General features: G+C 61.2%; 98 protein-coding genes and 1 pseudogene (1 of these 99 only partly in view). 60 read left to right on the top strand and 39 right to left on the bottom strand.

From position 1 onward, the window contains the following. Positions 1-132 precede the first annotated feature (132 nt). The gene (locus KHP07_RS18225; protein WP_005788524.1) at positions 133-1,383 is read left to right on the top strand and encodes a ribonucleotide-diphosphate reductase subunit beta; all 1,251 of its coding nucleotides are present in this window, start codon (positions 133-135) and stop codon (positions 1,381-1,383) included. Positions 1,384-1,533: 150 nt separating this feature from the next. After that, positions 1,534-2,022, top strand: coding sequence for a DUF1289 domain-containing protein (locus tag KHP07_RS18220; RefSeq protein ID WP_214497678.1), 489 nt, complete (start codon positions 1,534-1,536; stop codon positions 2,020-2,022). Between the two features lie 123 nt (positions 2,023-2,145). Here the strand turns inward: KHP07_RS18220 and mdeB are convergent, their stop codons facing one another. Beyond that, positions 2,146-4,812 carry an alpha-ketoglutarate dehydrogenase gene (gene mdeB, locus KHP07_RS18215; protein ID WP_214497677.1) on the bottom strand — a complete coding sequence of 889 codons (2,667 nt, stop codon included), beginning with the start codon at positions 4,810-4,812 and terminating at the stop codon, positions 2,146-2,148. 191 nt (positions 4,813-5,003) lie between these two features. On the opposite strand from mdeB, the gene KHP07_RS18210 reads away from it, so the two are divergent. The 3 genes from KHP07_RS18210 (at position 5,004) to KHP07_RS18200 (ending at position 7,747) form a co-directional block, all read left to right on the top strand. Continuing rightward, positions 5,004-5,918, top strand: coding sequence for a class I SAM-dependent methyltransferase (locus KHP07_RS18210; protein WP_214497676.1), 915 nt, complete (start codon positions 5,004-5,006; stop codon positions 5,916-5,918). Positions 5,919-6,067: 149 nt separating this feature from the next. Beyond that, a complete protein-coding gene (pcsA, locus tag KHP07_RS18205; protein WP_078048203.1) occupies positions 6,068-6,784 on the top strand; it encodes a phosphatidylcholine synthase in 717 nt (238 codons plus the stop codon). A gap of 183 nt (positions 6,785-6,967) precedes the next feature. Then, positions 6,968-7,747: a TSUP family transporter gene (locus KHP07_RS18200; RefSeq protein WP_099492739.1), complete on the top strand. Its 780-nt coding sequence runs from the start codon at positions 6,968-6,970 to the stop codon at positions 7,745-7,747. Here KHP07_RS18200 and nudC read toward each other — a convergent pair. Both nudC and KHP07_RS18190 read right to left on the bottom strand, forming a co-directional pair. Then, complete coding sequence (gene nudC / locus KHP07_RS18195) at positions 7,715-8,548, bottom strand: NAD(+) diphosphatase (protein ID WP_078048201.1); 834 nt, start codon at positions 8,546-8,548, stop codon at positions 7,715-7,717. The genes KHP07_RS18200 and nudC overlap by 33 nt on opposite strands. A gap of 5 nt (positions 8,549-8,553) precedes the next feature. Then, a complete protein-coding gene (locus KHP07_RS18190) occupies positions 8,554-9,366 on the bottom strand; it encodes a crotonase/enoyl-CoA hydratase family protein (protein ID WP_099492737.1) in 813 nt (270 codons plus the stop codon). A gap of 192 nt (positions 9,367-9,558) precedes the next feature. On the opposite strand from KHP07_RS18190, the gene KHP07_RS18185 reads away from it, so the two are divergent. From KHP07_RS18185 to KHP07_RS18170, 4 genes are all read left to right on the top strand, one after another. After that, positions 9,559-10,815 (top strand): chloride channel protein, encoded by a 1,257-nt coding sequence (locus tag KHP07_RS18185; RefSeq protein ID WP_099492736.1) that lies wholly within the window; start codon positions 9,559-9,561, stop codon positions 10,813-10,815. Positions 10,816-10,889: 74 nt separating this feature from the next. Beyond that, positions 10,890-11,444, top strand: coding sequence for a UPF0149 family protein (locus tag KHP07_RS18180; protein ID WP_099492734.1), 555 nt, complete (start codon positions 10,890-10,892; stop codon positions 11,442-11,444). Positions 11,445-11,738: 294 nt separating this feature from the next. Continuing rightward, on the top strand, positions 11,739-12,995 hold the full coding sequence (aroA, locus tag KHP07_RS18175) for a 3-phosphoshikimate 1-carboxyvinyltransferase (RefSeq protein ID WP_078048196.1): 1,257 nt from the start codon (positions 11,739-11,741) through the stop codon (positions 12,993-12,995). A 32-nt stretch (positions 12,996-13,027) separates the two neighbouring features. Further along, entirely contained in the window at positions 13,028-13,417 is a 390-nt protein-coding gene (locus tag KHP07_RS18170) for a hypothetical protein (RefSeq protein WP_010210708.1), read from the top strand. Position 13,418: 1 nt separating this feature from the next. Here the strand turns inward: KHP07_RS18170 and KHP07_RS18165 are convergent, their stop codons facing one another. Continuing rightward, positions 13,419-14,018, bottom strand: a complete 600-nt coding sequence (locus tag KHP07_RS18165; protein WP_214497675.1) for an NAD(P)H-dependent oxidoreductase — start codon at positions 14,016-14,018, stop codon at positions 13,419-13,421. Between the two features lie 69 nt (positions 14,019-14,087). Here KHP07_RS18165 and KHP07_RS18160 point away from each other — a divergent pair, with 69 nt between their 5' ends. After that, positions 14,088-14,684, top strand: a complete 597-nt coding sequence (locus tag KHP07_RS18160; protein WP_078048194.1) for a TetR/AcrR family transcriptional regulator — start codon at positions 14,088-14,090, stop codon at positions 14,682-14,684. A 108-nt stretch (positions 14,685-14,792) separates the two neighbouring features. On the opposite strand, the gene KHP07_RS18155 is transcribed toward KHP07_RS18160, so the two are convergent. Together KHP07_RS18155 and KHP07_RS18150 are read right to left on the bottom strand one after the other, a co-directional pair. Further along, entirely contained in the window at positions 14,793-15,458 is a 666-nt protein-coding gene (locus KHP07_RS18155) for a GNAT family N-acetyltransferase (protein WP_078048193.1), read from the bottom strand. Positions 15,459-15,479: 21 nt separating this feature from the next. Then, entirely contained in the window at positions 15,480-16,385 is a 906-nt protein-coding gene (locus tag KHP07_RS18150) for a LysR family transcriptional regulator (RefSeq protein ID WP_214497674.1), read from the bottom strand. A 112-nt stretch (positions 16,386-16,497) separates the two neighbouring features. Here KHP07_RS18150 and KHP07_RS18145 point away from each other — a divergent pair, with 112 nt between their 5' ends. The 3 genes from KHP07_RS18145 to KHP07_RS18135 all read left to right on the top strand — a co-directional run bounded on the left by KHP07_RS18145 (position 16,498) and on the right by KHP07_RS18135 (position 20,978). After that, positions 16,498-17,700 (top strand): MFS transporter, encoded by a 1,203-nt coding sequence (locus KHP07_RS18145; RefSeq protein ID WP_214497673.1) that lies wholly within the window; start codon positions 16,498-16,500, stop codon positions 17,698-17,700. 93 nt (positions 17,701-17,793) lie between these two features. Further along, on the top strand, positions 17,794-18,645 hold the full coding sequence (locus tag KHP07_RS18140) for a CAP domain-containing protein (protein WP_078048190.1): 852 nt from the start codon (positions 17,794-17,796) through the stop codon (positions 18,643-18,645). A gap of 152 nt (positions 18,646-18,797) precedes the next feature. After that, positions 18,798-20,978, top strand: coding sequence for a GAF domain-containing hybrid sensor histidine kinase/response regulator (locus KHP07_RS18135; protein WP_214497672.1), 2,181 nt, complete (start codon positions 18,798-18,800; stop codon positions 20,976-20,978). 1 nt (position 20,979) lies between these two features. Here KHP07_RS18135 and KHP07_RS18130 read toward each other — a convergent pair whose 3' ends face one another. The 4 genes from KHP07_RS18130 to KHP07_RS18115 all read right to left on the bottom strand — a co-directional run bounded on the left by KHP07_RS18130 (position 20,980) and on the right by KHP07_RS18115 (position 29,902). Then, positions 20,980-22,146 (bottom strand): GGDEF domain-containing protein, encoded by a 1,167-nt coding sequence (locus tag KHP07_RS18130; protein WP_214497671.1) that lies wholly within the window; start codon positions 22,144-22,146, stop codon positions 20,980-20,982. 51 nt (positions 22,147-22,197) lie between these two features. Beyond that, complete coding sequence (gene glgB, locus KHP07_RS18125) at positions 22,198-24,435, bottom strand: 1,4-alpha-glucan branching protein GlgB (protein WP_078048187.1); 2,238 nt, start codon at positions 24,433-24,435, stop codon at positions 22,198-22,200. Then, positions 24,432-27,779: a maltose alpha-D-glucosyltransferase gene (gene treS / locus KHP07_RS18120; RefSeq protein ID WP_214497670.1), complete on the bottom strand. Its 3,348-nt coding sequence runs from the start codon at positions 27,777-27,779 to the stop codon at positions 24,432-24,434. Before treS ends, glgB begins: the two co-directional genes overlap by 4 nt. A gap of 134 nt (positions 27,780-27,913) precedes the next feature. After that, positions 27,914-29,902, bottom strand: coding sequence for an alpha-1,4-glucan--maltose-1-phosphate maltosyltransferase (locus KHP07_RS18115; protein ID WP_214497669.1), 1,989 nt, complete (start codon positions 29,900-29,902; stop codon positions 27,914-27,916). 205 nt (positions 29,903-30,107) lie between these two features. Here KHP07_RS18115 and KHP07_RS18110 point away from each other — a divergent pair, with 205 nt between their 5' ends. Continuing rightward, the gene (locus KHP07_RS18110) at positions 30,108-30,275 is read left to right on the top strand and encodes a hypothetical protein (protein ID WP_177409457.1); all 168 of its coding nucleotides are present in this window, start codon (positions 30,108-30,110) and stop codon (positions 30,273-30,275) included. Between the two features lie 171 nt (positions 30,276-30,446). Then, complete coding sequence (locus KHP07_RS18105; protein ID WP_214497668.1) at positions 30,447-31,304, top strand: hypothetical protein; 858 nt, start codon at positions 30,447-30,449, stop codon at positions 31,302-31,304. 4 nt (positions 31,305-31,308) lie between these two features. Here KHP07_RS18105 and KHP07_RS18100 read toward each other — a convergent pair whose 3' ends face one another. Beyond that, entirely contained in the window at positions 31,309-31,809 is a 501-nt protein-coding gene (locus KHP07_RS18100) for an MgtC/SapB family protein (protein WP_078048183.1), read from the bottom strand. 121 nt (positions 31,810-31,930) lie between these two features. On the opposite strand from KHP07_RS18100, the gene KHP07_RS18095 reads away from it, so the two are divergent. The 3 genes from KHP07_RS18095 (at position 31,931) to mapR (ending at position 35,270) form a co-directional block, all read left to right on the top strand. Continuing rightward, positions 31,931-32,170 carry a DUF3203 family protein gene (locus tag KHP07_RS18095; protein ID WP_078048182.1) on the top strand — a complete coding sequence of 80 codons (240 nt, stop codon included), beginning with the start codon at positions 31,931-31,933 and terminating at the stop codon, positions 32,168-32,170. A 184-nt stretch (positions 32,171-32,354) separates the two neighbouring features. After that, positions 32,355-33,764, top strand: a complete 1,410-nt coding sequence (gene ccoG, locus KHP07_RS18090; protein ID WP_214497667.1) for a cytochrome c oxidase accessory protein CcoG — start codon at positions 32,355-32,357, stop codon at positions 33,762-33,764. Positions 33,765-33,860: 96 nt separating this feature from the next. Continuing rightward, positions 33,861-35,270: a GntR family transcriptional regulator MpaR gene (gene mapR / locus KHP07_RS18085; protein ID WP_078048180.1), complete on the top strand. Its 1,410-nt coding sequence runs from the start codon at positions 33,861-33,863 to the stop codon at positions 35,268-35,270. Positions 35,271-35,371: 101 nt separating this feature from the next. Here the strand turns inward: mapR and KHP07_RS18080 are convergent, their stop codons facing one another. The 7 genes from KHP07_RS18080 to tpx all read right to left on the bottom strand — a co-directional run bounded on the left by KHP07_RS18080 (position 35,372) and on the right by tpx (position 48,363). Further along, positions 35,372-36,118: an SDR family oxidoreductase gene (locus tag KHP07_RS18080; protein ID WP_214497666.1), complete on the bottom strand. Its 747-nt coding sequence runs from the start codon at positions 36,116-36,118 to the stop codon at positions 35,372-35,374. A gap of 54 nt (positions 36,119-36,172) precedes the next feature. After that, positions 36,173-38,269 (bottom strand): putative bifunctional diguanylate cyclase/phosphodiesterase, encoded by a 2,097-nt coding sequence (locus tag KHP07_RS18075; protein ID WP_100490899.1) that lies wholly within the window; start codon positions 38,267-38,269, stop codon positions 36,173-36,175. 278 nt (positions 38,270-38,547) lie between these two features. After that, on the bottom strand, positions 38,548-40,128 hold the full coding sequence (locus KHP07_RS18070) for an efflux transporter outer membrane subunit (protein ID WP_214497665.1): 1,581 nt from the start codon (positions 40,126-40,128) through the stop codon (positions 38,548-38,550). After that, positions 40,125-43,232, bottom strand: coding sequence for an efflux RND transporter permease subunit (locus KHP07_RS18065; RefSeq protein WP_214497664.1), 3,108 nt, complete (start codon positions 43,230-43,232; stop codon positions 40,125-40,127). The genes KHP07_RS18070 and KHP07_RS18065 overlap by 4 nt, the downstream gene beginning before the upstream one ends. Next, a complete protein-coding gene (locus KHP07_RS18060) occupies positions 43,229-46,330 on the bottom strand; it encodes an MdtB/MuxB family multidrug efflux RND transporter permease subunit (protein ID WP_078048176.1) in 3,102 nt (1,033 codons plus the stop codon). The genes KHP07_RS18065 and KHP07_RS18060 overlap by 4 nt, the downstream gene beginning before the upstream one ends. Continuing rightward, positions 46,327-47,631, bottom strand: a complete 1,305-nt coding sequence (locus KHP07_RS18055) for an MdtA/MuxA family multidrug efflux RND transporter periplasmic adaptor subunit (RefSeq protein WP_034104732.1) — start codon at positions 47,629-47,631, stop codon at positions 46,327-46,329. The genes KHP07_RS18060 and KHP07_RS18055 overlap by 4 nt, the downstream gene beginning before the upstream one ends. Positions 47,632-47,862: 231 nt before the next feature. Next, a complete protein-coding gene (gene tpx, locus KHP07_RS18050; protein ID WP_078048174.1) occupies positions 47,863-48,363 on the bottom strand; it encodes a thiol peroxidase in 501 nt (166 codons plus the stop codon). A gap of 158 nt (positions 48,364-48,521) precedes the next feature. Here tpx and KHP07_RS18045 point away from each other — a divergent pair, with 158 nt between their 5' ends. From KHP07_RS18045 to KHP07_RS17995, 11 genes are all read left to right on the top strand, one after another. Beyond that, positions 48,522-49,811, top strand: coding sequence for a glycosyltransferase (locus tag KHP07_RS18045; RefSeq protein ID WP_214497663.1), 1,290 nt, complete (start codon positions 48,522-48,524; stop codon positions 49,809-49,811). A 72-nt stretch (positions 49,812-49,883) separates the two neighbouring features. Then, entirely contained in the window at positions 49,884-50,789 is a 906-nt protein-coding gene (locus tag KHP07_RS18040) for an AraC family transcriptional regulator (protein ID WP_078048172.1), read from the top strand. Positions 50,790-51,144: 355 nt separating this feature from the next. After that, positions 51,145-52,428 carry an ABC transporter substrate-binding protein gene (locus KHP07_RS18035; protein WP_371857080.1) on the top strand — a complete coding sequence of 428 codons (1,284 nt, stop codon included), beginning with the start codon at positions 51,145-51,147 and terminating at the stop codon, positions 52,426-52,428. A 160-nt stretch (positions 52,429-52,588) separates the two neighbouring features. Continuing rightward, a complete protein-coding gene (locus KHP07_RS18030; protein WP_078048170.1) occupies positions 52,589-53,515 on the top strand; it encodes a carbohydrate ABC transporter permease in 927 nt (308 codons plus the stop codon). Positions 53,516-53,525: 10 nt separating this feature from the next. Then, positions 53,526-54,356 (top strand): carbohydrate ABC transporter permease, encoded by an 831-nt coding sequence (locus tag KHP07_RS18025; RefSeq protein ID WP_003173672.1) that lies wholly within the window; start codon positions 53,526-53,528, stop codon positions 54,354-54,356. 38 nt (positions 54,357-54,394) lie between these two features. After that, positions 54,395-55,498 (top strand): ABC transporter ATP-binding protein, encoded by a 1,104-nt coding sequence (locus KHP07_RS18020; RefSeq protein ID WP_078048169.1) that lies wholly within the window; start codon positions 54,395-54,397, stop codon positions 55,496-55,498. 16 nt (positions 55,499-55,514) lie between these two features. Further along, positions 55,515-56,996, top strand: a complete 1,482-nt coding sequence (locus KHP07_RS18015) for a mannitol dehydrogenase family protein (RefSeq protein WP_099492703.1) — start codon at positions 55,515-55,517, stop codon at positions 56,994-56,996. A gap of 141 nt (positions 56,997-57,137) precedes the next feature. After that, complete coding sequence (xylB, locus tag KHP07_RS18010; protein ID WP_214497662.1) at positions 57,138-58,619, top strand: xylulokinase; 1,482 nt, start codon at positions 57,138-57,140, stop codon at positions 58,617-58,619. 12 nt (positions 58,620-58,631) lie between these two features. Next, a complete protein-coding gene (locus KHP07_RS18005) occupies positions 58,632-59,570 on the top strand; it encodes a carbohydrate kinase family protein (RefSeq protein ID WP_214497661.1) in 939 nt (312 codons plus the stop codon). Between the two features lie 87 nt (positions 59,571-59,657). Beyond that, positions 59,658-59,927, top strand: a complete 270-nt coding sequence (locus tag KHP07_RS18000) for a DUF2790 domain-containing protein (protein ID WP_092249050.1) — start codon at positions 59,658-59,660, stop codon at positions 59,925-59,927. Positions 59,928-60,014: 87 nt separating this feature from the next. Next, on the top strand, positions 60,015-60,413 hold the full coding sequence (locus KHP07_RS17995; RefSeq protein ID WP_078048164.1) for a hypothetical protein: 399 nt from the start codon (positions 60,015-60,017) through the stop codon (positions 60,411-60,413). Here the strand turns inward: KHP07_RS17995 and KHP07_RS17990 are convergent. After that, positions 60,410-60,679, bottom strand: a complete 270-nt coding sequence (locus KHP07_RS17990; RefSeq protein WP_078048163.1) for a DUF1652 domain-containing protein — start codon at positions 60,677-60,679, stop codon at positions 60,410-60,412. The genes KHP07_RS17995 and KHP07_RS17990 overlap by 4 nt on opposite strands. Before the next feature lie 234 nt (positions 60,680-60,913). Continuing rightward, positions 60,914-61,936: a threonine ammonia-lyase, biosynthetic gene (gene ilvA, locus KHP07_RS17985; RefSeq protein WP_214497660.1), complete on the bottom strand. Its 1,023-nt coding sequence runs from the start codon at positions 61,934-61,936 to the stop codon at positions 60,914-60,916. A gap of 273 nt (positions 61,937-62,209) precedes the next feature. Between ilvA and KHP07_RS17980 the strand changes: the two genes are divergently transcribed. Together KHP07_RS17980 and map are read left to right on the top strand one after the other, a co-directional pair. Further along, positions 62,210-62,410, top strand: a complete 201-nt coding sequence (locus KHP07_RS17980) for a ParD-like family protein (protein ID WP_003190946.1) — start codon at positions 62,210-62,212, stop codon at positions 62,408-62,410. Continuing rightward, positions 62,410-63,165 carry a type I methionyl aminopeptidase gene (map, locus tag KHP07_RS17975; RefSeq protein ID WP_078048161.1) on the top strand — a complete coding sequence of 252 codons (756 nt, stop codon included), beginning with the start codon at positions 62,410-62,412 and terminating at the stop codon, positions 63,163-63,165. Before KHP07_RS17980 ends, map begins: the two co-directional genes overlap by 1 nt. A 52-nt stretch (positions 63,166-63,217) precedes the next feature. Here the strand turns inward: map and KHP07_RS17970 are convergent, their stop codons facing one another. Further along, entirely contained in the window at positions 63,218-64,156 is a 939-nt protein-coding gene (locus tag KHP07_RS17970; protein WP_078048160.1) for a magnesium transporter CorA family protein, read from the bottom strand. Positions 64,157-64,163: 7 nt separating this feature from the next. Next, positions 64,164-65,750, bottom strand: coding sequence for a RimK family ATP-grasp domain-containing protein (locus KHP07_RS17965; protein WP_100490908.1), 1,587 nt, complete (start codon positions 65,748-65,750; stop codon positions 64,164-64,166). Between the two features lie 94 nt (positions 65,751-65,844). Between KHP07_RS17965 and KHP07_RS17960 the strand changes: the two genes are divergently transcribed. Next, the gene (locus KHP07_RS17960; protein WP_099492693.1) at positions 65,845-66,945 is read left to right on the top strand and encodes a GNAT family N-acetyltransferase/peptidase C39 family protein; all 1,101 of its coding nucleotides are present in this window, start codon (positions 65,845-65,847) and stop codon (positions 66,943-66,945) included. Here the strand turns inward: KHP07_RS17960 and sfnG are convergent. Then, positions 66,929-68,014: a dimethylsulfone monooxygenase SfnG gene (sfnG, locus tag KHP07_RS17955; protein ID WP_078048157.1), complete on the bottom strand. Its 1,086-nt coding sequence runs from the start codon at positions 68,012-68,014 to the stop codon at positions 66,929-66,931. The two genes, KHP07_RS17960 and sfnG, sit on opposite strands and share 17 nt — an antisense overlap. Positions 68,015-68,268: 254 nt before the next feature. On the opposite strand from sfnG, the gene KHP07_RS17950 reads away from it, so the two are divergent. Then, positions 68,269-69,501: an acyl-CoA dehydrogenase family protein gene (locus KHP07_RS17950; RefSeq protein WP_214497659.1), complete on the top strand. Its 1,233-nt coding sequence runs from the start codon at positions 68,269-68,271 to the stop codon at positions 69,499-69,501. Positions 69,502-70,277: 776 nt separating this feature from the next. On the opposite strand, the gene KHP07_RS17945 is transcribed toward KHP07_RS17950, so the two are convergent. Together KHP07_RS17945 and KHP07_RS17940 are read right to left on the bottom strand one after the other, a co-directional pair. Further along, on the bottom strand, positions 70,278-71,063 hold the full coding sequence (locus tag KHP07_RS17945; RefSeq protein WP_100490910.1) for a sulfite exporter TauE/SafE family protein: 786 nt from the start codon (positions 71,061-71,063) through the stop codon (positions 70,278-70,280). A 91-nt stretch (positions 71,064-71,154) separates the two neighbouring features. Further along, complete coding sequence (locus tag KHP07_RS17940; RefSeq protein WP_214497658.1) at positions 71,155-71,925, bottom strand: class I SAM-dependent methyltransferase; 771 nt, start codon at positions 71,923-71,925, stop codon at positions 71,155-71,157. Positions 71,926-72,064: 139 nt separating this feature from the next. Here KHP07_RS17940 and KHP07_RS17935 point away from each other — a divergent pair, with 139 nt between their 5' ends. The 3 genes from KHP07_RS17935 to KHP07_RS17925 are packed head-to-tail and all read left to right on the top strand — an operon-like array spanning position 72,065 to position 73,818. Next, a complete protein-coding gene (locus tag KHP07_RS17935) occupies positions 72,065-72,586 on the top strand; it encodes a DUF3455 domain-containing protein (RefSeq protein WP_078048153.1) in 522 nt (173 codons plus the stop codon). 51 nt (positions 72,587-72,637) lie between these two features. Further along, entirely contained in the window at positions 72,638-73,153 is a 516-nt protein-coding gene (locus tag KHP07_RS17930; protein WP_099492686.1) for a sigma-70 family RNA polymerase sigma factor, read from the top strand. After that, positions 73,150-73,818: an anti-sigma factor gene (locus tag KHP07_RS17925; RefSeq protein WP_214497657.1), complete on the top strand. Its 669-nt coding sequence runs from the start codon at positions 73,150-73,152 to the stop codon at positions 73,816-73,818. The genes KHP07_RS17930 and KHP07_RS17925 overlap by 4 nt, the downstream gene beginning before the upstream one ends. Here KHP07_RS17925 and KHP07_RS17920 read toward each other — a convergent pair whose 3' ends face one another. Together KHP07_RS17920 and KHP07_RS17915 are read right to left on the bottom strand one after the other, a co-directional pair. Continuing rightward, on the bottom strand, positions 73,819-75,120 hold the full coding sequence (locus tag KHP07_RS17920; RefSeq protein ID WP_078048150.1) for an ATP-binding protein: 1,302 nt from the start codon (positions 75,118-75,120) through the stop codon (positions 73,819-73,821). Between the two features lie 3 nt (positions 75,121-75,123). After that, the gene (locus KHP07_RS17915; RefSeq protein WP_078048149.1) at positions 75,124-75,825 is read right to left on the bottom strand and encodes a response regulator; all 702 of its coding nucleotides are present in this window, start codon (positions 75,823-75,825) and stop codon (positions 75,124-75,126) included. A 316-nt stretch (positions 75,826-76,141) separates the two neighbouring features. Between KHP07_RS17915 and KHP07_RS17910 the strand changes: the two genes are divergently transcribed. The 5 genes from KHP07_RS17910 to KHP07_RS17890 all read left to right on the top strand — a co-directional run bounded on the left by KHP07_RS17910 (position 76,142) and on the right by KHP07_RS17890 (position 82,496). Continuing rightward, complete coding sequence (locus KHP07_RS17910) at positions 76,142-77,299, top strand: efflux RND transporter periplasmic adaptor subunit (RefSeq protein ID WP_078048148.1); 1,158 nt, start codon at positions 76,142-76,144, stop codon at positions 77,297-77,299. Between the two features lie 18 nt (positions 77,300-77,317). Beyond that, positions 77,318-80,410 (top strand): multidrug efflux RND transporter permease subunit, encoded by a 3,093-nt coding sequence (locus tag KHP07_RS17905; protein WP_078048147.1) that lies wholly within the window; start codon positions 77,318-77,320, stop codon positions 80,408-80,410. 130 nt (positions 80,411-80,540) lie between these two features. Then, a complete protein-coding gene (locus KHP07_RS17900) occupies positions 80,541-80,936 on the top strand; it encodes a hypothetical protein (RefSeq protein WP_214497656.1) in 396 nt (131 codons plus the stop codon). A 127-nt stretch (positions 80,937-81,063) separates the two neighbouring features. Continuing rightward, positions 81,064-81,705 carry a DUF1345 domain-containing protein gene (locus KHP07_RS17895; RefSeq protein ID WP_099492676.1) on the top strand — a complete coding sequence of 214 codons (642 nt, stop codon included), beginning with the start codon at positions 81,064-81,066 and terminating at the stop codon, positions 81,703-81,705. 329 nt (positions 81,706-82,034) lie between these two features. After that, complete coding sequence (locus tag KHP07_RS17890; RefSeq protein ID WP_099492675.1) at positions 82,035-82,496, top strand: hypothetical protein; 462 nt, start codon at positions 82,035-82,037, stop codon at positions 82,494-82,496. A 64-nt stretch (positions 82,497-82,560) separates the two neighbouring features. Here KHP07_RS17890 and KHP07_RS17885 read toward each other — a convergent pair whose 3' ends face one another. The 3 genes from KHP07_RS17885 to KHP07_RS17875 form a co-directional block, all read right to left on the bottom strand. Next, positions 82,561-84,822, bottom strand: coding sequence for an autotransporter outer membrane beta-barrel domain-containing protein (locus KHP07_RS17885; protein ID WP_214497655.1), 2,262 nt, complete (start codon positions 84,820-84,822; stop codon positions 82,561-82,563). 277 nt (positions 84,823-85,099) lie between these two features. Beyond that, positions 85,100-87,088, bottom strand: coding sequence for a hypothetical protein (locus tag KHP07_RS17880; protein ID WP_214497654.1), 1,989 nt, complete (start codon positions 87,086-87,088; stop codon positions 85,100-85,102). Positions 87,089-87,234: 146 nt separating this feature from the next. Then, positions 87,235-88,482, bottom strand: coding sequence for a hypothetical protein (locus KHP07_RS17875; protein WP_214497653.1), 1,248 nt, complete (start codon positions 88,480-88,482; stop codon positions 87,235-87,237). 269 nt (positions 88,483-88,751) lie between these two features. Between KHP07_RS17875 and KHP07_RS17870 the strand changes: the two are divergent. From KHP07_RS17870 to KHP07_RS17850, 5 genes and pseudogenes are all read left to right on the top strand, one after another. Then, positions 88,752-89,782, top strand: a pseudogene (locus tag KHP07_RS17870) (LacI family DNA-binding transcriptional regulator); the annotation flags it as partial. A 100-nt stretch (positions 89,783-89,882) separates the two neighbouring features. Then, positions 89,883-90,665 (top strand): sugar phosphate isomerase/epimerase family protein, encoded by a 783-nt coding sequence (locus KHP07_RS17865; RefSeq protein ID WP_214497652.1) that lies wholly within the window; start codon positions 89,883-89,885, stop codon positions 90,663-90,665. Continuing rightward, positions 90,658-91,599 carry a sugar kinase gene (locus KHP07_RS17860; RefSeq protein WP_099492665.1) on the top strand — a complete coding sequence of 314 codons (942 nt, stop codon included), beginning with the start codon at positions 90,658-90,660 and terminating at the stop codon, positions 91,597-91,599. Before KHP07_RS17865 ends, KHP07_RS17860 begins: the two co-directional genes overlap by 8 nt. A gap of 45 nt (positions 91,600-91,644) precedes the next feature. Further along, positions 91,645-92,937 (top strand): MFS transporter, encoded by a 1,293-nt coding sequence (locus KHP07_RS17855; protein WP_214497651.1) that lies wholly within the window; start codon positions 91,645-91,647, stop codon positions 92,935-92,937. Continuing rightward, positions 92,934-93,911: an NAD(P)-dependent oxidoreductase gene (locus KHP07_RS17850; protein WP_214497650.1), complete on the top strand. Its 978-nt coding sequence runs from the start codon at positions 92,934-92,936 to the stop codon at positions 93,909-93,911. The genes KHP07_RS17855 and KHP07_RS17850 overlap by 4 nt, the downstream gene beginning before the upstream one ends. A gap of 130 nt (positions 93,912-94,041) precedes the next feature. Here KHP07_RS17850 and KHP07_RS17845 read toward each other — a convergent pair whose 3' ends face one another. Continuing rightward, positions 94,042-95,667, bottom strand: a complete 1,626-nt coding sequence (locus KHP07_RS17845; RefSeq protein ID WP_078048137.1) for a methyl-accepting chemotaxis protein — start codon at positions 95,665-95,667, stop codon at positions 94,042-94,044. Between the two features lie 236 nt (positions 95,668-95,903). Between KHP07_RS17845 and KHP07_RS17840 the strand changes: the two genes are divergently transcribed. Together KHP07_RS17840 and KHP07_RS17835 are read left to right on the top strand one after the other, a co-directional pair. Then, positions 95,904-97,331: a nucleobase:cation symporter-2 family protein gene (locus KHP07_RS17840; RefSeq protein WP_214497649.1), complete on the top strand. Its 1,428-nt coding sequence runs from the start codon at positions 95,904-95,906 to the stop codon at positions 97,329-97,331. Positions 97,332-97,344: 13 nt separating this feature from the next. Further along, positions 97,345-97,806, top strand: coding sequence for an LEA/WHy family protein (locus tag KHP07_RS17835; RefSeq protein ID WP_033900377.1), 462 nt, complete (start codon positions 97,345-97,347; stop codon positions 97,804-97,806). A gap of 45 nt (positions 97,807-97,851) precedes the next feature. On the opposite strand, the gene KHP07_RS17830 is transcribed toward KHP07_RS17835, so the two are convergent. Next, the gene (locus tag KHP07_RS17830) at positions 97,852-98,778 is read right to left on the bottom strand and encodes a carbon-nitrogen hydrolase family protein (RefSeq protein ID WP_078048135.1); all 927 of its coding nucleotides are present in this window, start codon (positions 98,776-98,778) and stop codon (positions 97,852-97,854) included. Between the two features lie 82 nt (positions 98,779-98,860). Between KHP07_RS17830 and KHP07_RS17825 the strand changes: the two genes are divergently transcribed. Next, positions 98,861-99,754: a LysR family transcriptional regulator gene (locus tag KHP07_RS17825; RefSeq protein ID WP_078048134.1), complete on the top strand. Its 894-nt coding sequence runs from the start codon at positions 98,861-98,863 to the stop codon at positions 99,752-99,754. Here the strand turns inward: KHP07_RS17825 and KHP07_RS17820 are convergent. Further along, on the bottom strand, positions 99,747-100,001 hold the full coding sequence (locus KHP07_RS17820) for a hypothetical protein (RefSeq protein ID WP_003190904.1): 255 nt from the start codon (positions 99,999-100,001) through the stop codon (positions 99,747-99,749). The genes KHP07_RS17825 and KHP07_RS17820 overlap by 8 nt on opposite strands. 163 nt (positions 100,002-100,164) lie before the next feature. On the opposite strand from KHP07_RS17820, the gene KHP07_RS17815 reads away from it, so the two are divergent. Continuing rightward, positions 100,165-100,485, top strand: coding sequence for an ElaB/YgaM/YqjD family protein (locus KHP07_RS17815; protein ID WP_016979401.1), 321 nt, complete (start codon positions 100,165-100,167; stop codon positions 100,483-100,485). A 36-nt stretch (positions 100,486-100,521) separates the two neighbouring features. Here the strand turns inward: KHP07_RS17815 and KHP07_RS17810 are convergent, their stop codons facing one another. Continuing rightward, positions 100,522-101,559, bottom strand: coding sequence for an Ldh family oxidoreductase (locus KHP07_RS17810; RefSeq protein ID WP_214497648.1), 1,038 nt, complete (start codon positions 101,557-101,559; stop codon positions 100,522-100,524). A 458-nt stretch (positions 101,560-102,017) separates the two neighbouring features. Continuing rightward, positions 102,018-102,287 (bottom strand): PepSY domain-containing protein, encoded by a 270-nt coding sequence (locus KHP07_RS17805; RefSeq protein WP_099492653.1) that lies wholly within the window; start codon positions 102,285-102,287, stop codon positions 102,018-102,020. A 151-nt stretch (positions 102,288-102,438) separates the two neighbouring features. Between KHP07_RS17805 and KHP07_RS17800 the strand changes: the two genes are divergently transcribed. The 7 genes from KHP07_RS17800 to fapF all read left to right on the top strand — a co-directional run bounded on the left by KHP07_RS17800 (position 102,439) and on the right by fapF (position 108,455). Next, positions 102,439-103,437, top strand: a complete 999-nt coding sequence (locus tag KHP07_RS17800; RefSeq protein ID WP_214497647.1) for a FecR family protein — start codon at positions 102,439-102,441, stop codon at positions 103,435-103,437. 329 nt (positions 103,438-103,766) lie between these two features. Next, positions 103,767-104,216: a fibril amyloid chaperone protein FapA gene (gene fapA / locus KHP07_RS17795; protein WP_099492649.1), complete on the top strand. Its 450-nt coding sequence runs from the start codon at positions 103,767-103,769 to the stop codon at positions 104,214-104,216. Further along, on the top strand, positions 104,216-104,767 hold the full coding sequence (gene fapB, locus KHP07_RS17790) for a fibril amyloid subunit FapB (protein ID WP_099492648.1): 552 nt from the start codon (positions 104,216-104,218) through the stop codon (positions 104,765-104,767). The genes fapA and fapB overlap by 1 nt, the downstream gene beginning before the upstream one ends. 66 nt (positions 104,768-104,833) lie before the next feature. Continuing rightward, a complete protein-coding gene (gene fapC / locus KHP07_RS17785) occupies positions 104,834-105,577 on the top strand; it encodes an amyloid-like fimbrin subunit FapC (protein WP_214497646.1) in 744 nt (247 codons plus the stop codon). 61 nt (positions 105,578-105,638) lie between these two features. After that, positions 105,639-106,319, top strand: coding sequence for a fibril amyloid maturation endopeptidase FapD (gene fapD, locus KHP07_RS17780; protein ID WP_078048127.1), 681 nt, complete (start codon positions 105,639-105,641; stop codon positions 106,317-106,319). A 38-nt stretch (positions 106,320-106,357) separates the two neighbouring features. Further along, a complete protein-coding gene (gene fapE / locus KHP07_RS17775) occupies positions 106,358-107,101 on the top strand; it encodes a fibril amyloid subunit FapE (protein WP_078048126.1) in 744 nt (247 codons plus the stop codon). Between the two features lie 49 nt (positions 107,102-107,150). After that, a complete protein-coding gene (gene fapF, locus KHP07_RS17770) occupies positions 107,151-108,455 on the top strand; it encodes a fibril amyloid transporter FapF (RefSeq protein WP_099492644.1) in 1,305 nt (434 codons plus the stop codon). Positions 108,456-108,555: 100 nt separating this feature from the next. Here the strand turns inward: fapF and KHP07_RS17765 are convergent, their stop codons facing one another. Then, a complete protein-coding gene (locus KHP07_RS17765; protein ID WP_214497645.1) occupies positions 108,556-109,881 on the bottom strand; it encodes a sigma-54 dependent transcriptional regulator in 1,326 nt (441 codons plus the stop codon). Between the two features lie 342 nt (positions 109,882-110,223). Here KHP07_RS17765 and KHP07_RS17760 point away from each other — a divergent pair, with 342 nt between their 5' ends. Beyond that, positions 110,224-110,484: a DUF1652 domain-containing protein gene (locus KHP07_RS17760; RefSeq protein ID WP_078048123.1), complete on the top strand. Its 261-nt coding sequence runs from the start codon at positions 110,224-110,226 to the stop codon at positions 110,482-110,484. A gap of 66 nt (positions 110,485-110,550) precedes the next feature. Here KHP07_RS17760 and KHP07_RS17755 read toward each other — a convergent pair whose 3' ends face one another. From KHP07_RS17755 to gnd, 3 genes are read right to left on the bottom strand one after another with little or no spacing between them, the layout of a single operon-like run. Then, positions 110,551-111,375 (bottom strand): HAD family hydrolase, encoded by an 825-nt coding sequence (locus tag KHP07_RS17755; RefSeq protein WP_214497644.1) that lies wholly within the window; start codon positions 111,373-111,375, stop codon positions 110,551-110,553. Further along, positions 111,372-112,895 (bottom strand): glucose-6-phosphate dehydrogenase, encoded by a 1,524-nt coding sequence (zwf, locus tag KHP07_RS17750; protein ID WP_078048121.1) that lies wholly within the window; start codon positions 112,893-112,895, stop codon positions 111,372-111,374. Before zwf ends, KHP07_RS17755 begins: the two co-directional genes overlap by 4 nt. After that, positions 112,892-113,875 (bottom strand): phosphogluconate dehydrogenase (NAD(+)-dependent, decarboxylating), encoded by a 984-nt coding sequence (gene gnd / locus KHP07_RS17745; protein WP_034104618.1) that lies wholly within the window; start codon positions 113,873-113,875, stop codon positions 112,892-112,894. The genes zwf and gnd overlap by 4 nt, the downstream gene beginning before the upstream one ends. Before the next feature lie 270 nt (positions 113,876-114,145). Between gnd and KHP07_RS17740 the strand changes: the two genes are divergently transcribed. Both KHP07_RS17740 and KHP07_RS17735 read left to right on the top strand, forming a co-directional pair. After that, positions 114,146-114,325 (top strand): DUF6026 family protein, encoded by a 180-nt coding sequence (locus tag KHP07_RS17740; protein ID WP_143523178.1) that lies wholly within the window; start codon positions 114,146-114,148, stop codon positions 114,323-114,325. Between the two features lie 159 nt (positions 114,326-114,484). Then, a protein-coding gene (locus KHP07_RS17735; protein WP_099492638.1) for a phosphoethanolamine transferase CptA crosses the window boundary here: on the top strand, positions 114,485-115,343 show its start. 899 nt of this gene lie beyond the right edge of the window; the window shows 859 of its 1,758 coding nt (coding positions 1-859); the start codon lies at positions 114,485-114,487; the stop codon falls past the right edge of the window.

The following is a 115,343-nucleotide window of genomic DNA, read 5'->3' as shown; positions in this document are numbered from 1 at the left end:
CACTACATAGTGTGCAGAATCGATATTTACCGACCACACTACGCGCAGTATTTCAATGCCTAGTAGCCTGCAAATTGCATATTTTTGGACGGGTTCACACGCCGTCAGAACAGACCAGGAAGGAGTATTTCAATGCTGAGTTGGGATGAAGTCGACAACGAAGACACCGGTGCAGCGGTGATCAAGGGCGCCAACGCCGGCCACGCCAGTGAAGCCAACATGGACCGTCTCGACGGTGCCGGCGCCGCCGCTGCGCTGGAAGCCCGTAACGTGACCGCCAACGACTCCGCCGCGATCATCCGCGCCAAGGCCGCCCTCGACAAACTCGACGTCGCCGAAGGCCTCGCCGAGCTGGAAGGCTCCGCCGCCCGCGTCGCCGTTGACGAAAAGCGCATGATCAACTGCCGCGCCGACCTCAACCAACTCGTGCCCTTCAAGTACGACTGGGCCTGGCAGAAGTACCTCGACGGCTGCGCCAACCACTGGATGCCGCAGGAGGTCAACATGACCGCCGACATCGCGCTGTGGAAAAACCCTGAAGGCCTGACCGACGACGAACGTCGCATCGTCATGCGCAACCTCGGCTTCTTCTCCACCGCCGACTCCCTGGTGGCCAACAACCTCGTGCTGGCCGTGTACCGCCTGATCACCAACCCGGAGTGCCGCCAGTACATCCTGCGCCAGGCCTTCGAAGAAGCGATCCACACCCACGCCTACCAGTACTGCATCGAATCGTTGGCCATGGATGAAGGCGAGATCTTCAACATGTACCACGAGATTCCATCGGTCGCCAAAAAGGCCGCCTGGGGCCTGAAGTACACCCGTTCGATCTCCGATCCGAAGTTCGAAACCGGCACCGTCGAGACCGACAAAGAGCTGCTGCGCAACCTGGTCGCCTACTACTGCGTCCTGGAAGGCATCTTCTTCTATTGCGGCTTCACCCAGATCCTGTCCATGGGCCGTCGCAACAAAATGACCGGCGTCGCCGAGCAGTTCCAGTACATCCTGCGTGACGAGTCGATGCACTTGAACTTCGGTATCGACGTGATCAACCAGATCAAAATCGAAAACCCACACCTGTGGGATGCCGAGATGAAGGAAGAAGCGACCCAGATGATCCTGCAAGGGACTCAACTGGAGATCGAATACGCGCGCGACACCATGCCGCGCGGCGTGCTGGGGATGAACGCGGCGATGATGGAGGATTACCTCAAGTTCATCGCGAACCGTCGTCTGTCGCAGATTGGCTTGAAGGAAGAGTATCCGGGGACGACTAACCCGTTCCCGTGGATGAGCGAGATCATGGACTTGAAGAAAGAGAAAAACTTCTTCGAAACCCGTGTAATCGAATACCAGACTGGCGGCGCGCTGAGCTGGGATTAATCAACGACACAGACCTGACTGTGGGAGCGGGCTTGCTCGTGAAAGCGGTGTATCAGTTACCAGATTTATCAACTGACACTCTGCATTCGCGAGCAAGCCCGCTCCCACATTGGGTCTGCGGTGTTTTACAGACTTTGCAAATTGCCACTTATGCCCAATCAAACCATCAAAACCCCCTGCGTCGGCCTGTGCTCCACCGTTTACGGGGACCTGGTCTGCCGGGGTTGCAAGCGTTACCACCACGAAGTGATCCAGTGGAACGGCTACAACGCCGAGGAAAAACAGGCAGTGTGGCTGCGCCTGGAGCACTTGCTGGTGCAGGTGATGGCCAGCAAGCTGGAGGTGTTTGACGCGCACCTGCTGCGCCAGCAACTGGAAAATCGCAAGATCCGCTTTATGCCGCACCAGTCCCCGCATTGCTGGGCCTACCAGTTAATCGCACGGGGCGCGCGGGTGATCTCCAAGCTGGATGCGTATGGGCTGGCATTGCTGCCGGAGTTTCGTGAGCGCAGCCTGGCGGATTTGCGTGATGCGATTGACCGGGAGTTCTTCCTCTTGTCCGAAGCGCATTACGAACGGTACATCGCCCCCGGCTTCCTGAAGGAAGCGTTCGGGCCCGCCCTGATCGCCACTGTCTAAAAACACCACAAGCTCCATGTGGGAGCGGGCTTGCTCGCGAAATCAGTGAGCCCGTCAATACATCTGTTGCCTGAGCCACTGCATTCGCGAGCAAGCCCGCTCCCACACTTGGATGTGCGCCAGTCAGCGCGTCCAGGAGGCTTCGCGTTCTGCTTGCAGGCCATAGCGTTCGATCGCCTGTTGGCACACCTGCGGCGGCAGGCTGCCCTGCTCCACCAGCGCCGTCAGCGCTGCCAGCACCAGGTGATGGCGATCCACCTCGAAGAAATCCCGCAACGCCGCCCGCGTATCACTGCGGCCAAAACCATCGGTGCCCAGTACCGTGTAGCGCGAATCCAGGTACGAGCCGATCATCTGCGGCACTGCCCGCACATAGTCGGAAACCGCCACCACCGGCGCGCCGCTGGGCAGGCACTCATTCACATGACTAACCCGTGCGACCGCCTGCGGATGCAAGCGATTCCACCGCTCCACCTCCCGTGCGTCCCGTGCCAGTTCGCTGAAACTGGTGACACTGAACACCTCGCTCGCCACCTGCCAGTCCTCCGCCAGCAACTGCGCAGCTGCCTGGGCCTCACGCACCAGCGCGCCGGAACCCAGCAGGCGCACCTGGGCGTCGGCGGTGCCTTGCAGGCGGTACATGCCTTTGATGATCGCTGCTTCAACCCCGTCCGGCAGGCTGGGCTGCGGGTAGTTTTCGTTCATCAGGGTCACGTAGTAAAACTCGTCCACATCATGCTCCAACATCTGGCGCATGCCGTGGTCGAGGATCACCGCGAATTCCCCGGCGAACGCCGGGTCGTAGGCGCGGCAATTGGGCACGGTGGCGGCGGTGAGATGGCTGCTGCCGTCCTGATGCTGCAAGCCTTCGCCGCCCAGGGTGGTGCGCCCGGCGGTGGCGCCGAGCAGGAAGCCACGGGCGCGCTGGTCGGCGGCGGCCCAGATCAGGTCGCCTACGCGCTGGAAGCCAAACATCGAGTAATAGATGTAGAACGGCAACATGCGCAGGCCATGCACCGAGTAACTGGTGGCCGCCGCAACCCAGGAGCTGATGGCGCTGGCTTCGCTGATACCCTCCTCCAGGATCTGCCCGTCGGTGGCTTCGCGGTAGCTGAGGATCGAGCCGATGTCTTCCGGCTCGTAGCGCTGGCCGACACTGGAATAAATGCCGATCTGCTTGAACAGGTTGGCCATGCCAAAGGTGCGCGCTTCATCGGCGACGATGGGCACGATGCGCGGGCCCAGGGCTTTGTCCTTGAGCAGGTTGGTGAGCATGCGCACAAAGGCCATGGTGGTGGACATTTCCTTGCCGTCGGCGGCGATGGCAAAACCGGCGTAGCCCGACACCGCCGGCACACTCACAGGCGCGGCGACCGGGCTGCGGCTGGGCACATAGCCGCCCAACGCCTGGCGCCGCTGGTGCAGGTAGCGTAATTCCAGGCTGTCTGGCGCGGGTTTGAAGAAGCTCAGGGATCCGGTCTGTTCATCGCTCAGCGGCAACTGGAAGCGATTGCGGAAGGCGATCAACGCGTCGCGGTCGAGTTTCTTCTGCTGGTGGGTGGTCATCTTGCCCTGCCCGGCTTCGCCCATGCCGAAACCCTTTTTGGTCTGGGCCAGGATCACCGTGGGCTTGCCCTTGACCCGACGCGCCGCGTGATAGGCCGCGTGGATCTTGACCATGTCGTGGCCGCCACGCTTGAGGCGGTCGATCTGCTCATCGCTCATGCCCTCAACCAGCCGGGCCAGCGATTCACTCTGGCCGAAGAAGTGCTGGCGGTTGTAGGCGCCGTCCTTGGCGGCGAAGGTCTGGAATTGGCCGTCGACGGTGTTGGACAACGTCTCGGCCAGCACGCCGTCCGTGTCCTTGGCCAGCAAGGCGTCCCAGTCCGAGCCCCAGACCAGCTTGATCACGTTCCAGCCCGCGCCGGCAAACAAGGCTTCCAGTTCATCGATGATGCGCCCGTTGCCACGCACCGGGCCGTCAAGGCGTTGCAGGTTGCAGTTGACCACCCAAGTGAGGTTGTCCAGGCCTTCGCGGGCGGCCAGGGTCAGGGCTGACATGCTTTCCGGTTCGTCCATCTCGCCGTCGCCGAATACGCCCCAGACGTGGCGGTCGGTGGTGTCCTGCAAGCCGCGATGCTGCAGGTAGCGCATGAAGCGCGCCTGGAAAATCGAACTGATCGGACCAATGCCCATGGACCCGGTGGGGAACTGCCAGAAGTCCGGCATCAGCCATGGGTGCGGGTAGCTCGACAGGCCACGTGCGCCGACGGCCGGCCCACCGATCTCCTGGCGGTAGTGGGCTAGGTCGTTTTCGCTCAAGCGCCCCTCAAGGAACGCACGGGCATAAATGCCGGGGGCGGAATGCGGCTGGTAGAACACCAGGTCGCCGCCAAACCCATCGTGTCGGGCACGAAAAAAGTGGTTGAAGCCCACTTCGAACAAATCCGCCGCGCTGGCATAACTGGCGATATGCCCACCGAGTTCACCGTAGGCCTGGTTGGCGCGCACCACCATGGCCAGCGCATTCCAGCGTACCAGCGAGGCCAGGCGCTCTTCGGTGGCGAGGTCGCCGGGGAACGCCGGTTGCTGCTCCACGCTGATGCTATTGATGTACGGCGTGCCGTGGCGCGGTTTCCAGTCGATGGGCGCAGCGCTGGCGTCTTCGGCCAGCAGGTCGAGGATCTGTCGCGCCCGCGCCGGGCCGGCATTGGCGACCAGCGATGCCAGGGCGTCGCGCCATTCATCCAGTTCTTGCTGATCAGTCACTGCACGTGTGAAACCGTTCATGGGCACCTCCGGGCTTTTTTTCCAGTTTATGTCGGTGCCTGAGGATTTTTTGCCTGTTATCCGGCGCTAGAAGCTGAATTTTGAGCATGAATCACTGCCATTCGGCCTTTTCCCAGCACGTTGTGCTCAAGCACCCGTTCCTCTCGCAATTGTGTTTAAAATGCCGCCCGCTCAATGACTGACGTTTAACGATGACCCCAGACGCACTCGCCACCCTGCACGCCCACTTGTTCACCGCCCTGGCGACCCCGCCGACGGAAACCCGGCGCCTGTTCCACGGCCGTGGCCGTTGCTGGCCGGGCCTGGAGCAACTCACGGTGGACTGGTTGCAAGGCGTGTTGCTGGTGTCGTTGTTCAAGGAGCCGGACGCTGCAGCGCTGGAGGCCTTGAAACAGCTGCTGCAAACACACTTCGGCGGTTATACCGTCGCACTGCAGCACCGCTACCTGCCACAAAGCACCACCGAGTGGTTGGCGGGCAGTCCTGTCGACGAACTGACGATCACCGAAGGCGGCCTGCGCTACCTGATCGATTTGGGCAAAAAACAGAATAGCGGGCTGTTCCTCGACATGCGCTACGGCCGCAACTGGGTGCGCGAGCAGGCCAAGGGCCAGCGCGTGCTCAATTTGTTTGCCTACACCTGCGGTTTTTCCGTGGCCGCTATCGAAGGCGGCGCCGAGCATGTGGTGAACCTGGACATGGCCCGTGGTGCCCTGAGCCGTGGCCGCGACAACCATCGGCTCAACGGTCATGACCTGGGCAGGGTCAGCTTCCTGGGCCACGACCTGTTCAAGTCCTGGGCCAAGGTGACCAACAGCGGCCCCTATGACCTGGTGATCATCGACCCGCCCTCGTTCCAGAAAGGCAGCTTCCTGCTGACCAAGGACTACCAGCGTGTGCTGCGCCGCCTCCCGGACTTGCTCACGCCACAGGGCACCGTGCTGGCGTGCATGAACGACCCAGCCTTCGGCGAAGACTTCCTGATCGACGGCGTGACCCGCGAGGCACCCGGCCTGCGCTTCGTGGAGCGCCTGCAAAATCCGCCGGAATTCCCGGATATCGACCCACAAAGTGGCTTGAAGGCACTGGTGTTCCGCCAGGGCTGATGCCGAAACGTCCTACGCTTGCTACGCTAAGTGATACACCGGGGTGGTGAACCTTCTTACCCGCTTCCCGGTCGATACCTGCATTCCCCGGCCAGACTCGACGGCGTCACGTTGTCGGCTGCCCTGTTTCACCTTTTGGAGAACCGCCCGTGATATCGACCCTGCATGTAGCCAGACTCAAAGCCTGGGGCGCCCACGGCTTTACCGCCACCGGTGTGGTATTGGCCTTCCTGGCCACCCTGGCGCTGCTGGAAAACTCACCCAAGGCCTGCCTGCTGTGGCTGGGCCTGGCGCTGGTGGTGGACGGTGTCGACGGCTCACTGGCGCGACGGGTGAATGTCAGCACGGTATTGCCAAGCTTTGACGGCTCGGTGCTGGACCTGGTGATCGATTACCTCACCTACGTGTTCATTCCCGCACTGTTCATCTATCGCTACATCGACCTGCCGGACTTCACCCACCTGTTCACCGTGTCGGTGATCCTGGTGTCGTCGCTGTTCTGTTTCTGCAATGTGAACATGAAGAGCAAGGACAACTACTTTGTCGGCTTCCCCGCCGCGTGGAACGTGGTTGCGCTGTGCGTCTACATCATCCAGCCGGAAGCCTGGGTAACCCTGCTCACCGTGATTGGCCTGGCGCTGCTGACCGTGACGCCGATGAAGTTCCTGCACCCGTTCCGGGTGAAGCGCTTCATGCCGATCAATATCGCCGTGACCACTATCTGGTTGCTGTGCAGCTTCTTGATGGTGGTGGATTACCCGAACACCAACCCGTGGACCTTTGGGTTGTGGTCGTTGATGTCGGCGTACTTCCTGGGGATTTGTATCTGGCGCACGGCGCTGGAGTGGCTGGGAACACACAAATGACTCGGTGAACACTCTTCAAATGTGGGAGGGGGCTTGCCCCCGATAGCGGTGGGTCAGCTAAAGATGAGTCAGCTGGGGCACTGCCATCGGGGGCAAGCCCCCTCCCACATTTGGATTTGCAGACTCCCCGCGAGTAAGATGGCGGCCTTTCGCTTAGCGCCCTGCCAATAATAAGCCCAACCCATGCCCTTCGAACTCAGCGTAGACCTCACCACCCTCGCCATCCTGGCGGTTGTTGCCTTTATCGCCGGTTTTATCGACGCCATTGCCGGCGGCGGTGGCCTGCTCACCACACCTGCCCTGCTCACCGCCGGCATGCCACCGCACCTGGTGCTGGGCACCAACAAGCTCAGTTCCACGTTCGGCTCGGCGACCGCCAGCTTTACCTTCTATCGCCGCAAGCTGTTCCACCCACGCCAGTGGGTGCACGCCATCGTCGGCACGCTGATTGGCGCCCTCACGGGGGCGGTGGTCGCCCACTACCTGCCGGCTGAAACCCTGAACAAGATGCTGCCGGTGATCGTGTTCGGCTGCGGCCTTTACCTCTTGTTCGGCGGCACGCCCAAGGCGCCGCTGGACGCCGACGCGCCGATCAAGAAGAAGTGGCAGTCCACCCAGGGCTTCGGCCTGGGCTTCTACGATGGCGTGGCGGGCCCGGGCACCGGGGCGTTCTGGACGGTCAGCACGATGCTGTTGCACCCCATCGACCTGGTGAAGGCCAGCGGCGTGGCACGCAGCATGAACTTCGTCAGCAACGCGGCGGCGCTGTCGGTGTTTATCTTCAACGGTTCGGTGGACTGGATCGTCGGCCTGGCCATGGGCGTGTCGGTGATGTGTGGCGCGTTCTTTGGCGCACGCAGCGCGATCAGCGGCGGCGCCAAATTCATTCGCCCGGTGTTTATCACCGTGGTCCTCGGCCTGACGGTGCGCCTAGCCTGGCAGCACTGGTTCAGCGTGGCCTAGGCGACGGGCCAGGTAGAGGTCGATCAGGTAACGCGCAATCGAGCGTGACGCCGGCAGCGGCGGCAAGTCGTGGATGTTGAACCACTGCGCGTCCTCGATCTCATCGGCCTGGGGCACGATGTCGCCACCGGCGTACTCGGCATGGAAGCCGAGCATCATCGAATGGGGGAATGGCCAGCACTGGCTGCCCATGTACTGGATATTCTTGACCTCCACCTGCACTTCCTCGCGAACCTCGCGGATCAGGCAGTCCTCGGCCGACTCTCCCGGCTCGGCAAACCCCGCCAGCGTGCTGTACACCCCCGTCACAAAGCGTGGCGAACGCGCCAGCAGGATCTCGTCGCCGCGGGTCACCAGCACGATCATGCTCGGTGAAATCCGCGGGTAGCTGCGCAAGTCGCAGGCCTGGCAATGCATCGCGCGTTCGCGCGGCACCTGGACCATGGCCTGGCCGCAACTGCCACAGAACCTGTGCTCCCGCGCCCAGGTGCCGATCTGCGCGGCATAACCCAGCACTTTGTACAGGGTGTGGTCGCCTTGCAGCATGAAGCCCCGCAAGCCCTGCCAACTGCAGCCCGGCACGTCCCCGGCGCTATCGAGTTCCAGCAGGTACACCGGCTCGCCGTCGAGGTGGCCGATGCCGTGTTCGGCAAACACCGACAGGTCCTGGCGCTTGAGCCATTCCCGAGGGAACAAGGGGCCGTTGGTGTCATGCAAAAAGCCGTCGCGGCTGCGGGCAACGGCCCAGCCACCGGGGGTGTCGTTGTCCAGCAGCGTTGTGGTAATCCAGCCTGGGGTCATGTCAGTCAATCCACGAATTCGGGTTTCTGCTTACTCATGTGGGCCGCGATGGCCACGCGCAGGTCGTTGGATTGCAACATAGCCGAGTTCCAGGTGGCAACGTATTCCAAGCCGTCATTGATCGTATGGTCACGCATGTAGCTGATCATGGCCTTGGTGCCGGTGACCGCAATCGGCGACTTGGCGGCGATTTCATGGGCGATTTCCATGACGCCGGCCAACAGGCTGTCCTGATCGGGATAGACGCGATTGACCAGGCCGATGCTGCGCGCTTCCTCGGCGCCGAACTGGCGGCCGGTATAGGCCAGCTCGCGCAGCATGCCGTCGCCGATGATGCGCGGCAGGCGCTGCAGGGTGCCGACGTCGGCCGCCATGCCGATGTCGATTTCCTTGATCGAGAATTGCGCGCCCTCGGCGGCGTAGCGCATGTCACAGGCGCTGATCAGGTCGATGGCGCCGCCGATGCAATAGCCCTGGATTGCCGCCAGCACCGGTTTGCGGCAGTTGTCGACGGCATTGAACGAGGCTTGCAGCTCGAGGATTTTACGGCGCAACAGACGCGCATTGCGGCCCACATCCTTGCCGAACTCATTGGCGACCGAGGCCAGCATCATCAGGTCGATGCCGGAGGAAAAATGTTTGCCCGCACCGCTGAGCACCACGGCGCGTACGGCGTCGGTGTCTTCGATCCATTGGAAGATGTCGATGATCTCGGTCCAGAACGCCGCGTTCATTGCGTTGATCTTTTCCGGGCGATTGATCTGCACATGGGCAACGTTGCCGGTGAGTTCGACGACGAAAGCTTGGTATTCGGACATGGCAGTGATCCCTGACTGGCGAGTGATAAAGGCCAGACTATAACAAGGGTGCGCGACGGCACATCAGCCAAAAACGGGACGGGCAAACGTAATGAAATGTTGTAGGCGCGGGGTTCAGGGTAGGCCGATACATTTCATCCAGAAGCCACGGATGATCGGTTATACACTCTGGGCCACAGCCTGGAGCCGCTTATGCCGTCCACGTTCCGTTCATCCTTGATGCTGGCCCTGGTGGTCGTGTTCACCGGCATTGGCGCCGGCCTCGGCGCAATGCTGCTGGCGCTGCTGCTGCACGGCATTCAGCACTTGGCCTACGGCTATAGCCTCGACAGCCTGGTCAGCCATGAAACCTTCCTGTGGGGCGTGACCGCCGCCGCGCCCGAACGACGCTTGGCGGTGCTGGTAGCGTGCGGCCTGGTGGCCGGCCTGGGCTGGTGGGCGGTGTACCGTTATGGCCGCCCGCTGGTAAGCATCAAGCAAGCCGTGTCGGAAAAGATGCCGATCATGCCGCCCAAGACCACCCTCGCCCACGCCTTGCTGCAGATCATCACCGTGGCCCTTGGCTCGCCCCTGGGCCGCGAAGTGGCGCCACGGGAGGTCGGCGCATTGGCGGGCAGTTGGCTGTCCCGGCGCGCCCGATTGACCCCGGAACAGCACCGCTTGATCGTCGCCTGCGGTGCCGGCGCAGGCCTCGCGGCGGTGTACAACGTGCCGTTGGGCGGCGCAGTGTTTGTGCTGGAAGTGCTGGTGGGCGCGTTCAGTTGGCCAGCGGCGCTGATTGCACTGGCCACCTCGGCGATTGGCGCGTCGGTGGCGTGGATCGGCCTGGGGGCGGAATCGCAATACGTTGTGCCGCATTTTGTGCTGAGCCCGGCGTTGATCACCTGGGCGGTGGTGTGCGGCCCAGTATTTGGGTTGGCCGCCTATGGTTTTACCCGCCTGACCGGCGCCGCGCGGGCCAATGCCGCACGCGGGTGGCGCCTGCCGGTGCTGGCGTTGATCAACTTCAGCGTGATCGGCGGCCTGGCGATGCTGTTGCCGCAGATCCTCGGCAATGGCAAAGGCCCGGCGCAACTGGGGTTCGACAACGAACTGAGCATCGGCCTGGCGGCGCTGCTGTTGGTGGTCAAGGTGCTGATCACCACCAGCAGCCTGCGCGCCGGCGCCGAAGGCGGGCTACTCACCCCCGGCCTGGCCAATGGCGCGCTGCTGGCAATCATCCTCGGCGGCGCCTGGAGCCTGGCCTGGCCCGGCGTGCCGCTGGGCGCCTTTGCGATCATCGGCGCGGCGGCCTTCCTTGCCGCCAGCATGAGCATGCCGCTGACCGCGATTGTGCTGGTGGCGGAGTTCACCCGCATTGACCATGACTTCCTGGTGCCGATCATCCTCGCAGTGGTCGGTGCCGTCTGTGTGAGCAAGCTGTGCCAGCGCTGGGAAAACGCTGGATAAAACCCCGCACACGCGCCATCCTTCGCGCTTTAAGCCGCCCCCTCTGCGGCGCTCGACGTTTAAAGGATATGCCCATGCACGCCCACCCCCTCACCCCCGCCGAATTCGAATTTATCGAAAACACCCTGCTCAAGTACGGCGACGACCATTCGGTGCTGAACCTGGCCGAACTCGACGGCTACTTCACCGCGCTGGTGTCCAGCCCGGTCCAGGTGGACGTGGCAGAGTGGTTCCCGGCCATCTGGGGCGGCCAGAACCCCGAGTGGGACAACATGGACGAAGCCCAGGGTTTCCTCGAACTGTGCGTGCGCCACCTCAACACCCTGGCAGGCCAACTGGCCACCGACGCCCAGGCCTTCAAGGCCCGTTTCGATGAAACCGAACACCAGGGCCGGGACGTCACCCTGGCCGAAGAATGGTGCTTCGGCTACATCCGCGGCGCCGCCATTGGCAACTGGCCGGAACTGCCGCCTGAACAGGCCGCACTGCTGGAAAAAATCTCCTGGTGCGCCGAACAGGACAACTTCGAACTGCCCGCCGACCTGGACGTGCAAGCACACCAGCAGCGCGTCAGCGAACTCGAACCGGCAGCGCGGGCGCTACATGATTATTGGTTGGCAAAGCGATAAAGGCTGCGGGACGTACCGGCTTTTGCCCGAACCACTCAGGCCGGCTGTCAGACCTGAGTGCTGTAGATCTTGATCTGAGGCGCCCCATCAAACAAACACGCTGGCCGGAATTTGACAGCGACCCGAAGACCGCCATCGCAGGCAAGCCAGCTCCCACATTCAGATCGACGTACACCCAGTAAATATCAGCGCCCATGACCCCAAGCTCGACAAGCACCACATCTATACCCGATCATTCGAGTCCGCCCGTCGGCCACTCCATACCACCTTGCCTTGAATCAGGAGCCTTGTACCTTGAGTTCGCAGAAAACCGTGACCGTTACACCGCCCAACGCCCCCCTCAACGGCAAGGTCGCACCCCCAGGCTCCAAATCCATCACCAACCGCGCCCTGCTGCTGGCAGCCCTGGCCAAGGGCACCAGCCGCCTCAGCGGCGCCCTGAAGAGCGATGACACCCGCCACATGTCAGTGGCCCTGCGCCAAATGGGCGTCACCATCGACGAACCCGACGACACCACCTTCGTCGTCACCGGCCAAGGCAAACTGCAACTGCCACCGCAGCCACTGTTCCTCGGCAATGCCGGCACTGCCATGCGCTTCCTCACCGCCGCCGTGGCCACCGTCGAAGGCACCGTGGTGCTCGACGGCGACGACTACATGCAAAAACGCCCGATCGGCCCACTGCTGGCAACCCTCGGCCAAAACGGCATCCAGGTCGACAGCCCAACCGGCTGCCCACCCGTCACCGTGCACGGCGTGGGCAAGATCAAGGCCAAGCGCTTCGAGATCGACGGTGGCCTTTCCAGCCAATACGTATCGGCCCTGCTGATGCTCGCGGCCTGCGGCGAAGCGCCGATTGAAGTGGCGCTGACCGGCAAGGACATCGGCGCCCGTGGCTACGTGGACCTGACCCTGGACTGCATGCGCGCCTTCGGTGCCCAGGTGGAAGCCGTCAACGACACCACCTGGCGCGTGGCCCCGACCGGCTACACTGCCCACGATTACCTGATCGAGCCCGACGCCTCCGCCGCCACCTACCTGTGGGCTGCCGAAGTGCTGACCGGTGGGCGCATCGACATCGGCGTGGCTGCGCAAGACTTCACCCAGCCCGACGCCAAGGCCCAGGCCGTGATCGCGCAGTTCCCGAACATGCAAGCCACGGTCATCGGCTCGCAGATGCAGGACGCCATCCCGACCCTGGCAGTGCTCGCCGCGTTCAACAACACCCCGGTGCGCTTCACCGAGTTGGCCAACCTGCGGGTCAAGGAATGTGACCGTGTACAGGCCCTGCATGACGGCCTGAACGAAATCCGCCCAGGCCTGGCGACCATCGAAGGCGACGACCTGCTGGTGGCCAGCGATCCGGCCCTGGCAGGTACGTCGTGCAACGCGCTGATCGACACCCATGCCGACCACCGCATCGCCATGTGCTTTGCGCTGGCGGGGCTGAAAGTCGCGGGCATCCGCATTCAGGACCCGGACTGCGTGGCCAAGACCTATCCTGAATACTGGAAGGCCCTGGGCAGTCTCGGGGTTCAGTTGAGCTACTAAGGGCTCGGCGTCGGAATGGGGAGGCAACGCACATGACAATTCGCCAACCCTGCCCACCCGGCGCCTGTGTCTGCGACCGCGAGCAACTGCTGCAAGCACCCGGCGCCGACCTGCGTATCCTCAACCTCACGCGCCAAGAAGAGAAAAAACTGCTCGACCGGCTTGAAGACCTCAAGAGCCTGCAAGACCTGGAACACATGCAGCAGCGGATGTACGAGCTCCTGGGCATCCGCGTGCATGTCGCCCCCGGCCACACCGAGGTCAAGAGCATGCGCGGCATCCAGATCGTGATCGACGAGCTGCCAGGCATGTGCCGCAAGACCCGCCAATCCATCCCGGCCGCCATCCGCCGGGGTATGGAGAAACGTCCGGAAATTGCCTACCGCCTGCTGGACGCCCACGACCTGTTTCGCGAAGGTTAAATCAACCGGCGACGGTCTCGGTGTCGAACACCCCCTCGCCCACGGCCCTGGCCTTGTCCAGATGCGCCTGCACCCCGCCGCTTTCCGACTCCAGCAACAACGCCGACGTCACCACCTGCGCGCCACAGTAATCGAAGATCCCGTAGTCAATTTGCGTGCGCATTGCCTTGGCGTAGCCGTGTCGATCAAACGCATCGTCGTCCGCTGCGCCCAGGGCCAGCAGATGCACCTGCAGGTGCCGCAGCTTTTTCACCACTGGAGTGTCGGGGCCGTAGTCGATGGCCCAGCCGTTGACGAAGACGCGGTCGATCCAGCCCTTGAGCAGGCCCGGCAACGACCACCAGTAAATCGGGAACGCCAGCACCAGCGCATCGGCGCGGTCGATGCGGGCCTGTTCGGCCAACACGTCGACCGGTGGCGTGGCGCGGGTGCGATGCACCAAGTGGTCGGCGGCGGTGTAGCGCGGGTCGAAACCTTCGGCGGCAATGTCGGCGATTTCGTAGGTGTGGCCCGATGCAGTGAGGCCGGCGGCCACCTGCGCTGCCACACTGTGGGTGAGGGATTTTGGGTCGTGGTGAGCAACAACGATAAGTGCATGCATGACATTGACTCCCTTTGGGGTTAGCCTAGGCTTAAGTTACGATTAGTAAGTTACTTTTGGTATATAAGCATGTCAAGCAGCGAATCCCCTGCCCCCCGTCGTCGCCTGTCCCGTGAAGATCGCCTGCGCCAACTCTTGGAGGTGGCCTGGCAACTGGTGCGTGATGAAGGCACCGAAGCCCTGACCCTTGGCCGCCTGGCAGAGTTGGCGGGCGTGACCAAGCCGGTGGTGTACGACCATTTCGTCACGCGAGCCGGTTTGCTGGCAGCGTTGTATGAGGACTTCGATGCCCGCCAGGATCAGGTCTTCGCCAACGCCATCGCAGCCAGTGGCGACACCCTGGACGAGCGTGCCTGGGTGATCGCCGAGTCCTATGTGGATTGCGTGTTATTGCAGGGTCGGGAAATCCCGGGGGTGATTGCGGCGCTCAGCAGTTCGCCGGAACTGGAAGCGCTCAAGCGCCAGTACGAGGCGATCTTCCTCGACAAGTGCCGCGACGCGCTGTCGCCTTTTGGCCACATTACCCAGGCCGGTTTAAGGGCGATGCTGGGGGCGGCGGAAGCCTTGTCCCAGGCCGCAGCCAGCGGAGAGATCAGCCGTGAGGAGGCGCAGCAGGAGCTGCTCGCGACCATCCTGGCGATGGTCAACCGCGGCGCGTTCAAATAATCACTGGCAGGTGAGGAATAAATCGGCGCGACCGGGTTTACCAGAGTACGGCAAGCAATGGGCCCGCTCACCACAAGAGCCCACTCCCCCCTAAAGAAAGAACGCCGCCTAACGCCCGGCTACAAAAAGCTGCACCTTGCGGGTCAGTTGATCGAGGTGTCGATCGCGTTGTTTCTCTGCATCAATCATGGCGCGCTTGCCGTGCTTTTGCAGCAGGTAGGTATGAATCTGCTGCACCTCCAGTGAGCGGTAGATCGACGCCACATCCAACACGCCCATCAGGCCGTCAGTGCCGTAGTCCCGCGTATTCATCAACACCTGCGTGCCCCGCCCGCCGCGCACCTGGAAGCCCATGCCTTCAAATGCCGGCACCTTCTCCACCGAGCACGCCAATTCCGCATGGGGATAACGGCCCAGCACGTCGCGCATCATTGCGCGCGCCACACCCTGGCGCCGGTAGCCGACTTGCACGGCCATGAACGCAACGCCGCAGGCTTCTGGATCATCCTTCACGGGCAGGTAGAGGCAAAAGCCGATGAGTTTTTCCTCTTCCATCGCCACGACCAACTCGACAGCAATGCCCTTGGAACCGTCCAGCGCTTCCAGGTACAGGTGCACCTCAAAGCCAGTGGCGTACTGGTAGATGTTGTACAGCAGGTTGCTCGGCGGCAGCGCCACACTGCTGATGTCGGTGAGGTTGTCCACCACCAGTTGCAGGATCTGGCCGTTGATAGGCTCCGGGCACGGTGTGGTGTAGCGGGTAAGGCTGTACATGCAAATTCCTGGGGTTCAGCGTCAAGGCAGCGCCGATTGTACCTGCTCGACGCACACCTCGCGCAAACACGCGCGCAACCAACGATGGGCCAGGTCAGCATCCAGCCGCGGGTGCCACAGCATCGCCACGGTAAAGGTCGGCAATGTCAGCGGCAGCGCAAAGCAGTGCAGGCCTTCACGCGCATGGGCGATGTAGCGCTCGGGCACGCTGGCGATCAGGTCGGTGGTGCGGGCCAGGGCGATCGCCGTGGCGAAACCCGCGACGATGGTGCTGATTTGTCGCGTGAGGCCCTGTTTTTCGAGGGCATCGTCGATCTGGCCACGGTCCTGGCCACGGCGCGACACGTAAACATGCTGGCCTTGGGCATAGCGTCGCGCGTCGACGTCGCCCTGGCTCAAGGGATGGCCGCTGCGTACCACGCCCACCAAGCGGTCACGAAACAGCGCCTGGGTCAGCACTTCCGGGCTGGCAGTGGGATCGACGACGCCGGTTTCCAGGTCGACGCTGCCTTCGCGCAGCAGGGTGCTGTCCTTGTCGGTCTTGTTGATGAAGCGCAGGCGCACGCCCGGCGCTTCCCGGGCAATCCGCGCCAACAGTGCCGGGGCGAAATGCTCGACGAATTCTTCGCTGGTACGCAGGGTAAAGGTGCGCTCGACCCGGGCCATGTCCAGCGACTGCATCGGCCGCAACACGGCGTTGGCGTCCTGCACCAGCCGGCTGACCTGTTCACGCAACGCCACTGCCCTGGGCGTGGGCACCAGGCCACGGCCGGCGCGTACCAGCAGCGGGTCGCCGGTGGTTTCACGCAAACGCGCCAAAGCACGGCTCATCGCCGAAGGGCTCAGGCGCAGGCGTTTGGCCGCGCCCGCCACGCTGCCTTCGGCGAGTAAAACATCCAGGGTGGTCAGCAAGTTGAGATCGGGCATCGGCATTCCTTATCAGGCGTTACACGCATGTATTCACTGCAACCCATGCGCCTACCGCCATAGTAGGCGACGCCGTAGAGTTGTGACAGTTGCCTTCATCCAAGGATTTCCCATGCTCACTCCCTCACGCGGCAGCCTTGTCGGCCTGTCCCTGTCCATGTTGCTCGCCTCCCTGGGCACCAGCATCGCCAATGTCGGCCTGCCCAGCCTGGCGCAGGCGTTCGCGGCCTCGTTTCACGCCGTGCAGTGGGTGGTATTGGCCTATTTGCTGGCAATCACTGCGGTGATTGTGAGTGCCGGAAGCCTGGGCGACCACCTGGGCCGCCGGCGGTTGCTGCTGGCGGGCTTGCTGCTGTTCACCGTAGCGTGCGGATTGTGCGGCGGGGCGCCGGCGCTTGAATGGCTGATTGCCGCGCGCATCCTGCAAGGCCTGGGCGCGGCCGTCATGATGGCCATGGCGTTGGGCATGGTCGGTGATACGGTTGCCAAGGAACGTACCGGCCGGGTCATGGGCTTGCTGGGTACGATGTCGGCGGTTGGCACCGCGATGGGGCCGAGCCTGGGGGGCGTGTTGCTGAGCCTGTGGGGCTGGCGCGCGATTTTCCTGGTCGGCGTACCGCTCGGCTCGGTGGCCGTCGCCCTCGCCTACCGTTATTTGCCGGTTGATCGCCCTCGCGCGCCAGCGTCCACAGGCCTGGGTTTCTGGTCATCCTTGCAGGTGCCAGCATTGCGCGCGGGCCTGGCCATGAGTGCCTTGGTGGCCGCGGTGATCATGGCCACCTTTGTGGTCGGGCCGTTCTATCTGTCCCGCGGCCTGGGCCTCGACCCCGAGTGGATGGGCCTGGCGATGGCGCTCGGCCCCTGTGTCGCGGCGTGCGCTGGCGTACCGGCCGGTCGCCTCACCGACCGCTTCGGCAGCCAGCGCATGACCCTCGCCGGGCTGGCGCTGCTGGCCTGCGGTGCGCTGCTGTTGTCACTGGCGTCAGGGTTGGTCGCCTACCTGACCTCACTGGTCATCTTGACGACGGGGTACAGCCTGTTCCAGGCCGCGAACAACACGGCGGTCATGAGCGATGTGGACGGCTCTCGTCGAGGCACCGTCTCGGGGTTGCTGAACCTGTCGCGCAACCTCGGGCTGATCTTCGGCGCGTCCGTGCTGGGTGCGGTCTTTGCCTGGGCCAGCCCGGATGTGACCCGCGCCCTGCCGCAATCCGTGGCCTTTGGCCTGCATGTAACCTTCAGCGTGGCGCTGGGGTTGATCCTGCTGGCCAGTGTGATGGCATGGCGCCGCTTTGGCGCTTGTAACAAGCGTTAGAACACCCATTGAGGCAAAAAAACAAAAAAGGCGTTGCGCCAGACCGGGTTACATCGCGCATCATGGGCACTTTCAAGCTCAAGGGTAACGTCCATGCGCGTTCTGTCATTGATGATGGGTCTTACGACGCTGGCCGCCACTACGGTGTTCTGCGCCAGCGCGATGGCGAATGAAGAAAGTCAGTTGGTACAACAGATCAACCAATACCGCAGCCAGGTGCAACGCTGCGGCGACCAGGGTTCCCAGGAACTGCCGCCGCTGGCCAGTGATACGCGGCTGGTGCTGCCGGCCAACAATGTGGGCGACCTGCAGCAAGCGCTGGCGCGTGCCGCGTACCCGATGGTCAACGTGCAGGCCATCAGCCTGTCCGGGCCCAAGGATGCCCAGGCAGCCATGAAGGCAGTGCGCGAAAGCTTCTGCCGGGTGGTGCTGGACCCGCAATTCGTCGATATCGGCGTCAGCAACAGCGGCCAGGACTGGCGCATCGTGCTCGCCCGCCCACTGCTCACCAGCGGCTTGGGCGACTGGCAGACCGAAGGCAAGCAGGTGCTGAACCTGATCAACACCGCGCGCTCGCAACCGCGCCAATGCGGCACCCAGGCCTTTACCGCGACCACACCCTTGTCCTGGAACGAAGACCTGGCCGGCGCCGCGAACAGCCACACGCGCAACATGGCCAACGGTAATTTCTTCGACCACCTCGACCATGATGGCCGTACCCCTGGGGACCGTGCCGAACTGGCCGGGTACATCGCGAAGAACATCGGCGAAAACATCGCTGCCGGCCTGGATACCCCGCGCAAAGTCGTGGATGGCTGGCTGGCCAGCCCCGGCCATTGCGCCAACCTGATGAACCCGCAATTTCGCGAGCTGGGTGCAGCGTACGCCATGGACCCGAAGAGTGATGCAGGGATCTATTGGACGGGGGTTTTCGGCGCGCAGTAAGTCAATGTGCAGGCTCATCAAACGGTTGCAGCATCAAATCGCCATCTCATGGATAATGCCGCTGAACTTGGCAGCGGTCATTCCGGTCTGTTGATTGTTAACCTGACCCTTTCAGGCGTTCGACAGACCGTGGCAAACAAGGTGTTCTCGCAATGATGAATTGGCTGCAAAGCAGCAGCGACATGGCTGAGCGGGTTCGCCAGCATGATTGGGCGAGCACGCCCCTGGGGCCGCTGGAGCAGTGGCCGGATGTGCTCAAGACCACCGTGGCGCTGTGCTTTGCCTCAAGCTTCCCGCAAGCCATCGTGTGGGGGCCGCAGTTGACCATGCTGTACAACGACGCCTTTATTCCGATCCTGGGCGACAAGCCCTATGCGCTGGGCCGCCCATTCAGCGAGGTGTGGCAAGAGGTCTGGGCAGACGTCAGCCCCATCGCCAAGGCGGCGTACGAGGGGCATGCCACCTATATCGAGAACTTCCCCCTACTGATCGAGCGCGGCAACGGTCCCGAACAGGCGTACTTCACCTTTTGCTACAGCCCGATCCGCGACCCTCTCGGCAAGGTCGTGGGCATGCTCGACACCGTCACCGAAACCACCGCCACCGTGTTCCTCGCCCGCCGCCTGGCCGTGCTGGATGCCGTCGGCAGTGCGGTGGCCAATGCCACCGACGCCGAAACCATCATGTCCACCACCACCCGCTTGCTGGCTGAGCATTTGCAGGTGTCCAATTGCGCCTATGCGGACATGGACGCCGACGAAGACGGCTTCACCATTCGCGGCAATTGGGCCGCACCGGGCTCGCCCAGCATCGTGGGGCGCTACAGCCTCGCCTCGTTCGGCGCACGGGCCGTGCGCCAGTTGCGCGCCGGTGAGCCGCTGGTGGTGGAGGACAACCGGGTGGAATTCGCGCCGGAGGATGCCGCCAGCTATCAGGCCCTGGGCGCCCTGGCGACGGTGTGTTTCCCATTGATCAAGGACGGCCGCCTGACCGCCTTGATGGCGGTGCATCACAAGACCGCGCGCGTCTGGTCACCCTACGACCTGGCACTGGTGGGCGAAGTCACCGAACGCTCCTGGGCCCATATCGAGCGGGTACGCGCCGACGCCGCCGTGCGCGAAGGCCTGGCCGCGTTCACCGAGCTGAACGCCACCCTCGAACAGCGCGTGCTGGAGCGCACCACCGCCCTCACCCAGGCCGAGGCCGCGTTGCACCAGTCACAGAAACTCGAAGCCATCGGCCAACTGACCGGCGGCGTCGCCCATGACTTCAACAACCTGCTGACCATCATTCGCTCCTCGGTGGACTTTCTGCGCCAACCCGGGCTTTCCGAAGAGCGGCGCCAACGCTACATGGGCGCTGTATCCGACACGGTCGAGCGCGCCAGCAAACTCACCAGTCAACTGCTCGCCTTCGCCCGGCGCCAACCGCTCAACCCGGAAGTCTTCGATGTGAGCGAGCGGGTCAAGAACATCGGCGAAATGCTCGAAAGCGTCACCGGCGCACGCATCCACGTGCAGGTGCAATTGCCCGAACACCCTTGCCATGTGCGGGTGGATGCCAGCCAGTTTGAAACCGCGCTGATCAATATCGCCCTGAATGCCCGGGATGCAATGGAGGGGCAAGGCACTCTGACCCTGCGCGTGGTCAAGGTGGACGCCATGCCACGGATCCGGGGTGATGGGGAGGCCCGCCAGCCCTTTGTGAGCATTTCCCTGGCCGATACCGGCAGCGGTATCCCTGGAGATGCTGTGGAGCGCATTTTCGAGCCTTTCTTTACCACCAAGGCCGTAGGCAAAGGCACCGGGCTGGGGCTGTCCCAGGTATTCGGCTTTGCCAAGCAGTCCGGCGGCAACGTGGATGTGGCCAGCAACCCAGGGCAAGGCTCGGTATTTACACTGTATCTGCCAGAAGCGGCACCCCAGGCGATGCCCTCCGAGCAACCGCAGGACGACGCTCTGCCCACACACGATGCCGCGCAACGTCATATCCTGATCGTCGAAGACAACCTTGAGGTAGGCCGCTTCGCCACTCAGATCCTCCAGGACCTGGGCTACCAGACCACTTGGGCCACCGACGCCGAACAGGCACTCGCCCTGGCCGGCGCGGACGCCTTGGCGTTCGATGGGATTTTCTCGGACGTCGTAATGCCCGGCATGACCGGCGTCACCATGGCCAAGTTGCTGCGCCAACGGCGCCCGGACTTGCCGGTGGTGCTCACCTCGGGCTACAGCGAAGAATTGGCCGACAGTGGTTATGAAGGGTTTGAGTTCCTGCCCAAGCCCTACTCCGCCGATCAGGTTGCACGGGCGTTGGCCAGGGCGATGGCCTGAGTTACTCCGCCACCGCCACCTGATTGCGCCCCTGGGCCTTGGCGCGGTACAGCGCTTTGTCGGCGGTATTCATCAGGCCATGCAGGTCTTGATCCTGGGTATGGGTGGATGCCACACCCAGGCTGGCCGACAACCCATGCACCGGCTCCGATGCCAGCCCCGAGATCGCCTTGACCAACTGTTCGGCGATCGCCCGTGCCGTGTCCAGTGAGGTGTTGGGCAGCAACACCGCAAACTCTTCGCCACCCAGGCGCCCGTAGACATCGGCCTGGCGGAACGAGGCGCTGATCACCCCGCCTATCTGGCGCAACACCTGATCGCCGGCCTGGTGGCCGTAGGTGTCGTTGATTTGCTTGAAGTGGTCCATGTCCATCATCAATGCGCACAGCGGCTGACGGTTGTGACGGCATTGTTCGTAGAGCACCTGGGCACGTTCGAAAAACGCACGGCGGTTCATCAGGCCGGTGAGTTCGTCGGTCTGTGCGGCGCGGGTTGAAATAGTGTGGGCCCGTTCCATTTGCCGGGTCAGGCGAAAGGCCTTTTCCAAGGCATCCGACAGTTTGCGTGTAGCGCTGACCACAAAGGTGGAAAACACCAGCACCGCAATGGCGACGCCCACTTGCAGGGAAGAAGGCTGGAACAGCAGCCACAGCGTACACGGCAGCAGCACCAACGCCATGGAGGCCAGGGTCATGTAGCGGTAAGCCGAATAACACGACACCGCGCTGACCGACATGCCCACGGTAAACAACATCACCAGTACTTGGGAAAGGCGATCATCGGTAGGCATCACCGCCAGGGCGCCAGCGCCCCAGATCCCGGCCGACAGCACCAGCGTGAGCCAGTAGCGGCGCTCCCAACGATCGGGCGTGCGCTCGGCGTTGGGGCAGCGAAACCACTCCATGAACATCTGGACGCGCAGCAGCGACGACACCGCCAGCACCACCAGCCAGACCAGGATGACCTGATGGTCAAACCGGTCCCAGCACAGCCAGCAGAGCATCAAGGCCGCCAGGTAACTGCCGAAAATCGCGGCAAATGATTGCCTGAACAGCTGGTGCAAACGATCAGTGCGCACCTGCTCTTCTATAATGCAATCCTGGTCCTGCCCACGCCCAAGGCCATTCATGAAATCCGCCTGATTCGACTGCCACGACAAAGGCGCCATTGTGGCACCCTGCCACCAGCGTGGACAACAGAATCCAGCACGGTAGAGCCTTTAAAGCGATTCCGGCCGCAGAATCAGCACGCCCAGTGGCGGCAGATTCAACGACAGTGACACCGGCTGCCCATGCTTGGGTTCATCCTGGGTAAACACCTCGCCGCCATTGCCGTAATTGGATCCTGCGTACATATCCGCGTCGCTGTTGATCACTTCACTCCAACGCCCACCAAACGGCACGCCGACGGCGTAACCCTCACGCGGCACCGGGGTGAAGTTGGCCACCACCAGCACCGGCTTGCCATCCTTGCTCCAGCGCAGCCAGGCATAGACGCTGTTGATCGCATCGTCGCCGATCAGCCACTGGAAGCCCTGGGGCGCATCGTCCTGCTCGTGCAGGGCCGGCTCTTCGCGGTACAAGCGGTTCAAGTCGCCCACCAACTTCTGCACGCCTTTGTGTTCGGCGTACTGCAGCAGGTACCAGTCCAGTTGCTGGTCGTGGTTCCACTCGCGCCATTGGCCAAATTCGCAGCCCATGAACAGCAGTTTCTTGCCAGGGTGCATCCACATGAACGCCAGGTAGGCGCGCAGGTTGGCAAACTTCTGCCAGCGGTCGCCGGGCATCTTGTCGATCAGCGAGTGCTTGCCGTGCACCACTTCGTCGTGGGAGATGGGCAGGATGAAACGTTCGGACCACGCATACACCAGGCCAAAGCTCAGTTCGTTGTGATGGTGGGCGCGGTAGACCGGGTCCTGCTGGATGTAATGCAGGGAATCGTGCATCCAGCCCATGTTCCATTTGTAGTTGAAGCCCAGGCCGCCCTGTTGGGTCGGCTGGCTCACGCCTGGCCAGGCCGTGGATTCTTCGGCGATCACCAACGCGCCGGGGGCTTCCAGAGCCACCACGTCGTTCAAATGGCGCAGAAAGTCGATGGCCTCCAGGTTCTCGCGGCCGCCATGGCGGTTGGGCACCCATTCGCCGGCCTTGCGCGAATAATCGCGATAGAGCATCGAGGCCACGGCATCCACGCGCAGGCCGTCGATGTGGAAGTGTTTAAGCCAATGCAGCGCCGAGGCGAGCATGAAGCCGTGCACTTCGGTGCGGCCCAGGTTGTAGATCAGCGTGTCCCAATCCTGATGGAACCCTTCCAGCGGGTTGGCGTATTCGTACAGCGCAGTGCCGTCGAATTGCGCCAGGCCGTGGGTATCGGTGGGGAAATGCGCCGGTACCCAGTCGAGGATCACGCCGATATCCGCCTGGTGCAGGGCATTGACGAAATAGGCGAAATCTTCCGGCGAACCAAACCGCGCCGTCGGCGCGAATTGCGACAGTGCCTGATAGCCCCAGGAGCCGCCGAACGGGTGTTCCATGATGGGCATCAGCTCGATGTGGGTGAAACCCAGTTGCTGCACATAGGGAATCAGGCGCTCGGCCAGTTCACGCCAGTTGTACTGGCGGGCCACCTCGCCCGCCTCGTCCAACTCGCATTGCCAGGAGCCCACGTGCAGCTCGTAGATCGACAGCGGCGCCGTGGTCTTTTGCTTGTCGACCCGCGATTGCATCCACGCCTGGTCTTGCCAGTCCACCTGCAATGGCTGGGCAACCTTGGACGCGGTGTCTGGCGGCAGCTGGGTGGCCAGGGCCATCGGGTCGGCCTTGAGCGGCAGGATCCCGTTGGCGCCGAGAATCTCGTACTTGTAGGCCGCACCCGGCTGCAGACGTGGAATAAAGATCTCCCACACGCCGGAAGGATGGCGCAGGCGCATCGGGTGACGGCGGCCGTCCCAGATATTGAAGTCGCCCACCACCGACACGCGCCGCGCATTCGGTGCCCACACGGCGAAACGCACACCCTCGATGCCATCGACACGGGTCACCTGGGCCCCCAGGCAACTGCTGAGGTCGCGGTGATTGCCTTCGGCGAACAGGTACAGGTCCATTTCCCCCAGCAACAGTTGCTGGAAGCTGTAAGGGTCTTCGGTGATCTGTTCACCGCCGGCCCACTGGATTTTCAACAGGTACGGCTGCCGGGTCTTGAACTGCCCGACAAACAACCCCGGGACCTGGCTCGCGTCCAGGCTGCCGATCGGCTCGCCGCTGTCGCGCGCCAGCACCTGGACGCTCAAGGCCTCCGGCAGGAACGCGCGGATAAACTGGCCGCCGTGATCATCATCGTGCGGCCCGAGAATCGAGAACGGGTCGTGGTGCTCGGCGCGTACCAGCGCTTCGACGTCCTTGGACGCCGGCAATGCAGTCAACTTCGGTTGCAGCGGTTCTTTATTTGTAAAGCTCATGACGTCTCCCCACCGCGTGCAGTTTTCGATATAGGTGCAAGCCCGCTCAACAGTCCGTGCAACCCTTGCAGGGGCACCGGCAACCAGGTCGGGCGGTTTTCCGCTTCGTAGGCCACTTCATACGCGGCCTTCTCCAGGCTGAACAACGTCAGCGCTGCGTCCTGGCCTTTGGCATCCTGCCAGTCATGCGCCAGTGTAGACGTAGCGGACTGATAAGCCTGGATAAAGGCCTGGCGTGCTTCTTTGAGGTAACGGTCAGTCACGCGTTTGCGCGCCTGGTCTGCTTCGGGCGAATGGTCCACCCCTTGTACATTCAAAGCCATGGCTGCCGCATAGTCGAAGGAGCGCAACACGCCGCTCACATCTTTATACGGGCTGTGCTTGCCGCGTCGTTCGTGCAGTGGGCGCGCCGGCTCACCTTCAAAGTCGATCAGGTAGGCATCGCCCTTCACCACCAGCACCTGGCCCAGGTGCAAATCACCGTGGACCCGAATACGCAACCCGCCGGCCGTGGCTTTCGCCAAGGCCTGCACATGGCTGGCGATGGCTTTTTTCTGCGCCAGCAATTCACTGACCAGCGCTTGATCCGCGGGGTTCAACTGGCTTTGATGAAGTTTGAGCAGTTGCAACGCGCGGTCCAGTTGCGCGCCGACATCCTTGGCCCAGGCCTGGGTGTCCTTGGCCGTGGTGGCTTCGGGCTTGAAGTCCTTGTTGGTGGTTTTCGCGCCGAGTACCAGGTGCATTTCACCCAGGCGTTGGCCGAGCAACCCGGCAAAATCCGCCAGCTCGCCCAAGGCGTTGTAGTGCTGCTCCTGTTCGGACATGGCTTCGGCCAGTTCGTCGCGAATCGCGCGTTCCAGGTTGTTTTGGGTCCAGCCCCAAGCGTCGCCCTGGTTGCTCAAATAGCCTTGGGCAATCATCAGCAGGTTGTCCTGGCCTCCGGCGTCGTGGCGAATCATCGAGCCCAGCAACGGCGAGATATTCGGGTAGCCGGCTTCGGTCAGGTAGGCGCTCATTTCCAGTTCCGGGTGTACGCCGGAGGCGACTTTGCGGATCAGCTTGAGCACCAGGCTCTCGCCCACCACCACCGAGCTGTTGGACTGCTCGGCCGACAGGTAGCGCACTTCGGACTCATCCGTCAGTTGCAGCTTGGCCAGGTGCGGCGTGGCGGCAAAGCGCAGTTCGCCTTCGTTGGTGTTGAGCACGGTACCCGCCTGCAAACCCTGGATGACGGCGCGGATAAAGTGTTCGAGGCTGAAGGCATCGGTTACCAACCCCACCTGACGCACTCGGCGTACACGGGCCAGGGCCAATTGCTGCGGCAAGGCGCTGGTGAACTGGTCTTCACCGAGAAAGCCAAACGGCAACTGATAACGGCTGACCTGGCCACCGGCTGTCACTTCCAGTTCGCTGAGCAAGACCGGGTGCTGCGGGTCGCCAAAGCGCACACCGTAGGCGATGCGCACACTGTCGATGGCCGTGTCCTTGCCCGCGAACCAGCGGCGCTTGGGCAGCCAGGCCGGCAGTGCGGTCTGTTCCAGGGAGGCGCGGCAAGGTTCTTCGAGCAATTCTTCCATGCGTTTTTTCAATACCAGGGTGGTGAAGTCCGGCATGCTCTGGGCCGGTTCCACATGCCAACTGGGCATCTGGTTTTCCGGGGCGAGCACGAACCAATAAAAACCGTAAGGCGCCAGGGTCAGCAGGAAATTCAGCTGGCCGATGGGCGGGAAGGCATTCCCGCCGAGCATCTCCACCGGCACCATGCCGGCAAAGGCCGACAGGTCCAGCTCGGCAGCCTGGGCGCTGCGCGACACGTTGGCGACGCAGAGGATGATCTCGTTGCGCCCATCTTCACCGGTGAACTCACGGGTGTAGGCCAGGATGCGGCGGTTGCTCGGCGAGAGCATTTTCAGGCTGCCGCGCCCAAATGCCTTGGATTGCTTGCGCACTGCGAGCATGCGCCGGGTCCAGTTCAGCAACGAATGCGGGTCCTGGGCCTGGGTCTCGACATTCACCGACTGGTAGCCGTATTGCGGGTCCATGATCGGCGGCAACACCAGGCTGGCCGGGTCGGCGCGGGAGAAGCCGCCGTTGCGGTCGATGGACCACTGCATCGGCGTACGCACGCCGTCGCGGTCACCGAGGTAGATGTTATCGCCCATGCCGATTTCATCACCGTAATACAGGGTCGGCGTGCCAGGCATCGACAAGAGCAGGCTGTTGAGCAACTCGACACGCCGGCGATCACGCTCCATCAGCGGCGCCAGGCGGCGGCGAATGCCGAGATTGATGCGCGCGCGCCGGTCGGCGGCGTAGTAGTTCCACAGGTAGTCGCGTTCTTTGTCGGTGACCATTTCCAGGGTCAGTTCATCGTGGTTGCGCAGGAAAATCGCCCATTGGCAATTGGCGGGAATCTCCGGGGTCTGGCGCAGGATGTCAGTGATCGGGAAGCGATCTTCCTGGGCCAGGGCCATGTACATGCGCGGCATCAGCGGAAAGTGGAAGGCCATGTGGCATTCATCGCCGTCGTCGCCCTTTTTGTCACCGAAATATAACTGGGTGTCTTCCGGCCACTGGTTGGCTTCGGCCAGCAGCATGCGGTCGGGGTAATGGGCGTCGATCTCGGCACGGATCTGCTTGAGCACGTCGTGGGTCTCAGGCAGGTTTTCGTTGTTGGTGCCATCACGCTCGATCAGATACGGGATGGCGTCCAGGCGCAGGCCGTCGATGCCCATGTCCAGCCAGTAACGCATCACCGACAGCACGGCTTTCATCACCTGCGGGTTGTCGAAATTGAGATCGGGCTGGTGAGCGTAGAAACGGTGCCAGAAATATTGGCCGGCGACCGGGTCCCAGGTCCAGTTGGACTTCTCGGTGTCGAGGAAGATGATGCGGGTGCCGTCGTATTTCTGGTCGTCATCCGACCACACGTAGAAGTCCCGCGCCGCCGAGCCGGGCTTGGCCTTGCGCGCCCGTTGGAACCAGGGGTGCTGATCGGAGGTGTGGTTGATCACCAATTCGGTGATCACCCGCAGCCCGCGCTTGTGCGCCTCGGCGATGAAGCGCTTGGCGTCGGCCATGGTCCCGTAGTCGCTGTGCACGCCACGGTATTCGGCGATGTCATAGCCATCGTCGCGACGTGGCGAGGGGTAGAACGGCAGCAACCAGATGGTGTTCACACCCAGGTCGGCGATGTAGTCGAGCTTGGCGATCAGGCCAGGGAAGTCACCGATGCCGTCGTTGTTGGAGTCGAAATAGGATTTGACGTGGACTTGATAGATCACCGCGTCCTTGTACCAGAGCGGGTCTTTGATGAACGTGGCAGCGTTGGGTTTCTTCGCCATTGGAAACTCCGGGAAAATTCGAACGGGAGAAACGCGGTCACTGTAGGAGCCGGCTTGCCGGCAATGGCGTACTTGAGCCATGCAGCGATGCCAGGGGCCTTATCGCCGCCAAGCCGGCTCCTACAGGTCCGGTTTCAAGAAGTGGTGATACGCCAGATCCCAAACGGCATCTGCGGCTCCAGCCGCATCCACTGGCTTTTGCCATACCAGGTCCAGCGATGGCCGTTCATCAAGTCTTCGCCCTGGGTCTCGGCGTCGTCCGGCAGGCCCAACTCCCACAGTGGCAGCTCGAAATGGGCTTCTTGGGCATTGAAGGGATCAAGGTTCACTGCAACCAGGATGAAGTTGCTGCCATCCTCGCTGCGCTTGCCGAAATACAGGATGTTGTCGTTCCAGGCGTTATAGAGGGTGAGCCCCAGGTGCGTCTGCAACGCCGGGTTTTGCCGGCGAATGCGGTTGAGCTGGGCGATCTCGGCAATGATATTGCCCGGCGCGGTGAAGTCCCGAGGGCGGATCTCGTACTTCTCCGAGTCCAGGTATTCCTCTTTGCCCGGCACCGGCGCCGCTTCGCACAACTCGAACCCTGAATACATGCCCCACAGGCCTGAGCCCATGGTCGCCAGCGCGGCGCGGATCAGAAAGCCCGGACGGCCGGATTCATGCAAAAACGGCGGGTTGATGTCCGGCGTATTGACGAAAAAGTTCGGCCGGTAGCATTCGCGCCACGGCGATTGGTTCAGTTGCGTCAGGTATTCGCTCAGCTCGGCCTTGGTATTGCGCCAGGTGAAATAGGTGTAGCTCTGGGAATAGCCGACCTTGCCCAAGCGCGCCATCATCGCCGGCGTGGTGAATGCCTCGGCGAGGAATATCACGTCGGGGTACTTGGCGCGCACATCGCTGATCAGCCATTGCCAGAACGGCAGCGGCTTGGTGTGGGGGTTGTCGACACGAAAAGTCTTCACGCCCTCTTCCACCCAGCCCACCACGATATCGCGCAGCTCGGTCCACAGGCCCGGAATGGCGTCCGCCGCGTAAAAGTCGACGTTAACGATGTCCTGATACTTCTTCGGCGGGTTTTCCGCGTATTTGATCGTGCCGTCCGGACGCCAGTTGAACCAGCCCGGATGCTCCTTGAGCCACGGGTGGTCTTGGGAACACTGGATGGCAAAATCCAGGGCGATTTCCAGGCCATGCTCGGCGGCGGCCTGCACCAGGCGCCGAAAGTCATCGCGGCTGCCCAACTGCGGGTGGATGGCCTCATGCCCGCCCTCTTCGCTGCCAATCGCGTAGGGGCTGCCTGGATCATCGGGCCCGGCGGTCAGCGAGTTGTTCTTGCCTTTGCGGTGACTTCGGCCGATCGGATGGATCGGTGGGAAGTACAGCACGTCAAAGCCCATGTCATGGATCATCGACAGGCGCGAGTGCACGTCATTAAAGGTGCCGTGGCGCGCGGGATCGTCGGTGATCGAGCGCGGGAACAGCTCGTACCAACTGGCGAACAGCGCCGCTTCGCGCTCCACATCGATGGGGTACACCGTGCTGATGCTTAGATAAGCGCGATGATCGGCCTGGGTCATCAAGTGTGCACTGTCTTCGTGCATGAACAGCGCGACCTGCTCGGTTTCCAGCAGGCCGGACAGTTCGTGGTGCAGCAGCATCAGGCGATCGCGCAGTTCATTGTCACTGCGCTCGGCGGCCTGCAGCACCAGGCTGCGGCCTTCCTGCAGTTCCAGGCTGACCGGCACGCCGGCCTCATGTTTTTTGCGCAGTTCGTAGCAGAAGCTGGCGAAGGTATCGATCCAGGCTTCGATGCAGTATTCGTGGGGGCCTTGCTGGGTGACGGTAAACGCACCCTCCCAGCCATTGTTGCCCACATCGGTCATCACCACGCTATGCCAGCTTTCGTCCTGCAGCGGGCGCCAGCGGATCAGCACGGCGAGCTTGTCATGGCCGTCGGCGAACACTTTGCTGGTGACATTCACCCGTTGGCCAACCACGGCCTTGACGGCGAATTCGCCGCCGTCGATCACGGGGGTAGTGCTTTCGATCGCGATCCTGGGCAGCAACAGCGCCTGGGACAGCGGCAATATGGAGGTGTCTGGAACCTGTGTTTCAGCAGTCATCGAGCATCTTCCCCTTACGCCCTGTGGACGCTCTTTGCTTGATCCGGATTCTTCAGGCAGCCGCATTCTTCCTGAGCATGGCCGTAATAGGTCCGAGCCTGTGCCGTCGACAAAAGTTCAGGTGGATATGCCGCCATTGGGCGGGGAATCAATTTGCCCACGCGACTGTCCACCGTTAGAGCAAAGCACAAAGGAGGCCACACTGATGAATATCCCGATCCCGGCTGAAACACCGGACCCGAATATCGACAACCCCACCCTGCCGCCCACCGAACCGGAGCCGATTCCGGAAAAGGAACCGCCGGAACACCAGCCGCCTCCCGTGGAGGAGCCGCCGACAACTATGCCGCCCGTGATCGTTCAGCAGGTCTGATCACAGCAATCGTAGAAGCGGCTTGCATAGCCGCTCCTGCTTATTACCATTATCGATAGGATAGTTAGAAATCGTTCTATAAAACTGTCATAAATGACAGTTCGCGTGCGACAGCGAAAGTGAGAGCGTGCAGTGCAGACCTCATCACTAACGTTATCTCGGAGCGATAGAATGAAAAAGACAGTCGCCTTGCTACCGCTATTTATAGTGTCATTGACCGCAAACGCGGCAGGCTCTGATCAACCCCTCGACATCCATGTTGCTGAGAAACTCAACAGCCGGTACCAAGACACTTCAGTACACTGTGAAAATGGCGCAGCCGCCTATCATTGCAATGGCGTGCTCATTCGGGTAACAGATACCGTTACCACCTCGCTCCGTGAAAGGGAACGCAACGCAGCGTCATTTTCATATCTTCGCGCAGATACAGGCATCAAGAAGCTGTTTTCAACAGCATCTGGCGTCATCGTGAACGCGCTGCCTGAAGCAGCCTTGCCGACACTGACGGCACGCTGCTCCTACGTCACCAACGGCGCAACGGATCGACGCCCCGACGCCTGCGGTGTCACTGACGACCCTTTGCCTGGTTACGAGTTCGAGTGGAGCCGTCCCTGCGCTAGCCAAAATATACACAATGCAGAAGCATGGCTAGACCATTGGAACAAGGTACAGCCGGCCTATTTCTATACCTGCTCCTTCGATGCGTCGCCTGAGCAATTCGCAGTAAGCGTAAAAGCGCGAGAACTCTTAAACACTAGCACACGCGAACGATGGAACGAGGTTGTGACCACTGCCTGGCCGGATACAGCAATCAAACAGATGCCATTCCAGGCATTGTTCTATAACGTCGCTAACAGTAATGGCCGTGATCAAGTCATAAAGCTTCAAAACGACTATTACAAACACACACATTCTTTGTTGCCCGTAGTGAGGCTGGACTTGCTCGCTAACGACCAACAGATCTTCTCCTACCACCACGAAGACCAGACCACTATTCCTATGTTGCAACGTTTGCAGCCACACAATTAATACATCACGACGTCTCGTCGCGGTCCAGTCGTCGCACAATTCTCGGCATGACACTGAACACCGCCAAGGCCAGCAACGTACTCAGTACCGCTGTCGATTCCCGGCCCAACCCGGCCGAGACCCCAATCGCAGCGGTCATCCACAGGCCGGCGGCGGTGGTCAGGCCTTTGACATGGCCTTCTTCGTCGTCCTTGCCTTTGATGATGGTGCCGGCGCCCAGGAAACCGATCCCGGCAATCACGCCTTGCACCACCCGGCTCATGGCGTCCGCCTGGTTACCAGACATCTGCGGCACCATCACAAACAGCGCGGCGCCCAACGCCACCAGCATATGAGTGCGCACCCCTGCTGCCTTGCCCTTGCTCTCGCGTTCAAACCCGAGGATGCCGCCCAGGATCGCGGCGATCAGCAAGCGCACCGTGATCTGGGTGAGCTGCCTGGCGTCGCCGATATCGGCAAATTCAGCCTGCAGGGTTTGCAACACTTCATGCCACCAGGCGTCCATGGATGCCGTCCTTTGTCATTGTTGGTAAAGGATTGACAGCGGCGACCGCCAGTCAGTTGCCTGGAACCCCTACACATCGGTAGGCCCTAACCTTACATAGCTCACAGATAAGGAGAACGGCATGCCCATTCGTATCGAAAACCAGCTGTGCTACTTCATGCTCGACGACAACGGGCAGGAACAGAGCGTGCCAGCGACCCGGGTCAATATCGTGACCGACACCGACAAATCCATGTCGTATGTGGAATTGGCGGCCGAGCGCATCTATATCACTGAAACCGAGGCCGACGCCCTGACTGTTGCCGGGGCCCATGATGGGCGCCAGCATGTAAAGGCCGAAGAACCTGGTTCGCTGATTTGATTGATCTGTATCAGCACGCCCGGAATAACGCTGCACCTCAATAGCCACGGGGTGCAGCACATTGTCGCAGCGCCCCGCCCGTACGCCATCTGATCCGCTTTTTATCGCCATACCTGAGTCTGTTATGCAAACAGCCCCACGCGCATAGTTCATGCGCCTGATGGAGGCTGATGAGTGAACGACCATGAGCGAAAGAATCCCAACCGTGGACACCTTTGAGCCCATACACCCAAAGAAGGTGAAGGCCAAATCCAGCGACAACCTGATTCATACCCGCAGTTTCACCGGCCTGTTCCGCACCTTGCGCGTGGGCGGTGCAGGCTTTCTGTTCCTGGCGTTTTTCGGCACCGTGTGGCTGAACTGGGGCGGTCGGCAAGCAGTGCTGTGGGACCTGGCTGAAAGCAAATTCCACATCTTTGGTGCCACGTTTTGGCCCCAGGACTTTATCCTGCTGTCGGCGCTGCTGATCATTTGCGCGTTCGGCCTGTTTGCAATCACGGTGTTTGCCGGTCGCGTGTGGTGCGGCTACACCTGCCCGCAAAGCTCGTTTACCTGGCTGTTCATGTGGTGCGAGAAGGTCACCGAGGGCGAGCGCAACCAGCGCATCAAACTGCAAGCGGCGCCCTGGAGCCTGAACAAAGTGGCGCGGCGCTCGGCCAAGCACACGCTGTGGTTGGGTATCAGCGTGCTGACCGGGCTGACCTTTGTCGGCTACTTCACGCCGATCCGCCCACTGGCCGCCGAGTTGCTGACCTGGCAAATGGGCGGCGTCAGCCTGTTCTGGGTGCTGTTCTTCACCGGCGCCACCTACATCAATGCCGGCTGGTTGCGCGAAGCGGTGTGCATGCACATGTGCCCCTATGCACGGTTCCAGAGCGTGATGTTCGACAAGGACACCCTGACCATTTCCTACGACGTGGCCCGCGGCGAACACCGTGGCCCGCGCAAACGTGAGGTCAACCCCGCCGACGTCGGCCTGGGCGATTGCATTGACTGCCAGTTGTGCGTACAGGTGTGCCCCACCGGTATCGACATCCGCGACGGCCTGCAAATGGAGTGCATCGGCTGCGCGGCGTGCATCGACGCTTGCGATTCGATCATGGACAAAATGGGCTACCCGCGTGGGTTGGTGAGCTACACCAGCGAACATCAACTGCAAGGCGGCAAGACTCACCTGCTACGGCCGCGTCTGATCGGCTACAGTGCCGTACTGTTGGTGATGATCGCGGCCCTGGTGGTGGCCTTGGTGGAACGGCCAATGGTGTCGCTGGACGTGACCAAGGACCGTGGCATGTTCCGCGAGAACGCCCAGGGCCAGATCGAAAACATCTACAGCCTCAAGGTGATCAACAAGACCCAGCAACGCCAGGACTATCGCCTGGAACTGGTCGACGCCGATGGCTTCCAGTTGCAAGGCCAGACCGAGATCAGCCTGGCGCCGGGAGAAATCAGCGACGTGCCGGTGTCGGTGGCGCTGCTGGCGGATAAACCGGTGAGCACTTCGCAGACCCTACGCTTCAAGGTCTCGGATGTGCGCGAGCCATGGATCTACAGCGCCGCCGATAGCCGCTTCGTGGCGCCGCTGAACCGCTGAAATCTGTCTGAATATGTGGAGATCCAAATGTGGGAGCGGGCTTGCCCGCTCCCACATTTTAATCGCTGCCAAGTCTGAAAAACTGTTAAGGCCCCCATGAAACGCTACGAAAAATTCGCCGATGACATCGCAGAACTGATCCGCACCGGCGTCCTCGGCCCCGGCCAGCGGGTGCCCTCGGTGCGCTATGCCAGCCAGACTTACGGCGTCAGCCCGTCCACGGTATTCCAGGCCTACTACCTGCTGGAGCGCCGTGGCCTGATCCGTGCGCGGCCGCGCTCCGGCTACTTCGTCAACACCCATGCGCCCAGCCCGTTTTCCGAGCCGGTGGTGAGCGAACAGGTGCATGAGTCCACCGAGGTGGATGTCAGCGAACTGGTGTTCTCGGTGCTCGACTCGATCAAGGACCCCAACACCGTGCCCTTCGGCTCGGCATTCCCCAGTCCCATGTTGTTCCCGCTGCCGCGCCTGGCGCGCTCCCTGGCCAGCGCCAGCCGAGAGATGGACCCGCGCCTGGTGGTCACCGACATGTCGCCGGGCAACCCGCAACTGCGTCGGCAAATCGCCCTGCGTTACATGGTCGGCGGGCTGATGTTGCCCATGGAGGAACTGCTGATCACCAATGGCGCCCTGGAGGCCTTGAACCTGTGCCTGCAAGCCGTCACCGAGCCGGGTGACCTGGTGGCCATCGAGGCGCCGGCGTTCTATGCCTGCCTGCAAGTACTGGAACGCCTGAAGCTCAAGGCCGTGGAAATCCCCGTGCACCCGCGCGACGGCATCGACCTCAATGCCCTGGCGCAAACCCTGGAGCGCTACCCGATCAAAGCCTGCTGGACCATGACCAGCTTCCAGAACCCGATGGGCGCGACCCTGCCGGAAGCCAAGAAACAGGCGCTGGTAGAACTGCTACGTGGCCATCAGGTGCCACTGATCGAAGACGACGTGTACGCCGAGCTGTACTACGGCCAACAGGCACCCAAGCCGGCCAAGGCCTTCGACACCGAGGGTCTGGTGATGCATTGCGGCTCCTTCGCCAAGAGCCTCGCCCCCGGCTACCGCGTGGGCTGGGTCGCGGCCGGGCGTTTTGCGCAGAAGGTCGAACGCCTGAAATTGATGACCTCGCTGTGCCCGTCCATGCCGGCCCAGGCAGCGATCGCCGATTACCTGCAGCACGGCGGCTATGACCGGCACCTGCGCAAATTGCGCTATGCCCTGGAAGAACAGCAAAGCGCCATGCTGGCCGCCATCGCGCGCTACTTCCCGGCACAGACGCGGGTGAGCCAACCGGCCGGCGGGTACTTCCTGTGGCTGGAACTGCCGGAGCAGACGGATTCATTGAAGCTGTTCCAGATGGCCTTGGCACAAGGCATCAGCATTGCGCCGGGGCCGATCTTCTCGGCAACCCAGCGCTTTCGCAACTGCATTCGCTTGAACTACGGCAGCCCGTGGACCGAGGCATCGGAAAAGGCCATGGAGACGTTGGGGCGGATTGTGCGTTCGTTTTGAGCCAAGGGTCGCCTGCACTGGCGCCATCGCGGGCAAGCCCGGCTCCCACAGGGTACGCATTCCATGTGGGAGCCGGGCTTGCCCGCGATGGCGTCAATCGGTCAACGACCGCCCCCCAGGTCCAGAAACGTCCCGGTGGCATACGACGCCTTGTCCGAGAGCAACCAGATAATCGCTTCCGCCACTTCATCCGGACGCCCGCCCCTGGCCATGGGGATGCCGGACTCGAGCTTGCTGACCCGGTCCGGGTCGCCGCTCAGGGCATGGAAGTCGGTGAAGATGTAGCCAGGCCGCACCGCATTGACGCGAATGCCTTCACCAGCGACTTCTTTGGACAAACCCAGGGTGAACGTATCGATCGCCCCCTTGGACGCGGCATAGTCGACGTACTCGCCCGGCGACCCCAGGCGCGCGGCCACCGAAGACACATTGACGATGCTGCCGCCCTGCCCGCCATGCTTGGGCGACATGCGCAGCACCGCGTGCTTGGCGCATAGGATCGGCCCGAGCACATTGGTCTTCATGACTTTAAGGATGCGGAACTCGGACATCTCATCAACGCGGGACTTTTGCCCTACCGTGCCCGCATTGTTGACCAGTGCCGTGACACGGCCCAACTCGGCGTCCACACGGTTGAACAGCGTGATCACTTCATCTTCGATGCTCACGTCCGCACGCACGGCAATGGCCTGGGCGCCCAGCGCGCGCACCTGTTCCAGTACGCGATGGGCCGCCTCTTCGTCGGACTGGTAGTTGATGCAGATGCGATAGCCCTGGCGAGCGGCCAGCAATGCCGTCTCGGCGCCAATCCCACGACTGCCCCCGGTGATGATGAGGACTTTGTCCATGCGCGCGGTCTCCTGATTCAACCTGATGTTTAGGGTTGGATCCAAGAATAACCGTCACGCACGGCTTTTGTCAGGCGCTACCGCGTCTTCGGCGCGCTGGATATCCGCCATGAACCCATCCGCCGGCAGCGGATGGCCGAGCAGATAACCCTGCAAGGAGTTACACCCCAGCCGCGTGAGGAAACTCTGCTGCACATCGGTTTCCACACCTTCGGCGACAATGCGCAGCCCCAGGGCCTGGCCGAGGGCGACGATCGCGGAAACGATGGCCGCGTCGTCGCTGTCGTGTTCCAGGTCGCGCACGAAGCCTCGGTCGATCTTCAGCTCGTTGGCCGGCAAGCGCTTGAGGTACATCAGGCTGGAATACCCGGTGCCGAAGTCATCGATGGACAAGTCGACGCCCATGTCCGACAGTTGCTGCAATACCGTCATGCTTGCGTCGGCATCGCTCATGGCGGTGGTTTCGGTGATCTCCAGGGTCAGGCTGTTGGCCGGCAACTGGTGACGCTCCAGCGCTGCAGCCACACTCTTGACCAGCCCGGCGTGGCAGAACTGCAGCGCGGACAGGTTCACGGCGATGCGCCAGTCTTCGTAGCCCTGGGCGTACCACAGGCTCATCTGTCGGCATGCTTCGTTGAGGACCCATTCGCCGATGGGAATGATCAGACCGGTCTTTTCCGCCAACTCGATAAACATCCCCGGCAGCAGCACGCCCTGTTGTGGGTGCTCCCAACGCAGCAGGGCTTCGGCACCCACCGGGATCCCGCTGACCGCGTCAAACTTGGGCTGGTAGTACAGGCGGAATTGCTCCTGCTCCACCGCGTTGCGCAGGTCTTGCAACAGTTGCAATTGCTTGCGCGCATTGGTGTTCATCGACGCATCGAAAAAGCTGTAGCCGTTCTTGCCCACGCCCTTGGCGTGGTACATCGCGGCGTCGGCGTTCATCAGCAGTTCCTGGGGGTTGTTGCCATTGCCCGGGAACATGGCGATACCGACACTGGCGGAGATCTTCAGCTCATGTTCGGCCACCTGGAACGCGCGGTTGATCAGCACCACCTGGCGCTCGGCAAGGCCAAGGGCGTCATCCGGCTGGGTCAGTTGCACCAGCAATACAAACTCATCACCGCCAATGCGCGCCAGGGTGTCGTGGCTGCGCAAATCTTCGCGCAGGCGCTGGCCGACTTCGCGCAGCAACTGGTCACCCATATGGTGGCCAAACGCATCGTTGACGGGCTTGAAACCGTCCAGGTCGATAAACATCAGTGCGAAACAGCCGCCCTGCTCTTTCACCGCTTGCATGGCTTGCTGAATACGGTCGGCGAGCAGCGTGCGATTGGGCAGACCGGTCAGCATGTCGTGCAGCGCCAGGTGGGTGAGTTCCTGGTTGGCTTGGGTCAGGGAATCGGCGAGCACCGCCGTGCGCGCTTCCAGGCGCGCATCAAGCAGCGAGGTCAGCAGAGCGATGGCCAACACGGCGAGGGTGGTCACCAACACCAGGTTATCCAGGCCCTTGCCGCTCAGCCCGTTCAACGCCGCACCGCAGAAACTTTCATCGGCAAAACGCGCTGCCGCCATGCCGGTGTAGTGCATGCCGACGATGGCAAAGCCCATCACCACCGCAGCGCCGCCGCGTGCCAGACGCACGTACGGGGTATTGCGACGCAGGTTGAAAGCGATCCACAGCGCCGCGCCGCACGCCCCCACCGCGATCAGCAATGACGCGCCAAACAAGGTCGGGTCGTAGTCGATACCGGGTGTCATGCGCATCGCGGCCATGCCGGTGTAGTGCATGCACGCAATGCCAGTGCCCATGATCAGCGCGCCCAAGGCCAGTTGCCAGGCGGGCAAGCGTGGCTGGCTCACCAGCCACAAGGCAAAGCCGCTGGACAGCACTGCGATCAACAGCGACAGCGCGGTGATACCCAGGTCGAACCCCAGGGCAAACGGCAAGCGCAACGCCAGCATGCCGATGAAGTGCATGGACCACACCCCTACGCCCATCGCCATGGCGCCGCCGGTTATCCATAAATAAACAGCGCGGCCCTTGGCAGTGGCGATGCGGCCGGACAGGTCCAGCGCGGTGTAGGAAGCCAGGATCGCGACGAACAGCGAGATCACGACGAGTGAGGGTGAATAACTACCGATGAGCATGGGACTTCTCGTGCGCAACGGGCCTGAGACGCCCGTGCCAGGTGGCAAAGCGGGCGATTGTAGCGAGAATAATTCTTGCGCAGTTGATTAATTATCAGAGCGCCATTAGTGGCATTTTGACGCCAATCTACCGGCTAAAGAACGCCGCGGATTGCGCGGCTATTCCGGTTTTTCTGTAGCCGTGGCTTGCCGGCGATACAGGCGCCTCGGTACTCAGAACGACCGAATTGATGCCATCGCCGGCAAGCCGGCGCCTACAGGCGCCTGGCCGTTGGGCATCAGTCCTTTTCGGCGATTGGGGTCTGCCCGTCCCAGCCGCCGCCCAATGCGGCGATCAGTTGCACGCTCGCCACCAGGCGCGTCTGCAGCAAGGTCAGTACGGTGCGTTCGTTGCTCAGCGCCGTGGCTTGCACGGTGACCACGTCCAGGTAGGCAATCAGGCCGGCCTTGTACTGGTTCTGGGTCAGGCGCAGCGACTCACGCGCGGCCTCCAGCGCTTCGTTGCTGACCACCGCCTCGTCTTCCAGCACCTTGAGCTGCACCATGTAGTTTTCCACTTCACGGAAACCGTCCAGCACGGTCTGGCGGTACTTGGCCACCGTCTCGTCATAGGAGGCCACGGTTCGGTCGACTTCCGCCGAGCGCTGGCCGCCATCGAACAGGGTCATGGCCAGCTTCGGCCCCACCGACCAGAAGCGGTTCGGCAGGCTGATCCAGTCGGCGTAGGTGCTGCTGGAATAACCCCCGGCCAGGCTCAGGCTCAGGTCCGGGTAGTAGGCAGCCTTCGCCACGCCGATATTGGCGTTGGCAGCGATCACCGAGCGTTCCGCCGAGGCGATGTCCGGGCGGCGCTCCAACAGTTGCGAGGGCAGGCTCACCGGAATCTGCGGCAACGCGGGGATGTCCTTGCTCACCGCCAGGTTGAAGTTGGCCGGTGCCTCACCGATCAACACCGCAATCGCGTTTTCCAGTTGGGCGCGCTGCCAGATCAGGTCGATCAGGCTGGCCTGGGTGGTCTTCAGCTGGGTTTGCGCCTGGGCCACCGCGTCCTTGCCGGAAACCCCGGCACGGTATTGGTTTTCGGTCATTTGCAGGGAGCGCTGATAGGTCTCCAGCGTGGCTTGCAGCAAGCGCGTCTGTTCATCCATGACGCGCAGTTGCAGGTAGCTTTGCACCAACTCCGACTGTTGACTCAGGCGCATCGCCGCCAGGTCCGCCGAGCTGGCTTCGGCGCTGGCCTCATTGGCTTCGAGGCCTCGGCGCAACTTGCCCCAGATGTCGGCTTCCCAGCTCACGCCCAGCTGCGCATTGAGGGTGTCGCGGATACCGCTGCTGGAGCTGCTGAGGCTGGCGTTACTGCTGCCGGTGCCCTGGCTGGCGCGGGTTTTCCCGACGCTCAGGTCGACGGTGGGGTAAAACGCCCCGCGTGAACTGCGCACCAAGGCCTGGGCCTGGCGAAAACGCGCTTCGGCCTGGGCCACAGTCTGGTTGGAGGTGTTCAGGCGCGTTACCAGGTCGTTGAGTTGGCGGTCGCCGTACAATTCCCACCAGGCGCCACGGGCCAGGGAGTCGCTGGGGGTGGCCTGGCGCCAGCCCTGGGCTTCCTTGAATTGCGCCGGCTCGATGACCTCTGGCCGGTGGTAGTCCGGGCCAACGGCGCAGGCGCTGAGCAACAACGCCAACCCCACCGTAGGTGCGAGCTTGCTCGCGAAGGTCGTCAACGATAACGCGCCCAACCGGGAGGTATGCGGTGCCTGGGCGTTTATCGCCGGCAAGCCGGCTCCTACAGGGGAATGCGGTACGCCGGGCGTCGTTGAATCGCGCGGACGTGGTGCATTGGCGTGAGTTGAATCGGTCATAGCGCAGTGTCCAGGGCAGCATCGGTACGCACGCCGCGCCATTTGTTGAAGCGATGGCGCGCGCGGTCGAGATAGAGGTAGACCACCGGGGTGGTGTAAAGGGTCAGGATCTGGCTGAACACCAGGCCGCCGATAATCGTCAGGCCCAGGGGGCGGCGCATTTCCGCGCCGTCGCCCGCGCCCAGCAGCAACGGCAAGGCGCCGAGGATCGCCGCCAGGGTGGTCATCAGGATCGGGCGCAAGCGCAACAGGCAGGCGCTGCGGATCGATTCCAGCGGGCCCAGGCCGTCGTTGCGCTCCAACTGCAACGCCAGGTCGATCATCAGGATCGCGTTCTTCTTCACCACCCCGATCAACAGGAACAGGCCCAGCAAGGAGATCAGGCTGAACTCACCCCCCGTCAGGTAGATGGCGAGCATGGCGCCGACCCCCGCCGAAGGCAGGGTCGAGAGGATCGTCAGCGGGTGAATGTAGCTTTCATACAAGATGCCGAGCACCAAGTACACCGCCACCAGCGCGCCCAGGATCATGAACGGCTGGCCCTTCTGCGTGGCCGCGAAGGCATCGGCGGTGCCGGCCATCTTGGCGATCACGTCCTCCGGCAAGCCAACCTTGGCAATCGCCCGCTCGATGGCGGCCGTGCCCTGCTCCACCGTCACACCGGGCGCCATGTCGAAGGCGATGTTTTCCGAAGCGAACTGGCCTTCGTGGCTCACGCGGTCGTCGGCCAGGCTGTTCTCATAATGAGCGATGGTCGACAACGGCACCCGCGCGCCCTCGGCAGTGATCACCTGCATCTGGTTGAGGGTAATCGGGTCCTGGGCGTACTTGGGATTGACCTCCATCACCACCTGGTACTGGTTGAGGCTGTCGTAGATGGTCGAAATCTGCCGTTGGCTGTAGGCGTTGTTGAGCACCGCCGTGACCATGTCCATGTCGATGCCCAGGCGCTTGGCCTGGTCGCGGTCGACCACCAGCGTGACTTGCGCCGCGCCCCGGCCCTCGCGGGCGTCGATGGCGGTCAGCTCCGGCAGTTCACGCAAGGCCGCCACGACTTTGGGGTACCACAGGCGCAGTGCCGCCAGATCGCCGCTTTGCAGGATGTAGGAATACTGCGCGCTGGTCTGGTCGCGGCTGCCGCCAAATTGCAGGTCCTGGTCGGCCATCAGGAACAGCCGACCGCCCGGTACGAGCGGCACGTCCTTGCGCAGGCGCTCGATCACCGCCTGGGCAGAAATCTTGCGCTCACTGATGGGCTTGAGGCGTACCAGCATCACCGCGTTGTTGGTGCCGTTGTTGCCGCCGATAAAACCGGCCACGCTGAGCACCGCCGGGTCCTTGAGCACCGCCTTGCGGAAGGTTTCCATCTTCGGCTGCATTACGCTGAACGACAGGCCGTCGTCACCGCGTACAAAACCGATCAACTGGCCGGTGTCCTGCTGCGGCATGAAGGTCTTTGGCACCACCACGTACAGCGCCACATTCATGCCGATGGTCAGCAACAGGCTGAGCAGGGTCAGCCGACGATGGCGCAACACCCAGTCCAGGCTGGTGGCGTAGCCGGCGACCATGCGGTCGTTGATCTTCTGGCTCCAGCGCTGCAGACCGGTCATCTGGGTTTTGACATGGGGCTTGAGCCAACGCGCGCAGAGCATCGGGGTGAGGGTCAGCGAGACAATCAGCGACACAATGATCGCGGCCGACAGGGTGATGGAAAACTCGCGGAACAGGTTGGTGACAATCCCGCCCATGAACAGGATGGACAGGAACACCGCCACCAGCGACACGTTCATCGACAGCAAGGTAAAGCCGACTTCCTGGGCGCCCAGGTACGCGGCCTTCATCGGGGGCACGCCTTCGTCGATGTGCCGGGAAATGTTTTCCAGCACCACGATGGCATCATCCACCACCAGGCCGGTGGCCAGGATCAATGCCATCAGCGAAAAGTTGTTCAGCGAGAACCCGTACAGGTACATCACCGCAAAAGTGCCGACCAGCGACACCGGCACCGCCAGGGTCGGGATCAGCGAGGCGCGGAAGTTACCGAGGAACAGGTACACCACCAGGATCACCAGGCCCACGGCGATGAGCAAGGTCATCTCGGCTTCGTGCAAGGTCGCGGTGATCACCGGCGAGCGGTCCATGGCCAGGCTCAGCTTGACGCTGGACGGCAGCACCGCCTGCAACGCCGGCAACTGCGCCTTGATCTGCCGGACGGTCTCGATGATGTTGGCGCCGGACTGGCGGTTGATCACCAGCAGCACCGCCGGTTCGTTGTTGAAGAAACCGCTGTTGTAACGGTCTTCCACGCCGTCACTGATCTTGGCCACGTCGCCCAGGCGCAGGGCCGCGCCGTTCTGGTAGCGGATCAGTAGCGGCTCGTAGTCCTTGGCCTTTTCCAACTGGTCATTGGCCTGTATCTGCCAGTTGCGCTGGCTGTCTTCCAGGGAGCCTTTGGGCCGGCGCTGGTTGGCGTTGGCAATGGTGTTACGCACGTCGTCGAGGGCCACGCCGTACTGGTCGAGGGCCTTGGGTTCCAGTTCGATGCGCACCGCTGGCAGGGAGCTGCCGCCGATCTGCACCTCGCCCACACCGGGCACTTGCGAGAGGCTTTGCGACAGAATGGTCGAGGCCAGGTCGTACAGCTGGCCCTTTTGCAGCACGTCCGAGGTCAGCGACAGCACCATGATCGGCGCCTGGGACGGGTTGATCTTTTTGTAGGTGGGCATGCTGCGCATACCGCTGGGCAACAGGTTGCGCGAGGCGTTGATCGCCGCCTGCACTTCCCGCGCCGCGCCGTTGATATCGCGGTCGGAATCGAACGCGAGGATCACTCGGGTCGAGCCCTGGCTCGACGAACTGCTCATGGTGGTGATGCCGGCAATCGCGCCAAACGAGCGCTCCAGCGGCGTGGCCACGGTAGACGCCATCACCTCGGGGCTGGCGCCGGGCAAGCTGGCCGACACCACGATCACCGGGAAGTCGATCTGCGGCAGCGGCGACACCGGCAGCAGGTTGAAGCTGACACCGCCCAGCAAGAGGATCGCCAGGCTCAGCAGCATGGTCGCGACCGGCCGGCGAATGAAAGGTCCGGACAGGTTCATGACTCAACCGGCTCCAGGCTTTGCGGCTCTTTGCGCCAGCGGCGGCCAAGGCGATCGAAATACAGGTAGATGACCGGTGTGGTGAACAGCGTCAACACCTGGCTCACCAGCAGGCCGCCGACCATCACCAGGCCCAGCGGCTGACGCAATTCCGCGCCGGAACCGGTGGCCAGCATCAACGGCACCGCGCCGAACAACGCCGCCAGGGTGGTCATCAGGATCGGCCGGAACCGCAACAGCGCCGCCTGGTAGATGGCGGTCTGCGGGTCGAGGCCCTGGTTGCGCTCGGCGTCGAGGGCGAAGTCGATCATCATGATCGCGTTCTTCTTGACGATACCGATCAGCAGAATGATGCCGATGATCGCGATCATGCCCAGGTCATTGCCACTGAGCAGCAAGGCCAGCAAGGCTCCCACCGCTGCCGACGGCAAGGTCGAGAGAATGGTGATCGGGTGGATATAGCTCTCGTAGAGCACGCCGAGCACGATGTACATGGTGACCACCGCCGCCAGGATCAGCAGCAAGGTGCTCGACAGCGACGCTTCGAACGCCTGGGCCGCGCCCTGGAACTGGGTCTGCACGCCCACCGGCATGCCGATGTCTTTCTGGGTCTGGTTGATCAGCTCCACGCCTTTGCCCAGCGCGACGCCGGGCGCCAGGTTGAACGACATCATCACCGCCGGGAACTGGCCGATATGCGCAATCGCCAACTGGGCCTGGCGCTGCTCAACATGGGCCAGGCTGGACAGGCGCACCTGGCCGCCGTCGGTAGTTTTCACGTGGATCTGGTTCAGTGCCTCCGGGCCGAGGGTTTCGCCGGACTGGGCCTGCAACACCACGCGGTACTGGCTGGCCTGGGTGTAGATGGTGGAAATCTGCCGCTGGCCGAAGGCGTCATACAGCGCGTCGGTGATGGTCGATACGCTGACGCCCAGGCGCGAGGCGGCATCGCGGTCGATCACCAGGTACACCTGCAGGCCTTTGTCCTGCAGGTCGCTGGCGACGTCGGTAAGTTCGGGCAACTGGCTCAGCGCGTGGACCAGTTTTTCGCTCCACAGCGCCAACAGCTCGGCGTCCGGCGACGACATGCTGAACTGGTACTGGGTGCGGCTGACGCGGTCTTCGATGGTCAGGTCCTGCACCGGCTGCATGAACAGGCGAATGCCCACCAGCTTGTCGATTTCCGGTTGCAGGCGGGTGATCACCTGGGCGGCACTCAGGTCGCGCTGGCCGTGGGCCTTGAGGTTGATCAGCAGGCGCCCACTGTTGAGGGTGGCGTTGTCGCCGTCCACACCAATATAGGATGACAGGCTTTCCACGGCAGGATCGGCCAGGATGATCTTGGCCAACTGTTGCTGGCGCTGACTCATGGCCGCGAAGGAAATCGACTGCGGCGCTTCGGAAATGCCCTGGATCACGCCGGTGTCCTGCACCGGGAAGAAACCCTTGGGCACCACCAGATAGAGGAATACGGTCAGGCCCAGGGTAGCGATGGCCACCAACAGGGTCAGCGGCTGGTGCTTGAGCACCCACTGCAGCATGCTGCCGTAACGTGCGATCAACCAATCGATCCAGGCGCCACTGGCCTTGTAGAAGCGGCTCTGCTCTTGCTCCTTGGGTTCACGCTTGAGCAAGCGCGCGCACATCATCGGCGTGAGGGTCAGGGACACCACCAGGGAAATCAGGATCGCCACCGCCAGGGTGATGGCGAACTCTCGGAACAGCCGCCCGACCACGTCAGCCATGAACAGCAGCGGAATCAGTACGGCGATCAGCGACAGGGTCAGGGAAATCAGGGTGAAGCCGATCTGCTTGGCGCCCTTGAGCGCGGCGGCCAGCGGGGTCTCGCCTTCCTCGATATAACGGGAGATGTTCTCCAGCATTACGATGGCGTCGTCCACCACGAAGCCAGTGGCGATGGTCAGGGCCATCAGCGTCAGGTTGTTGATGGAGAAACCGGCCAGGTACATCACGCCAAAGGTGCCCACCAGCGACAGCGGCACGGCGATGGACGGGATAATCGTGGCGCTGACCCGGCGCAGGAACAGGAACGTCACCATCACCACCAGGGCAATGGCGATGAGCAATTCGTGCTGAACGTCTTTCACCGAGGCGCGGATAGTCTGGGTGCGGTCGGTGAGCACCGTCACGTCGAGGCCGGCCGGCAGGTTATCGGTGATGCTCGGCAGCAGCGCCTTGATGCGGTCCACCACCTCGATCACGTTGGCCCCCGGCTGGCGCTGGATGTTCAGCAGCACGGCCTGGTTTTCATTGGCCCAGGCGGCAAGGCGTTCGTTTTCGGCGCCGTCGACGATCTGTGCCACGTCCTTGAGGCGCAGCGGCGCGCCATTGTTGTAGGCCAGGATCAACTCGGCGTATTGCTGGGGCGACACTAACTGGTCGTTGGCGTCGAGCATCGACACGCGGGTGGGGCCGTCGAAGTTGCCCTTGGGCTGGTTGACGTTGGAGGCGGCGATCAGGGTGCGCACATCCGACAGGTTCAGGCCGTTGGCCGCCAGGGCCTCGGGGTTGACCTTGATGCGCACGGCCTGGCGCTGGCCGCCGGCGATGCTGACCATGCCGACGCCGCTGATTTGCGCGATTTTCTGCGCCATGCGCGTGTCGACCAGGTCGTTGAGCTTGGGCAGCAGCATGGTCTTGGAGGTGATCGCCAGGGTCAGCACCGGGGTATCGGCCGGGTTGACCTTGTTGTACACCGGCGGTGCCGGCAAATCCTTGGGCAACAGGTTGGTGGCGGCGTTGATCGCGGCCTGCACCTGTTGCTCGGCGACATCCATATTAATGTCGAGGTTGAATCGCAGGGTCAGCACCGACGCACCGCCGGAGCTGGTGGACGCCATTTGCGTGAGGCCGGGCATTTGCCCGAACTGGCGTTCCAGGGGCGCGGTGACCGCACTGGTCATCACGTCCGGGCTGGCGCCGGGGTACAGCGTCATTACCCGGATGGTCGGGTAATCCACCTGGGGCAAGGCCGACACCGGCAACAAGCGGTACGCGATGATGCCGGCCAGCACAATGGCCAGCATGCTCAGCGTGGTGGCGACCGGGCGAAGGATAAACAGCCGCGACAGGTTCATGAACCGACCTTTTGCGCCTTGCCGGCGGTGGTGCCGGTCTCCCCTTTAGCCGCAGGCTTGCCTTGCAGGTGTTCGGTCGGGGTGGTCGGTACTTCGCTGCTGTCGTTGACCACTTCGATCTCGCTGCCGTCCTTGAGGCGGTCGGTGCCTTCCAGCACCACGCGGTCGCCGGCCTTGAGGCCTTCTTTGATCACGGTGTTGTCGCCATCGGTGTCACCCACCACGAGGGGCTGCACCTTGACCTTCTTGTCGCCGTCCAGCACGTAGACAAAGGTGCCGGTGTTGCCGAACTGGATCGCCGCCGACGGCGCCAGCACCACGTTGTGCAGGGTGTCGGCCAGCAGGTGCACATTGACGAACTGGTTGGGGAACAGCGCCTGGTCCTTGTTATCAAAACGCGCCTTGAATTTCAGGGTACCGGTGGTCACGTCGATCTGGTTGTCCAGGCTCTGCAGCACGCCGGTAGCCTGCTGCTTCACGTCGCCACGGTCCCAGGCTTCCACGGGCAGCTTGTTGCCGGCGTGGTAGCGGGCGAGCACGGTTTCCAGGGTGTTCTCCGGCAAGGTGAAGGCCACGCTGATTGGCTGGGTCTGGGTGATCACGGCGAGGAACGTGGTGTCGTTGGCTGCCACCAGGTTGCCCACGTCTACCTGGCGCAGGCCGACGCGGCCACTGATCGGCGCGCGGATCTTGGTGAATTCGAGGTTGAGCTTGGCGTCATCCACCGCGCCCTGATTGGTCTTGACCGTGCCCTGGTACTGCAAGACCAGCGCTTCGGCGGTGTCCAGGGTCTGCTTGGCGATACTGTCCTGGGCATACAGGTCGCGATAACGCTGGACATCGACCTGGGCGTTCTTCAGCTGGGCCTGGTTCTGCATCAGCGTGCCCTGGGCCTGGAGCAAGGCGTTCTGGTAGCTGCGCGGGTCGATCTCGGCGAGCAGGTCGCCGGCCTTGACCATCTGGCCTTCTTCAAAGGCGATCTTTACCAGCTCACCGCCCACCCGGCTGCGCACATTGATGGTGTTGAGCGCTGTCACTGTCCCCAGCGCCTTGTAGTACACCGGGAATTCCCCCAGTACCGCCGGGGCCACGCGCACTGGCACCGGGCCCGTGGAGCCACCAAAGCCCGGGCGCATCATCCCCGACTTGCCAGCATGCCCGGCGGGCTTCTGCTCAGTGCCATCCTTGTGGCTGCCGGGCCAGAATTTCCAGCACAGGCCGGCGATAACCAGCAGCACAAGCAGGCCGAACAGCCAGCGGCGGGACTTACGGGGGGAGGATTGCATGGATTGATCAACCATTGGGCGCGAGAGCTTCTTCTTTGGGAGGCTGAAAGATAAGCACTGGGGCGCATTAAGAAAAGCGCCTTTACCGGCTATTTACCTTGGGCTTACAACTTTTAACTTCTGACCTTAGTTCATCGGCTATTTCGCTAAGCCGCTGACCGACAAATAAAAACGGCCTGGACTAGGCCAGGCCGCAATCATGCATCAAGCGTGTTACTGCAAAACGACAGTAACGTACCGAAACAGTTACTTCAAAACAGCCAGGGCTGCTTCGTAGTTCGGCTCTTGGCCGATCTCGCTAACCAGTTCGCTGTGCAGCACATTGTCATTTTCGTCCAGCACGACAACGGCGCGTGCGGTCAGGCCTTTGAGCGGGCCATCAGCAATCGAAACACCGTAGTCCACCGCGAAATCCGAATCACGGAAGTCGGACAGGTTCTTCACGTTTTCCAGACCTTCGGAGCCACAGAAACGGGCTTGGGCGAATGGCAGGTCGGTGGAGATGCACAGTACGACAGCGTTGTTCAGCTCGTTGGCCTGGGCATTGAACTTGCGGACCGAGGTCGCGCAGGTCGGGGTGTCGACGCTTGGGAAGATGTTCAGCACTTTGCGCTTGCCTGCGAAGGTCGCCAGGGTCGCGTCCGACAGATCGCCGGCAGTCAGGGTGAAATCAGGGGCTTGGGTGCCGGTTTTCGGCAATTCGCCTTCAACCTGGACAGGGTTACCACGAAGGGTGACTTGAGCCATGAACGGAATCCTTATGCTGATTTGGGTTTAACGAATTCGAGAGGCCGAAGTTAACCACAAAGTGCGTTCGCTACCTACCGCCAAACATAAATTGTCATGTCGCGGGTTATGGTTTAATTGCGCGCTTTGCGCCCTGCACCTCAAGGAAAACGATGTCGATGAATGCCCCTGCCACCAAAGTCCTGGTCATTGGTTACGTCTGGCCGGAGCCCCGCTCCTCGGCCGCAGGTGGGCATATGATGCAAATCCTTGAGTGTTTTCTTACACAAGGTTGGGACATCACCTTCAGCAGCCCAGCGACCATTGGCGAACACAAGGCCGATTTGCCTGCGCTGGGTATCGCCGAATGCGCCATCGAGCTGAATAACAGCAGTTTCGATGATTTTATTCGCGAACTCGCCCCGGATATCGTGCTGTTCGACCGCTTCATGATGGAGGAACAGTTTGGCTGGCGCGTCGAAAAATGCTGCCCCGACGCCCTGCGCGTGCTGGAAACCTCCGACCTGCAGAGCCTGCGCGACGCGCGTCACCAGCGTCTAAAGGATCACCTGAAGGCGCACCCCGACAGCGACGACTTCAGCGCCCTGTTTTCACCGACGTTGCAGGAAGAGTTCCGACTGATGGCCGAGACCGACCTGGCCAAGCGCGAAATCGCGGCGATTTACCGCTGTGATATCAGCCTGATGATTTCCGACGTGGAAATCCGCCTGCTCACCGAGCACTTCAAGGTGCCAGCCGCCCTGCTCCACTGGTGCCCGCTGATGCTGGAGCCGCCGACCGAGCCCTTCGCACCTTTTGAAGACCGCGCGCACTTTCTCAGCATCGGCAACTTTCGCCACGCGCCCAACTGGGATGCGGTGCTCTGGATGAAAAACAGCCTGTGGCCGCTGATCCGCCAGCAATTGCCGGGAGCGCAGTTGCACATCTATGGCGCCTACACGCCGCCCAAAGCCACCGCCTTGCATAACCCGGCGCAGGGTTTTCATGTGATGAACTGGGCCGAAGACGCCTTGCAGGTGATGACCGCCGCGCGTATCTGCCTGGCGCCCCTGCGATTGGGTGCCGGCATCAAGGGCAAGCTGGCCGATGCAATGCTCTGCGGTACGCCAAACGTCACCACGCCGATGGGCGCCGAAGCCATGGGTGACGAGCAGCCATGGCCTGGCGTGGTAGAACACAGCGCCCCTGCCCTCGCGGCGGCGGCGGTAGCCTTGTATCAGGACCGTGAACGCTGGACCCAGGCCCAGGAAGACGGTCGCCAACTATTGGCCCGGCGTTATGACCAGAAGGTCCACGGCCCGGCGTTGGTGGCATGCCTGGAGCAGTGCCGCAGCCACCTCACGGCCCATCGCCGGGACAACTTCACCGGCAGCATGCTGCGCCACCACGCGCATAAAAGTACCCAGTACATGTCGCAGTGGATCGAGGCGAAAAACCGCAACGTCTAGACAGCGGCGCTGGCGAGGTTGCGCGCGAGGGGGCATTATCCTACGCAGCAACCACAATAAAGCGACGGCAGCATGACCCGAGCAACGCGTATCACCGACCCTTCCTACGAACTGATGGACGACCATAACGGCTTGTCCATCATCTATCGCCAGCACGGCTTCCCCTGCCCGCTGGTGCGCTGGCACTTTCACAAGGAATACGAGTTGCACCTGATCGTCGCCAGTTCCGGCAAGGTGTTCATCGGCGATTATATCGGCAACTTCTACCCGGAAAGCCTGTTCCTCACCGGCCCCAACTTGCCCCACAACTGGATCAGCCAGGTGGAGGAAGACGAGGTGGTGCCCAAACGCGACATGCTGGTGAACTTCACCGATGAACTGTTCGAGCAAGGCAGCCACATCTTCGCTGAACTCAGGAGCCTGGCGCCGTTGCTGGAGCGCGCACAGTACGGCATCGAGTTCCGCTGCAAAAAAACCATCGCCCAGGCCATGACCTTGATGCAACGCATTGAGGACGCCCAGGGCATGGCGCGCCTGGGGCACTTCTTTATCCTGCTGGACGTGTTGAGCGCCTGTGAGGACTACCAACTGCTGTCCGGTGTGACCACACCGCAACTGGCCGATGAACACAGCATCGACCGTACCAACCGCGCGGTGGATTACATCTTTGCCCACTATGCGCGGGAGTTGCCGCTCGAAGAAGTGGCAGAATACTTGGGCATGAAGCCCACTTACTTCTCTCGCGTATTCAAACAGGCCACCGGGCGCACCTTCATCGAGTTCGTCAATCGGCTGCGTATCAGCAAATCCTGCGAATTGTTGGCCGATGGGGATAAAGCCGTGACGGATGTGTGCTTCGAGTCGGGGTTCAACAACATTTCCAACTTCAACCGGCGTTTTCAGCAACTCAAGGGCATGACCCCTTCCCACTACCGGCGCCTGGCGGTGCAGCGGCTTACCGAACAGAACCTGGCTTGAACTCAATGCCCGACGCATTACCGTAGGAGCCGGCTTGCCGGCGAACCCCCTGTAGACGCCGCGCTTATCCCGGTTTTGCGCGTTATCGTTGACCACCATCGCGCAAGCCGGCTCCTGCAGGGGGCACAGCGGGCGAATCGTTTCAGCCATCGGCAGCACGAGTGCAAAAAAGTATCAGTCCCAGTGCGCCCAAGGATTTGTCACAACCCCATTTCAAGGCTGTAATCAACGCACACTCTTCCTGACGACCTGTAGGAAGACACAACAACAATAACTGTCCTTCTGTAGCCCCCTGGGCGCGGAAATGGAGTGCGCGATGAAGTTCACAGCAAAAGCACTGCTTGTTTCGACCTGCATGACCACCTGCATGACCCTCAGCGCCGTCAGCTTTGGCGCGCAAACCCTGACCATTGCCACCGTCAACAACAGCGACATGATCCGCATGCAAAAGCTCTCGAAAACCTTCGAGGCCGAGCATCCGGAGATCAAGCTGAACTGGGTGGTGCTCGAAGAAAACGTGCTGCGCCAGCGCCTCACCACTGATATCGCCACCCAGGGCGGGCAGTTCGATGTGTTGACCATCGGTATGTACGAAGCTGCACTCTGGGGTGCAAAGGGTTGGCTGGAGCCGATGAAGGACCTGCCGGCGTCCTACGACCTTGACGATGTATTCCCTTCGGTGCGTGACGGTTTGTCCGTTAAGGGTTCGCTGTACGCCCTGCCGTTCTACGCCGAAAGCTCGATCACCTATTACCGCACCGACCTGTTCAAGGACGCCGGGCTGACCATGCCCGAGCACCCGACCTGGACACAGATCGGCGAATTCGCCAGCAAACTCACCGACAAGAGCAAAGAGCAGTACGGCCTGTGCCTGCGCGGCAAAGCCGGCTGGGGCGAGAACATGGCGCTGATCACCACCCTGGCCAACGGCTACGGTGCGCGTTGGTTCGACGAGAAGTGGCAACCTGAATTCAACGGCCCTGAATGGAAGGACGCGCTGAACTTCTACGTCGACAACATGAAGAAGTCCGGCCCGCCGGGTGCTTCCAGCAACGGTTTCAATGAAAACCTGGCGCTGTTCAACAGCGGCAAGTGCGCCATCTGGGTCGATGCCAGCGTGGCCGGCTCGTTCGTCACCGACAAGACCCAGAGTAAAGTGGCTGACCACGTCGGCTTCACCTTTGCCCCTCACGAAAAGACCGACAAAGGGACGTCGTGGCTGTACTCCTGGAGCCTGGCGATCCCGACCAGTTCCAAGGCCAAGGACGCCGCCAAGGTCTTCACCAGTTGGGCCACTTCCAAGGAATATGGCGCCCTGGTTGCCAAGACCGACGGCGTTGCCAACGTACCGCCAGGCACGCGCAAGTCGACCTACAGCGACGAGTACATGAAGGCCGCACCATTTGCCAAGGTGACCCTCGAATCGCTGAAAGTCGCGGACCCGACCAAACCGACGCTCAAACCGGTGCCGTATATCGGTATCCAGTTGGTGACCATCCCTGAATTCCAGGCGATCGGCACCCAGGTCGGCAAATTCTTCTCCGGCGCGCTGACCGGTCAGCAGACGGTGGATGCTGCATTGACCGCCGCGCAGACCACCACCGAGCGTGAAATGAAGCGGGCGGGTTATCCCAAATAAAGTGGGTACACCACTGTAAAGGTGGGAGCGGGCTTGCTCGCGAATGCAGTTTTGCAGTTGATGTATCCGTGACTGACGCACCGCATTCGCGAGCAAGCCCGCTCCCACACTGACCGCGCTTCGACTCTAGTTCTGCATGTACCTGACTGGTTCTGATCCTATGAATACCAACACTGCCCAAGTGCAAACCGCCGTGTCGGCCAAACCAGGCAAAAACCGCCTGGCCAACCCCGGCTGGTTCCTTGTCAGCCCCTCGGTCGCCTTGCTGCTGCTGTGGATGATCGTGCCGCTGGGCATGACTCTGTACTTTTCGCTGATCCGCTACAACCTGCTCTACCCCGGTGAAAACCAGTTCGTGGGGCTGGAGAACTTCACGTATTTCGTGACCGACTCGGGCTTCTTGCCCGGCGCCACCAATACCCTGTTGCTGGTGGGCAGCGTGCTGCTGATCAGCGTAGTGTTCGGCGTGTTGATCAGCGCCCTGCTTGAAGCCAGCGAGTTCTTCGGTCGCGGGCTGGTGCGGGTGTTGTTGATCTCGCCGTTCTTCATCATGCCCACCGTCGGTGCGCTGATCTGGAAGAACCTGATTTTCCACCCGGTGTCGGGGATCCTCGCCGCGGTGTGGAAGCTGTTCGGCGCCGAGCCGGTGGACTGGCTGGCGCACTATCCGTTGCTGTCGATCATCATCATTGTGTCGTGGCAATGGTTGCCCTTTGCGATCCTGCTGCTGATGACCGCCATGCAGTCCCTCGACCAGGAACAAAAGGAAGCCGCGCGCCTGGACGGTGCCGGTGCCATCGCGATCTTCTGGCACCTGACCCTGCCCCACCTGGCCCGCCCGATTGCCGTGGTGGTGATGATCGAGACGATCTTCCTGCTCTCGGTGTTTGCCGAAATCTTCACCACCACCAACGGTGGCCCCGGTTACGCGTCCACCAACCTCGCCTACCTGATCTACAACCAGGCGCTGGTGCAGTTCGACGTGGGCATGGCTTCGGCTGGCGGCTTGATTGCCGTGGTCATCGCCAATATCGCGGCGATCATCCTGGTGCGGATGATCGGCAAAAACCTGACTGACAAGCCTTGAGGGCCGCGCCATGACGCTTCAACAATCCCGCCGCCTGCAAAGCCTGTTGCTCGGCACCCTGGCCTGGGCCATCGCGATCCTGATCTTCTTCCCGATCTTCTGGATGGTGCTGACCAGCTTCAAGACCGAAATCGACGCGTTCGCCACGCCGCCGCAGTTCATCTTCACGCCGACGCTGGAGAACTACCTGCACATCAACGAGCGCAGCAACTACTTCAGTTATGCGTGGAACTCGGTGCTGATCTCCTTCAGCGCCACCGCCCTGTGCCTGCTGATCTCGGTGCCCGCCGCCTACTCCATGGCGTTCTACGAAACCCAGCGCACCAAGGGCACGCTGCTGTGGATGCTGTCCACCAAGATGCTGCCGCCGGTGGGCGTGTTGATGCCGATCTACCTGTTGGCCAAGAGCTTTGGCCTGCTGGATACGCGCATTGCGCTGATCATCATCTACACCCTGATCAACCTGCCGATTGTGGTCTGGATGGTGTACACCTACTTCAAGGACATCCCCAAGGACATCCTCGAAGCCGCGCGCCTGGACGGTGCCACGCTGTGGCAGGAAATGGTCCGCGTGCTGCTGCCGATCGCCAAGGGTGGCCTGGCTTCCACCGTGTTGCTGTCGCTGATCCTGTGCTGGAACGAGGCGTTCTGGTCGCTGAACCTCACCTCGTCCGCCGCCGCGCCGTTGACGGCGCTGATCGCCTCCTACTCCAGCCCCGAAGGGTTGTTCTGGGCCAAATTGTCTGCCGTCTCGACCCTGGCCTGCGCGCCGATCCTGATCTTTGGCTGGATCAGCCAGAAACAGCTGGTGCGCGGTTTGTCCTTCGGCGCCGTGAAATAACGGCCTTTTAATAAAAATTCAACGCGGAGGCCCATCCCATGGCCAACCTGAAAATCAAGAATCTGCAAAAAGGCTTCGAAGGCTTCTCGATCATCAAGGGCATCGACCTGGAAGTGAACGACAAGGAATTCGTGGTGTTCGTCGGGCCGTCGGGCTGCGGTAAATCCACGCTGCTGCGCCTGATCGCCGGCCTGGAAGAAGTCACCGAAGGCACTATCGAACTGGACGGTCGCGACATCACCGAAGTGACCCCGGCCAAGCGTGACCTGGCAATGGTGTTCCAGACCTACGCGCTGTACCCGCACATGAGCGTGCGCAAGAACATGTCGTTTGCCCTGGACCTGGCCGGTGTCGACAAAAAGCTGGTGGAAAGCAAGGTCAGCGAAGCGGCGCGCATCCTCGAGCTGGGCCCGCTGCTGGAGCGCAAGCCCAAGCAACTGTCTGGCGGCCAGCGTCAGCGTGTGGCCATCGGCCGTGCGATTGTGCGCAACCCGAAGATCTTCCTGTTCGACGAACCACTGTCCAACCTCGACGCCGCCCTGCGCGTGCAAATGCGCCTGGAGCTGGCGCGCCTGCATAAAGAGCTGCAAGCGACCATGATCTACGTAACCCACGACCAGGTTGAAGCCATGACCCTGGCCGACAAGGTCGTGGTGCTCAACAGTGGCCGTATCGAGCAGGTCGGCTCGCCGCTGGAGCTGTATCACCAGCCGGCCAACCTGTTTGTGGCCGGCTTCCTGGGCACGCCGAAGATGGGTTTCCTCAAAGGCAAGGTCACCCGTGTTGAAAGCCAAGGCTGCGAAGTGCAGTTGGACGCTGGCACGTTGATCAACCTGCCGCTGAGTGGCGCCACCTTGAGCGTGGGCAGTGCAGTGACCCTGGGCATTCGTCCGGAACATCTGGAAATTGCTTCCCCGGGCCAAACCACCCTGACCGTCACCGCCGACGTCGGCGAGCGCCTGGGCAGCGACACTTTCTGCCACGTCATCACCGCCAACGGCGAGCCGCTGACCATGCGGATTCGCGGCGACATGGCCAGCCAGTATGGCGAGACGCTGCACCTGCACCTGGACCCGGCGCACTGCCACCTGTTCGACACCGACGGTGTAGCCGTGGCCCGCCCACTGCGCGCCGCCGCCTGATTTCGCGAGAGTCGTGATGAAACTGAATAAGCAGAACCTCACCCAGTTGGCACCGCACGTGAAACTGCCGGCCTACGCCATTGCCAGCACCACCCAGGGCATCGCCCATATTGGCGTCGGCGGTTTCCATCGCGCGCACCAGGCGTATTACACCGATGCGTTGATGAATACCGGCGAAGGCCTGGACTGGAGCATCTGCGGCGTCGGCCTGCGGGCCGAGGACCGCAAGGCCCGTGACGACCTGGCCGGCCAGGACTACCTGTTCACCCTGTATGAACTGGGCGATACCGACGACACCGAAGTGCGCGTGATCGGCTCGATCAGTGACATGCTGCTGGCCGAAGACGGCGCACAGGCGCTGATCGATAAACTCGCCAACCCGGCGATCCGTATCGTCTCGCTGACCATCACCGAAGGCGGCTACTGCATCGATGACAGCAACGGCGAGTTCATGGCCCACCTGCCGCAGATCCAGCACGACCTGGCGCATCCGAGCGCACCGAAAACCGTGTTCGGTTTTATCTGCGCCGCGCTGACCAAACGCCGTGCTGCCGGCACCCCGGCATTTACCGTGATGTCCTGCGATAACCTGCCGCATAACGGCGCCGTGACGCGCAAGGCCCTGCTGGCCTTCGCCGCCCTGCACAATGCCGAGCTGCATGACTGGATCAAGGCCAATGTCAGCTTCCCGAATGCCATGGTCGACCGCATCACACCGATGACCAGCACCGCCCACCGCCTGCAACTGCACGACGATCACGGCATCGACGACGCCTGGCCGGTGGTCTGTGAACCCTTTGTGCAATGGGTGCTGGAAGACAAGTTCGTCAACGGTCGCCCAGCCTGGGAAAAGGTCGGCGTGCAGTTCACCGATGACGTCACGCCCTATGAAGAAATGAAGATCGGCCTGCTCAACGGCAGCCACCTGGCGCTGACCTACCTGGGCTTTCTCAAGGGTTATCGGTTTGTGCACGAAACCATGAATGACCCGGTGTTCGTGGCCTACATGCGCGCCTACATGGACCTGGACGTCACGCCAAACCTGGCGCCGGTGCCGGGCATCGATTTGACCGAGTACAAGCAGACCCTGGTGGACCGCTTCTCCAACCAGGCGATTGCCGACCAGTTGGAGCGCGTGTGCTCGGACGGCTCGTCGAAGTTTCCCAAGTTCACCGTGCCGACCATCAATCGCCTGATTGCCGATGGCCGCGAGACCGAGCGTGCGGCGTTGGTAGTAGCGGCGTGGGCGTTGTACCTCAAGGGTGTGGACGAGAATGGCGTGAGCTACAAGATTCCCGATCCGCGTGCAGAGTTTTGCCAGGGGCTGGTGAGTGATGAGGCGTTGATCAGCAAACGGCTGCTGGGGGTGGAAGAGATTTTTGGGACGGCTATTCCCAATTCGCCTGAGTTTGTGGCAGCGTTCGAGCGGTGCTATGCAAGCCTGCGTGACACTGGAGTCACCGCAACCCTGCAGAACCTCCTGAAGAAACCGAATTAACACTGTGGGAGCGGGCTTGCTCGCGAATGCGGTCTGTCAGAGACAAATGTATCGACTGAAACACCGCATTCGCGAGCAAGCCCGCTCCCACTTTTTGATCGGGTTAACACTCCAAAAAATAAGACTGCTGAGCACCCCATCATGACCCAGCAAAACCTGTTTCTCGGCATCGACTGCGGCACCCAAGGTACCAAGGCCATCGTCCTCGACGCCTCCAGCGGCAAGGTACTGGGCCTCGGCGCGGCTGCGCACACCTTGATCAGCGGCGCCAATGGGCGGCGCGAGCAGCACACCCAAGAGTGGCTGGACGCCTTTACCGAAGCCACCCACCGCGCCCTGCAACAGGCCGGCGTGGACGGCCAGGATATCCTCGGTATTGGCGTGTCCGGTCAACAACACGGCCTGGTGCTGCTCGATGACCAGGGCCAGGTGCTGCGCCCGGCCAAACTGTGGTGCGACACCGAAACCGCCCCCGAGAACGACCGCCTGCTGGCGTACCTGGGCGGCGAGAGTGGCTCGCTGGAGCGCCTGGGCGTCGCCATTGCACCGGGCTACACCGTGTCGAAACTGCTGTGGACCCGCGAGCAGCACCCGGACATCTTCGCGCGCATCGCGCATATCCTGCTGCCCCACGATTACCTCAACTATTGGCTCACCGGTCGCGCCGTCGCCGAGTATGGCGATGCGTCGGGCACCGGCTACTTCAACGTGCGCAGCCGTGAGTGGGATGTGGCACTGCTCCAGCACATCGACCCGAGCGGTCGACTGGAACGGGCCTTGCCGCCATTGATCGAGGCCGATCAGGCAGTCGGCACGATCCTGCCCGCCATCGCCGAACGCCTGGGCATCAACCCCAACGCCATCGTCTCCAGCGGCGGCGGCGACAACATGATGGGCGCCATCGGCACCGGCAACATTGCCCCTGGTGTGATCACCATGAGCCTGGGTTCGTCGGGCACCGTGTATGCGTTTGCCGACCAACCCAACGTCAGCCCACAGGCCTCGGTCGCGACCTTCTGCTCGTCCAGCAGCGGCTGGCTGCCACTGATTTGCACCATGAACCTGACCAACGCCACCGGGGTGATCCGCGAGCTGTTCGACCTCGACCTGGCCGCATTCAACGCCCTGGTCGAACAAGCGCCCATCGGCGCCGACGGCGTGAGCATGCTGCCGTTCCTCAACGGCGAGCGCGTGCCCGCCCTGCCCCACGCCACCGGCAGCCTGCACGGCCTGACCATGACCAACCTGACCCGCGCCAACCTGTGCCGCGCGGTCGTCGAAGGCACCACCTTTGGCCTGCGCTACGGCCTCGACCTGCTGCGCCAGACCGGCCTGCAAAGCCAGAGCATCCGCCTGATCGGCGGCGGTTCGAAAAGCCCGGTCTGGCGGCAGATGGTGGCCGATATCATGAACACCGAAGTGATTTGCACCGAACAAAGCGAAGCCGCGGCCCTGGGCGCGGCGATCCAGGCGGCCTGGAGCCAGTCCGGCGAACCCCTGGCCAGCCTGTGCGACAAATGCGTGAGCGTCGACCCGGCCAGCCGTACGCTGCCGGTGGCGGCCAGCGTCAGCGCCTATCAACAGGCTTACGAGCGCTATCAACAGCACGTGGCAACCCTTTAAGAGCGAACGACTATGTATCTGGTGTGTGGTGAAGCGCTGTTTGATTTTTTCAGCGAGGAGGATGCCAGCGGGCAGGCGTCCAAGGTCAATTACAAGGCGATTGCCGGCGGCTCGCCGTTCAACGTCGCCGTAGGCTTGCGCCGTCTGGGCATCGAGGCCGGATTGTTCGGCGGGGTGTCCACCGACTTCCTTGGCCGTCGCTTGTTGCAGGTGCTCAAGGACGAAGGCGTGAGCGAGCAGTTCCTGGTGGAGTTCGCCGCACCGACCACCCTGTCGATGGTCGCTGTGGGTGCCGATGGCTCACCGCAGTACAACTTCCGGGGCGAAGGCTGCGCCGACCGCCTGCTGGAAGTCGCCCACCTGCCCGCGCTGGGGGCTGACATTCGCGGCCTGCATATCGGCTCGTTTTCCCTGGTGGTGCAGCCGATTGGCGACACCCTGCTGAACCTGGTGAAGCGCGAAAGCGGCAAACGCCTGATCAGCCTCGACCCCAACGTGCGCCTCAACCCGCAGCCGGATATCCAGCTGTGGCGCGACCGCGTGGCGGAACTGGTCAAGCATGCCGACCTGATCAAGGTCAGCGACGAAGACCTGCACCTGCTCTACCCTGACCAGTCGCCGGAAAGCGTGCTGCAAGGCTGGCTGCAACACCGTTGCCAACTGGTATTCCTGACCCGTGGCGGCGACGGTGCCAGTGTGTTCAGCCGCCAGCACGGCAACTGGTCGCAACCGGCAGTCAAGGTGGTGATGGCCGACACGGTGGGGGCCGGCGACACCTTCCAGGCCGCGCTGATTGCCTGGCTGACCGAGCAGCAGCTTGACTCGGTAGAGGGCCTGCAACAGCTCACGCGGGCACAGATCGACGCCATGCTGGGCTTTGCCATTCGCGCCGCGGCGTTGACCTGCGGCAAGACCGGGCCGGACCTGCCGCATCGCAACCAGCTTGGATGAAGCTTTTGTCAGCCAGGCAAACATTAATCGATGGTTAATCCCGCAAGCCGAGAGTGAAGTTGTACCCACTTGTTGCGGAGAAACACCATGAAACTGCGCACGTTGATGCTCGGTGCCACCCTTGCACTGGCGGCTGCGTCTGGCCTGGCCCAGGCCGACGATCAAACAGCCGCCGTCAAACCCGTGCCTTACCACTACGGCCTGCCGATGAATATCGACAAGGTGCTGGCCATGAACGAAACCCCGACCGATGAGTGCAAGGTCATCAAGGCGGATATCAAGTTCCTGGATAAAGCAGGCAAGGTGGAAGACGTGAGCTACCGGAAAATGTCCGAAGCCTGCGACTTCCAGAACTGAGGCGTTGAAACAGTTGAAACAATAGAGCCAGGCCCGCACAAATAGGCGTACGCTTGCGGGCTTGTCATAAGGCTGAAAGGATTCGCCATGCTCTTGAATTTCCGTACTCTCGCCACCTTCACCGCCCTGCTGTGCTTCGCCCTCGCACTGGTCTGGGGCCTGCGTCCCGACCTGCTGCTGTGGTTGTGGAGCGTGGAGTATTCCAACGCCACCGGGATGGTGTCGCGCCGCAACGCCGCGCTCTTCCTGGGTATCGGCATCATGTTCTACCGCGCCCGTCACGCGCCCCCTTCGGACACGCGCCGCGCCCTGACCACCGGGTTTATCACCGGGTGCCTGGTGCTGGCGGTATTGGGGTTTGGTGAGTGGATCAATGGCAATGCGGGGCCAGGCATCCTGCTGGCGGTGGCAACAGAAACCGTATTGGGCCTGGCGTTTATCCAGGCCCACAGGTCTTCTGTCCCTCACACTCAAGCGTCAAGCTAATAGAGGCTGCGCCCTCCCGCTCGTTGCAGGGCGGGTGCATGGGTGTGCTTGAGGTCTTCGCGCAACGCGGCGATCAGGTTGCAAATCGCTCGACTGCTGTCGAGTTTGTCCGCGTTGATACCTTTGACTTCCAAATCCACCCGGTCACGGTCGCGGTCGTCATAGACCTTGATCGTCAGCGAGGCATCTTCGGCTTTGGTGCATTCGCACCGTTTAGGCAGGAAACTTCCTTCAATGATGCTGCGAAGCTCTAGTTCCGAAAGCATGGTCAACCTCTCCTTTTCTGAGACTGCCAACAGAGTGTTATGAACCTGGCAGGCGCGTGCCCGCCACGTCTCGCCGACCCTGGCAGACGCTTGTAACTCCCAAGCCTACTCGGCAAAAACGACCCTCGTTGTAACCTTTCCTCATAAGCACAGTGCGTTGTTATAGGGGTTGAACAGTGTCAATTGAATCGTCGTCGAACCGCTGCGATTAATCGTTTAACCCTGGGATTTAAGTTAAACGGCGCCCTGGGCAGCCACCCTTTCGGCAACATGTCGCAAACTATCGAAGTTGATGTTCGCCCCGGAATTGATCGCCACCAGGGTCTGCCCGCGCAATGGGTGACGGGCCACGTAGTGGCGGATGCCCGCGACCGCCAGCGCACCGGAAGGTTCGGTGATGGAGCGCGTGTCGTCGTAGATCAACTTGATGGCGCTGCACAGTTCGTCGTTACTGACGGTGATGACTTCATCCACCCAGTCGCGGCAGATCTCGAAGCCATACGCGCCGACCTGCGCCACCGCCGTGCCGTCGGCAAACCCATCGACGCTGGGCAGCACCACCCGTTCACCGGCCCGCAGTGCTGCCAACAGGCAGCTGGAACCTTCGGGCTCGACGCCAATGATGCGCACCTCGGGCCGCAGGTATTTGACGTAGGCGGCGACGCCGGCGATCAGGCCACCACCGCCCACCGGCACGAAGATCGCGTCCAGCGGCCCTTGCTGCTGGCGCAGGATCTCCATGGCGACGGTGCCTTGGCCGGCAATCACGTCCGGGTCATCAAAGGGCGAAACGAAGGTGCACCCGGACGACTCGGCCAACTGCAGCGCGTGGGCCAGGGCAAACGGGAAGCTCGCGCCGTGCAGCACCGCGTGCGCGCCGCGTGAACGCACGCCCAGCACCTTGAGTTCCGGGGTGCTGGCGGGCATTACAATGCGCGCCTCGATCCCCAGTTCCCGTGCCGCCAGGGCCACACCCTGGGCGTGGTTACCCGCCGACGCGGTCACCACGCCACGGGCTTTTTGCTCAGCCGTAAGCTGCACCAACTTGTTATAGGCGCCGCGAATCTTGAAGGAAAAGGTCGGTTGCAGGTCTTCGCGCTTGAGCAACACCTGGTTGCCCAGCAGTGCCGACAGGGCCGGGGCTGCCTGCAACGGCGTGCGCACCGCCAGGTCGTATACCGGGGCGGCAAGAATCTTCTTCACGTAATGTTCAAGCAGTCCCGGGTCGGCGGTGTGAGGCGCGGTGCAGGTGCTCATGGGTGTCTCCTGGCTTTTTGTCAAAAACCCTGGAGACGGAAAAACGAAACCCGCCTCTAGGGCGGGTTTGGGTACAGCCGTGCGCTATCCCGCCAAATGAGGAATGGCGGTAATAATGCTTGGCTGGCTGCGAAAGGCTTGAAATGTCATGTGACGAAACTAACCGGCGGCCTGCGGGCAAGTCAATGGCCAAGCGCCATTTGCCGGCCAGGGGTTTACTATTGATATACGAAACATATACGCTTTGTATATTGCTACCACACAGTGAACACCATGGGCATCGTCAAGATCACCGACCAACTGCACGAACAACTGCGCCTGGCCAGCGCCGCGATGGACCGCTCCATCAACGCCCAGGCCGAATTCTGGATCAAGATCGGGCTGCTCGCCGAACTCAATCCGCACCTGCCCTACAACGAGCTGATCAACAAACTGTTGCTGGACAAGCCCGACCTGATCCGGGGGCGCAGTTGATGATCAAGACTGCCGCACAACTGGCGGTGATGCGTGAATCCGGACGCCTGCTGGCCCAGGTTTTCACCCTGCTCGACGGTTTTGTCGCCGCCGGCCGCTCCACCCTCGAGCTGGACGCCGCCGTCGAAGCCTTCATCCGCAACGACCTCAAGGCCCGCCCCGCCAGCCTGGGGCAATACGACTACCCCTTCTCCATCAACACCTCGATCAACGAGGTGGTGTGCCACGGCATGCCCAGCGCCAAGGACATCCTCAAGGACGGCGACATCATCAACATCGACATCACCTTGGAAAAAGGCGGCTACATCGCCGATTCCAGCAAGATGTACATGATCGGCACCGTCGCCCCCAAGGCCCGGCGCCTGGTGGAGATGACTTTCGAAGCGATGTGGGCCGGCATCCGCCAGGTCAAGCCGGGTGCGCGCCTGGGTGATATCGGCCACGCTATCCAGAGCCATGCGCAAGCCAACGGCTACAGCGTGGTGCGCGAGTATTGCGGCCACGGCATTGGCCGACAGATGCATGAAGAGCCACAGGTCTTGCACTTTGGCCGTCCCGGCACCGGGTTGGAACTGCGTGAAGGCATGGTGTTTACCGTGGAGCCGATGCTCAACCAAGGCAGCTCGAAAGTACGCAGCCTCAAGGATGGCTGGACGGTGGTCACCAAGGACAACAGCCTGTCGGCGCAGTGGGAACATACCGTGGCGGTGACGGCGGATGGGTTCGAGGTATTGACCTTGCAACCCGGCGCCTGAACGACACAACCCCTGTAGGAGCCGACTTGCCGGCTCCTACAAGGACCGGTGTTCACACCACATTGGCGCCCCCCGCTATTCGCTTGAGCCCCACCACCATCAACCCCGCCCCAAGCCCCATCGCCAGCAGGAACAACGGATACGACACCCACCACGGCGTCCCCGCCGTCATCATGCTGAACTCCGACATGCCACCAATGCTCGCAATCAAGTTCAGCGGCAGGAACACCACGTTGATCAACGTCAGCTTGCGCAACAGGTTGTTCATGCTGTTGTTCATCAGGTTGCCACGCGCATCGATCAACCCGGAAAACACGTTGGAATAGATTTCCGCCTGCTTGTAGCACTGGTGGTTCTCGATGATCAGGTCATCGATCAGGCCAAGCGTCTCTGCGCTGAAATGCTCCTTCTCGGCATGGTTGCGCAACCGCGACAGCACCGCGCCGTTGCTGTGCAGCGCATTGATGTAATAGATCAGGCTTTCGCTGAGGCTGAACATCTGCATCAGGTGGTGGTTGCTCATCGACGCATTGAACTGCTGCTGCAACTCCCGCGCGACCAGCTTGATCACCTTGAGGTGGCCCAGGTAGTGATGGATGTTGTTGAGCAGCAGGTCGAGCAGTACGTCCAGCGGCGTGTGCAGCGGGCGGCGCTGACCCAGGCCGGTCAGCGGGGTTTCGTCGGTGGCGATCACCAGCAGGCGGCTGGGCGAAAACAGCAGGCCGCAGGACGACACCTCGAACACCAGGTTGCCGCCTCCGGAGTAGTTCTCCGGGCGTTTCCAGATCAGGAACAGATTGTCGGGGTGAAACTCGATACGCGAAACTTCATCAGGGTCCAGCGCCGAAGCCAGGGCGTGTTCGTCCAGCTTGTGGTGGTCACGCAGCCACTCGCGCTCGGCCAGGTCGGGGTTGTTGAACAACAGGATCGGGGCCTCGTCATGTTCCCCGCTGCGCAGCTTGCCATCGGCCAGTTCAAAGCGCTGGATCATCGCCGGCTCACCAGACCTGGCCCTGGCGCTTCAACTCCAGGCGCCGCACGAACTCTTCCAGCACCAAGCCGTAGAGGTCGTCCTGCAAATAGGCGTCCTCGATGCCCGCGTCCAGGTTGGGGTTGTCGTTGACCTCGATGACCACCACCTTGTCGCCGGACTGCTTGAGGTCGACGCCGTAGAGGCCATCACCGATCAGGTTGGCGGTCTTCACGGCCAGCTCTACCACGGCCTTGGGTGCTTCGTGGACCGCAAGGGTGCGGCACTCGCCGTTGATGTCCTGGCCGATGGCCTTGTGGTTGTAGATCTGCCAATGGCCCTTGGACATAAAGTACTGGCAAGCAAAGATCGGCTTGCGGTTGAGTACGCCGATACGCCAGTCGTACTCGGTGTAGAAGAATTCCTGCGCCAGCAGCAACACCGAATGCTCGAACAACTCGGCAGTCGCCTTGAGCAAGGCTTCCTGGCTTTCCACCTTGATCACCCCACGGGAAAAGCAACCGTCGGGGATCTTCAGCACCAGCGGGAACCCCAGGCGCTCGCCGACCCGCTCGAAGTCTTCCGGTCGCTCCTTGTACAGGATCTCGGTGGCGGGCATGCCCAGTTGATGGCTGTTGAGCAGGTCGGTGAGGTACACCTTATTGGTACAGCGCAGGATCGACGCCGGGTCGTCCATCACCACCAGGCCTTCGCTTTCGGCTTTCTTGGCGAAGCGGTAAGTGTGGTTGTCGACGCTGGTGGTCTCGCGGATCAGCAAGGCGTCGTATTCGGCCAGGCGCGAATAGTCCTTGCGCTCGATCAACTCCACATCGATGCCCAGGCCCTTGCCCACGCGGATGAAATTCTCCAACGCCTTGGCATTCGACGGCGGCAATTGTTCCTGGGGATCGTGCAGGATGGCCAGGTCGTAACGGGCCAGGCGCCGTGAACGTGGCTGGCGCCAGATCTTGCGGCTGAAGTTGTCGAGGGCGTGGGCGAATTGATCTTCCTGATCATCGCGCAACTTGTGCAACACACCGGACTTGACCCCTTCGATATGCCAGCCGTTATTCTTTTTAAAATCAACTAACAGGATGGGGCACGGGAACGCCTCAAACAATTGACGGGCCAGATCCTGCAACGGTTCTATATTGGTCCGGCCAAAGTAAAGTGTCAGGGTAAAGCCTTCGGTATTGCTGTAAAGATGATGACTCAGGGCTTTATCAAGGGTCTTGTCCAGGTCGTCCAACGCGAGGCCGTACAGCGACTTCCTGGTCAGTTCGCTGATGGTGCGCACCGACGGAATCACCTTGTGCCCACGGGCTTCGGCGAGCAGCGAGCAGTAATAACCGTGCCCCAGGTACTTGTAGCTGCGGCACAGGTTGATCACCTGGACACGCTTGCCGGTCTCGTTTTCCCGGGTCTGTTCCAGGTACTCCTGGGCGGTGACGATGTCTTCGCTGGGGAAGTAGGAGGCCCAATCTTCCTTGCGCTCGACAATGATCACTACTTGACTGGCTCCTTTGAGGGGGGCGGGAAAATAACCTTTATTAGTTATTGTCGCCGCGAGCGTTTGCTCGGATACTTCACGCCAATGACCTTGTACCGCCGACATAATATTTGATCCGCTTTAGAGAACTCGACCTTTTCTATTAAGCACGATCTTTTAGAGAAGTCCCGTTTCGTTACGCAACTTTTACGGCGGTCATATGGCTCTTTGCTTTCGCGTTGCAACCCCCTGTGATGTGCCCGAATTGGTGGCACTGGAACAACACTGTTTCACCACCGACCGGCTGTCTACGCGCAGTTTCCAGTGGATGATCAGCCGCGCCCACGGCCACTTGCTGGTGGCGGAAAACGACGGGCAGTTGCTTGGCTACGCGCTGGTGCTGTTCCACCGGGGCACCTCGCTGGCGCGCCTGTACTCCATCGCCATCGCCGCGCACGCGCGCGGCCTGGGGCTGGGCAAACAGTTGCTCGCCCGCATCGAAGCCATTGCCGTGGACCACGACTGCGCCTACCTGCGCCTGGAAGTGCGCACCGATAACCCCGGCGCCCTTGCCTTGTATGAGCGCAATGGCTACCGGCGCTTCGCCCTCATCAACGACTACTACGAAGACCACACCGCCGCCCTGCGCCTGGAGAAACGCATCGTCCAGCATCAGGATGCGCGCCCGCAAAGCGTGCCGTATTACCAGCAGACCACCGACTTCACCTGTGGCGCCGCCTGCCTGCTGATGGCCATGGGCGCGCTGGTGCCTGCGCGCGTGGCGCAACGGCGTGAAGAGCTGCAGATCTGGCGCGAAGCGACCACCGTGTTCATGACGGCCGGCCATGGCGGCTGCAGCCCCCAAGGGCTGGCGCTCGCGGCCTGGCGCCGGGGCTTCGCGGTGCGCATGCAGGTGAATGTACGCGGGCCGCTGTTCCTGGACGGTGTGCGTGATGCACATAAAAAGGACGTCATGCGCCTGGTACACGAGGCGTTCGAAGAGGAATTGGCCGGCAGTGGTGTCGAGCAAGTGTTCGGCGGCGCGTTGGACTTGCCTCAGGTACTGCGCGACGGCGGCCAGCCGCTGGTATTGATCAGCAGCTACCGCCTCACCCGCTCCAAGTCACCGCACTGGGTGATGGTCACCGATTGCGACGAAGACTTCGTCTACCTTCACGACCCGGACGTGGACCATAGCCAGCACCGCCAACCCCTGGACTGCCAGCATTTGCCGGTCAGCCATGGGGAGTTCGAGCGCATGTGCCGGTTTGGCAACAACAAACTGCGCGCGGCGGTGGTGGTCTTCAAGCCACCTGCTTGATCGCGGCCTTGGCTTCCAGTTCGCGCACCAGCGGCAACACGCGTTTGCCGAAGTATTCGACTTCTTCCTGGAAGTGCAGGAAACCCGCGAGCACCAGGTCCACCCCCACCGCCTTCAGCGCGACAATGCGCTCGGCGATCTGCTGCGGTGTGCCGATCAAGTTGGTCTTGAAGCCATCGTTGTACTGCACCAGGTCTTCAAAGCTGGACTTGGCCCAGTTGCCCTCGCCTTCCGGTGAGGCCTTGCCGGCCTGCTTGGCCGCATCACCAAAGGCATTCACGGCTTCCGGGTCGGCCTTGTCGATGATCTCTGCCAACACGGCGCGGGCTTCTTCCTCGGTGTCGCGGGCGATCACGAAAGCGTTGACGCCGACCTTGACCGAATGGTTATTGGCCGCCGCCTTGGCGCGAATATCATCGACCTGGGCCTTGATGCCTTCCGGGGTGTTGCCGTTGGTGAAGTACCAGTCCGACACCCGTGCGGCCATGTCCCGTGCCGCCCGTGAACTGCCGCCCTGGAACACTTCCGGCTGGCCCAGAGGCTTGGGCTTGAGGGTGTAATGGTTGAAACGGTAGAAATCGCCCTTGAAGGTGAAGTCGTCCTGGGTCCAGATGCCTTTGAGGGCGCGGATGAATTCTTCGGAACGGCGATAGCGCTCGTCATGTTCCAGCCAATGTTCGCCGATGGCCTGGAATTCGCCCTTGAACCAGCCGCTGACGATGTTCACCGCGATACGGCCGTTGGTGAGCTGGTCGATGGTCGCCAGTTGCTTGGCTGCGAGCGCCGGTTGCCATGGGCCAGGCAGGATCGCAGCGATCACCTTGAGGGTAGTGGTCGCCGCCAGCAGCGCATGGCTGAACGCCACGGACTCATGCTGGTTTTCGGCGCCGTAGCCGGCGGTGAAGCGGATCTGGGTGAGGCCGTATTCAAAGCCCGCGGCTTCGGCCAGTTGCGCCAGTTTGCGGTTGTAGTCGATGCCCCAGTGGGTGCGTTGCTCGATCTTGCTGACCACCAGCCCACCGCTGACGTTGGGCACCCAATAGGCAAATTTCACGGCTTGCTGACTCATCGAACAGTACCTCGCACAAAGGGATGTACCTAGCGCTTGAGCAGCAAGCGTGCCAGGCCCGGGAAACGCCCGTGCCTGGGGCGCAGGAAGCAAGGCCGGGTGCCGACGCCGATGTCGCAGACTGTGCTGGTTTGTCGATCAGCTGTTGCCAGGGCAACAGTGGCTGGCGACTTTGCCCCGCAAATACGGGCGCCGACACCCGGCACGGACTGTGCAATCTACCCTGTATTGATCACTGCCCAGGAACCTTGCCCATGACCGAACACCACGTTATCAACCCGCTGTCCACCGGCGTCGACTACCCGACCTTGGCCGCACGCTTCCGGCCGATTTTCCAGCGCATCGCAGAAGGCGCCGTAGAGCGTGAACACACACGCAACCTGCCCTACGCACCGATCCAGTGGCTGAAAGAGGCCGGCTTTGGCGCGGTGCGCGTGCCGGTGGAATACGGCGGTGGCGGCGCCTCCCTGCCGCAGTTGTTCGAGCTGCTGATCGAACTGGCCGAAGCCGACTCCAACGTGCCCCAGGCCCTGCGTGGGCACTTTGCCTTTGCCGAAGACCGCCTGAATGCACCGCCCAGCGCCGGCCGCGACCTGTGGTTCAAGCGTTTCGTGGCCGGCGATATCGTCGGCTGCGCCTGGACCGAAATCGGCAATGTGGCCATCGGCGACGTGGTCACCCAGGTCAGCCCCGACGGCGACCGCTGGAAGCTCAACGGCGAAAAGTTCTACAGCACCGGCAGTATATTCGCCGACTGGATCGACGTGTACGCCCAACGCAGCGACACCGGCGCGGACGTGATCGCCGCCACCCGCGCCCGCCAGCCTGGGGTGGTGCACAGCGACGACTGGGACGGCTTTGGCCAGCGCACTACGGGCAGCGGCACGTCGCGCTTTACCGATGCGGTGGTAGAGGCGGACAACGTCATCGACTTTTCTACCCGGTTCAAATACCAGACCGCGTTTTACCAGTTGGTGCTGCTGGCCAGCCTGGCCGGTATCGGCCGCGCGGCGCTGCGTGACTTGGCGCATCAGGTGCGCAGCCGCAAGCGTATCTACAGCCATGGCAATGCGGCCCATGTCAGCCAGGATTCGCAGATTCAACAGGTGGTGGGCGAAGTGGCTGCCCTGGTGTACGCCGCCGAGGCCAGCGCGCTGAAAGCGACGCTGCCGGCGCAACGGGCCTATGTGGCGCGGTTTGGTGGGGATGAGGAGGTGGAGCGTGAGGCCAACGTGGCGGCTGAGATTGAGTCGGCTAAGGCGCAGGTGGTGGTGTCGGAGTTGATCCAGCGTGCGACCAGTGAGTTGTTTAATGCATTGGGGGCTTCGGATGTGCGTCAGGGTAAGGCGCTGGATCGGCATTGGCGTAATGCACGGACGGTGTCGTCGCATAATCCGGTGATTTACAAGGCGCGGATTGTGGGGGATTGGGTGGTGAATGGGGTGGAGCCACCGTTTGTTTGGCAGATTGGGAATGGGCGGGGTTGAGCCTGGGTTTTGAGGGTATATCCGTTGCTGCGGTAACGGCTGCTATGGGTTCCGCCCTTACGGCGGGTCACTTTGGAAAAGCCCCAAAGTAACCAAAGGGCTCTTGCCCCAACACTCGGCACCTCGCCTAGGCTCGGTGTGCCCGTAATCCGACAGGTATTTGGGGGGCCGCCGCCACGCGCCATCCATGGCGCGGGGCGGCTAAACCGGCATCCCTGCCGGTTTACCCCCCAAATCCCTGCCGAATTCCGGCCAGCGTGTTTGACGGGGCGCCTAAGATCAAAATCAAAAGCAAAAGCACAGCGGCCTGACAGCCGGCTTGAGTGGTGTAGAGCAAAGGCAAAGGCCAACGCGGCCCAATGTAGGAGCCGGCTTGCCGGCGATGGTCGTTAACGATGATGGGGTACATCTGGATAAACGCGGCGATCTCACGGTTTTCGCCGGCAAGCCGGCTCCTACAAGGGACCGCGTATCTACGATGCGAAGCGAGTCGCTCTTGATCTTGATCTGAGGCGCCCCGTCAAACACGCTGGCCGAACGCAGGCTTGAATCCGTGGGTAACCCGGCAGGACGCCGGGTTAGCCGCCCCGCGCCATGGATGGCGCGTGGCGGCGGCCCACGGATTCAAGCCGGAGTGAGGGCACACCGAGCCTAAACGAGGTGCCGAGTGTTGGGGCAAGAGCCTTTTGGTTACTTTTGGGCTCTTTTCAAAAGTGACCCGCCGTAAGGGCGGAACCCATACCAGCCATCACCCAAACAACGGATATGCCCCCAAATCAAAACGCCAACTTATAACCAATGGCCATCAACATAACCGCCAAACAAGGCCGCAACACCCCATCTGGCAGCTTGCCAGTCATATGACTGCCAAGGTAGATCCCCGGCAACGACCCCATCAACAAAAACCCCAACAAATGCCAGTCCATGTTCCCCATGCTGGCATGCCCCAGCCCCGCCACCAGGGTCAGCGGCACAGCATGCGCAATCTCAGTCCCCACCAACCGCCGCGTAGCCAGGAACGGATACAAAATAAACAACGCCACCGTCCCCAGCGCCCCCGCGCCAATGGAGGTCAGCGCCACCATGGTTCCGAGGATCGCCCCTGTCACCACCGTGAGCGCATTCAGATTGCGCGGGCTCATGTGATAGTCATCACCCGCATGCCGCTGGGCAAACGCCAACAGGCTTTTCTTGAACAGAATCGCCAAGGCCGTCAGCAGCAACACCACACCGAGCGCCTGCTTGATCACCGCGTTCATGGCACTGGGGTCGGTATGCAAGCTGGCCAGGAACCAAAGGGTCAGCAACACCGCAGGCACGCTGCCCAAGGTCAACCAGCCAGTGATGGTCCAGTCGATATTCTTGTTCTTGCTGTGCACCAACACACCACCGGACTTGGTGATGGCCGCGTACAACAAGTCGGTGCCCACCGCCGTGGCAGGGTTGATGCCGAACCACAGCAGGATCGGGGTCATCAACGAGCCCCCACCCACACCGGTCATGCCCACGATAAAACCGACGATCAGGCCAGCAACCACAAACCCAACATTACCCACATCCATTACAGCTACCTGCGGCCTTATAAATTTCTGGCCGCAGGATAGCGATTTTTCTTATAACGACTTATATCAATATGATCTGACTTTATGCCTTTTAGCTCAGTCGATGACAGACGTACGCTTGGGTTTGATACGGAAAGGCCACGGTGTCGCGCCCCTTCAGTGAAGGATGCGTGTCGATCAGCGCCTGCAATTGCGCGGTCACCACAGCCTTGGACGCCTCCGGCAGCGCGGCAATAAAGCTCACGGAGAGGAAGCGGTCCATGATCACCTCCTGAGGGCTGCCCACATGGCTGTAGGGAAAACAGGTCACTTCGGGCTCGGAAAAGTACTCGCCGGTGAAGGCTTCACGCCAACGCCCGGTATGAAAACGCGGGGTATCGCCCTCGTAGGGGGTGATGATGTCGGTGATGGCCGCGACCCAATCCACCGATTCATCCCGCACGTTCCACACCAGGCCAAGGCGGCCTTGGGGCTTGAGCACGCGGTGGATTTCCGCCAGGGCCGCCTCGGTGGAAAACCAATGGAATGCCTGGGCGCACACCACCGCGTCTGCGCTGGCGGAGGGCAATGGGATGGACTCAGCAGTGCCATTGACCAGGCGCACATCGGGCAGCAGTTTGGTCAACTGCGCGCCCATGGCCGCCACGGGCTCGACGGCAGTCAAAGTCGGTGCCAGGGTGCTGAGCAAACGGGTGAACTTGCCGGTGCCGGCGCCCAGGTCGATCACGCTTGACTGGGCATCGATGCGCAATGTCTCGGCCAGCCAGCCTCTGAGTTGCCTAGGATAGTCCGGCCGGCCTTGGGCGTAGGTGACGGCCTGGGTAGAGAAACCTTGTTGAGCAGACGTGTGTACACCAGTCATTGTCAATCTCTCCTCGGGTAAAGCGGGGGGCACAGTGTGCGCCCTCCGGACTTTTTTTTCTAATCGCTGCATCCAATCGTGCGTGCCGTGGGTAGTCCTTTCAGTCACCCCGCTGTTTTACTGAAATGGAGAAGTACCCATGAACGCTAAAGCACTGTTCTGCCTCACCGCCCTGCTCGCTGCGGCACCGGCCGCCTTTGCCCAGACCGGCTTGCCCGACAGCATCAAGGTGCCGGACGGCCACAAGGTCGCGCTGGAAACCACCGGCGTCGGCGAAATCACCTATGAGTGCCGTGACAAGGCCAACGCCGCCGGCCAGACCGAGTGGACCTTTGTCGGACCCAAGGCGGTATTGAATGACCGCAGCGGCAAGCAAGTGGGCACCTACTTCGGCCCACCGGCTACGTGGCAGGCCAAGGACGGTTCAAAAATCACCGGCACCCAGTTGGCCGTGGCCCCCTCGGGCGCGGGCAACTTGCCGTATCAATTGGTCAAGGCCAACCCCGCTGAAGGCAACGGAGCGATGAGCGGCGTGAGTTACATCCAGCGCGTGGCCCTCAAGGGCGGCGTGGCGCCGAGCAGCGAGTGCACCGCAGCCAACAAAGGCAAGCAGGAAGTGGTGAAGTACCAGGCGGATTACATTTTCTGGGCGGCCAACTGAGTAAAGTCGTCTACGCTGCCCCCCATGCCGATCATTGGGGGGTAGCCATCCGTGTTTGATTACGAAGCCTGTCTGCAGGCTTGCGCCCGTGGCGATCAACGCGCCTTGCGCCAGTTGTATGAGCAGGAAAGCAGCCATCTGCTCGGCGTGGTGTTGCGCATCGCCAGGGACAAATCCCTGGCCGAAGACATCGTGCATGATGCGTTTATCAAGATCTGGCGAGGCGCCGGCAGTTTTGACCCCAGTCGCGGCTCGGCCCGTGGCTGGGTGTTCAGCGTGGCCCGCCACCTGGCGCTCAACGTGGTGCGTAACCATTACCGCGAAGTGCCTTTGGGCGACGAACACGAGCAAGTCGCCGCAACCGAAACCTTTGAATTCAGCGCGCGCTCGGGACAGGTCCACACCTGCCTGGAGCAACTCGACCCGGCCCGTCGCACGTGCATCCTGCATGCCTATGTCGACGGTTATTCCCACAGTGAAATCGCCCAGAAACTCGACACCCCGTTGGGGACCGTCAAGGCCTGGATCAAACGTAGCCTCGCCGCGCTGCGGGAGTGCATGGCATGAACGACCCACTGGACGAACTGGCCAGCGAATACGTGCTGGGCACCTTGCCCGGCGAACAACGCGCCGACGTCGAACAACGCCTCAAGCACGATGCCGAACTACGCGCTGCGGTAGACGCCTGGGAGCAACGCCTGTTGCCGCTGACCGCCTTGGCGGAACCCGTACCGCCCTCCTCTGAGCTGTGGCGGCGTATCGAACGTAACATCGCCAGTGCTCGCACGCACTGGTGGGACCTGCTGGCCGTGTGGCGCGGCCTGGCCGGTGCGGGGCTTTTGACCACGCTGGTACTGGCCGGGTTGCTACTGACCCGCCCGCCCACTGCCGCCCCAAGCTTCGTGGTCGTGCTGGTCGCGCCGCAAAGCCAGGCACCGGGCTGGGTGATCCAGGCCAGTAATGATCAGCAGATTCAGCTGATCCCGTTGGGCGTGATGGCAGTGCCATCCGACAAGGCCCTGCAGTTCTGGACCAAGGGCGACGGCTGGCAAGGTCCGGTGTCCCTGGGCCTGGTCAAGCCGGGCCAGACGCTGTCGGTGCCGCTGGACAAGCTACCGCCGCTGACACAAAACCAACTGTTCGAGCTGACCCTGGAAGACCCACGTGGCTCGCCGACCGGCAAGCCCACCGGGCCGATCCAGGCCATCGGCCGCGCCGTCAAGGTGCTTTGATCAGGCGACGCTGGGCAACCACACGCGGAACCGCGCGCCGCCCAAGGGCGAGGCCAACGCCGTCAAGGTGCCGCCCTGGGCTTCCAGGGCGCGCCGGCTGATGGCCAGCCCCAGGCCGAAACCGCCGGTGGCGCGGTCGCGGCTGCGGTCCAGGCGGTAGAACGGCTCGAAGATGCGTTCGCGCTGGTCCAGCGGGATGCCAATGCCGTCATCGTCTACCCAGATTTCACAACCCTTGGCACACACCTTCACGCCGACCTGGATGCGCTTGTCGCAGTAGCGCGTGGCATTGCGCAGCAGGTTCTGCAAGGCACGGGCGGTGAGGCGCGGGTCGAGGCTGAAGCGCTCCACGGCGCAATCGAGCGCTACGTCGATGACGATCTCGGGGTTTTCCAATTCGTCATCGACGCTGCCGAGCACGCTGTCGATAAACTCGTCGAGCATCACCTCGACCCGCTCGGGCAATTGCGCCGGGTTTTGCAGGCGGCTATAGGACAGCAACTCCAGCACCAGCTCATCCAGCTCACGAATATGCGCCACCAGGCTTTGCAGGCGCTCGCGGCTGGCTTCGGGCAAGTCTTCGGAGAGCGCCAGGGCCAGGCCAAAATCCAGGCGAGTGAGCGGCGTGCGCAGTTCGTGGGAGACGGCATTGAGCAGGTCGCGCTGCTGATTGAGCAGGTGTTCGATGTCGTCGGCCATGGTGTCGAACACCGAGGCCAGGCTGCCGATGCTGGAGCTGGCCGGAATGCGTGTGCGCTCGGCCAGGTTGCCCTGGCCCAGTTGCCCGGCGGTGCTTTTCAGGCGTTCCAGGTCACGCCAGTGCGGGCGCAGCCACACCAGCAGGCAGGCCAGCAGCGCGGCGACGATCAGCACGTTGATCGCCCAGTACAGCACGTTCATGTCCATCGGATCGGGCGGCACCGTCAGCTTGACCACGAATTGCTCGTTGATCGGCGAACTGATTTCCTCCATCCAGCCCCACTCTCCCAGGCGCACCACCGGTTTGCCCTGCTCCAGCAGCTGTTCTTCCATGGGCGTGTAGCTGGCGTCCTGGCGCAGCAGCAATTGCACTTTCAGCGGTGCGAAGTCACGGCCCAGTTGCTCGGTCACCTGTGACCAGCGTTCCACCGGCGCGCGCAGGTATTGCTTGACGATCAGCTTCTGCTGGCCGCGTGTCTGCTCGATGTTGTAGTCCATGTAGCGGTGTTCGAACAGCTGGATCACCAACGAGGGGATCAGGTAGATCGCCGCACTGTAGGTGACGATGGTGATCAGGTAGAGGCGCAGCAAGACACGAAACATGGGTCAGCATTCCCACTCGGAACGGCTGAACAAGTAGCCCTTGCCCCACACCGTCTTGATCTTGCGCGCTTCACCGGCGTTGTCGTCGAACTTGCGGCGCAGCTTGGAGATGGCCACGTCCACCGAACGGTCGGTGCCATTGAACTCGATACCCCGCAGGCGTTGCAGGATCTGGTCGCGGCTAAGCACTTCGCCAGCATGCCGGGCCAGCACCACCAGCAGGTTGTATTCGCCGCTGGACAGCTCCACCGCCTGCTCGCGCCAGGCCACGGTGCGCTCCGACAAGTCGATGCACAGGTTGCCCATGATGATCTGGTCGTTCGCCACCTGGGGCTCGGACAGGCTGCTGCGGCGCAACAGCGTACGCACACGGGCGAGCAGCACGCGCGGCTCGCAGGGTTTGGTCACGTAGTCGTCGGCGCCCATCTCTAGGCCCAGTACCTGGTCGTGACTGTCGTCGCGGGCGGTGAGCATCAGGATCGGCAGCCCTGCCGAGTCGGCACGCAGCAGGCGGCAGACTTGCAGGCCGTCAAGGCCTGGCAGCATCAGGTCGAGGATCACCAGGTCCGGCGGGTTCAGACGCGCGCGTTCACGGACGTGGTCGCCACGGCTGAGCACGCTGACGTGGTAGCCATTGCGCTCCAGGTAGCTGGCAATCAGCTCGGAGAGTGCGGCGTCGTCTTCCACCAGGAGGATGTTGGGCATGGTGTTTCCAAATAAGCAGTGATGGGCGGTACACAAATCCAATGTGGGCGCTGCTTGTGTGGGAGCTGGCTTGCCTGCGATACAGACACTGCGGTCTATCAGGTAGACCGAGGTGATGCTATCGCAGGCAAGCCAGCTCCCACACAAGCTGGTTGCCACATGTTGAATCGTTGGCGCTTGCAGGATTGTGCAAGGATATACGCCCTCTGCCGACTATGGGTCGCACCTTACATTTCTTCACAGACAAGCTACACAGCTTCACAGCACCCCGGCGCAGGTGACTTTAGGATGCGCCAGTCAATATTGGGATAAGAGCATGTCGAAGAATCTGTTTGCGCCGTTTTGCCTGCTGGCCCTCACCCTTGCCCTGAGCGCGTGCGACAAGTCCGCCGCCGAGGCACCGGAAATGCCGCTGGCCAAAGTGCGCATCGAAACCCTGGCCGCCAAACCCCTGTCCATCACCAGCGAACTGAGCGGGCGCATCGCCGCGCCGCGCATTGCCGAGGTACGTGCACGGGTCGCCGGCGTCGTCATGCAACGGGTGTTCAAGGAAGGCCACGACGTGAAACAGGGCGACGTGCTGTTTCGCATCGACCCCGCGCCGTTCAAGGCCGACCTCGACAGCGCCCAGGCCAACCTGAGCAAGGCCGAGGCCAATGCCTTCCAGGCGCGCCTGCAAGAACAGCGCTACAGCCAATTAGTGGAAGGCAATGCCATCAGCGGCCAGGACTACGACAACGCCCGCGCCGCCGTGCGCCAGACCAACGCCGAAGTCGCCGCCAACAAGGCCGCCGTCGAGCGCGCGAAACTGAACCTGGGCTACGCCACCGTCACCGCACCGATTTCCGGGCGCATTGGCCGTGCGCTGGTGACCGAAGGCGCGCTGGTCGGCCAGAATGAAGCCACGCCGCTGGCGATCATCCAGCAACTGGACCCGATTCACGCCGACCTGACCCAGTCCACCCGTGAGCTGAATGACCTGCGCCGCGCCTTCCGCGCCGGCAGCTTGAAGCAGGTCGGCCAGGACCAGGCCAAGGCCACGTTGATCGAGGACGACGGCAGCCTCTACCCGCTGCCGGGCAAATTGCTCTTCGCCGAGATCAGCGTCGACCCCGGCACCGGCCAGATCATCCTGCGCAGCGAGTTCCCCAACCCCGACCTCGACCTGCTGCCCGGCAGCTTTGTGCGGGTGCGCCTGGAGCAAGCCGTCGACAAGCAAGGCATCAGCGTGCCGCAACGCGCCATCACCCGCGACAGCGCCGGTATCCCGATGGTGCTGTTGCTCGACGCCGAGCAGACCGTGAGCCAGCAGCCGGTGGAACTGGGTGCAGTGATCGAAGACCGCTGGATCGTCAGCAGTGGCCTCAAGCCCGGCGACCGTATTGTCGTCGAGGGCCTGCAACACGCGCGCCCCGGTGAAAAAGTCGAAGTGGACGATAGCCCCGCGCCGAATGCCCAGGCCTCTGTCCGCTAAGGAAAGGAATCAAACACCATGCCGCAGTTCTTTATCGACCGCCCGATCTTCGCCTGGGTGGTGGCCCTGTTTATCCTGCTGGCGGGCGCCCTCGCCATCCCGCAGTTGCCGGTGGCCCAGTACCCCAACGTCGCGCCGCCGAAAGTCGAAATCTATGCCGTCTACCCCGGCGCTTCGGCGCAGACGTTGGACGAAAGCGTGGTCAGCCTGATCGAGCAGGAGCTCAACGGCGCCGACCACCTGCTGTACTTCGAATCCCAGAGCAGCCTGGGCTCAGCCACCATTACCGCCACGTTCCAACCGGGGACCAACCCGGAAATGGCCCAGGTGGACGTGCAAAACCGCCTCAAGGCCGTGGAGCCGCGCCTACCCCAGGCCGTGACCCAACAAGGCTTGCAGGTGGAAAAAGTCTCCGCCGGCTTCCTGCTGCTGGTCACCCTCACTTCCAACGACGGCAAACTCGATGACGTGGCGCTGAGTGATTACCTGGCGCGCAACGTGATGAACGAACTCAAGCGCCTCGACGGTGTGGGCAAAGCTCAGCTGTATGGTGCCGAGCGTGCCATGCGCATCTGGATCGACCCGCAGAAATTGATCGGCTTCAACCTGACGCCGGCCGACGTGAACGCCGCGATCAGCGCGCAGAACGCCCAGGTCTCGGCGGGCAGCATCGGTGATTTGCCGGGCACCAACACCCAAGAAATCACCGCCGCGATCCTGGTCAAAGGCCAGCTTTCAACGCCGGCCGAATTTGCCGACATCGTGCTCAAGGCCAACCCCGACGGCTCGACCGTGCGCATCGGCGATGTGGCGCGGGTGGAAGTCGGCAGCCAGGAATACCAGTTCTCCACCCGCCTGAACGGCAAGCCGTCCACCGCCGTCAGCGTGCAGTTGTCGCCCGGCGCCAATGCGCTGAGTACCGCCACCCTGGTGCGGGCAAAGATGGACGAGCTGTCGCGCTACTTCCCGGCCAACGTGGAGTACAAGATCCCGTATGACACCTCGCCGTTCGTCAAGGTCTCGATCACCAAGGTGGTCTACACCCTGCTCGAAGCGATGGCACTGGTGTTTGCGGTGATGTTCCTGTTCCTGCAGAACGTGCGCTACACCTTGATCCCGACGCTGGTGGTGCCGATTGCGTTGATGGGCACTTTCGCCACCATGTTGTTGCTGGGCTTCTCCATCAACGTGTTGACCATGTTCGGCATGGTGCTGGCGATCGGCATCCTGGTGGACGACGCCATTGTGGTGGTGGAGAACGTCGAACGCATCATGGCCACCGAGGGTCTGTCGCCCAAGGAAGCGACGAAAAAAGCCATGGGCCAGATCACCGGGGCCATCATCGGCATCACGTTGGTACTGGTGGCGGTGTTCCTGCCGATGGCGTTCATGGCCGGTTCCGTGGGGGTTATCTATCAGCAGTTTTCGTTGTCGATGGCCACCTCGATCCTGTTCTCGGCGTTCCTCGCCCTGACCTTGACCCCGGCCCTGTGCGCCACCTTGCTCAAGCCGATCGCCAAAGGCGAACACCATGCCAAGGGCGGTTTCTTTGGCTGGTTCAACCAGCGCTTTGAAAGCCTCACCGACCGTTATGAAGGCTGGGTGGCGTATGCCCTCAAGCGCAGCGGCCGCTACCTGTTGATTTACCTGGTGCTGCTGGTGGGCCTGGGCTGGATGTTCAGCCGCCTGCCCTCCTCGTTCCTGCCGGTGGAGGACCAGGGCTACACCATCACCGATATCCAGCTGCCACCCGGCGCGAGCAAGAACCGCACGGTGCAGGTGGCCGAGCAGATCGAAGCGCATAACGCCGAAGAGCCTGGGGTGGGTGATACCACCATGATCATGGGCTTCAGTTTCTCCGGTTCGGGGCAAAACGCGGCTCTGGCATTCACCACACTCAAGGATTGGTCGGAACGCGGCAGCGATGATTCCGCCGCCTCGATTGCCGACCGCGCCAACATGGCGTTCAGCGAACTCAAGGACGCGATTGCTTATGCGATCCTGCCACCGCCCGTGGATGGCCTGGGCACGTCCAGCGGCTTCGAGTTCCGCCTGCAGGACCGTGGTGGCGTCGGCCATGCCGCGTTGATGGCAGCCCGTACCGAGTTGCTGGCTGCCGCCGAGAAAAGCCCGATCCTCGCCAACGTGCGTGAAAGCGCGCTGGCCGAAGCGCCGCAAGTGCAGCTGGAAGTCGATCGCAAGCAGGCCAATGCGCTAGGCGTGTCATTTGCCGATGTGGGCAATGTGCTCTCCTCGGCCATCGGTTCGGCCTACATCAACGACTTCCCCAACCAGGGACGCATGCAGCGCGTGGTGGTGCAGGCCGAAGGCGACCAACGCAGCCAAGTGGCGGACTTGATGAAGATCAATGTGCGCAACAACGCCGGCAAGATGGTGCCACTGTCGGCCTTTGTCGAAGCCAAATGGACCCAGGGCCCGACCCAGCTGACGCGCTATAACGGCTACCCGGCCATCGCGATTTCCGGCGAAGCGGCACCGGGCCACAGTACCGGCGAGGCCATGGACGAGATCCAGCGCCTGGTCAGCCAATTGCCCGCCGGTCTGGGCCAGGAATGGACCGGCCTGTCGTTGCAGGAACGCCTGTCCGGTTCGCAGGCACCGTTGTTGCTGGGCTTGTCGTTGTTGATCGTGTTCCTGTGCCTGGCGGCGTTGTATGAAAGCTGGTCGATCCCGACCTCGGTGCTGCTGGTGGTGCCGCTGGGCGTACTCGGTGCGGTACTGGCTGTGTCTTTGCGCGGCATGCCCAACGATGTGTTCTTCAAGGTCGGCTTGATCACCATCATCGGCCTCTCGGCGAAGAACGCGATCCTGATCATCGAGTTCGCCAAGGACCTGTACGACCAGGGCGAAGACCTGATCACCGCCACCTTGAAGGCCGCGCGGTTGCGCCTGCGGCCGATCATCATGACGTCCCTGGCGTTTATCCTCGGCGTGGTGCCGTTGGCGATTGCCACCGGGGCCAGCTCGGCAAGCCAACAGGCGATTGGTACCGGCGTGATCGGCGGGATGATCACCGCGACACTGGCGGTGGTGTTTGTGCCGGTGTTTTTTGTGGTGGTAATGAAGTTGGTTAAAAAGCGCCGCGACTGATCGACGTCAACCGACGCAAGCCCACTGAAAAGAGCCCTTACAAACTGTCAATGTTGACAGTTTCGCAGGGTTCTTTTTCGTTTTAGTGTGCCTTTGTTCAATCCGAACGATCAGTAAAGAGAAGCTTCCCATGAGCGAACACTCAGGCTTACTGCTTTCCAACGGGTACCTGGCGGTAGGCATTGGAAACAGTTTTTTTGTCAGCGAAGACTTAACAGTAATCCATACGAGCCAATTGCTGCGTATTGAGGCACCGGGCACTGGAAACTCAGCCGGAAAATTCATCATCACGGTCAATAACCCTGGGAACGGTGGAACAGCCATACCGGTTGGTCCTGGCAACCCTTCGCAGCTCACCTACGAACGGTACGGCTATCCTACCCGTCATGCCGGTAGCGGAAGCATAACCTTCGTGTGGGACCCTACACGTAAAACGCTTGATGCGACGTTTGAAGCCGTCTTGGTTCCTGTCGCGCACTACCCCGCAGTCAAACTCACGGACGGCGCTATCCGTTACTTTGAATAAGCACGGCAGTAACCGCCATGTTTGATGGCCAGGACGTGCAACTGACAAAAAGGAGTGTTCGACGCAGTCAGTCAGGGACTAAAGAATGCGCTATGGTGCTCGCAGAGACATTTCATTGTGAGCCGCCATGCCGTTCCTCGCCCGCACCCACCCTCGCCTCTCCGCCGCCGCCGTGCTCGGCCTTGCCGTCGGTATCCTGGTCCCCGCCGACGGCCTCATCAGCAAAATCCTCATCGGCTGGAATGCCGGGGTCTGGACCTACCTGGTACTGATGCTATGGCTGACCCGCCGCGCCAAAGCCGAAGACGTCAAACGCATCGCCGAGATCGAAGACGAAAACGCCGGCCTGGTGCTGTTCACGGTGTGCATTGCCGCCATTGCCAGTTTGGCGACCATCACCTTCGAACTGGTGGGCAGCAAAGACCTGGCCACCTCGGAACGCCTGCTGCACTACGGTTTCACCGGGCTGACAGTGATCGGTTCGTGGTTGCTGATCGGGGTGATCTTCAGCGTGCATTACGCGCGCCTTTATTACACCTGGGACGGCAAGGAGCCGGCGTTACGCTTTGCCGAGGGCCTGACGACGCCCAACTACTGGGACTTCCTGTATTTCTCGTTCACCATCGGCGTGGCAGTGCAGACTTCGGATGTGGGTGTGGCCACGCGAAGCATGCGCAAGGTGGTGCTGGGGCAGTCGTTGATCGGGTTTCTGTTCAATACGGCGATCCTGGGATTCTCGATCAATATCGCCGCCGGACTGTTCGGCTGACCCTGTACGCACCGTCTATACGCCCATCCATTGCCGGGCGCCAAGAGCCTTGATGCGGTTCAACCGATGCAGGCGTTATTGCGGTTGAGTTCGACGTGGCGGAGCATGGCCCATACCAAGTGTCCTGGCCCCTCCTCACGCTAATACTCAATCGAATTAAAAAATAATTACTTAGACCGTGCAACCCAATAAGAAACACTCATACATCGCGCCCTTCGTATACTGTTAGTTCTGACAGTTTACAGGCTAGGCACTCTACTATTACATGCTTTAGACAGAGCCGATGATGCTCTGTTACTCGCACAATCATCAGCGTCGGAGAAGCGATCATGACTGTACAAGCGAACATTTTAACTCCTGAACAAAAACAGGCATTGGGCCCCAAACGAATTGTTGCCTCAGGTACTTTCAACGCACACGTCGATTCGACACCTGTCCGTTTTCAAACCACTACCCTGTCTCGCAACGTCGAACGGTCTGTCTTCCAAATCAATGCCCGACACGCTGATAATTCAGTGACCATCAAGGAAATATTTATCCAGGTCCCTGAAAATATTAATGTCGGCCAAGTCATCAACCTGGATGAGCAGGAGTTCACGGATGTCGAGGTCTGGTACGCGGTGAAGTCCCCCACGCAGCACTATACGGTTGAAGCTATTAAAGGCGAATTGACCATTTACGGACTGGCCCCCGGCGTTATTAAAATCCGAGGCAGCCTTCATGCAACCACCGATAAGGGTCCCAACGGGATCCCCCATACGCTCGATGTCGACTTCGACCTGACCAGTTGATGGCTCGCGCCACATGCAAAAACGCCCGTATCTCTCGATACGGACGTTTTTTATTGAAGGGCGCTTACCATGTGTAGCGTACACCCACGTTGGCACCCCAAGGCTGTTCGACTTTACTGCCGCTGCTGTGCTCAAGGTCCGCATGCAGTTGCAGATTCTTCGAAAGCTTCACCGCCACACCCGCACCGAATTCAGCGCGAGAACCGGACAGGTCGTTGTTGAACACGTTGTTGTTCACCGAGACCTTATTGTTGTTGGCAAACTCGTGCACCATTGCCGCTCGCAAGTAAGGCTGCACCACACTGCCACTGTCGAGTTGGATGTCACGCCCAACCGTAGCACCGGCTTTGGCCATGATCGAGCGCGTACGCTCGCCTTTGGCTTGCAGGCCATTGTCCAGGTTGTAATTGGCACCCTGGATCACCACAGTAGAGACTTGGGCATAGGGTTCAACAAAGAAGTCATTATCCAGCTTGATGTTACGACCAAACTCAGCCGACAAACCGCCACCCGTGTTGTTGTATTTGCCCTTGGACGAGGTGCCGTCACTCAGCCCCACCTTGGACTGGTTATGGAACCGGTTGACCTTGGCCACGGCATCGAAATACAGACCGCTGTCCTCATCCAGCCAAGTTGCATAAGCACCCAGGTAGTAGCTTTTCACATTGCCCGAAGTACCGCGCTTGAGGTTCAGGTCGGACGTACTGTGACCGGCCATCACACCGACCAGCCACTGACTGTCGGCCAACGGCGTATCGGCACCCAGCGTGAAGCCTTGCTGGCGTTGGTCGTAACCTACGCCCGTGCTGTCGGACACCTTGTACTTGCTACCATAACCACGTACCCAGACGCCCGCCTGGCCTGGTTCGAATCGCAGCTCCCCCATACGCGTACGCAGTGAAGTCGCCTCGCCGTACCACACCGTTGGTGCAGTGTTGAACAGGGCCAGTACCGAGCGGGTACCTGGGCTGATCACGCGATTGTTCGGGTCAAGGAACCAGTCGGTACCTTCCTGTTTCAGACCGTAGGAGTAGGCACCTACGTCCACTACATCGCCCACCAGGGAGAAGTGTGCGTCACCTCCACCGGTGTGCACGATGCGAATCTCTTCAGGGCTGACCGGCTCCGCACCGCTGGCCGCAAGCAACAGGCTGTGATTGCCCTTGGCTTCGCCTTCGATGTTCAGGAAGTCTGTAACACCACGGGCGAAATCAGTGCCCATGACAAAGGTGCCATTGCCTTCCAGGCTATCCAGGTCCAGTTGATAGAACGCATCACTGGCGCCAAATTTAACCGTGCCACCGGCCAGGCTCAAGTCACCTACCTGGCTGTCGCCGGTCAACTCCCAAAATGACGTGTCGCCAATATTCAGGCTGGTGACATTCTGCATTTGGCCGGTCAGGCTGGCGTAGTTCTGCAGGCTCAGATGTGCAGTGCTGCCATCCTCGACAATGACGTTACCCGTCAAGCGGCTGTTATCGACGTTCATGCTAGCCGTGGCGCCGCCGTTTACTTCCAGCAACGTGCCGTTGCCGCCGATCAACGTCGAGCCATTGCGCACATCAATTTCAACTCCCGGGGTCGAACCATCCTCGCCATTGACCACAATGGCGGAACCGCTGCGACCCTCGACGCTGGAGTTATCCAGGAACAGTTTGCCAACTCCACCTTCGTCATAATTATCGGAGAACAACACACCATTTTTGCCACCAATGATTGTGCTCTGGCTGGCAGTTACCGTTGCTCCGTCAACAAACACGCCGAAACTGTCGGCACCGGTACCTTCGACCAAGGTTTTTCTAAAATGTAGCTCGCTGTTGCCCGTTGCCATCGCGCCGCCAATATGCCCACGAATGGTGCTATTGAATACCTCGGCAACGCCTCCTTTTTCAGAGTCGAAGGACTGGAATGCTTGAAGACCTACCGTGGTATGGCTGGTAATGCTGCTGTCACGAATGAGAGCACTGCTATCATCCAGGCGCACTGCGCCGAACACCGCGTGGTTAGAATCAACGGTGGCGCCGTTCAAGCTGACAGTCGATCCCTGGGTCGCACGGATGTCGTCAATTTTGCTACCTGCGTTGACGATCAAGGCCGAATCGTTGACCAGAATATGCTGTGCCCGAGCGCCATTAACCGTCAGCTCGGACTTCAGGTCCAGTTGCCAGTCATTGGGCAACTCGCCCGCTTCAATGGTTTTTGACTCGCCAATCAGTTGAGCCGCCTGTACGTTCGATTGAATAGCCGAAAACATAAGAAAAGTAATAGTTGGAACTTTCATTATCTTGCTCAAGGGTTTGAGCTCGAAGTTGGATAACACGGACATAGGACTTCACTCTCTGGGCTGGTGCCTTTGAAACGGCTTGGCTCGTTCCCGTGGAATGGAGCCTTACCTGTGCGGCGCAGAGATTACCCAGCGAACATACCCATAGATGTAGGATTAATCTGAACAAGAGGTGGCGATAGGCAATACGAAGACCCGGAAATACCAGCTTGATAGGGCAACCGTACACAGAGTCACCTATAAGCAGCAGTTTGCAACTGCCGAAAACACCAAAGGGAAGCCGTGCCTCCCTTTGATGATTACAACTGAACAGTCGGTTTTAAGGCCTTACGATTGTCATGCCATCGCAGTATGTTTCCGGGTTGGAGAATGCGGTGTACTTCTGAGCCAACTCACTGTTACCCGTTTCTCCAGAGTCTACGACCGTGCTGTAGGTGACTTCACAAGGTCCAAACACAGACTGTTTAAGGAACGTACCGTAAGGGATTTCAACGATAAAGCCATTGTCCACATCCTCCTGGATCAACGATGGATGGATAAAGTCCTCCACGAATGGACCCGGTGGAAAACCAAACGCATCGCTGTAAAGAGTAAAGGTTACCGTCACACTATTACCGACCACCAAGCGTGGGTCTGCTGGAATGAAAAGCTCGGCATATAACGTCGGCGGCGCCCCAGGGCCGCGGCTTTTCAGGGAGTCGCAGCTCCACTCATCGTTCGCATCAGGGTTCAGGAACTCAGCCTCTCGCAGTATCACTGTCACGGCACCGATCACGTCGACCATCGTCACGTCAGACGGGTTTTCATTCGTGGTGCCGGGGCCAGTGACAACGTAGCTGACAGGCTGCATGCCATTACCGTGTCGAGCCACTACGTCCCACGGGATGGAGAACTCCGCCTCATCTCCGGGTACCAGCGTGCTGAGGGGGAAAGGCCCCACTCGTTCTTTTGTGACCCCCCAGAACAGGAAGAACATGTTGTCCGCATGGGGAGCCGCTGCAACGGTCCAGAGTGGAATCACAATCCTGACAGGCAGATCCGCATCACCGATGCGCAGCGTGTTCAACTCGGGGGCGGGGCCTGTACCATACACCTGTGCCAGTTGCAGTGCAGGGTTCACATCGCCAGGTTCCAGGGTGCCCGGTAGGACCGGACCTTCCACCGACAAATCAAGTTGCACCGTTTTTTCGGGAGAGTTGAAAAACATGCCATTTCGGTCGATACGGTAGCGCAACGTCACAGGCTGCGGACCCATCGTCGCGGTATATGCCGCCTTGATCATATCGTTGATATTACCGATGATAACGTCAAACCTATCAAGCTCAGGCGTTTGCGGGCCAAATGGCTGGTTCTCCAATTGCAGTTCGAACTTGTCCTGACCTATGGCGTGATTAGCGTATTCTTCAATATGAACCACAATGCCTTGCTTGTAGTCCGCGATATTGAGTAGATCGTCGGTGCTGCCGTTACGAGGTGCCGGCGCCAATGGCACGTAGACCTCTAGCGGAACAGGATCGTCCAGCAATGAAACCATACGAAAATCATTCGAGGAGGGCGCACTGACGTTACCTGCCCGATCACGGATGGTATAGACAAGATAATTCAAGCCGGTTACCAGTATCTGGGCGCGGGGCAAGAAGAAAGTGCCCCCTGTTGCCAACATCGGTATACCAGCCGGATCACTCACCAAATTCTCGGGGCGCGGGTCCATTGCCGGGCCGAAGTAAACAAAAAAAACGTCCCCTGGTTCAAATTGCCCCGGCTGTGCGGAATAAGTGTTGGCAGGAATGCTAAATTCCAGGCCACCTTCGTTTAACAGGAACGCATCGTCGATCACTGTACCTGGTGGCGCGTTGACGAAGACCGGAACAGTTGGCGGTTCGCGTGATGACTCTACGGCATAGGGCGCAATGGTATCGACTCGAAACGCGCCAGGGTTGGAGGTGTCGATGGCATTGCCCGGTACACCAGCTTGATTGCGGTATTGAGTGTTTCTGAGTTCATAAAAGCCATGCCTGAACTGGGGTCGCGGCGCAGGAACAAATAGATTGATGATGGGGGGAATCGGGGGAGTGATGGTCGTTAATTGATAGGGCCTTACAAAGGGGATCCACAGGGAGGGGATGTCTGCAGGATTACGAATTTCGACGCTCATCCAATCAGTAATCCTCGATGCTGTCCCCGTACTTAACTGTAGGTTGATACCAACACTTGCAACTGCCGCCGGAATAAGGCCATCTGCACCGATTCCTTCAACGATTGTGGGCGCATCAAGAACCAAAGGCTCAGATGTGATTTTTTTACTCATTTCAGTCTCTCCTTGGTGGTGTAAACAGGCACTCTCTCTCCCGCCGAATGTTTTTCCGGCGAAGCACACTCACTTAGAAAGCGGCCATCAGGCCTTCACCGAACCATTCGATGCGGCCCAACATTCATGCGGTGAGATAATCGCGCTCAGGGCTCGGGGCCATTACCGTCAATCCAGCAGTAAACAGGGTTTGGCAATGGCGGCGACTGAGGCACCACACGATCGAACTGCACATATCTGGATGCTGAGCGGCCAATGATGGTCCCCCCTCTGGACACCATGTAACTCGCCTGCCCGCCAGCGTTTTTTTTCAATGGCCGGATCAGGCGTTCGACATCACGGAGCCAGAAGTTGTAGCCCGATGCATCCGCTACCCCGTCCCAGAAATGCGCCAGCGTTTCCACAATATTGGGGTCCGGATTGACATCAGGGTATTGGGCGTATCCTTGAAATCTCAGCGTGACCAAATCCCCATGGAGCAAGTTCGCGTCGGGGGGGATGTGCACCTCGACCCCGAACCAGATGGGCGGGAGGGTGCTGCAGGTCAAAAACCGGTTGGGATGAGACTCGGATTGAGGAAAGCTTGGGCGGGTAAACGTGACGGGGGGAAGGCTGGTTTGCAATCTAACACTCGCCACCAATGAAAACGCCGGGTTCACATTGTCGGCGCGGTCTGCCAAACGATAAAAACAGAACAGCCAGAGAGCCCCAGGGAACCGCGTGAACACTTCACTGGGCACCTCAACAAAAATGCGGCCGCTGTCACTGGCCAACGGTGGCGAAGTCAGCGTTGGCAAACCCGTTGGCAATTCATTCCTATCAGAGAAATACATAAGCACCCGGTCACCGACCTCACGCCCCCGATAGCCCAGCGGTATTTCCATGGGCACCATAGGATTGGCATCAAGGTAATCCTGGGTGATCGGATCAATGGGAAAAATAGCCGGTGCAAGCAACTCGCCAACGCCGGGCGCGTCGCGGTCAATTCTGATGGTCACAGTGCCCGAGGTATCCATGCTGGGGCTATCAGGCGTGGTGTTATGAATCCTATAGCTGAGATCAACAACAGCACTGCTCAGCAGGAACGCCTGGGGAATCTTCGCTGGCAAAGGAAAATCGCCATCCGTCAGGGGGCCCCGCAGTTCGATGGGGGGCGCATCAACAGGTAGGGCGCCGCGGACATGCCACACGAAAATCAAATACTGGGATCTCTCTACGCCGGGTAGTACCGCCCAAGGCGTAGGGAGCGAAATGCATAAGTCGCTGAAGTAAAATTCAGCGGGGATCAACCCATCCGGTAATGCCTCGTCAACTATTGGGTCGGGCAGTACAAGAGTGCCTCCAGGACCCGAAGGGCCATTCGCACTTGGCTGGCCTGAATTGGAAATGGTCATCGAAACCTCCTGTTCCACAAACACTCTTGGCGTGCGTGGCGTGCCTCTGCGCTGACCGACCTATCGCATTCAGGCTCTGTTGGAGCGATTGAACACCTTCGCTTCCCCGGTCGATACTGTCAGAACTCACAGGTACCACCGCCGTTCGTCCGGTATTTAGGGTTTAACAGCCCCATATATCCGCAAAAAATTCTTGACGAGCCTCGTAGACTAGTGTGTTCTGAAACCGGTTTCAGCGTTTTACTTAATCCAATAAAAAAGGCTATACCGTGACCTCATTTTCCGCCGCCCAGCGCAGCCGCGTGACTATGCTCGACGTGGCCCAACATGCCGGCGTGTCCAAGGCCAGCGTGTCGCGCTTTATCGGCGACGACCGCGCCCTACTCTCCGATGCCATTGCCCTGCGCATCGAGCAAGCCATCGAGCACCTCGGCTACCGCCCCAACCAGATGGCCCGTGGCCTCAAGCGTGGGCGCACGCGCCTGATCGGCATGCTGGTGGCCGATATCCGCAACCCCTATTCCATTGCCGTGATGCACGGTGTCGAAACCGCTTGCCGTCAACACGGCTACAGCCTGGTGGTATGCAACACCGACCGTGACGACGAGCAAGAACGCCAGCACTTGGCAGCGTTGCGTTCGTACAACATCGAAGGGTTGATCGTAAACACCCTCGGCCATCACCTCGACCAACTGCTGGAACTGCAGCGGGAAATGCCCCTGGTGCTGGTGGACCGCAAGGTCGAGCCGTTGCACAGCGACCTGGTCGGCCTGGACAACCCCGCAGCGGTGCGCATGGCGGTGGAACATCTGCAACAGCAGGGTTATCGCGATGTGCTGATGGTGAGCGAGGCCACCGATGGCACCAGTTCGCGCTTGGAGCGCCTGAGCAGTTTCAAGACTGAAATCGCTAGCCGCCCGGCATTGACCGGCGCTGTGTTGGAGTTGGATGAAACGCTGCAAAAACACCTGAAAACCTTTCTCGCAAAACCTGGCCCCAAGGCGCTGTTCTGCGCCAACGGTGTCGCGGCATTGGCCTGCACCCGCGCACTGAAAAACCTGGGCTGCCACCTGTTTGATGACATCGGCCTGATTGCCCTGGATGACCTGGAGTGGTATCCGCTGGTAGGCACGGGCATCACCGCCCTCGCCCAGCCCACCGAAGCCATCGGCGCCAGCGCATTTGACTGCCTGCTCAAGCGCCTGCGCGGCGATACCGAGCCGACACGCACCCTGGACTTCCTGCCCCAACTGATCATCCGAGGCTCCACAAACCCCTTGTAGGAGCCGGCTTGCCGGCGATGAGGCCCTTACATTTCAAGGACGCCATCGCCGGCAAGCCGGCTCCTACAGGTTTTGGTTTACGTATAAAAATGAAACCGGTTTCAGAGGTAAACGACAATGCATAAGTACCCCGTCTCCATCAGCCTTTCCAGTTACGGCGCCGACCTTGTCCGCCAACAGGGCCAGTTGAGTTTTGTCGCGCTGCTGACGGCCGCCGGCGCCCAACGTATCGAATGGCGTGAAGAATTGCTGACCACCGAGCAACCCCACGAGCTGGCCCAGGCTGCTGTCGAGCATGGCCTGGAGTCGGTGTTCTCATCGCCCTTGGAACTGTGGGTCGCCGGCCGCGCCCAAGCGAATGCCGAACTCGCGGCCACCCTGGATCGGGCGCAGGCGTTTGGCGCACGCTGGCTCAAGGTGTCCCTCGGTTACTTCACCGACACCAACGACCTGGAAAGCCTGCACGCCCTGCTCAACCGCCACCCGGTCCGCCTGTTGGTAGAGAACGACCAGACCCTGCACGGCGGCCGCATCGAACCCATGCAGCGCTTCTTCACCGAAGTGGAACGCCTGGGCCTGCCGGTGAAGATGACCTTCGACATCGGCAACTGGCAATGGCAAGACCAATCCGCTCTAACCGCCGCACGCCTGCTGGGCCGGCATGTGGATTACCTGCACTGCAAGGCGGTCGCGCGGCGTGCCGACGGCAAGCTGGTCGCCCTGCCGCCTGGCGCCACCGACCTGCATCTGTGGGAACAACTGCTCAAGCACATGACTCCAGGTATTAGCCGGGCCGTGGAATTCCCGCTGCAAGGCGATGACCTGGTCGCGGTCACCGCGCAGCAGGTCGCCACTCTCGCCCTGCTGGGCCAACCTCGTGCGGAGCATGCGCATGTCTGAGATCGATATCCTCTCGTTTGGTGAAACCATGGCGATGTTTGTCGCCGAACAGACCGGCGACTTGGCCCAGGTGGCTCAGTTCCATAAACGGATTGCGGGTGCCGACAGCAATGTCGCCATCGGCCTGTCGCGCCTGGGTTTCAACGTCGCCTGGCTGAGCCGAGTGGGCAATGATTCGCTCGGGCGCTTTGTGGTCGACACCTTGACCCAGGAGGGCCTGGATTGCCGACATGTGGCGGTCGATCCGGCACACCCCACCGGTTTTCAATTCAAGTCTCGTGAAGAAGCGGGCGATGATCCCCAGGTTGAGTACTTCCGCAAGGGTTCGGCGGCCAGTCAGTTGTCTATCGCCGCCATCAGCCCTGCCCTGCTGCAAGCTCGCCATCTGCATGCCACCGGCATTCCGCCCGCATTGTCCGAGGCGACGCGCGAGTTGTCCGTCGAGCTGATGACGCAGATGCGCAAGGCCGGGCGCAGCGTGTCGTTCGACCCCAACCTGCGCCCCTCGCTGTGGGCCAACCCACAAACGATGATCCGCGAAATCAACGCCCTCGCCGGCCTGGCCGATTGGGTCCTGCCGGGCCTGGGCGAAGGTCGCTTGCTCACCGGCTTCGATGACCCGGCCGACATCGCCGCGTTTTACCTCGACCAGGGCGCCGAAGCCGTGGCGATCAAGCTTGGCCCCGACGGCGCTTACTACCGCACCCACATGGACCAGGGCTTTGTCGCCGCGGTGCGCGTGGACAACGTGGTGGACACGGTCGGCGCCGGTGACGGTTTTGCCGTGGGCATGATCAGCGCCCTGCTGGAGAACCTCAGCTTCCGCGAGGCGGTACAGCGCGGCAACTGGATCGGCAGCCGCGCCGTGCAGAGCCGTGGCGACATGGAAGGCCTGCCCACCCGTTCAGAGTTACCCAGTCGATCCGTTGCCTAACCCATTACCTGTTGCCACAACTACAACAAGCTCAGGAGCAACCCCATGGACACCGTGAAACTCGCCACCCGCCGTTGGTGGTACATCATGCCCATCGTTTTTATCACCTACAGCCTGGCGTATCTGGACCGCGCCAACTACGGCTTCGCCGCTGCCTCCGGGATGGCCGAAGACCTGATGATCACCCCCGGCATGTCGTCATTGCTGGGGGCGCTGTTTTTCCTTGGTTACTTTTTCTTTCAGGTGCCGGGGGCGATCTACGCGCAGAAACGCAGTGTCAAGAAGCTGATCTTCGTCAGCCTGATCCTGTGGGGCGGCCTCGCCACCCTCACCGGCGTGGTGTCCAACGCCTACATGCTGATCGTGATTCGCTTCATGCTCGGCGTGGTCGAAGCCGCCGTGATGCCGGCGATGCTGGTGTACCTGTGCCACTGGTTCACGCGTGCCGAACGCTCGCGCGCCAATACCTTCCTGATCCTCGGCAACCCGGTGACCATGCTATGGATGTCGGTGGTGTCGGGCTACCTGGTGCAGCATTTCAGCTGGCGCTGGATGTTTATCATCGAAGGCCTGCCGGCCGTGCTTTGGGCGTTTATCTGGTGGAAGCTGGCCGATGAGCGTCCAAAGGATGCCAAGTGGCTGAGCGACGCTGAGAAACAGGACTTGGAAACCGCGCTGGCCGCCGAGCAAGTCGGGATCAAGGCGGTGAAGAACTACGCCGAGGCGTTCCGTTCGCCCAAAGTGATCATCCTGGCCCTGCAATTCTTCTGCTGGAGCATTGGCGTGTACGGCTTTGTGCTGTGGCTGCCGTCGATCCTCAAGCAAGGCTTGCAGATGGACATGGTCGAGGCCGGCTGGTTGTCGGCGCTGCCCTACCTGGCCGCAGTGATTGGCATGCTGGTGGTGTCGTGGGGCTCGGACAAGCTGCAAAAGCGCAAGCGTTTCGTATGGCCGCCGCTGCTGATTGCCTCGATTGCTTTCTACGCGTCCTACGTACTCGGCGCCGAACACTTCTGGTGGTCCTACACCTTGCTGGTGATTGCCGGGGCCTGCATGTACGCGCCCTACGGCCCGTTTTTCGCGATTGTCCCGGAGATCCTGCCGGCCAATGTCGCCGGGGGCGCCATGGCGCTGATCAACAGCATGGGGGCTCTGGGTTCATTCGGCGGCTCGTACCTGGTGGGCTATCTCAACAGCAGCACCGGTTCGCCCGGCGCTTCGTACCTGCTGATGAGCGGCGCGTTGCTGCTGTCGGTGGTACTGACGATTTTCCTCAAGCCCGGCGCCAGTGACCGCACGCCGGCGCCCAATCTAGAATTGAAGGTAAAAGCCGCATGAAAAAGTCTGTCGTGTTGTACAAAAAACTCTCCGCGCCGCTGATGGCCCGCCTGCATGAACAGGCCGAGGTGACGCTGATCGAAGCCCTGGACGACACCGGCCTGGCCAAGCTGCGCGACGCCCTGCCCACGGCCCAGGGTCTGCTGGGTGCCAGCCTGCGCCTGGATGCCAAATTGCTGGACCTTGCGCCCAAACTGGAGGCCGTGGCCAGCGTGTCCGTGGGGGTCGACAACTACGACATCGACTACCTGACAGCGCGCGGTATCCTGCTCAGCAACACCCCGGACGTGCTCACCGAAACCACCGCCGACACGGGCTTTGCCTTAATCCTGGCCACCGCCCGCCGCGTGGTCGAGCTGGCCGACATGGTGCGCGCCGGTCAATGGAACAAAAACATCGGCCCGGCGCACTTTGGCACCGACGTGCATGGCAAGGCCCTGGGCATTATCGGCATGGGCCGTATCGGTGAAGCCCTGGCCCAGCGCGGGCACTTTGGTTTTGGCATGCCGGTGATCTACCACAGCCATTCGCCCAAGCCGGCGGTGGAGGCCCGTTTTGGCGCGCAGTACCGCAGCTTGAATGACTTGCTGCAACAAGCCGATTTTGTCTGCCTGACCCTGCCACTCACCGCCGAAACCGAGAAGCTGATCGGCGCCGAACAATTCGCACGGATGGGCCCGGAAACGATCTTCATCAATATTTCGCGGGGCAAGGTGGTGGACGAAGCTGCGCTGGTGGAGGCGCTGCAACAGCGCACCATCCGGGCGGCGGGGTTGGATGTGTTCGAGAAGGAGCCGCTGGATCACCACTCACCGTTATTGCGCCTGAACAACGTGGTGGCCACGCCGCATATCGGCTCGGCGACCCATGAGACGCGGGAAGCGATGGCCCAGTGTGCGGTGGACAATCTGTTGCAGGCGTTGGCCGGTGAACGACCGAAGAACCTGGTCAACGCCGACGCCTGGAACCGCTGATTCCTGACACACCATAAACCAATGTGGGAGCGGGCTTGCTCGCGAATGCGGTATGTCAGTCGATAGACTTCTTGACTAATCCACTGCATTCGCGAGCAAGCCCGCTCCCACATGTTGACCTCATTTCAGGTCAGATAACGAAACGCGCCACCATCCCATTCAAGTCCACCGCCAGGCGCGACAGTTCATGGCTGGCTGCGCTGGTCTGGTTGGCACCCGCCGCCGACTGGGTCGCCAGGTCGCGGATGTTGACCAGGTTGCGGTCCACTTCGCGGGACACCTGAGCCTGTTCTTCCGAAGCGCTGGCAATCACCAGGTTGCGTTCATTGATCAGGCCGATGGACTGCGTGATCTGCTCCAGCGCCACGCCGGCGGCGCGGGCCATTTCCAGGGTGGTCTGGGTGCGTTGGTTGCTCTGCTGCATCGATTGCACAGCTTCACCGGTGCCGTTCTGGATGCCGGCGACCATTTTCTCGATTTCCTGAGTCGACTGCGCGGTGCGATGGGCCAGCGCTCGCACTTCGTCGGCCACCACCGCAAAGCCACGGCCGGCTTCACCGGCACGCGCGGCTTCGATGGCGGCGTTGAGCGCCAGCAGGTTGGTTTGTTCGGCAATCGCGCGGATCACGTCCAGTACCTTGCCAATGTCGCGCCCCTGCGTGGCCAGGCCTTCGATCATTGCGGCGGTGTTTTGCACGTCCTGGGTCATGGTCTGGATCGCACCGACGGTTTCCATCACGCGGTCGCGGCCTTCGCGCGCGGCTTGGTTGGACTGCCCGGACGCTTCGGAGGTCGACACCGCGTTACGCGCCACCTCTTCTACCGCCGCCGTCATTTCATTGACCGCCGTCGCCGCCTGGTCGATTTCATTGTTCTGTTGTTGCAAGCCTTTGGAGGCTTCTTCGGTCACCGCGCTCAACTCTTCCGCTGCTGAGGCAAGCTGCGTCGCCGAGCCGGCAATGTGCTGGATGGTCTGGCGCAGATTAGCCTGCATGGTCGACAAGGCGCTGAGCAAACGCGCAGGTTCGTCCTTGCCATCGTCTTCGATCAGTTTGCTGAGGTTGCCACCGGCAATGGTTTCTGCGACTTCCACGGCCTTGCGCAGCGGCGTGACGATACTGCGGGTGAGCAGCCAGGCCAGCAATACGGTGAGCAATGCGGCGGCGACCGACACGCCGATCACACCGGTGATAGCGCCCTGGTAGCTTTGCCCGGCTTCATTGTCGGCTTGCTTGGCGTCGGCCGCGTTGATGGCGATCAGTTTGTTCAACTGCTCACCCATCTGGTCGGTACCGTCCTTGATGCGGCTGTTGATCAGGGCACGCATTTCATCGACCTTGCCCTGTTTGGACAGCGCCAGCATGTCGGCCTGGGCCTTGAAGTAGTTATCCAGGGTGGTCACGAACGTCTTGTACAACGCCGCTTCCTCTGGGCCCGCAGGCAGCGCCGCGTAGCTGGCCTGGGCACTCTTGACCTTGTCGGCGAGCACGCCCATGCGGGTTTCGGCTTCCTGCAGGCTGGCGGGTTCGCGGTTGACCAGCACCCGGAAAGACAAGATGCGCAGGCGCAGCACGTTTTCTGTGATAACGGCCAGTGACGTCACGCTGGGCAGTTGGGTCAGGCTCATCTCCACCGAAGACTGGCGGATCTGCGTCATGCGATTGACTGCGAACACCCCCAGTACAACCACTAATAACGCAATGAACGCAAAACCGAGAAACGCTCGAGGAGCAATATTCAATTGGCGGAGGGACATAAGGGGGGTGCTCTCAGAAATAGTGTTTGCGAGCGTCCCTGCTGCGAAACGATCTGTCAGCGTCAACGCGCTGCTCGGACCTTGGCCACCACTGTTGTCATTGATTTGTGGGCCTATCCTCGGTATCGGCAGGGTCAAAGGTTTCCCACAGGGCATTCATAAATATTTTTTTACACTTCTGACGATCGGCCGTTTCTGGCATCCTGCGCCTCCATTTTCTGACCCGAGCCCGTATTTTGTCTGACGCTCAAGCCCCCCGCCCGCGCTATAAATCCGACCTGATCTACGGCCTGGAAGATCGCCCGCACTTCACCGCGTCGGTTTTTGCCGCGTTGCAGCACGTGTTGGCGAGTTTCGTCGGCATCATCACCCCCACGTTGATTGTCGGCGGTGTGCTGGGCCTGGAAAGCGAAGTGCCGTACCTGGTGAGCATGGCGCTGTTTGTGTCGGGGCTCGGCACCTTTGTGCAGGCGCGCACATTCGGCCCGATCGGTTCGGGGCTGTTGTGCCTGCAGGGCACCAGTTTTTCCTTTATCAGCGTGATTCTCAGCGCGGGGTTCATGGTCAAGGCCCGGGGCGGCGGCACCGATGAGATCCTCTCGACGATCTTTGGCATCTGCTTTTTCGCGGCGTTTATCGAAGTGGTGCTCAGTCAGTTCATCGGCAAGCTGCGCAAGCTGATCACCCCGGTGGTCACCGGCACCATCATCACGTTGATGGGCTTGTCATTGATCAAGGTGGCCGTCACCGACATGGCCGGCGGCTTTGGTGCCAGCGACCTTGGCGCCGCCAGCAATATGGGCCTGGCTGCGCTGGTGCTGCTGACCATCGTGGTACTTAACCGCTTCAACAACCCGTTCCTGCGCCTGGGCTCGATTGTGATCGGCCTGACCCTGGGCTTCGTGGTGGCCTGGCTGATGGGCCGTGTCGACATGGCGGCGTTGCCCCAAGTGCCCTTGATCAGCGTGCCGGTGCCGTTCAAGTACGGTTTCTCGTTCGATTGGGTGGCGTTTATCCCGGTGGCGGTGATCTTCCTGATTTCGCCCCTGGAAGCGGCCGGTGACCTGACGGCCAACTCGATGATTTCCCAGCAGCCGGTCAAGGGCCCGCTGTATATCAAGCGCATCAAGTCCGGCCTGCTGGCCGACGGCCTCAACTCGGCAATGGCCGCGACGTTCAACAGCCTGCCGATGGTGACCTTCGCCCAGAACAACGGTGTGATCCAGTTGACCGGCGTGGCCAGCCGCTACGTGGCGTACTTTATCGCCGGGCTGCTGGTGCTGCTGGGGCTGTTCCCGATGATCGGCGCGGTGCTGCAACTGATGCCCAAGCCGGTACTGGGCGGCGCGACCTTGATCATGTTCGGCACTGTGGCCGTGGCCGGGATCAAGATCCTCGCCGAAGCCGGGCTGCACCGACGCAATGTGCTGATCGTGGCGATCTCCCTCGGCATGGGCCTGGGCGTTGCCGCCGTGCCGGAAGTACTGCGCGACCTGCCAAAGGCGCTGCATAACATCTTTGAATCGCCGATCACCGTGGGTGCGTTCTGTGCAATCCTGCTGAACATTTTCCTGCCGGAAGAGTTCATAGAACTGGAAGAAGATGAATTTGATCCGGAGTCCTCTACCCTCAAAGTGATGCAGGACCCGGACGTCACCCAATAGGAGCACTGTTTACATGCGCAAGCTCATGGTTCTATCGCTGTTGCTGCTGACCCTGAGCGCCTGCGCCCTGTTTCCCAACCGCGACCCGGTGAACATCAACGTGGTGGGCATCGAGCCCCTGCAAAGCCAGGACCTGGAAGTGCGCTTCGCCGTGAAGCTGCGGGTGCAGAACCCCAATGAAACGGCGATCGACTACAACGGCGTGGCCCTGGACCTGGAGGTCAATGGCCGGCCGTTGGCCTCTGGGGTGAGTGATCAAAGCGGATCCATCCCCCGTTTTTCCGAGACCGTGCTGATGGTGCCGGTGAGTGTTTCGGCATTTTCTGTGTTGCGTCAGACCTTGGGCCTGAGCCAGACCCAGAGCCTGAACAACCTGCCGTACGTGCTGCGGGGCAAACTCGCGGGTGGCCTGTTCGGCACCATGCGCTTTGTGGACCGTGGCACGCTGGACTTGCCGAATACCGCCACCTGGTAATTGCGCGGCTCACGTATGGCAAGCCCGCTCGCCACAGGATGGTGCTCAATCCGTCAGGTAGCGCACGCCGGGCTTGGCCCGTTCGTCCACCGTCAACTCGAACACATCTGGCCGGGCATAGTGCCCCACCACGTCATAGTCATACCGCGCGCGTACCAAGTCATCCGTATTGATTTGCGCCGTCAGCAAGCCGGTATCTCCCAGCAGCGGCCCGGCAAGAATGTCGCCCATCGGCCCGACAATCACACTGCCGCCCGCGATCAACGGGCGGTCTGAAGGCCAGTTGGCTACTTCGATGCCCAACGCCTCAGGCGAGGCCTGCACCTGGCAGGCACTCACCACAAAGCAACGCCCTTCGTGAGCCACATGACGCATGCTCACTTGCCACATCTCGCGCTCATCCACCGTCGGCGCGCACCACACCTCCACACCCTTGGCATACATCGCCGTGCGCAGCAGCGGCATCATGTTTTCCCAGCACACTGCGCCGCCGACACGGCCCACCGCGGTGTCGATCACCGGCAGGGTCGAGCCGTCGCCCTTGCCCCAGATCAGCCGTTCGGTACCGGTGGGCATCAGCTTGCGGTGCTTGGCCACCAGACCGCCCGCTGGTTCGAAATACAGCACGGTGCAATACAGGGTGCTGCCACTGCGCTCGATCACACCGAGCACCAGGCTGGCACCGGTGCGTGCGGACAGGCCGGCCAACATCTCGGTTTCCGCACCCGGTACATCGATGGCGTTGGCAAAATAACGGGCGAAGGCTTCGCGGCCTTCCGGCAGGCGATACCCCAACTGCGTGCCGAAGGCCTCACCTTTGGGATAGCCACCCAGCAACGCTTCGGGCATTACCACCAATTGCGCGCCGCTGCGCAGGATCTCGTCCTCATAACTGAGGATTTGCGCCAGGGTTTCACCCTTGCCGCCGGGCAAGGAGCCGATTTGCAGAGCTGCCACAGTAGAAATAGGCATCACGATCACTCCAGATAAGGGGGGTTGCCCATTCTCCCGCCAGCCTCGATCATGAATAAAGCCCACTTCAGTGCTGAATGATATGAGTCAAATGAATATCGCCCAGGTCGATCTCAACCTGCTGAAAACCTTTGAAGCCCTGCATGATGAGTCCAGCGCCAGCCGCGCGGCGTTACGCCTGGGCGTGACGCAATCGGCGATCAGCGCCGGTCTGCGGCGCTTGCGCGAGGTGTATGGCGATCAGTTGTTCGTGCGCACCGGGCGCGGCCTGGCGCCGACATTGCGGGCCAATCAGTTGAAGCCGGTGATCAGTGAGGCGCTGGACCGCTGCCGGCAAAGCCTGGCGTTGGTCAACCCGGATAACCAGCAGTACCAGGGTCGGTCGGTGGTGCTGGGTTTATCCGATGATTTCGAGATTGCCTATGGTCGCCGGCTGATCGTTGAAATCGCCCGGCGAGCGCCGAAGTTGCGGGTGATCTTCCGTCAGACCCACAGCCAGATTGTCGCCGGCGCCTTGCTTGAGCGCACGCTGGACCTGGCGATCACCGCTGGCGGGTTCGCACACAGTCGGTTGAGCCGCCAAGTGCTGGGGGAAGGTGATTATCGTTGCTTGGTGGATTCAGACCAGGCACGCATCAGTCTCGATGAGTTCGTCGCACGCGACCATGTCTTGGTGTCTTCAGGCGGGTTTATCGGGATTACCGACGAAGGCTTGGCCGCGCAAGGGCTGAGCCGCCACGTGTGCGCGTCGACCAGCCACTTCGCCGCACTGCCCTTTTTGCTCAAGGGCAGCCAGGCGGTGGCGACCATTCCTGGGCACGCAGCGCAGGCCATCGCTGACATGACCGGCCTGCGTGTACTGCCTTGCCCGCTGCCTCTGCCACGCTACCCGGTGGAGCTGGGCTGGAGGACCCAGGCGCAGCTTGATCCGATGTTGCTGAAAGTCCGAGAGGCGATTGTGGCGAGCTTTATTTAGCCGCTGCCATCAACTTGTTGACTTCACTGCGCACCATGTTGGAGAACTCCGGGGGCGACATGCCGTCGAGTTCCGCGCGCACCCACTCGGCCCACTTGCCCTTGCGCTTGGCGCGCTCACCGAACAAGCGTGCCGCTTCGCCCTTGGCCTTGCCGAGGTTGGTTTGCCACAGGTCATAAAGACGGGACTTTTCATCTTCCAGCTCGGCGCGTTCGGCGAGGGTCTTGTTGGCCAGATTGAAGCTCATGTTGAATTACCTGCTGCACAAATAGACGACATCTTACACTGTAGGTCGAAATTTCCTGATTCGGATTTTGCTCCAGACGCGGCGGCGGCAAAAAAACTGCAACTTTTGCCACACGCTGACACTCCATTGTTCACTGTCACATTCACTCGCAAGGAGTCACACAATGGCCCGCAAAACCGCTGCCCAAGCCGTCGAAGACCAGATCAAGGACCAAGCCTTCAGCGAACTCACCGCGCTGATCGAAGAATCGGACAAACTGCTCAAAAGCAGCGCCTCCCTGGTCGGCGAAGAAGGTGAAACCCTGCGCGAGCAGGTCGCCATCAAACTCAAGCAAGCGCTGGATTCCGTGTCCAACGTTCGTGAACGCAGCAAGCCGGTGGTAGACGCCACCGAGACCTACATCGGTGGCCACCCATGGCAGACCGTCGCGATCTCCGCAGGTTTCGGCCTGGTCGTTGGCCTGCTGCTGGGTCGCCGTAACTGATCGAACCGGGCTGCGCCAGCACTGGCGCAGCCTGTCTTATTGCTCGACCAACTTACGCAGCCCTGCCAGTTCCTGCGCATCCACTTGTATGCCCTGCTCGTCCGAACGCACCCGCGTGCGATGACGTCGATCCCCCGGTAACCGTCGCAACCCCGCCGCATGCATCTGCCGCACCAGTTCCTGGCTGCGCTCGGCAAAGCTTTGCCCGGCGGTTTTGCTCGGGTCGATCACGATCAACAGCTGGCCGGTCCAGGGCGTACGCGCGCCGGGGTGGTCTGCCCAGTTGAATTCAAAGGAAAAGTTGCCACCGGTCAATGCCGCCGCCAGCAGCTCAACCATCATCGACAACGCCGAACCTTTGTGCCCGCCAAACGGCAGCAACGCGCCACCTTCCAGAATGGCCTTGGGGTCGCGGGTCGGCTGCCCCAGGCTGTCGACGCCCATGCCCGGCGGCAGCAATTCACCTTTGCGCGCGGCGATTTGCACGTCGCCATGGGCAATGGCGCTGGTGGCCAGGTCGAACACGATGGGCATGCCGTCGGCGCGGGGTGCCGCGAAGGCGATGGGGTTAGTGCCGAACAGCGGGCGGTCGGCGCCGTGGGGCACCACGCAGGTCATGCTGTTGACGACACTCAGGGCCACCAAGCCTTCTTCGGCGAAGGGCTCGACGTCCGGCCACAGGGCCGCGAAGTGGTGGGAGTTATGAATCGCCAGCAACGCAATGCCGGCACTGCGCGCCTTCTGCACCAGCAATGGCCGCGCCGCTTCAAGCGCAGGCTGGGCGAAGCCATTGGCGGCATCCACCCGCACGAAACCCGACGCCACATCGGTGACCCTGGGCTCGGCCTTGCCATCGACCCAGCCGCTGGCCAGCGTGCTGAGGTAACCCGGAATGCGGAAAATGCCATGGCTGTGGGCACCATCGCGCTCAGCGCTGGCGCAGTTGTGCGCCAGGATCTGGGCAACCGTCGCCGACGTGCCGTGACTGACAAATATCGAGTGCAGCAACGCCACCAATTCAGCAAAGCCGATTGCAGTGACAGGGCTTTCACCAGAAAAAGACTGGGCAGGCATCTGAAGCTCCGATTTTATGATTGGAAGGGGCAAACAGCGTGAATCCAGCCCGCTGATTAAACAACGCAGCCTGCTGCCACTGTCAATCGGTGATTGCCGCGTATCAGCTATGTACCCCCTGGATCGGGCCTGTCGCACTTAGCCTGTGGGTCCTTTCTCGACGTTAAGGACGCACACCATGGCTCGGGCTACACCGCCGTATTTTTTTGATGAGTTTTTGTTGCCGGTGCGCAGGAACGAGCCATCGCCACGCGACGCGCCCTGGAAGACGATACTGGCCGCCCAACGGCAAAGTCAGGGCCAAGACGCTGGACGATACACGGCAGATCTTCATGAGCAACGAAGACAAACGCATGGACATCATCTTGGCGAACGCAGACTCCGTGACCTACCTGATCACGCAATTGCGACGAGAACTGGATGAGGGCGCCTGAACGGCGCCCTCGGAACCTGAGTGATCAGTCTTTCTGGTCACGCAGGATATTGCCCGATGCGCCATCGATACGCGCCTCATAAACGGTGCCATCGGACTTGCGGCCTTTGACTTCCCAGTAACCGTTGTCATCCGCCTCGGCGGCGTAAACCTCGACATAACCGGCCTTGGTCTTGGCCACCTCAATCGCCTTTTCGATGGTGATCCAGCCCGCGCCCGGTTTATCGGCCAGGGCGGCGCCCGCACTCATCAACGCAGAGGTTGCACACAGGGCGATTAATGTTTTCTTCAGCATTTTCGTACTCCATTGGGATTGACTGACATATGTCCTGAATTTTTTAGGTCGCCCCAAACGAGAATAAGTTCCAATTGATGTGCAATCGCCATGATGGCTGTTCTCGCCGCCTGCCCCGGGAGGTTAGAATGTGGGAAATCAGGATGAGTTAATGAGCGAAAAGTCCCTCTCAGAAGCCGAATATGACGCCATCACCGACGCCGCCGCGCATTGGTGCATGCGCCTGCACGCGGGCGATTGCACGGCCGGTGAACGTCAGGCTTTTGCGCAATGGCATGATTCCCACCCGCTGCACGCGTTTGAATACGCCGCGATGCTGGAGATCTGGGACGTCGCCGACCACCTGCCGCGCCATCAACCCACGCCGGTGGTAGCGCCCTTCAAGAAGCCACGCAGTCGCCTGCGCACCTACGCGGTCGCGGCAGCGATCTGCCTGGCCGCCCTGCCCATCGCCGCGTTCACTGGCTGGGAAGCGGGCTGGCTGCCCAGTTCTTATGAGCGCTTCGAGGCTGCCAGCGGTTTGCGCCAGGTTAAGCTCGGCGATGGCAGCCAGGTGGAACTCAACCTGGGCACTGAGTTGGTCTACAGCCATTACAAAGACCAGCGCCGCGTGACCCTGAAGAAAGGCGAAGCGTTCTTCAAAGTCAGCCATGACGCGACCCACCCGTTTATCGTGCACGCCGGCGAAGGTCAGGTGCGGGTCACGGGCACCCAGTTCAACGTGTGGAAGTATGAAGACCAGGTGCGCGTGATACTGCTCGAAGGGTCGGTGCAGATCGCCAGCGACAGGGTGCATGGCAGTGTGCCGCTCACCCCCGGCATGCAAGCCAGCTACCAACAGGGTGACGCCACGCCACGCGTCCAGGCGATCAACCCCAACGACATCGCGCTTGCCTGGCGCCAGGGTAAGCTGATTCTCGACAACCTGGCCCTGGCCGACGCACTGCCGCTGATCAACCGCTACCTGAGCAAACCGGTGATGCTGGCCGACGCCAACACCGGCACGATTCGCATCGGCGGTATCTACAACATCAACGAGGTCAACAACCTCGTGCCCTCCCTGCCCAAGGTCCTGCCGGTCTACCTGACCCAGAACCAAGACGGCAACCCCGTACTCAACGCCATTCCGCGTAAAACCCCAAAAGGCTGAGCCCTTGCCAGCAGGCACGGGCTTTTGCATGCCCGAAGTGTCCGAATTTTTTACACCTGCCTGCCCTGAACCGCCCATGGTGAGCGCGTTCATCGTTTTGTCATGCGTGGTGTTTCAACGTTGATACAGCGAGGTGAAGCGGTTGTGCAATGGCGCGGCAGGTGTGGCTTGAGGGCGTGTTGTCTCACTGCTGATACAGGGCTGCCATCACTTTGCCGTGTGTTAACTCCAACCCATTGAATAGCCACGAAATATCAAAAGCGGCACGGCTTCTGCTCTCTCCTTGACAACGCTGTTTAGGGTCAGCGTGAAGAATAAGGAATGCCGCCGTGATCACACTCACTCAAGGTTCGATGAACGTACTGCTGGCCAGCTGTGTACTCAGCGCCAGCATCAGTCTTCCGACCCTGGCGGGTGACGGCGTGATCGTGACAGGCCGCGACGTACAGGGTCACATGTACGGTCGACCTGCATTCGGTAAAGACCCCTACCCCACCACTGCTAACGCCAATCCGAGTCGCGAGATCCTGAGTTCCACGGGAGAACTCAGTGACATGGACATCCGTGGCATCAGCAGTGGCTCGAGTATCACTCGCTCTGTCCTTCCAAACGGCACTATTCCTGGGCTGAACAACACCCAGGGCAGTGTGTCGACACTCGGTTCCGGCACAGCCGTCGGCCATGGTGCCGGTGCTGCCATGGGCGGGCAGATCAGTGACTCGATCCAGCGTGGCATGGCGCCCTTGAACGGTATCGGCAGCATGATGGGGGGCAAATAATGAAACCTTCCCTGCTCCTTCTCGCCCTGCTGGGCAGCGCCTCGGTCATGGCTGACAACACCGCCGTGATGAACAACAGCGGCCAAGCCTACAACGGCAACTTGATGATCAACCAAGCAGCCGGCAACCAGCAGCAGACCGCCAATAACCGCGCCGTTGCTCTCGGTGGCCAGGCGACGACCAGCAATATCCAGCGGATGGACGGCAAGGTCGACCCCTCCCTGAACGCCAAGGCGGCGATCGAAGGTACTTCTTTTACCAATGGCAACGGCATGTTGGGCATCAACCAATCGGCCGGGGCTAATAACCAATCAGTCAATGCGGTGCGGATCAGCGTCAATCCTGGCCCGCAAAGCATCGACGACAGCGTCCTGTTGCAACAGAACACGACGACGCTGGCAACCGACTCAGGGCTCACCCCCACCACTGGCAGCCGCCAGGTCGTGACAAGCGACCAGGCCTTCACCGGCAGCCGAGGAGTGATTCAGGTGAACCAGAGTGCTGGGGTGGGGAACCGAGTGGCTAACACCCTGGGCATCACTATCAAGTAACCGCTTGGTAGCACGCGTAGACCGTACCAACACTTAACCAACTAATTAGAAGCAAGGAGAAACACCATGAAACCTCAAATGGCCCTGAAACCAATGGTTTTCGCTCTCGCCGCACTCATGGCTGCTGCTGCTCAAGCAGGTGGCTGGCACCCAGCGCCTCAACCTACCGGCGTGGTTGCCTCCGTAGTGACTGATGTTCAAAACAGCGCGGGCAACAAGTTCGATGACACCAAAACCGAAAACAATGCCTCTGCCGATGGCTCGGTGACCGGCAACAGCGGTAACACCGGTGTGAACGTTCAAGCCGGCAGTGGCAACCAAGCCGACAACTCCGGTGCCATCTCCAGCGCTAAAGGCGACTTCTTGACCGTGTTTGCCGTAGTCGATGTGAATCAAAACAGCGGGCTGAACAACTTTGTCAACAAAGGCACGCAAAACAACGCCTCCCTGGACAACTCGGCTAACGGTAACTCCGGCAACCTGGGCTACAACGGCCAGGCCGGTCAAGGCAACCAAGGCAAAAACAACCTGGCAATCACCACGGCTGATGGCAAAAACATCGCAGCCGCCGCCAACACCGAGCAAAACTCGCTCGCCAACAACTACCTCAACACCGCTGCTACCAGCCACGGTTATGGTTATGGCAGCAAACCTCAGTATGTATCGAACAACTCCAGCCTCGACAACTCGGTTAACCGCAACTCCGGCAACGTAGGTGTGAACCTGCAATCCGGTGCCGGTAACCAAGCCAGCAACAGCCTGTCGATCGGCCAGGGTTGCAGCGTCTGCGCCAGCGGCGTGCGCTTCTGATCCAACGGGGCCTTGGCAACAAGGCCCTTTTTTATTCCAGTGTCCAGCAGGTCAGACGATCATGCGCCTCGCGACCCTCACCCTCCTGATGTTGCTCACCGGCCCTACCTGGGCAGGCACCATGGCGATCTCTGCCATGCCTGGCGGTGCAGTCATCTACAAGAAGGTCGAGAGTATCCGTGAACGCCGGTTCGCCAACCTGGTGGAACAGAAAACCGATTTCAGCTGCGGTGCTGCGGCACTCGCCACCATTCTGCGCCAGGGCTATTGGCTCGACGTCGACGAAGACCATGTGATCAAAGGCATGCTGGTCAATGCAGACCAGGACCTGGTACGCACCCAGGGTTTTTCCATGCTGGACATGAAGCGCTACCTCGAAAGCATCGGCATGCGTGCCCGGGGCTACAAGATCGGGCCGGAAACCCTGGCGACGGTGAAAATCCCCGTGGTGGTGCTGCTGGAGATTCGTGGCTACAAGCACTTCGTGGTCTTGCAGCGCGCGGACAAGGACTGGGTCTACATTGGCGACCCGGTGCTCGGCCACAAGCGCTACTCACACGATGACTTCGTCAATGGCTGGAATGGCATCGTCTTCGCCGTGCTGGGTGAAGGTTACGACAAGGCCAACGCCTTGCTCGACCCGCCCCTGCCCCTGACCGCCAAGAACCAGTTGAATGAGTTCAGGCCGGTTGGCGATGCCGAGCTGATGGATTTCGGTTTCATCCAGAGCGACTTCTTCTAAGAAGCGCAATAAGGGGCAGGACGCTCCAGGAGCAGAAGATGAACACTCCCCGTTGGCTGACGGTCTTGTGTCTGGCAGCCTCAATGCCCGCTTATGCTTCGTCGGGGTTCAAACCGATCGAACTCAAGGACTCGGAAATGGCCGAACTGCGCGGCCGCTATGTGATGCCTGGGCGAATCATCAGCTTCGGTATTGTCATGAGCAGTACGTGGACCAATGCCGTGGGCGACACCATCACCGGCAAGGCCAGCATGCAAGTCGACTCGTCCACCATCACCCCGCAGTTCTACGTACAGACCACCGGCTCGACAGGTAACGGAACAAATCCCAACACGGGCACGGGTAATGTCAGCGGAGGGGCCGGCCTGGGCACCGGTTCGGGCGTGACCCAAAGCGTGCGCACCGCCGGCGACGGCAACACCGCCTATAACAATGTCGGCATCAACGTCACCGAGAACGGCTTTGCCCCTTCCAACGTCGTGCAATCCGGGCATGTGCTGGTGGCCGGCGGCACCGTGACCGGCGATAGCGCGGCAGGCCGCGTGAGTGTGTCGGCCAACAATGGCGGCTTGCAGATGGCGATCCAGGGCAACCATAACCAAGGCAATAGTCTCCAGCAGATTGGCGGCGGCCAAGTACTGCAAGGCACTGTATTGACGGGTGATAGAAACTTCGTCAGCAACATGACCCAGCTCAATGTGGTGATGAACAACGGTTTGAACAACCCGGCACTCAATTGCAATCTTGATCAACTCAAAGGCCTACGCACTCTCGGTTATTGAACTACGCTGACCCTCGACACTTACGCATTAGAAAAGGACGGCTTATTTCATGCATCGATCGTTATCGCTACGTGCGGTGGTCTGTTTAAGTACGCTCTTGCCCGGATCCATGTTGTATGCCGCGCCAGATGCCGATATCGAAACCCTCAAACGAGAACTTCTGGAACTCAAACAGCGGTATGAAGTGCAGCAAAAAGCCTTGGCGGTGTTGGAACAACGTGTGCGCCAGGTCGAAGATACGCCGTCGACACCAGCGCCCAAGCGCCTGGCGAAGTCCCCTGCTGACTTCCAGAAGGCCAGCGGTGCCACCGTGGCAGGCACTGGCGCTGCGGCCGCATCCGGTGGAGCGGGCGGCGGGGGCAGTTCCTATGGCCAGTCCCTCAAGGACGATTCGGCGCCTGCGCAAAGCGTGAGCAACCTCTATAACGAAGCCAGTGGTTTCTTTGGCAACGGCAAGTTCAGCTTTGAAACCGGCATCACCTACGCGCGCTATGACGCGCGCCAACTCACGCTCAACGGCTTCCTGGCGCTCGACTCGATCTTCCTCGGCAATATCAACCTGGACCGAATCAAATCGGATAACTGGACCCTGGACCTGACCGGCCGCTATAACCTCGACAACCGCTGGCAGTTCGACGTGAACGTGCCGGTGGTGTACCGCGAATCAACCTACCAGTCCGGTGGTGCTGGCAACAATGGCAACGCCACGTCTGAGGAGTCGGTAACCCGCGACCCCACCATTGGCGACGTCAACTTCGGCTTGGCCTACAAGTTCCTGGACGAAACCCCTACCCTGCCCGATGCCGTGGTGTCGTTGCGCGTAAAAGCGCCTACGGGCAAAGAACCGTTTGGCATCAAACTGGTACGCTCCACTGCCAACGACAACCTGTATGTGCCGGAAAACCTGCCGACGGGTAACGGCGTCTGGTCTATCACTCCGGGCATCTCGCTGGTCAAGACCTTCGACCCGGCCGTGTTGTTTGGCTCGTTCTCCTACACCCACAACTTCGAAGAGTCGTTTGACGACATCAGCAGTGACGTCAACCAGAAAGTCGGCGGCAAAGTCAGCCTGGGTGACAGCTTCCAGTTTGGCGTCGGCGTAGCCTTCGCGCTGAACGAAAAAATGAGTATGTCGTTCTCGGTCTCAGACCTTGTGCAGCGCAAGAGCAAGCTCAAGCCCAACGGTGGGGACTGGCAATCGGTGGTGTCCAGCGATGCGAACGCCGGCTACTTCAACGTGGGGATGACCATTGCCGCGTCGGATAACCTGACGATCGTGCCGAACCTGGCGATCGGCATGACGGATGATGCGCCAGACTTCACGTTTAGTCTGAAATTTCCGTACTACTTCTAGTGGTGTGTTTGAGGGCCCCTCAAGATCACCATTGCCGACAGCCAAAAGGAAAAGCCCCGCAACGATAAGGGTCGTTGCGGGGCTTTTCGGTTTACCCGCCCTAGCGGATCTGGTGTTTGTGCAGCAACCGGTAGAACGTGGGCCGGGAAACCCCCAGCACGCGGGCCGCGACACTCAGGTTGTCGCTGTGCCGGTTGAGCACGTCGCACAGCGCCTGGCGTTCGGCGCGGTGTTTATAGTCTTCCAGTGTAGCCATCGGCGGCGAAATTGCCTGTTGCCCAGGCAATCCCAGATCAACGGCTTCTATCTGGCGCCCTTCGGCCAGTACCAGGCCCCGGCGCACACGGTTGGCCAGCTCGCGGACATTGCCCGGCCAAGCGTGTTTGCCCATCGCGACCAGCGCCTCGTCACTGAAGCTGCGCGGGCGCCGGCCGGTTTCCTGGCTGTAGAAACGTGAAAAGTGGTTGGCCAGCATCGCCACGTCGCCATGGCGCTCACGCAGCGGCGCGGTGACCACTTGCAAGACGTTGAGGCGGTAGTACAAGTCTTCGCGAAAGGTGCCCTTCTCGACTGCGGCCTCAAGGTCCACGTGAGTCGCCGCCAACACCCGTACATCCACCGGAATCGGCTGGCTGCCACCCACGCGCTCGATCTGTTTCTCCTGCAGGAACCGCAGCAGGTTGGCTTGCAGTTCCATCGGCAAATCGCCGATCTCGTCGAGAAACAGCGTGCCGCCGTTGGCCGCTTCAATACGCCCGATCTTGCGCTGATGGGCGCCAGTAAACGCGCCCTTTTCATGGCCGAACAGTTCGGATTGGATCAAATGCTCCGGAATCGCCCCGCAATTGATCGCCACAAACGGCTTGGCGTGGCGTTGGGATTGGCGATGCAGGGTCTTGGCGACCAATTCTTTACCGGTGCCGCTGTCACCGCGGATCAATACCGGGGACTCGGTGGGCGCCAGTTTGGCCAGCAATTTGCGTAATTCGCGGATTGGCCGGCTGTCTCCCAGCAACTCATGCTCGGGCTCATCCACGGGGGTGTGGCCCTTGCCCCGCAGGCGCGCCATGCCGAAGGCGCGGCCCAGGGTGACCTGCACGCGGGCCACATCGAACGGCAAGGTATGGAAGTCGAAAAACCACTCACAGACGAAGTCGCCCACATTTTGCAGGCGTAACACATCCTGGCTGAGGACGGCGATCCACTCGGTACCGCTACGGCCGATCAGTTCCTTGACCGCCTCGGGGCGCTCCAGATGGTAAGGCTGCAAGCGCAGCAACCCCACGTCGCAGGAGCGCTCGCCCACTGCCTCAAGGGCACAGCTGTCCACCTCCCACCCAGCGGTGCGCAAACCGGGCAATAGCCCGTGGCAGTCGTCACAGGGGTCGACCACGAGCAAGCGACGCTGCACAGGTGTAACAACCATGACTATTCCTTGGCGTCAAAATTGTTAAAGTTATTTAGAAACAACGGTTTGTGACGCCTGGCGGTAACACTAGCAAGATCTTGACGCGGCCCTTGTACCGTTTCGCGATAAGTCTGGGCAAAAAGCCACCTCGCCACGCTTAGCGCAAAAAAGTTCAGGGTTGCCGAAACTTTCAATTAGCTTTCAAAACAGCCGCTTACATGACGTTAATCACTAAACGTCGAAAATAGTTGCTCTAACATGTGACCCGTACCCCGCGATCGTGCATCAGTACAAGTAACCCGCCGCACGGTCAGCCCAACCGCCGGCACTCACTTGAATGGGCAATGAGAGAGAACCCACATGAACGCCCCGCTCCGCATCAACGAAGCTCTTTTGATCGCAGACCGTGCCTTCCAGCCCTTTCAGTGCGTGGCCTGGCACGATGGCAATGGCGCCCTCAGCCTGAGCGTCATCGACCGCACCAATACCCGTATCGGCAGCAAACAATTGTCGTCGAGCACCTATAGCGACCCGGCGCAGTTGGAAAACTTGCTGTTGCAAGCCCGCGCCGAACTCGACAAAGATGGCCACCAGTTGCAATCCTGGGCAATGCCGAAGTAAGTCGGCACTGTAACTTGCGCGCCGTGGATTAATGGCGCGCAAGTTCAGTGTTAGAGCGTCAGTCGCTTATTGGGCGGCGAGGATAAACCGTTCAAAGGCTTGCGCCGCGCCATCCTCAATGTTGCTGCCGGTCACCACACTGGCCTGGCGCTTGACGGCTTCTTCCGCCTGCCCCATCGCAATCGAAAACCCCGCCACGTGAAACATCGCCGGGTCATTGCCGCCATCACCGATCGCTGCCGTCTGCTCAATAGGCACACCCAGGTGCGCGGCCAAGGTCTTCAAGGCCTCGCCCTTGTTGGCCAGCATCGCCGTCACGTCCAGATACACTGGCTGTGAACGCGACACATGGGCCAACCCCTGCACCTTAGGCTGCAATTGCGCCTCCAGCTCCACCAGCAACTGCGTGTTGTTACTGGCGGCGACGATTTTGTCGACCCGGTCCAGGTAAGGCTCGAAACTCTCCACCACGACCGGTCCGTAACCCAGGCCATCAGCCTCGCGCTGCACCATGGGCCCCGGCGGATCACGGCGCAGCCAGTCGCCATCGGCAAACACCCACACTTCCACGTCCGGCTCGCCCGAGAACAACGCCAGCGTCACCAGTGCCGCTTCCGCCGGCAGATGATGGGCAACCAGGATGCTGCCATCCGGGTTGATCAGGGTGCCACCGTTAAAACCCGCCACTGGCACATCGATACCGAAGGCTTCGATCAGTTGCAACATAGCCTTGGGCGGTCGCCCGCTGGCCAAGCTGAAAAACACCCCGCTGTCGCGCAGCGCACGCACCGCGTCGGCAGTGCGTTGGCTGAGGCGGTGATCCGGATGCAGCAAGGTGCCATCCACGTCACTGAGGATAAATCGGATGGGATGAATCGCTGCGTCACTCATCCGAGGCTATGCCAGGTACGCCCATCACGGGCCAGCAAGGCATCGGCGGCTGCCGGACCATCTTCACCCGCCTTATAGGCCTGGATGCCGTCATCTTCCTTCCAGGCATCGAGGAATGGCTGCACCGCACGCCAGCCGTTTTCGATGTTGTCGGCGCGCTGGAACAAGGTCTGGTCGCCGGTCATGCAGTCGTAGATCAGGGTTTCGTACCCGGTCGATGGCTGCATCTCGAAGAAGTCCTTGTAGGCAAAGCCGAGTTGGATATTCGCCATGTCCAGGGTCGGCCCGGGCTTTTTCGCCAGCAGGTCGAACCACATGCCCTCGTTGGGCTGGATCTGGATTTTCAGGTAGGTGGGCTTGAGCTCGTCCACCTCGGTGTCGCGAAACTGCGCATAGGGCGCCGGCTTGAAGCAGATGACGATCTCGGTGTCGCGCACGCTCATGCGTTTGCCGGTGCGCAGGTAAAACGGCACGCCGACCCAACGCCAGTTGTCGATCATCACCTTGAGGGCGACAAAGGTCTCGGTGCTGCTGTCAGGCGCCACATTGGCTTCTTCGCGATAGCCCGGCAGTTGCTTGCCGCCGATTTCACCGGCGGTGTACTGCCCGCGCACCGAGTTGGCCCGCGCATCTTCCAGCGACCAGGGGCGTACCGCACCAATCACCTTGGCTTTTTCACCGCGCACAGCGTCGGCACCAAAGGCCGCGGGCGGCTCCATGGCCACCATCGCCAGCAACTGGAACAGGTGGTTGGGCACCATGTCGCGCAGGGTGCCGGTTTTTTCGAAGAAATTGCCCCGGGTTTCAACGCCGACGGTTTCGGCGGCGGTGATTTGCACGTGGTCGATGTAATGGTTGTTCCAGAACGCTTCGAACAGCACGTTGGAGAAACGGCTGATCAGAATGTTCTGCACCGTTTCCTTGCCCAGGTAATGGTCGATGCGATAGATCTGCTTCTCGCTCATCACCTTGAGCAGGCTGGCGTTCAGCGCCTCGGCGGTGGCCAGGTCGGAGCCGAAGGGCTTCTCGATAACCACGCGACGGAAGCTGTCGTCGGTTTCCGTCAGCAGGCCGGCACTGCCCAGGCGCTGCACCACTTCGCTGAAGAAGCGCGGTGCGGTGGCCAGGTAGAACACCGCGTTGCCGGTGCCACTGTCGGCGATCTTCTTGCCGATGTCGGCATAGGTGCTGTCGTCGAGAAAATCGCCCTCGACGTAGCTGATACCCTTGGCCAATTGCGCCCACAGCTCAGGGTCCAGGGCATTATCGGCATTGCCCTTGACCTTGCTCGCGGCCTCGGTGCGAATGAAGTCCTCGAGCTTCTTGGCGAAGTCGGCATCGCTGATGGCGTTGTGGTCAACGCCGACAATGCGCAAACCGTCGCCCAGCAAGCCGTCACGGCTGAGGTTGTACAGCGCCGGCATGAGCAGGCGCTTTACAAGATCACCATGGGCACCAAACAGAAACAGGGTGGTGGGTGGAGCGGGTTCGGCCTTGGGTTTCTTGCCGTTGGCGGTCATTTTTTGGAAGTCTCCACGTGACCACCAAAGCCGAAGCGCATGGCAGAGAGCATTTTGTCACCGTAGGTGCTTTGCTGGCGCGAGCGGAAGCGGGCGAACAGCGAAGTGGACAGCACCGGTACCGGCACGGCTTGTTCCATGGCGGCTTCGATGGTCCAGCGGCCTTCGCCACTGTCGGCGACCGAGCCGGAGTAACCGTCGAGTTTCGGGTCGGTGGCCAGGGCGTCGGCAGTCAGGTCCAGCAACCAGGACGAGACCACGCTGCCACGGCGCCAGACTTCGGCGATGTCAGCCACGTTGAGGTCGAAGCGCTGGTCTTCCGGCAGGTTTTCCGAGTTCTTGGTCTTGAGGATGTCAAAACCTTCGGCGAACGCCTGCATCATGCCGTACTCGATGCCGTTATGGATCATCTTGACGAAGTGCCCGGAACCCGCAGGGCCGGCGTGGATGTAGCCCTGCTCGGCGCGCGGGTCGGCGCTGGCGGAACGGTCCTTGGTGCGCGGGATGCTGCCCAGGCCAGGGGCCAGGCTCTTGAAGATCGGATCAAGGCGCTGCACGGTCTCGGCATCGCCACCGATCATCATGCAGTAGCCACGTTCCAGGCCCCAGACGCCGCCGGAGGTGCCGACGTCGACATAGTGCAGGCCTTTTTCAGCCAGGGCCTTGGCCCGGCGAACGTCGTCCTTATAGTTGGTGTTGCCGCCGTCGATGATTGCATCACCGTCTTCCAGCAGCGTGCTCAATTCGTTGATGGTGTCTTCGGTGGGCGCGCCCGCTGGCAACATGACCCACACGGTGCGCGGCTTTTGCAGCCCGGCAACCAGGGCCTTGAGGTCGGCGACGCCGGTGGCGCCCTCTTCGCTCAGGCCTTTTACAAATGCTTCGTTACGGTCGTAGACAACGGTGGTATGCCCATTGAGCATCAGGCGCCGTGCAATATTCCCGCCCATGCGGCCTAGTCCGATAATCCCCAGTTGCATGTGCTGATGCTCCTAACTACTAAAAAATGTGTGACATAGTTTATAGCGCAATGAGGCTAATGAGGGTTAGTCCAGCGCGGTTACGTGTAGTTTCATGGAAAAAAGTTGCCATCGTTTCACCATCACGGCACAGAAAGTCACACGACCATCAAAAATAAAAAAGTTCCCTTGCCCGCAAAAAGAATTCAGAATTACCTCCGACTGCTGCCGAGAACCTCGACTCAAGCGTTCTGGCACACCGCGATACACCGGCTATTTGCGAGGTAAGCAATGAGCACTGCACAGATGAACCGTCCGCCACAGACCCTCTACGTCACTATCCGTCGTGACGAGCTGCGCCAGTTGAAAGACGAACGCGAACAGTTGCAGCAGGAAGTCATGCGCCTGCGCTCGCACATCATCCAAGCCCAGCTGGACCAGCCTACCGGCGCCCAGCCTGCACTCTGCTAAGCCTGGTCATCACTTTGTAAGATAACGTCTACACAAATCTCACAAAGTTTTCACACGCCCCTCCCGATACTCCCGCCCGAAGGGCCACCCCATGCAAGGGTGGCCTCTGTTGCGCGCAGCCCTGCGTGTCGACTGAAAATTACCGGGTTGGAGCGCTGGATGGCGATGTTCGAACGCAGCACCAAGTCTGCGAAAGGCTTTGATTGGGCTGGCCTTGGCTGGCTATTCCTGTTTTTCTGGTATTTCTCGGGTATTACCCAACTGCTGATCCAGCTCAGCGGCACGGCCGGTTTCAGTGGTTTTCGCCAAGCGTTCTTCATGAGCGCGATCTGGCTGGCGCCGCTGCTGATATTTCCCCGTCGTACACGTTTGATCGCCGCCTTGCTCGGTGTGGTCTTGTGGGCCTGCTCCATGGCCAGCCTGGGATATTTCTTTATCTACCAGCAGGAATTTTCCCAAAGCGTCATCTTCATCATGTTCGAGTCGAACATCTCCGAGGCAGGTGAGTACGCCACACAATACTTCGCCTGGTGGATTGTGCTGGCGTTCATTGCCCACACCGCCGTCGCCATTTTCCTCTGGACCCGCGTACGCCCCGTTTACCTGCCGCGTGGCCAGGCACTGCTGGCGGCGACCGCGATCCTGGTGGGCATCATTGGCTACCCGTTGGTCAAGCAGATCGCCCGCAGCGATACCCTCGACGATGCCCTGGATCGCTTCGAATCGCGCATCGAGCCCGCCGTGCCGTGGCAGATGATCGTCGCCTACCGCCGCTACACCGAGCAACTGGACAACATGCAAGGCATGCTCGACAGCGCCAGCCAGATTCCGCCATTGACCAACCTCAAGGACACCATGGCCGGCCAACCGTCGACCCTGGTGCTGGTGATCGGCGAGTCCACCAACCGCCAGCGCATGAGCCTCTACGGCTACCCGCGCAACACCACGCCAGAGCTGGACAAGCTGCGCGACCAATTGGCGGTGTTCGACAACGTCATCACCCCGCGCCCCTACACCA

The sequence above is a fragment of the Pseudomonas sp. VS40 genome (assembly GCF_018587885.1).
Lineage (GTDB): Bacteria > Pseudomonadota > Gammaproteobacteria > Pseudomonadales > Pseudomonadaceae > Aquipseudomonas > Aquipseudomonas pergaminensis.
The sequence above is the reverse complement of the archived record's forward strand: the minus strand, read 5'-3'. Positions and strand labels throughout refer to the sequence as shown.

Bases quoted from the DNA above. Each gene is read 5' to 3' on its own strand.
- KHP07_RS17830 (WP_078048135.1), bottom strand. From the start codon at position 98,778: ATGCCTATTTCTACTGTGGCAGCTCTGCAAATCGGCTCCTTGCCCGGC.
- KHP07_RS18005 (WP_214497661.1), top strand. From the start codon at position 58,632: ATGTATCTGGTGTGTGGTGAAGCGCTGTTTGATTTTTTCAGCGAGGAG.
- KHP07_RS17945 (WP_100490910.1), bottom strand. From the start codon at position 71,063: ATGGATGTGGGTAATGTTGGGTTTGTGGTTGCTGGCCTGATCGTCGGT.
- KHP07_RS17895 (WP_099492676.1), top strand. From the start codon at position 81,064: ATGCCGTTCCTCGCCCGCACCCACCCTCGCCTCTCCGCCGCCGCCGTG.
- KHP07_RS18025 (WP_003173672.1), top strand. From the start codon at position 53,526: ATGACGCTTCAACAATCCCGCCGCCTGCAAAGCCTGTTGCTCGGCACC.
- KHP07_RS18030 (WP_078048170.1), top strand. From the start codon at position 52,589: ATGAATACCAACACTGCCCAAGTGCAAACCGCCGTGTCGGCCAAACCA.
- KHP07_RS18015 (WP_099492703.1), top strand. From the start codon at position 55,515: ATGAAACTGAATAAGCAGAACCTCACCCAGTTGGCACCGCACGTGAAA.
- KHP07_RS18115 (WP_214497669.1), bottom strand. From the start codon at position 29,902: ATGACTGCTGAAACACAGGTTCCAGACACCTCCATATTGCCGCTGTCC.
- sfnG (WP_078048157.1), bottom strand. From the start codon at position 68,014: ATGAGTCAGCAAGCCGTGAAATTTGCCTATTGGGTGCCCAACGTCAGC.
- KHP07_RS17905 (WP_078048147.1), top strand. From the start codon at position 77,318: ATGCCGCAGTTCTTTATCGACCGCCCGATCTTCGCCTGGGTGGTGGCC.
- fapF (WP_099492644.1), top strand. From the start codon at position 107,151: ATGCATCGATCGTTATCGCTACGTGCGGTGGTCTGTTTAAGTACGCTC.
- KHP07_RS17755 (WP_214497644.1), bottom strand. From the start codon at position 111,375: ATGAGTGACGCAGCGATTCATCCCATCCGATTTATCCTCAGTGACGTG.
- KHP07_RS18065 (WP_214497664.1), bottom strand. From the start codon at position 43,232: ATGAACCTGTCCGGACCTTTCATTCGCCGGCCGGTCGCGACCATGCTG.
- KHP07_RS17810 (WP_214497648.1), bottom strand. From the start codon at position 101,559: ATGCCTGCCCAGTCTTTTTCTGGTGAAAGCCCTGTCACTGCAATCGGC.
- KHP07_RS17890 (WP_099492675.1), top strand. From the start codon at position 82,035: ATGACTGTACAAGCGAACATTTTAACTCCTGAACAAAAACAGGCATTG.
- KHP07_RS17970 (WP_078048160.1), bottom strand. From the start codon at position 64,156: ATGATCCAGCGCTTTGAACTGGCCGATGGCAAGCTGCGCAGCGGGGAA.
- KHP07_RS18135 (WP_214497672.1), top strand. From the start codon at position 18,798: ATGATGAATTGGCTGCAAAGCAGCAGCGACATGGCTGAGCGGGTTCGC.
- KHP07_RS18105 (WP_214497668.1), top strand. From the start codon at position 30,447: ATGAAAAAGACAGTCGCCTTGCTACCGCTATTTATAGTGTCATTGACC.
- KHP07_RS18070 (WP_214497665.1), bottom strand. From the start codon at position 40,128: ATGACCGATTCAACTCACGCCAATGCACCACGTCCGCGCGATTCAACG.
- KHP07_RS18150 (WP_214497674.1), bottom strand. From the start codon at position 16,385: ATGCCCGATCTCAACTTGCTGACCACCCTGGATGTTTTACTCGCCGAA.
- KHP07_RS17765 (WP_214497645.1), bottom strand. From the start codon at position 109,881: ATGGTTGTTACACCTGTGCAGCGTCGCTTGCTCGTGGTCGACCCCTGT.
- KHP07_RS17845 (WP_078048137.1), bottom strand. From the start codon at position 95,667: ATGTCCCTCCGCCAATTGAATATTGCTCCTCGAGCGTTTCTCGGTTTT.
- KHP07_RS18100 (WP_078048183.1), bottom strand. From the start codon at position 31,809: ATGGACGCCTGGTGGCATGAAGTGTTGCAAACCCTGCAGGCTGAATTT.
- treS (WP_214497670.1), bottom strand. From the start codon at position 27,779: ATGGCGAAGAAACCCAACGCTGCCACGTTCATCAAAGACCCGCTCTGG.
- nudC (WP_078048201.1), bottom strand. From the start codon at position 8,548: ATGACCCCAGGCTGGATTACCACAACGCTGCTGGACAACGACACCCCC.
- gnd (WP_034104618.1), bottom strand. From the start codon at position 113,875: ATGCAACTGGGGATTATCGGACTAGGCCGCATGGGCGGGAATATTGCA.
- KHP07_RS18130 (WP_214497671.1), bottom strand. From the start codon at position 22,146: ATGGCGCCTTTGTCGTGGCAGTCGAATCAGGCGGATTTCATGAATGGC.
- xylB (WP_214497662.1), top strand. From the start codon at position 57,138: ATGACCCAGCAAAACCTGTTTCTCGGCATCGACTGCGGCACCCAAGGT.
- KHP07_RS17855 (WP_214497651.1), top strand. From the start codon at position 91,645: ATGGACACCGTGAAACTCGCCACCCGCCGTTGGTGGTACATCATGCCC.
- KHP07_RS17960 (WP_099492693.1), top strand. From the start codon at position 65,845: ATGGCTCTTTGCTTTCGCGTTGCAACCCCCTGTGATGTGCCCGAATTG.
- KHP07_RS17875 (WP_214497653.1), bottom strand. From the start codon at position 88,482: ATGACCATTTCCAATTCAGGCCAGCCAAGTGCGAATGGCCCTTCGGGT.
- KHP07_RS17920 (WP_078048150.1), bottom strand. From the start codon at position 75,120: ATGTTTCGTGTCTTGCTGCGCCTCTACCTGATCACCATCGTCACCTAC.
- KHP07_RS18060 (WP_078048176.1), bottom strand. From the start codon at position 46,330: ATGAACCTGTCGCGGCTGTTTATCCTTCGCCCGGTCGCCACCACGCTG.
- fapD (WP_078048127.1), top strand. From the start codon at position 105,639: ATGCGCCTCGCGACCCTCACCCTCCTGATGTTGCTCACCGGCCCTACC.
- ilvA (WP_214497660.1), bottom strand. From the start codon at position 61,936: ATGAGCACCTGCACCGCGCCTCACACCGCCGACCCGGGACTGCTTGAA.
- KHP07_RS17915 (WP_078048149.1), bottom strand. From the start codon at position 75,825: ATGCCCAACATCCTCCTGGTGGAAGACGACGCCGCACTCTCCGAGCTG.
- KHP07_RS17815 (WP_016979401.1), top strand. From the start codon at position 100,165: ATGGCCCGCAAAACCGCTGCCCAAGCCGTCGAAGACCAGATCAAGGAC.
- ccoG (WP_214497667.1), top strand. From the start codon at position 32,355: ATGAGCGAAAGAATCCCAACCGTGGACACCTTTGAGCCCATACACCCA.
- KHP07_RS17865 (WP_214497652.1), top strand. From the start codon at position 89,883: ATGCATAAGTACCCCGTCTCCATCAGCCTTTCCAGTTACGGCGCCGAC.
- KHP07_RS17800 (WP_214497647.1), top strand. From the start codon at position 102,439: ATGAGCGAAAAGTCCCTCTCAGAAGCCGAATATGACGCCATCACCGAC.
- KHP07_RS17965 (WP_100490908.1), bottom strand. From the start codon at position 65,750: ATGTCGGCGGTACAAGGTCATTGGCGTGAAGTATCCGAGCAAACGCTC.
- KHP07_RS18160 (WP_078048194.1), top strand. From the start codon at position 14,088: ATGTCAAGCAGCGAATCCCCTGCCCCCCGTCGTCGCCTGTCCCGTGAA.
- KHP07_RS18225 (WP_005788524.1), top strand. From the start codon at position 133: ATGCTGAGTTGGGATGAAGTCGACAACGAAGACACCGGTGCAGCGGTG.
- KHP07_RS18190 (WP_099492737.1), bottom strand. From the start codon at position 9,366: ATGTCCGAATACCAAGCTTTCGTCGTCGAACTCACCGGCAACGTTGCC.
- KHP07_RS18145 (WP_214497673.1), top strand. From the start codon at position 16,498: ATGCTCACTCCCTCACGCGGCAGCCTTGTCGGCCTGTCCCTGTCCATG.
- mdeB (WP_214497677.1), bottom strand. From the start codon at position 4,812: ATGAACGGTTTCACACGTGCAGTGACTGATCAGCAAGAACTGGATGAA.
- KHP07_RS17990 (WP_078048163.1), bottom strand. From the start codon at position 60,679: ATGCTTTCGGAACTAGAGCTTCGCAGCATCATTGAAGGAAGTTTCCTG.
- fapB (WP_099492648.1), top strand. From the start codon at position 104,216: ATGAAACCTTCCCTGCTCCTTCTCGCCCTGCTGGGCAGCGCCTCGGTC.
- KHP07_RS18095 (WP_078048182.1), top strand. From the start codon at position 31,931: ATGCCCATTCGTATCGAAAACCAGCTGTGCTACTTCATGCTCGACGAC.
- KHP07_RS17805 (WP_099492653.1), bottom strand. From the start codon at position 102,287: ATGCTGAAGAAAACATTAATCGCCCTGTGTGCAACCTCTGCGTTGATG.
- KHP07_RS17980 (WP_003190946.1), top strand. From the start codon at position 62,210: ATGGGCATCGTCAAGATCACCGACCAACTGCACGAACAACTGCGCCTG.
- KHP07_RS17825 (WP_078048134.1), top strand. From the start codon at position 98,861: ATGAGTCAAATGAATATCGCCCAGGTCGATCTCAACCTGCTGAAAACC.
- KHP07_RS17760 (WP_078048123.1), top strand. From the start codon at position 110,224: ATGAACGCCCCGCTCCGCATCAACGAAGCTCTTTTGATCGCAGACCGT.
- fapE (WP_078048126.1), top strand. From the start codon at position 106,358: ATGAACACTCCCCGTTGGCTGACGGTCTTGTGTCTGGCAGCCTCAATG.
- KHP07_RS18110 (WP_177409457.1), top strand. From the start codon at position 30,108: ATGAATATCCCGATCCCGGCTGAAACACCGGACCCGAATATCGACAAC.
- KHP07_RS17925 (WP_214497657.1), top strand. From the start codon at position 73,150: ATGAACGACCCACTGGACGAACTGGCCAGCGAATACGTGCTGGGCACC.
- KHP07_RS18080 (WP_214497666.1), bottom strand. From the start codon at position 36,118: ATGGACAAAGTCCTCATCATCACCGGGGGCAGTCGTGGGATTGGCGCC.
- KHP07_RS18000 (WP_092249050.1), top strand. From the start codon at position 59,658: ATGAAACTGCGCACGTTGATGCTCGGTGCCACCCTTGCACTGGCGGCT.
- KHP07_RS17910 (WP_078048148.1), top strand. From the start codon at position 76,142: ATGTCGAAGAATCTGTTTGCGCCGTTTTGCCTGCTGGCCCTCACCCTT.
- fapC (WP_214497646.1), top strand. From the start codon at position 104,834: ATGAAACCTCAAATGGCCCTGAAACCAATGGTTTTCGCTCTCGCCGCA.
- KHP07_RS18165 (WP_214497675.1), bottom strand. From the start codon at position 14,018: ATGCATGCACTTATCGTTGTTGCTCACCACGACCCAAAATCCCTCACC.
- zwf (WP_078048121.1), bottom strand. From the start codon at position 112,895: ATGACCGCCAACGGCAAGAAACCCAAGGCCGAACCCGCTCCACCCACC.
- KHP07_RS17885 (WP_214497655.1), bottom strand. From the start codon at position 84,822: ATGTCCGTGTTATCCAACTTCGAGCTCAAACCCTTGAGCAAGATAATG.
- mapR (WP_078048180.1), top strand. From the start codon at position 33,861: ATGAAACGCTACGAAAAATTCGCCGATGACATCGCAGAACTGATCCGC.
- KHP07_RS18180 (WP_099492734.1), top strand. From the start codon at position 10,890: ATGCACGCCCACCCCCTCACCCCCGCCGAATTCGAATTTATCGAAAAC.
- KHP07_RS18045 (WP_214497663.1), top strand. From the start codon at position 48,522: ATGAATGCCCCTGCCACCAAAGTCCTGGTCATTGGTTACGTCTGGCCG.
- KHP07_RS18210 (WP_214497676.1), top strand. From the start codon at position 5,004: ATGACCCCAGACGCACTCGCCACCCTGCACGCCCACTTGTTCACCGCC.
- KHP07_RS18155 (WP_078048193.1), bottom strand. From the start codon at position 15,458: ATGTACAGCCTTACCCGCTACACCACACCGTGCCCGGAGCCTATCAAC.
- glgB (WP_078048187.1), bottom strand. From the start codon at position 24,435: ATGAGCTTTACAAATAAAGAACCGCTGCAACCGAAGTTGACTGCATTG.
- KHP07_RS17880 (WP_214497654.1), bottom strand. From the start codon at position 87,088: ATGAGTAAAAAAATCACATCTGAGCCTTTGGTTCTTGATGCGCCCACA.
- KHP07_RS17820 (WP_003190904.1), bottom strand. From the start codon at position 100,001: ATGAGCTTCAATCTGGCCAACAAGACCCTCGCCGAACGCGCCGAGCTG.
- KHP07_RS17835 (WP_033900377.1), top strand. From the start codon at position 97,345: ATGCGCAAGCTCATGGTTCTATCGCTGTTGCTGCTGACCCTGAGCGCC.
- KHP07_RS18035 (WP_371857080.1), top strand. From the start codon at position 51,145: ATGACCACCTGCATGACCCTCAGCGCCGTCAGCTTTGGCGCGCAAACC.
- KHP07_RS17900 (WP_214497656.1), top strand. From the start codon at position 80,541: ATGAGCGAACACTCAGGCTTACTGCTTTCCAACGGGTACCTGGCGGTA.
- KHP07_RS18185 (WP_099492736.1), top strand. From the start codon at position 9,559: ATGCCGTCCACGTTCCGTTCATCCTTGATGCTGGCCCTGGTGGTCGTG.
- KHP07_RS17940 (WP_214497658.1), bottom strand. From the start codon at position 71,925: ATGACTGGTGTACACACGTCTGCTCAACAAGGTTTCTCTACCCAGGCC.
- KHP07_RS17935 (WP_078048153.1), top strand. From the start codon at position 72,065: ATGAACGCTAAAGCACTGTTCTGCCTCACCGCCCTGCTCGCTGCGGCA.
- map (WP_078048161.1), top strand. From the start codon at position 62,410: ATGATCAAGACTGCCGCACAACTGGCGGTGATGCGTGAATCCGGACGC.
- KHP07_RS17950 (WP_214497659.1), top strand. From the start codon at position 68,269: ATGACCGAACACCACGTTATCAACCCGCTGTCCACCGGCGTCGACTAC.
- tpx (WP_078048174.1), bottom strand. From the start codon at position 48,363: ATGGCTCAAGTCACCCTTCGTGGTAACCCTGTCCAGGTTGAAGGCGAA.
- KHP07_RS18170 (WP_010210708.1), top strand. From the start codon at position 13,028: ATGACAATTCGCCAACCCTGCCCACCCGGCGCCTGTGTCTGCGACCGC.
- KHP07_RS18055 (WP_034104732.1), bottom strand. From the start codon at position 47,631: ATGGTTGATCAATCCATGCAATCCTCCCCCCGTAAGTCCCGCCGCTGG.
- KHP07_RS17860 (WP_099492665.1), top strand. From the start codon at position 90,658: ATGTCTGAGATCGATATCCTCTCGTTTGGTGAAACCATGGCGATGTTT.
- KHP07_RS17740 (WP_143523178.1), top strand. From the start codon at position 114,146: ATGAGCACTGCACAGATGAACCGTCCGCCACAGACCCTCTACGTCACT.
- KHP07_RS18040 (WP_078048172.1), top strand. From the start codon at position 49,884: ATGACCCGAGCAACGCGTATCACCGACCCTTCCTACGAACTGATGGAC.
- KHP07_RS18140 (WP_078048190.1), top strand. From the start codon at position 17,794: ATGCGCGTTCTGTCATTGATGATGGGTCTTACGACGCTGGCCGCCACT.
- KHP07_RS18200 (WP_099492739.1), top strand. From the start codon at position 6,968: ATGCCCTTCGAACTCAGCGTAGACCTCACCACCCTCGCCATCCTGGCG.
- KHP07_RS18075 (WP_100490899.1), bottom strand. From the start codon at position 38,269: ATGCTCATCGGTAGTTATTCACCCTCACTCGTCGTGATCTCGCTGTTC.
- KHP07_RS17850 (WP_214497650.1), top strand. From the start codon at position 92,934: ATGAAAAAGTCTGTCGTGTTGTACAAAAAACTCTCCGCGCCGCTGATG.
- KHP07_RS18220 (WP_214497678.1), top strand. From the start codon at position 1,534: ATGCCCAATCAAACCATCAAAACCCCCTGCGTCGGCCTGTGCTCCACC.
- KHP07_RS18020 (WP_078048169.1), top strand. From the start codon at position 54,395: ATGGCCAACCTGAAAATCAAGAATCTGCAAAAAGGCTTCGAAGGCTTC.
- KHP07_RS17995 (WP_078048164.1), top strand. From the start codon at position 60,015: ATGCTCTTGAATTTCCGTACTCTCGCCACCTTCACCGCCCTGCTGTGC.